This window comes from Streptomyces sp. NPDC012888 (assembly GCF_042900645.1).
Taxonomy (GTDB): Bacteria; Actinomycetota; Actinomycetes; order Streptomycetales; family Streptomycetaceae; genus Streptomyces.
This window is the reverse complement of the sequence record NZ_JBIBBM010000004.1, coordinates 422171-518844: the sequence shown is the minus strand read 5'-3', so window position 1 is coordinate 518844 and position 96674 is coordinate 422171. Positions and strand designations below refer to the sequence as shown.

Genomic DNA, 96674 nt, shown 5'->3' with positions numbered 1-96674 from the left:
ACGCGACGAAGGAGCGCCCTTGACAGGGCGGACGGCCCCGGAAGGACGATGGGACGGACGGGCAACCACCCCGACGCAACCAACGCCCCCGGTCCAGTGGGCCCAGCCGCCCCCACCCCCGCCCCGCGTTCACGCTCCGGTCCGGTGGGCCCGGCCACCCCACCTCCGCCCGTATGCGCGGTCCGGTCGCGTGGCCCCACCCGCCCTTGTCCCGCTCGCGGTCCGCGCCCCGCCCGGGTGGACCCCGCCGCCCCCGCCCCGCTTTACGCGCACCGGTCCAGGAAGACCAGGGGGATCTCGCGGGTGGTGGCCGACTGGTAGTCGTCGTACGCGGGCCAGAGGCCGGTCATCAGGCCCCAGAACGCTTCCCGCTCCTCCGGGAGCGCCGTGCGGGCCTTGGCATGGGAGACGGCCGGGCCCACCTGGACGCGGACCTCCGGGTCGGCGTCCAGGTTGCGGTACCAGGAGGGGTGCTCGGGCGCGCCGCCGGCGGAGGCGACGACCACGAGGCGGTCGGTGTCGGGGTCCACGCCGTAGATCAGCGGGGTGCGGTGGGTGCGGCCGGTGGTGCGGCCGATGGTGGTGAGGAGCAGGGTGGGTACGCCGCGCCAGATGTGGCCGCCCGCTCCGGCGGTGTCCACGTACTCGCGTACGTGGTCCAGCGTCCAGCCGGGTTTGGGGTCGGTCGGGTGGTCCCAGTCGACGTCGACCTCGGGCATGTGCGGCCTGCCTCTCCGTGCTTGAGCGGGTTGCGCGGTTAACGAGAGGGGTCGTCCGGAGTAACGCCAATGCTCCCCATATGCGGCGGTTATCGGTTTGTATGTCCGAACGGTCAGGCGTGGTGGAGCAGGACCGCCAGCAGTTCCTCGGGGGCGTCCCGCATCACGTTGTGGCCGGAGTCCACGGCGTGGGTGCGCCAGCCCGGGGTGCGGGCGAGCCGCTCGTACAGCTCCGTGAACGGTGACGGGGTCGGCCAGCCGGTGGCGTACACGTACGACTTGTGGGGGAAGCGGCTCAGGTCACCCTCCAGGCGCACCGCCTGGAGCAGCGTGGCCAGCGGGTGCGGTGTGGCGCGCGGGTCGAAGAAGGGCAGCGGGGCGCTGGTGAAACCCGTGTCCCCGGTGCCGTTCAGGTACCAGGCGCGTTCGTTGTCGGTGACCAGGGACCAGACGGAGTCGCCGTCGTCCGGGACCATCGCGTCGACGTACACCAGACCCCGGACGCGCTCGGGGAGGCGGTCTGCCACGGCGGTGACGACCATGCCGCCGTAGCTGTGGCCGACGAGTACCGCGTCGCCGATCTGCTCGTCGGTGATCAGGTTGACCACGTCGGCTATGTGGGTGTCGAGGTTGACGGAGGGGGTGAGCAGGTGGCGGCGGTCGCCCACGCCGGTGAGGGTGACCGCGTGGACCTCGTGGCCGGCGGTGCGCAGCTCGCGGGCGAGCCGCTGGTAGACCCAGGCGCCGTGCCAGGCGCCGGGGACGAGTACGTACGTGGTCATGCGCGCGGGCTCCTGTGGTCGGCGGCATCCGCGTCGGTGGTCAGGACGATCTTTCCGGAGGTCCGGCCGGACGCCGACAGCTCGTGGGCCTCGGCGACCCGGGACAGCGGCAGCACGGTCGCGACGTGCGGCCGCAGGGCGCCGGAGGCGGCGAGTTCCGCGACGGCCAGCATGCCGGCGCGGTCGGCCTCGACGGCCATGAACGCGGCACGGACGCCGAGCGCGCGTGCCTCCTCGGCGAGGGCCGCCTCGGCCGGGGAGGCGAGGGAGACCACGATGCCGCCGGGGCGCAGGGTGCGCAGGGAGCGCGGCCCGTACTCCCCGCCGATGGTGTCGAGGACGATGTCGATGCCGGTGGCGGCCGTCTCGAAGTCGGTCGTGCGGTAGTCGACGACCTCGTGGGCGCCGAGGTCGCGCAGGAAGCCGTGCTTGGCGGCGCTCGCCGTGCCGGTCACGTGCGCGCCCCGGGCCTTGGCGATCTGGACGGCCAGGTGTCCGACCCCGCCGGCCGCCGCGTGGACCAGCACCCGCATGCCGGGCCGGATCCCGGCGGTGTCCACGAGGGCCTGCCAGGCGGTCAGGGCCGCCAGCGGGAGCGCCGCGGCCTCGGTGTGCGTGAGGCCGGCCGGCTTGTGGACCAGGTGGCGGGCGGGGGAGGTGGCGTACTCGGCGTGGGTGCCGGCCGGGGCGGGGTGGCGGGGCATGCCGAACACCTCGTCGCCCGGCTCGAACAGCGTGACGCCGATCCCGACGGCCTCGACGGTGCCGGAGAGGTCCCAGCCGAGCGGTACGGGCGGGGCGTCGGCGCCGGCCAGGCCGCCGGTGGCGCGGTGCCAGACGTCGGTGGGGTTGACCGAGGCGGCGTGGATGCGTACCAGGACCTCGGCGGGGCCGGGCTCGGGTCGGGCGGTGGTGCTCAGCTCCAGCACGTCCGGGCCGCCGAGGGTCCGCTGGGTGACCGCGAGCATGGTCTGCGTCTGCGTCTGCGACTTCGTTGCCGTCTTCATGTGATCAAGGGTGCTGGCGGTGAACTCGCTTCACGAGTGGCCGGACTGACACGATGTGAAAAGATCTGGCCATGGGTGGGAGTGGAGCGCACCGGGTCGTGGTGCTCGCGCTGGAGGGCGTGTACCCGTTCGAGATGAGCATTCCGGTGCGGATCTTCGGCACGGCCGAGGGGGCGGGCGGCGAGCCCCTGTACGAGGTGGTCACGTGCAGTCTCGACGGGCGTCCGGTGCGTACCAGTGCCGACTTCGGCGTGAGCGTCGAGCACGGCGCGGAGGCCGTGGCCGGCGCCGACACGCTCGTCATCCCGCCGTTCACGTGCGGGCCGTCCGCCGACTCCGGGGAGCGGGACTGGCTGCCGGCCGACCTGGCGGCCGCGCTGCGCCGGCTGCCGGCCGGGGCGCGGATCGTGTCGATGTGCACGGCCTCGTACGTACTGGCCGCGGCCGGGCTCCTCGACGGCCGCCGGGCCACCACCCACTGGAACGAGGCCGAGCACTTCCAGCGCGCCTTCCCGCAGGTGCGGGTCGACGCGGACGTGCTGTTCACGGACGGCGGGCAGGTGCTGACGGCGGCCGGGGTGGCGGCGGGCGTCGACCTCTGCCTGCACCTGGTCCGGCGCGACCACGGCAGCGAGGTCGCCAACCGGGTGGCCCGGCTGTGCGTGGTGCCGCCGTGGCGGGAGGGCGGGCAGGCGCAGTTCGTCGAGCGGCCGGTGCCGGAAGCGTCGCGGGCCGGTACGGCGGCGACGCGCGAGTGGGCGCTGGGCCGGCTCGGCGGGCCCATCGCGCTGGCCGAGCTCGCGCGGCACGCGGGGATGAGCGTACGCACGTTCTCGCGGCGGTTCCGCGACGAGGTGGGGATGACCCCGGGGCAGTGGCTGACCCGGCAGCGGATCGAGCACGCGCGGCGGCTGCTGGAGGTAACCGACCTGCCCGTGGACCGCGTCGCGGCGGAGGCGGGGCTCGGGACGGGGGCGTCGCTGCGCAGGCACCTCGCGGCGGCGATCGGGGTGTCGCCCCTGGCCTACCGGCGGACGTTCCGCGCGAGGCCCGACTAGGCCGGTGATCCTCGGCCTTTGGTCTGGACCTATGTCTTGTCGTGGCGGCCGTCGCGTCCGAAGCTCGGCTCATGGACTTGGAGTTGAGGCACCTCAAGACGGTCAGGGCCATCGCCGAGGCCGGCAGCCTGACGCGCGCGGCCACCGCGCTCGGGCTCGCCCAGCCCGCGCTCAGCGCGCAGCTCAAGCGGATCGAACGGGCGCTGGGCGGCGAGCTGTTCCGGCGCGGCCGGGACGGGGTGCGGGCGACGGCGCTGGGGGAACTGGTCCTGGACCGGGCGCGGGTGGTGCTGCCCGCCCTCTGCGAACTGCAGGAGGAGGCGGTGCGGTTCGCCCGCGCGGGCGCCGGCGGCTACCGGCTCGGCGGGACCCACGGGCCGCTGCTCGGCGGGCTGGTCGACCGGATCGCCCGGGCCGAGCCGGGGGTGCCGGTCACGACGCACACGTCGTGGTCGGAGCGGGAGATCGCCGGCGGCGTGGCCGAGGGGCGGCTCGACTTCGCGCTGATCGGGGTGTGCGGCGAGAGCGCACCGCCGGAGCCGGGGCGGCTGGCCTGGCTGGAGGTGGCCCGGGACCCGGTGTACGTGATGCTCGCGGCGGACCACCCGCTCGCCGGGCGGCGGGAGGTCGGGCTCGCGGAGCTCGCGGCGGAGGCCTGGACGGACGTGCCGGGCGACGGCTGCTTCGGGGACTGCTTCGCGGCGGCGTGCGTGCGGGCCGGGTTCGCGCCGCTGTGCGTGTACGAGACGGACACCGCGTCCTGCGTGCACCTGGTGCAGGTGGGGCGGGCGGTGGGGCTGTGCCGGGCCACGTTCCCGGCCACCCCGGGGCTGGTCACCCGGCCGCTGGCCGGGACCCCGCTGGTGTGGCGGCACCTGCTGGGCTGGCACCCGGCCGCGGGGGCCGCGGGGCGGGCGGCGGCGGTCCTGGAACACGCGCGCGCGGCCCACACCGAAGCGCTGGCCCGCGCGGCGAGCCCGGCGACCTGACCGCCGCCGGGGCGGCGCCTCCGGCCCCCGCCAGGGCTTGGCGGCACCTCCAGCCGCGCCGGCGTCGAGCCGCGGGGGGGGGGGGTGGCGCTGGCTGCGCGGCCTCGGCTCCGCCGGTGCCCGCTCAATCGCCGCTCGGGCTTGGAATGCCGCTGCGCGGCGATTCCGCCGGGCGGGCGGTCCGGTCTGCGGCTCGGTGCGGGGGCGACATCTTCAGCCCCTCCGGCGTTTGAGGAGCGGGGTTCGGGGCGGAGCCCCCGTGTGGTGGGGCGGAGCGTTGGTTGTGGGGCTTGGCTCTGCCGGGGCCCGCTCAATCGCCGCTCGGGCTTGGAATACCGCTGCGCGGCGATTCCGCCGGGCGGGCGGGGCCCGGTGCCGGGGCGGCATTTTCAGCCTGCCGGCGTTTGGGGCGTGGGGCCCCGGACGGAGTCTGGGGGAGGGTGCGGGGCGGAGTCCCGCGTGCCTGGGCGCCGCTCAGCCGGGGTGGGGCCCGGATCCCGGGGCGACCGTCCCGTCCCGGGGTCCGGGGGACCAGTGGTGCCGGCCGTCAGGGAAGGAACCGCTCGATTACGTTCGGCCCCTCCTTCTCGATCAGCTTCCGGGCCTTCTCCACCCGCTCCGGAGTCGGGTCGGCGCCCGTCGCCATCACCAGGTCCTCGGGGTCGTACGGCCGCTCGCCGCCCGTGTACAGGCGCTGCGGGCGGCGGATCTCCTCGGGCTGCTGATCCGATTCACCGGTCATCTCGTACCTCCCTCGAATACCCCCCGGACCCCCATCCTCCGGCCCCGCGCGCATGAACGCACCTCGGCGCCGCCCCCGCGCCGTCCCCGCCCCGCCCATAACGCCGGGGGAGGGGCCAACTGGCAGCTCCCGCGCACCTCTTGGGCTCCCTACGGTTTCCGCAGACCCCCACCGCAGCCTCCTGGAACCGAGGAGATCCCCCATGCCCAAGCGACACGTCCGCGCGGCGTGTACCGCCCTGGCCGCCGCCGGCCTGCTGATCGCCGGCGCCCCGGCCACCTCCGCCACCTCCGCCGCCTCCGCCACCGCCGATTCCGCGGCCCCCGCCGCGCGGGCCCTCCGCACCGCCGAGGCGCAGCCCGAGCTGCTCGCCGCCCTCCAGCGCGACCTGGGCCTGACCGCCGCCCAGGCCCGGACCCGCCTCGCCAACGAGGCCGGGGCGGGGGCCACCGCCGGCCGGCTCCGCCTCGACCTCGGCGCCGGTTTCGCCGGGGCCTGGGTGGACGGGCCCGACTCCGCCACCCTGACCGTCGCCACCACCCGCCCCGCGGACACCGCCGCGATACGGGCCGCCGGGGCCCGGCCCCGGCTGGTCGCGCACTCCCTGGCCGGGCTGGACGCCGTACGGGCCGTACTCGACCGGGCCGCCACCGCCGCCACCCCGGTCCGCTACACGGATCCCCGCAGCAACGCGGTCGTCGTCGAGGAGACCGTCCCCGGCGCCGGGCGGGCCCTGGTCGAGGCCACCGGCACCGACCCGGCCCGGGTCCGCGTCGTCCCGGCCGCACAGGCCCCGCGCCCGCTCTACGACCTGCGCGGCGGCGACGCGTACTACATGAACGGCAGCGGCCGCTGCTCCGTCGGCTTCCCCGTGACCAAAGGCACCACCCACGGCTTCGCCACCGCCGGGCACTGCGGCCGCACCGGCACCACCACCAGCGGCTTCAACCGGGTGGCCCAGGGCACCTTCCAGGGGTCCGTCTTCCCGGGCAGCGACATGGCCTGGGTCGCGGCGAACGCCCAGTGGACGGCCACCCCCTACGTCAAGGGCGCCGGGGGTGCGAACGTCCAGGTCACCGGCTCCGTGCTGCAGCCCGTCGGGTCCTCGGTGTGCCGGTCCGGCTCCACCACCGGCTGGCACTGCGGGACCGTCCAGCAGCACAACACCAGCGTCACCTACCCCGAGGGCACCATCTCCGGCGTGACCCGTACGACGGTCTGCGCCGAGCCGGGGGACTCCGGCGGCTCCTACATCTCCGGCACCCAGGCCCAGGGAGTGACCTCCGGCGGCTCCGGCAACTGCTCCAGCGGCGGCACCACCTTCTTCCAGCCGCTCAACCCGATCCTCCAGACGTACGGGCTGACGCTGAAGACCACCGGCGGTGGGGGCGACCCCGACCCCGAGCCGGAGCCGGAGCCCGGTGGCACCTGGAAGGCCGGTGCCGTCTACCAGGCCGGTGACACCGTCACCCACGGCGGTGCGAGCTACCGCTGCATCCAGGGCCACCAGGCCCAGACCGGCTGGGAGCCGCCGAACGTCCCGGCCCTCTGGCAGCGCCTGTAGCGGAGGGAACGGACCGGGGCGGGCGCCGCGGAGGGGCGCCCGCCCCGGCGCACCGCGCAGCCCCACCCCCGGCGCGCGCCCCGCTCAGAGCCCCAGCCCCGCGGCCGCCCCCAGCGCGGCCAGCACCGCGCAGATCGTCAGGTTGGTCCCCCGGTACTCCCAGAACACCGCGACGAACTCGCGGATCAGCGCGCTCGGCAGGAAGTAGCGGGCCGTCGGCGAACCCAGCACCTGCCCGTTCACCCCGGCCCGCCGCGCGGTCATCGCCGCGCGGAACGCGTGGAAGTCGTTGGTGACCACCACGCACCGGTAGTCCGGCCGCTCCGCAGCCATCACCTCCCGGCTGAACTCCATGTTCTCCGTGGTCGTGCGCGAGCGGTCCTCCAGCCGGACCTGCCCCGCCGGCACCCCCCGCCCGATCAGCCAGTCCGCCATCGCCCGCGCCTCCGGGACCCGCTCGTCCGGCCCCTGCCCGCCGGACACCAGCAGCGCCGGCGCCGGACCGCCGCGCGCCAGCTGCGCCGCGTGGATCCGCCGCGCCTTCTCCAGCCGGGACGCCAGCAGCGGGGGCACCCGCTCCCCGCCGATCAGCCCCGAGCCGAGCACCACCACGAAGTCCACGTCCCCGCGGACCCGGCTCCGGCCGTACAGGAAGCCGTAGCCGAGGAAGCACAGGAACACGAAGGACACGTACAGCGAGAGCAGCAGCAGGGCCAGCACCCCCGCGTCGAACCACGGCGAGTTGCCCTCGTAGGGCACCATCAGCAGCAGCGCCACCATGACGTAGACGGCCAGGCCGGCCATCCCCGACAGCAGGTTCGCGGGCCGCCGGCCCTCCTTGCGCATCATCGTCACGCCGTTGGCCATCAGCAGCCCGCCCAGCACCAGCAGCCCCACCGCGGGCCCCACGAACAGCAGCACGGCCACCGTCAGCGCCAGCCAGTCCGGCGCGTGCCGCAGCTGCCCCAGCAGCGCCGGCACCACGCTGACGCAGGTCAGACCCAGCAGCACCGCGTTGCGGAACCGGCGCCGGTCCTCCCGCACGCTCACGCAGAAACACAGGAAGAACAGGGCAGCCGGGGCGAATGCGAGCATGCGGATCATCGTATGCGCGGCCGGATGATCACACGGGCGAACGGCGGACCGAGCACCCCGCCAGGACGTCGGTCCTGCGCCCGTCCCGCATGACGAAACGACCGTCCACCAGCACGTGCGGGATACCGGCCGGCGGCCGCCGCGGCTCCGCGTACGTCGCACCCGCCGCCACCGTCTCCGGGTCGAACAGCACCAGGTCCGCCCGGAAGCCCTCGCGGACCAGCCCCCGGTCCGGCAGCCGCAGCCGCTTCGCCGGCCGGCCCGCCAGGTGCGCCACGCACTCCTCCAGGCCCAGCACCCCCGCCTCCCGTACGTAGTGCCCCAGGTAGTGGGGGAACGTGCCGTACGCCCGCGGGTGCGGTTTGGCGCCCTGCAGGATGCCGTCCGAACCGCCGGTGTGCACCGGGTGCCGCATGATCGCGCGGACGTTCTCCTCGTGGCCGACGTGCTGGAGGACCGCCGTGCCCAGCCGGTCCGCCAGCAGCAGCCGCCGGGCCGAGTCCCAGCCGTCCAGCCGCCGCCCCACCCAGAGCCCGGCCAGCGAGGGGTCGCGCGTCCCGGACACCTCGACGGCCGACCAGTCCACGGGCACGCCGTGGCAGCCGTCCGACCCCGTCACCTCCATCGCGTGGCGGATCCGCTCCGCCGCGACGGGGTCGGCCAGCCGCTGCAGGACCGCCGCCGGGCCGCCCTCGTTGGCCCAACCCGGCAGCAGCGCCACCAGCGTGGTGCAGCCCGCCGTGTACGGGTACGTGTCGAGGCTGATGTCGGCGCCGGCGGCCAGGGCCGCGTCCAGCAGGTCCAGCAGCTCGCCGGCCCGTCCGCGGTTCTCGGGGAAGTTCATGGTGGCGTGCGCCAGGTGCAGCGCGCAGCCGGCCGTGCCCGCCAGCTCGACCATCTCGGCGTACGCCTCCAGCGCGGCTCGCCCGTACGAGCGGTGGTGCGGGCAGTAGTAGCCGCCGTACGAGGCCACCACGCGGCACAGCTCGGTCAGTTCGGTGCCGTCGGCGTACATGCCCGCGGTGTAGGTGAGCCCGGAGGACATCCCGACCGCCCCCTGCGCCAGGCCCTCCGCGACCTGGGCCCGCATCCGGTCCAGCTCGGCCGGGGTCGCCGGGCGGTCCGTCCAGCCGACGACGGCGGCGCGGACGGTGCCCTGGGGCACCAGGTAGGCGGCGTTGACGGCGATGCCGCGGTCGAGCCGGTCCAGGTACGCGCCGACGGTCCGCCAGCCCAGGTCCGGGACGTCGTCGCCGTCGCCGTTCCAGCCGGCGATGGCCGCCCGCACCTGGTCGAGGGTCCGTCCGCCGGCCGGCGCGTACGACAGCCCGTCCTGGCCGAGGACCTCCAGGGTGATCCCCTGCCCGGCCTTGGCGCTGTGGTCCGGATCGCGGAGCAGTGCGAGGTCGCTGTGCGCGTGCATGTCCACGAAGCCGGGGGCGAGGGCCAGGCCGTGGGCGTCGACGGTCTCGCGCCCGCCGGAGCGGAGGCGGCCGATCGCCACGATCCGGCCCTCGTGGACGCCGACGTCGGCGGTGTACGAGGGCCCGCCGCCGCCGTCGACGACCCGGGCCCCGCGGATGACCAGGTCCACGACCGGCCGCTAGAAGAAGGTGCGGACGAGCCCGCCGACGGTGCCGTCCGCCTCGACGAGCGGGATCATCGGCCACTTCTCGAAGATCGTGCAGGGGTGGGCCATGCCCAGGGCCACCCAGTCGCCGACCTCGACCCGGGCCTGCGGGGCCGTCTCCAGCCAGGCGTGCTGGTCGGACAGCTTGGTGACGCGGATCCCGTCGCCCGGCCGCTCGGTCCCGTCGGCGCCGCGCACCGCGAGCACCTCGGGCAGGCCCAGGTCGTACGCGATGTCCCGCTTGCCGGCGTTGACGAAGGCCTGGCCGGGGTGCGGGCGGGAGACCACCTGGGTCCACAGCCGGAAGGCGGGCCGCAGGCCGCCCTCCTCGGGGATGCGGTTGAACGGGGTCAGGCCGGAGTACCAGCCGTGGTCGTGGGACACGTACGCGCCGGAGCGCAGCAGCCGCAGCACCGGGCGGGAGAGCACGGGCACCTCGGCGAACACCTCGGCGACCGCGTCGAACCACTCGCTCCCGCCGGCGCTGACGACGATCTCCTCGTCCGGGCCCAGCCCGGCGAACAGGCCGTCCTTGTCGAGGTCGGCGGCGAGGGAGACGAGCCGGCGCAGCCAGGCGCGGACCGTGCCGGCGTCGGCTCCGGGCATGGTGGCCTCGTAACCGGCGACGCCGACCAGGCGCAGGTGGGCGGCGGCGGCCACGGCGCCGGCGAGGGTCCGGCACTCCTCCTCGGTCCGCACCCCCGTGCGGCCCTCGGCGCCGGCGCCGAGCTCGATCACCACGTCGACGCGCGAGCCGGGGCGTCCGGCGAGGGCGGCGTCCATCAGCTCCACGCCGCGCACGGAGTCCACGTAGCAGACGAACCGGAAGGCGGGGTCGGCGGCGAGCTGGTCGGCGACCCAGTGCAGCGCGGGGGCGTCGACCAGCTCGTTGGCCAGGAAGATCCGGTCCACGCCGAACGCGCGGCAGACGCGCGCCTGGTGGGGCATGGCCACGGTGATCCCCCAGGCACCCAGCTCCAGCTGACGCCGGAACAGCTGGGGGGCCATGCAGGTCTTGCCGTGCGGCGCGAAGGCCAGGTCGTGGCGCTCGCAGAACGCGGCGAGGGCGCGGAGGTTGTGGTCGAGGGCGTCGGCGTCCAGGGTCAGCACGGGGGTGGTGAAACCGCCGGTGTAGAGGTCGCGGCGCTGCGCGGCGAGTTGGCCGGCGGTGAGGCCGGCGGTCTCGGCGTCCGGGGGCAGGCCCTTGAAACGGTGGTCGAGGGGCTCGTCGGCGAGCCGCCGGATCGCTTCGCTGGCCATGTCCTGTACCTCCGTGTTGCATGATGTGCAACGGTCGTTGCGGATGCCGCCACGTGCTGTCTAACATCCGCCCGGACACCGGTCAACGCCCCGCCCCCCCGGGCCGGTTCCGCCGCTGACCCACCGGGGCCGGAGAGGAGCAGGTCGTGAGCCAGAGCGTGGAGCGGGCGCTGGCCGTGCTGCCGCTGCTCGCGGAGGGCGCCAAGGGCCTCGGCGACGTCGCGGAGGCGCTCGGCACCCACAAGAGCACCGCCCTCCGCCTCCTCCGCACGCTCCGTACCCACGGCTACGTCTACCGCCAGCAGGACGGCCGCTACCGCCTCGGAGCCCGCCTCTTCGCGCTCGCCGCGGAAGCCCTGGAGCACCTCGACATCCGCGGCGTCGCCCACCCCCACCTCGCCGCCCTGGGCGCCCTCACGGGCCACACCGTCCACCTGGCCCTGCACCAGGACGACGAGGTCGTCTACGTCGACAAGGTCGACAGCCGCTACCCCGTCCGCATGTACTCCCGCATCGGACGCCCCGTCCCCCTCACGGTCGCCGCCGTCGCCAAGGTGCTCCTCGCCGACCTCGACGAGAGCGAGCGCCGCGCGCTCGCCGGGCGGATCGAGTACCCCCGCTACACCGCCCGCTCCACCCCGGACGCCGCCGCGTTCCTCGCCGAGCTGGCCGCCGTGCGCGAGCAGGGCTGGGCCACGGACTTCGGCGGTCACGAGGAGTCCGTCAACTGCGTCGGCGCGCCGGTGCGCGGGCCCGGCGGCCGGGTGGTGGCGGCCCTGTCGGTGTCGGCGCCCACCGTGGTCGTCGGCGCGGACGGACTGCTCGCCCTGCTCCCGGAGGTCCTCCGTACCGCCGGGGCCATAAGCCAGGACTACTCAGGAGGGACCGTATGACCGCGACGCCGAAGCAGGCCGTCACCCCGGCCGGCCACACCAAAGCGCCGGCCCGTTTCTCGCACGGGGTCCGCAAGGGCAACCTGCTCCAGGTCGCCGGCCAGGTCGGCTTCCTGCCGCACGTCGAAGGGCGGCCGCCGACCCCGGCCGGCCCCACCCTGCGCGAGCAGACCCTCCAGACCCTGGAGAACGTCCGCGGCGTCCTGGAGGCGGGCGGCGCGGGCTGGGACGACGTGATCATGATCCGCGTCTACCTCACCGACACCGCCCACTTCGCCGAGATGAACGAGCTCTACGACGCCTACTTCGACGCCCAGGGCCTGAAGGAGGCGCCGGCCGCCCGCACGACCGTGTACGTCGGCCTCCCCGCCGGCCTCCTCGTCGAGATCGACGCCCTCGCCGTCCTGGACCACTGACGCGCCGAAGGGGGCGCCCCCTGGTGGAGGGGCGCCCCCTGGTGCCGGGCGTCGCCGTGACCGGGCGGGGCCGGGATCGGCCGCGCCCGGCCGGCACCTACGCGGCCGTCAGGCCCCGGTGCAGTACTGCGCCTCCTTGCCGATGGAGCGGTACATGCAGTCCGCGTTCTCCAGCAGCTGGAGCACCGCGTCCCGGTTGCGGCTGGTCTCCCGTTCGATGACCTCGTCGGGCGGGTAGAAGCCGCCGCCGCCCGAGCTCGCCGGGTACATCTCGAACGTGTAGCCGAAGATCTTCTGGCTGCCCCACAGCCAGTCGTCGATCGTCCCGTCCGTGATGTACAGGTCGCTCGACTGCTCGGCGGTGTAGCCGTTGCTGGCGGCCATCTTCTGGCCGACCGCCTTGAACGCGCCGAGGTCGTCGGCGGTCAGGCCGGGAGCGGTGTCGTTGTAGGTGTAGCCGTAGGGCCACAGCACGAGCTCGCTGTAGGTGTGGAAGTCGATCGCGGCCCTGATCTGCTGCTTGCCGCCGACCACCCGGCTGCGGACGAAGTCGGAGACCGCCTTCACCTCGGGCGTGGACTCGGCGGCCGGCCCGCGGTAGGTCTCGGAGCTCCTGCTGCTGCTGGAGCCGCCGCAGCAGCCCCACTTGTAGGCCCAGTTGCGGTTCTCGTCGGTGCCGACGTAGGAGGAGCCCGCGTTGGGCTGGCGGTTCTTGCGCCAGGAGCGGTAGGAGCCGGTGGCGATGTCGTACTCGCCGCCGTCCGGGTTGAGGTCCGGGATGATCCAGATCTCGCGGTTGTTGACCATGTTGGTGATGCGGGAGTCGGTCCCGTAGTCCTCGCCGAACTCGCGCAGGAGGTACAGCGCCATCTCGACGGTCAGGTGCTCGCGGGCGTGCTGGTGGTGGGTGAAGAGGACCTCGGGCTCGGCCTCGTCCGTCCCCACGTTGTCGCTGATCTTGATGGCGACCAGGTCGCGGCCCTGGTAGGACTTTCCGATCACCCGCTTGCTCATGATGTTCGGGTACTGGGCGATCCGCTGGTCGATCTCGGCGCTCATCTCGGCGTAGTTGTGGTACTTCGAGTCGGCCGAGGGGAAGTCCATCGGGGTCGCGGCGATGCCGGGGAGGGACCGGTCGGGCGGGCCGGCGAGCGCCTCCAGCTTGTAGCCGAGCGCCTTCAGCCGTTTGGCCTGCATGGTGTCGGCGCTGACCACCACGGTGTGGTCGTCGACCTCGTCGATCGAGACGCCGGTTCCCAGCAGGGCGGTGCGGTCGGCCGCGGTGGACGGCCCGTGGATCCGGTACTGGGCGACGGCCTCGTCCTGGGTGGCGGTGGACGGCGACGGCGGGGCCGAGGCGGTGGCGCTCATCCCGTAGGCCGGCGCGCCGAGGGCCAGGGCCAGCAGTGCCGCGGTGACGACGGACCGTCGGCGTTTGTGTAGCCGCATGCGATCTCCTGGGTGGGGAGTGTGGGGGTAGCCGTGCGGACGCGCACAGCGTGCGCTCTTGACATGAGCCGGTCAAGCAGGCGAAACCGGCCAACCCCACACATGCCCGATATCCGGCTACGGCAGACCGTGCACCTTCGGACCCACCGCATTGGACCAGGCGTTGCCCGCCTTCGCGTCCCAGTTCGTCGACCAGGTCATCGCCCCGCGGAGGGCCGGATAGGTCTTCGAGGGCTTGAAGGAACCGCAGTTCGTGCCGCGCGCCAGGCAGTCCAGGGCGTTGTTGACCACGGTGGGCGGGACGTACCCGCTGCCGGCGCCGCTGGGGGAGGCGGGCAGGCCCAGGCCCACCTGGGAGGCGTCCAGGCCGCCCTCCAGCTGGATGCAGGCCAGCGCGGTGAGGAAGTCCACCGAGCCCTGGGAGTAGACCTTGCCGTCGCAGCCGAGCATCGATCCGCTGTTGTAGTACTGCATGTTGACGACGGTGAGGATGTCCTTGATGTTCAGCGCCGTCCTGAAGTAGGCGTTCGACGGCGACTGCATGTCGATGGTCTGCGGGGCCATCGTGATGACGAGGGAGGGGCCCGCCTTGGCCGACAGCGATCGCAGCGCCTGGGTCATGTAGGTGGCGTTCAGCCCGTTCTCCAGGTCGATGTCGATCCCGTCGAACCCGTACTCCCGCATCAGCGCGTACGCCGAGGTCGCGAGGTTCTCCGCCGAGGCGGAGTCGTTGACCGTGATGGTCCCCTTCTCCCCGCCGACGGACAGGATGACCGACTTCCCGGCCGCCTTCTTCGCGGCGACGTCCGCCTTGAACTGGGCCACCGAGTAGCCGCCGAGACCGGCCGAGTCCAGGTTGAAGGTGATGGCCCCCGGCGTGGCGGTGGCGTCGGCGAAGGAGACCGCGATGATGTCGTACTGGTCCTGCACGTCCGCGAGCCGCTGGACGGTGGCGCCGTTGTCGAAGTTCTGCCAGTAGCCGGTGACCGCGTGCCGGGGGACGCCGGGGTTCGGGCCCGGGCCGCTGCCGGTGGTGGTGCCGGTGACGGGGGCCGAACGAGGACCCTCACCCGCCTGGTTGTACGCGCTCACCTGGAGGGAGTAGGAGGTGGCGGGGGTGAGCCCGGTGAGCCGGTGGCTGGTCCCGGTGACCGTGGCGACCCGTACGCCGTCCCGGTAGAGGTGGTATCCGGCCGCCGTGCCGGCCGCGTTCCACGAAAGGGTGAGCTCCGTCTGCGACTGGCCGGAAACCGCGAGTCCGGCGGGCGCGCCGGGGACGGACGGGCCGGGGCCGGTGCCGCCGCCGTCCGGGCCGAAGACGCTGAACTCGTCGACGTGGAAGGCGGGCTGGCCGTACCAGCCGTGGGTGTACACCGTGACCTCGGTGGTGTTCGCGCCGGTGCTGAAGGTGGTCGACAGCTTCTGCCAGCCGCCGCCCGAGCCGGGGGTCCAGGTGGACGCGTCCTGGGTGCCGGTGCCCGTCGCGCCCAGGTAGACGTAGCTGCCCTGGACCTGCGCGCTGAGCGTGTACGTGGAGTTCGGCCGGACCTTGACCGTCTGGCTGCAGCGGGCGTTGTCCTGGCCCGCCGGGGCGGCCCGGAGGGCTCCGGCGCCGGCGTACACCGGAGAGGCGACGGCGCTGCCGGTGCCGCCGGTGCAGCTCCAGTCGGCGAGGCCGGATTCGAAGCCGCCGTTGCGGGCGTTGTTCACGTCGGCGGCCTGGGCGGTGCCCGTGGCGAGGGCGGTGAGGCCGGTGGCGGTGAGGGTGGCGGCGCCCAGCAGGGCGAGCGTCCGTATGCGAGGGGTGCGGTTCACGAGGGCTCCGTGGGGGGAGGGGTGGAGGAGTCGCGCGGTGGGAATCGCAGGAGTGTTCAGGTGGTGGGCGGGCAAGTGGGGTCGCCCGCCGCTCGGTTGGTCACAAGCTGGTCCAGACCAATGCGTCTGTCAAGGGTCTTTGCAATCTGGCCGGAAACGATCGGCCCGCGCTTCCCGGTTGTCCGGGTTTCCCGCCACCTGCGACAAGTCCTGCTCGGGCGGGAATCGGCAAGGCCCTGCCCTGTCCGCGGGTACGCGGATAAGGTGCTGAGGCAGGAGGGAAGTGCGCCGATCGTTTGCGGTCGCGCAGCATGCGCGCGCGTGCGCGACGGTCCGGGGGCCGCCGGCGGAAGCCGGCGGAGGACCTCGTGGCGCGCAGGGGAACGGGGGGATTCGCGTGCCGACCGCCATCGCTGTCACCAGCGCCGACCTGGTGCTGCCCGCTCCCGACCGGCACACCCCGGCGGCCGCCGTGCTGCACCCGCCCGACCGGCAGGACCTCGAACAGGCGCTCGCCGAGACCACCGCACTGCTGGAGCGCCACGGCCACCTGCTGGTCCTCGTCCCCTCCTGGCTGCCCGCCCCCGCCGCCCGCCGGCTGCACACCGTGCGCGCCATCCTCGAATCCGACCGGATCGCGCTCCTCCGCACGGACCTGCCGCCGCTCGGCGCCGCCCTGCTGGCCCGTCAGCTCCGCCAGCTCACCGTCTGCGACTTCAGCCCCGGCGTCATCGCCTCGGCCGCCCGTCTGCTCACCCACTACATCTACGCCGGCGCGGTCCTCGGCACCGTCGCCAAGCTCGACCGGGTACCCGTGGACCTGAAGGCCCACGCCCGCTCCTGGGCGCCCAGCGCCCAGTTCGCCGTACTCGCCAACCCGACGCCGCACCTGGTGAAGCTCGGACCCGGAGCGGAACTCCCGCGCGGCCCCGAGTTCGCCACCCACCTCACCTTCGCCCGCGGCCAGCTCGCCGGCGACTGGCCGGCCGACGCGCTGGCGCCGGCCTGGCAGGTCCAGGGCGTGCTGGAGAACCCGCTGCCCGCGGCCTCGCCCGCCTGGTGGGCCACCCCCAAGCTGATCGAGTTCGCCGCCGCCATCCCCGACACCGGCGTCCTCTACCAGCTGGTCGCGTCCGTCCGCCGCGAGGAGTGCCGGTGGTGCGGCCTCGAACTCATCGGCGACCGCTGCGGCTTCTGCGCCACCCCGATCCCGGCTCTCTCCAGATCCTGACCCAGATCCTGACCCACGAACGACGAGGTCCCCGGCCCATGAACTCACGCCAGCGCCGCGGCGTCATCCTCCTGATCCTCTCGGTCCTGTGCGCACTCGGTGCCCTCGGCGGAGTCCTCGCCGTGATCGGCGACGTCAACTCCAAGGTCGGGCCCGAGGTCGTGGCCTACCGGGTCAAGAACGACATAAACCCCTACACGCCCCTCGACGCGGCGAAGTTCGAGGAGGTCAGGATCCCCGAGCGGTGGCGCCCCGCCACCGCCGTCACCGACCTCGGCACCGTCCAGGGCAAGATCGCCGTCACCGCCCTCAGGAAGGGCTCCCTCCTCCAGGCCGGCATGTACGCGGACCGGCCGAAGCTCCAGGCCGGCGAACAGGAGGTCGCCATCATGATCGACGCCTCCACCGGTGTCGCCGGGAAGATCCACTCCGGCGACAAGGTCAACATCATCGCCACCTACAAGGGCAAGCGGGACACCGACCCCGACACCGCCGTCACCCTCGTCTCCAACGCCCGGGTGATCGATGTGGGCCGGCTGACCCCCGTGGAGAAGTCCGGCGACCGCAAGACCACCGGCACCATCGAAGCCGTCCCCATCACCTTCGCCCTGGCCGGCAAGGACGTCCAGCGCGTCGCCCACGCCGAGTCCTTCGCCGAGCACGTCCGCCTCGCCCTCGTACCGCCCGGCACCGACGCGCCCGTGCCCGCCCCCAACGACCGCTGGTACACCCTCAACGGGGACAAGTGAGGCCGGCCATGACCACCCGCATCCTCCCCGCGTCCGGCGAGCCCGAGGCCGCCCGCGCCATCGTCACCCTCGTCGGCCAGCTCCCCGCCGTCGACCCGGCCGCACCCGCGCCCGACTCCACCACCCTCCTCGACACCCTCGCCCGGCACGCCGCCCAGTCGGTCGACGCCCTCCCCGAGGTCGTCCTCGTCCACGAGCGGATCGGCCCGCTGCCCGCCCTCGACCTGATCCGCGAGATCGCCCTCCGCTTCCCCGCGGTGGCCGTGGTCCTGGTCAGCTCCGACGCCGGACCCGCCCTGTTCTCCGCCGCCATGGACGCCGGCGCCCGCGGCCTGGTCGGCCTCCCCGTCTCGTACGAGGAACTCGCCGCCCGCGTCCAGGGCGCCGCCCAGTGGGCCACCGGCGTACGCCGCCACATGGGCGGCGGCGGGGGCGGCGGGGCCGGGTCCGGCACCCCGGACGGCCCGGGCAGCGGCCGCCTGGTCACCGTCACCGGAGCCAAGGGCGGCGTCGGCACCACCCTCTGCGCGGTCCAGTTCGCCCTCGCCGCGACCGCGGCCGGCCGCCGCGTCGCCCTGATCGACATGGACCTCCAGGCCGGCGACGTCGGCTCCTACCTCGACGTGCAGTTCCGCCGCTCCATCGCCGACCTCACCGGCATCCACGACGTCTCGCCCCGGGTCCTCGGCGACGCCATGTACGAACACCCCACCGGCCTCGCCCTGCTCCTCGCCCCCGCCGAGGGCGAACGCGGCGAGGAGGTCGACGAACGCACCGCCCGGCTGGTGATCGCCGCCCTCCGCCACCGGTACGAGCTGATCGTCGCCGACTGCGGCACCCAGCTCTCCGGCGCCGGTGCCGCCACCGTCGAACTCGCCGACACCGCGGTCCTCGTGACCACGCCCGACGTCATCGCCGTGCGGGCCGCCAAGCGCATGGTGGGGATGTGGGAACGCCTCCAGGTCCGCAAGCCCGAGGACACAGAGGTGGTGGTCAACCGCTGGACCAAGCACACCGAGATCCAGCCCTCCCTCATCGAGAAGATCACCAAGGCCCGCCCGACCCGCACCCCGGTCCCGGCGGCCTACAAGGAGCTCCAGCCGGTCGTGGACGCCGGCCGCCTCCAGGACCTCGACAACAAGTCCGCCGTCAAGCAGGCCCTGTGGACCCTCGCCGCCGAACTGGACCTCCTCCGCCCCGCGGCGGCGGACCCCGGCGCCACCACCCCGCCGGGCACCGGCCTGGCCGTCCGCGCCACCGGCCCGGTGGCGGCCTGGCGCCGCCGCGTGTCCCGGGAGGCCTGAACGATGGCCAGGGCGGAGCGCGACCGCGGCCAGGCGAGCTTCGAGTTCCTCGGCGTGCTGCCGTTCATCCTGCTGCTCGTCGCGGCGGTGTGGGAGTGCGCCCTGATCGGGTACGGCTTCGCCCTGGCCGGCAACGCGGCGGACGAGGCGGCCCGCGCGGGCGCCGTCACCCGCAGCGCCGGCGCCTGCGAGGCAGCCGCCCGGGAACACGTCACGGCGGCCTGGAAGCCCAGCCCCAGCTGCCCGGCCCCACCCGCCCGCGGCCTCTACCAGGTCTCGGTGTCCCTCGAGGTCCCCGCGTTCTTCCCCGGCTTCAACACCGCCCTGACCATCTCCGGCGAAGCCGCCGCCCCGATGGAAGAGGAACTCCCGTGACGCCCCCGACCCCACCGCGCCCCACGGCACCCCCTCCAGCCCCGCCGGCGTTCGAGGCGCGGGGTGCGGGGCGGAGCCCTGCGCGCCCGGGCGGAGCCTGCCCGTACGGCGGCGGCACCGCCGGGGCCGCGCGACCCCCCGCCGACCGGGGCCAAGCCGCGCTCGAATACCTCGGCTTCCTCCCCGTACTCCTCCTCATCGCCCTCGCCGGCATCCAACTCGGCTGGATCTCCTACGTGGAGCAGCAGGCCGAGACCGCCGCCCGCACCGCCGCCCGCACCGCCGCCCGCGCCCCCTCCGACCCCGCCGGCCACGGCGCCGAGGCCGGTCAGTCCGCGGTCAAGCCGAGCCTCCGCCCGGCCACCGACGTCCGCGTGAGCGTCGGCGCCGACGCCGTCACCGCCACCGTGACCATCCAGGTCGAGTCGGTCATCCCCGGCATGGCCTGGGACCAACGCGTCCGCACCGCCACCATGCCCCGCGACCCCAACCCCCCGAGGACCTAGGACCTAGACACATGAGCCTGCGCTCCCGGGTCGCCACCCCCGACGACCGCCACAACCCCCGCCCCGGCGAGGACGGCCGCGTCGTCTCCTCCTACCGCGCCAAACTCCTGGAGGAGATCGACCTCGCCGAGATGTCCTCCCTCGCGCCCGCCGAACGCCGCGCCCGCCTGGAGCGCGTACTCGGTCACATCATCAGCCGCGAGGGCCCCGTCCTCTCCACCGCCGAACGCGCCCAGCTGATCCGCCGGGTCGTCGACGAAGCCCTCGGCCTGGGCGTCCTCGAACCGCTCCTCGAAGACCCCTCCATCTCCGAGATCATGGTCAACGGCCCCGACCACATCTACGTCGAGCGCGCCGGCCGCGTCGAACAGCTCCCGCTCCGCTTCGCCAGCCACGAGCAGCTCATGCAGACCATCGAGCGCATCGTCTCCACCGTCAACCGCCGCGTGGACGAGGCCAACCCCATGGTCGACGCCCGCCTCCCCTCCGGGGAACGCGTCAACGTCATCATCCCGCCGCTCTCGCTCACCGGCGCCACCCTCACCATCCGCCGTTTCCCCCGCGCCTTCACCCTCCCCGAGCTGATCGCCCTCGGTTCCCTCGACGAGCAGATGCTCCTGCTGCTCTCGGGCCTCGTCCAGGCCAAGATGAACGTGATCGTCTCCGGCGCCACCGGCACCGGCAAGACGACCCTGCTCAACTCCCTCTCCGGCCTGATCCCGGAGGGCGAACGCATCATCACCATCGAGGACTCCGCCGAGCTCCAGCTCCAGCAGAGCCACGTCATCCGCCTCGAATCCCGCCCCGCCAACGTCGAGGGCAAGGGCCGCATCACCATCCGCGACCTCGTCCGCAACAGCCTCCGCATGCGCCCCGACCGGATCATCGTCGGCGAGGTCCGCGGCGGTGAGACCCTCGACATGCTCCAGGCCATGTCCACCGGCCACGACGGCTCCCTCGCCACCGTCCACGCCAACAGCGCCGAGGACGCCCTGATGCGCCTGCAGACCCTCGCCTCCATGTCGGAGGTCGAGGTCCCCTTCGAGGCCCTCCAGGACCAGATCAACTCCGCCGTCAACGTCGTCGTCCAGCTCACCCGCTTCGGCGACGGCTCCCGCCGCATCACCGAGATCGCCATCCTCGACTCGCACGGCCGCGAACCCTTCCGGATCACCACCGTCTGCCGGTTCGCCGCCCAGCCAATGAGCGGCGACGGCCGCGTCCACGGCCACTTCGAGCACTTCCCCCTGCCCCGCCGCGTCGCCGAACGCCTCTACATGCACAACCAGCCGATCCCACAGGCCTTCGGGGTCGCCGCCACCGAGGACCAACTCACCACCCGGATCGCCCTGTGACCACCCCCGTACTCCTCACCCTCGCCGCCACCCTGCTGGCCTGCGCGCTGCTCGTCCTCGGCCTGCACTCCTACGCCGGCGGCCGCTCCCAGCGCGCCGCGCTGCTGGAACGCCTCTCCGCCTCCGGCGAGCCCGAGCCGGCCGGCCGCCGGCGCCGCTTCCGCACCCTGGACCGCCGGCTGCGCCGTACGGCCCTGGGCCGCCGCATCGAACTCAAGCTGGCCACCACCGGGCTCGACCTCACCCCCGGCGAGTTCTTCGCGTACATGACGGCGGCCGTGGCCGCGCTCTGGCTGGTCGCCGCCGCGCTCCTCGCCCCGTTCTTCGGCCCGGTCGCCGGCCTGACCGGCCTCTGGTCGGCGAACGCCTTCCTCAACTGGCAGCGGGCCCGCCGTACGGAACGTTTCATCAACCAGCTGCCCGACCTCGCCCGCATCCTCGCCAACGCCACCCAGGCCGGACTGGCCCTGCGCACCGCCATCGGGATAGCGGCCGAGGAGCTCGACGCGCCGGCCGGCGAGGAACTCGGCCGGGTCACCCACCGCCTCGCCCTCGGCCACTCCATCGAGGAGTCCCTCGGCGAACTCGCCGACCGCCTGCCCTCCCGCGAGCTCTCCGTCCTCGTCTCCACCCTGGTCCTCTCGGCCCGCGCGGGCGGCGCCATCGTCGGCAGCCTGCGCAACCTGACCGTCACCCTGGAGCAGCGCAAGGAGACCCGGCGCGAGGTCCGCACCCAGCTGTCCCAGGTCACCGTCACCGCCTACCTGATGCCCTTCATAGGCCTCGGCTCGCTGCTCATGGTCGACGCGATGATGCCGGGCGCACTGGCCCGGATGACCGGCGGCTTCATCGGCCAGGTCGCCGTCCTGGTGGCCCTGGGCCTCTTCGCCCTCGGCTTCGTCGCCATCCGCCGCCTGTCGAAGATCGAGGTGTGAGCCGATGACCACTGCGACCGCCGGCCTGCTCCTCGCCCTCGCCCTGGCCCTGTCCGTACTGGGCGTCTTCCACGGCATCCGCCTCTACCGGGCCGACGCCAAGCTCCCGACCGACCTCGCCCTCGCCCTGGAGGTCGGCTCCACCCGTACCACCGCCGTCGGCTCGCTCGTCGACCGCATGGGCATCCGCTGGGCGCCGCTCGTGCTCCGGCTGATGGGCCCCAAGCGGGTCGCGGCCAAACGCCTCCAGATCGACCGGGCCGGCAACCCGGCGGGCCTGACCATCGACCGCTACGCGGCCCGCCGCGCGGTGTACGGCCTGCTCGGCGCGGCGGGCGCCTTCGCCACCCTCCTCAACGGCCAGCTGCTCCTCGCCCTGGTGATGGTCGCGTTCGGCCTGTTCTGGATCGAGGCGGGCCTCTGGTCGGCGGTCCGGATGCGCCGCGACCACATCGAGCGGACCCTGCCCGACTTCCTCGACGTCCTCGCGGTCGTGGTCAGCGCGGGCCTCGGCTTCCGGCAGGCCCTGGAACGGGTCGCCGGCCGCTACGACGGCCCCTGGTCCGACGAGATCCGGATCACCCTCCAGCAGATGGACATGGGCGTCAGCCGCCGCCAGGCCTTCGACGACCTGAGGCGGCGCAACGACAGCGAGCAGGTCGCCCAGTTCGTCACCGCCCTCCAGCAGGGCGAGGAACTCGGGTCGCCGATCGTGGACACCCTCGTCGCGATCGCGGAGGACATGCGCCGCACGGACGCGCAGAACGCGCGGCGGCGCGCCGCCCGCGCCGTCCCGAAGGCGACGTTCGTCGTCACCACCTTCATGCTCCCCGGCACGCTGATCCTCCTCCTCGGCGGATTCGTGTACGGGGCGGACATCGACTTCGGCGCGCTGATCGGAGGCCGCTGATGATCCGGGTGCTCATCGCCGACGACGACCCGGTGGTCCGGGCGGGCCTCACGGCGCTCCTGTCCGCCCACGACGACCTCCAGGTCGTCGGCCAGGCGGAGAACGGCGGCGACGCGCTCTCCCTGACCCGGCGCCACCGGCCGGACGTGGTCCTGCTGGACGCCCGCATGCCGGGGGTGGACGGCATCTCCGCGCTCCCGCACCTGGTGCAGCTGGCGGCGGTCCTGATGCTGACCTCGGACCGCGACCCGGACGTCGTCCGCGAATCGCTGCTCCTGGGCGCGAACGGCTACCTGGTCCACGGCGAGTTCACGCCGTCCGGCCTGGCCCGCGCGATCCGCGACGTCCGCGCCGGCCGCCCCCACTTCACGCCGACGGCGGCGGCGGCCCTGCTGGCGGAGCTGAGGACCTCTTCGCAAGCGCAACGGATTGTGGCACAGTCTACGGAGCGTACTACCAACCACGCGGTGTACGGCCTGAGTTCGCGGGAGGTGGAGGTAATGGATCTGATCGCGTCCGGGATGAGCAACCAGCAGATCGCGGCGACCTGCTTCATCAGCGAGAAGACGGTCAAGAACCACATCAACCGCATCTTCGCCAAGCTCCAGAGCGCGAGCCGCAGCGAGGCGATCGCGAGGTGGCTGGGAACGATCCGCCCGGGGGTACCAGGCCATGGCTGACCCCCACCGCGGCTGGGCCCGCAGTTGGGCCCCAGGACCCTTTGCAGGCGCGGGTGCGGTTACGTACCGTCCGCGAGTCGACACGGAGATCGGACCTGGAGGACACGTCCATGCGGAACCTCAAGTGGCGCCGTCTGAAGCGGGACGAAGGCCAGACGGCCTTCGAGTACCTCGGAATCATCGTCGTGGTGGTCCTGATCATCGCGGCGATCGTGGCGTCGAACGTGGACGATGCCATCGCCAATGCGATCAGTCAGGCGGTAACGGACATCACCTCCTGAGGTCGGCAGGGGCAGTCGGGCGGGATGAGGGCCAGACCTTTCCGCTGTACATCGGCCTGATCGGAATCCTGCTCTTTGCCGCCTTTGCCTTTTTCGTCGTCGGGTTCGCCGGAGCTGCACGCAGTGAAGGTCAAGGCGCCGCCGATTCCGCCGCGCTCGGCGCGGCGCGGGAGGTTCGGGACGAACTCTTCACCGGGCTCCTGCTGGCCAGCCTTAAGCCGGACGACTGGCGGGACATCATGGACGGTGACCGATTCGTCACGGGTGCGGCCTGTGGGAAGGCGAGCAGCTTCGCCGCGCACAACGAAGCCACCGTTACTGGGTGCGAGGTTGCCCTTCCACGATTCACGGTGTCCGTGCAGACGGACGACGCGGTGGGGGACTCGGTTGTCCAGGGCACCGAAACTCAGCGGGCCGTTGGCAGGGCCACGGCTGTGATCGAGCCCCGCTGCTCTTTGGTCAGCGTGCCCACCCCTACGCCCCCTCCGACCCCCACCCCTACACCGAACCCGACGACTCCTCCGGGTTCCAATTCGATCAACTTCCTGTGCGTGGGCGGTAAGGACTTCAAGCTGGACCCGTCGAACCCGGGGAACCTGGTCAACCTTGCCCGGGCCTTGTTCGAGGTTCGACTGGAAAGCTGATGGCTGAACTAGAGACAAGGAAGCGGCGTACATGAGCACTCGGCAGTCGGCAAAAATCCGTGGAGGTTCTGCCGCAGCAGTATCGGCCGTCATGGCCTTCGTGCTGGCTGGGTGCGGCCTCGGGGACGACGGGAAGCAGGACGAGTCCCAAGGCGCGTCATCGCCTCAAACCCAGCGCTCGGCGTCCCAGGTTCCTGGACCCGCCGGCACCCCAGGCGCTCCCGCTAAGGAAGTGCTCACCACCATGACCGGACCATCCGGCATCATGCTGGAGATCAACTCCGTGGAGCGGGACCAGGGTGGTTTCATCACGGTGTCCGGGCAGCTGAAGAACACCGGACCCAAGGGGTTCGCTCAGATGGCTGCGTGGCGGGGCGACGAGAAGAACGCGAGCGCGGGTTCGATCGCCGGCGCCACCATCGTGGACAAGGCGGGCAAGAAGCGTTACTACGTACTGCGCGACACCGAGGGCCGCTGCCTCTGCACGATGGGCCTGACTTCCATCCCTGCAGGGGGCACCGTACCGGTCTTCGCGCAGTTCCCTGCGACGCCTGCCACCACCAGCGAGGTCGAGTTCGCTATCCCCACTTTCGCTGCCGTCACAGTCAAGATCTCCGGGTGATCCCATGACTACAAGCCAACGCGCAACCGCCGCCATGGCCATAGCGGGACTGGTCATCGCGGGGCTACAGATCATCGGCGCGACCAGCGCCCTCGCCGACGACCCCGCACCCTCCGTGCCACCCGGCACAGAGGCGTCCAGCGCCGCGCCGGTACAGATCGACTCGAACTCCCCGGGCCTCAAGATGCCCCAGGGCGGCATCCTCGCCGCACCCAAGGTCCTCGACATCGCCGAAGTCGTCGAGGACCTCGGCGGCGAGGAGCGCCGCCAGGAGACCAACCAGAACGTGATGATGGCGCTGCAAGCCGAGGTGCTGTTCCCCGAGGACAGCGACGTCCTCAACGCCCAGGCCGCGGCCCGCATCCAGGCCATCGGCCAGGAGATCAACCAGTCCAAGGCCACCCAGGTCCGCGTGTTCGGTTTCACCGACGACCAGGGCAGCTACGAGCACGGCAAGGTGCTCTCCAAGAAGCGCGCCGACGCGGTCCAGCGTGAGCTCGCCAAGACCGTCACCAACCCCGCCGTCACCTTCGACATCCGCGGCTACAGCGAGGACTACCCCATCGCGGACAACAAGACGGAGGAGGGGCGCAAGAAGAACCGCCGGGTCGAGATCACCTTCCCGCGCGGCGCGACCGGCGGCGGCTAGAGCAGTCGGTCGGTCTTCCCGGCCTCGATGTCACGGGCCAGGGCCCGGAGGCCCCACGCCGTGACGGCGGTACTCGGCCTGGGGGGACGTTCAGCAGTCCGACCGGGACGCTCAGCCGAGACCGCGCGACTCCGCGCCAAGCCGGACCCGACGGTACGGCGGCAGCGCGCCCGGAAGCACAGGGGCAGCCTGCCCGCGGCCGGGCGTGCAGGGCGAGGTGTCGCCCGGCAGGCGCCGCGGGCCCGCCCCGCACGCGTTCGCGTGGCCGCCTAGCCGCGGCGCACGAGTTCGCAGTCGGCGGCCACGCCGTCCGCGACGTCCGCCGTCACGACGTCGAAGCCGCCGCCGCAGTTGATGTCGTCGACCGCCCCGTCCCGGGCGCTGATGGTGTCCCCGCGGGGCCCGGCGAACACCAGGTCGGCGCCCGGACCGGGGTCCACGGTGGCCGGGAACGTGACGGCGGTGTCCTGGAAGTACCTGTCGTCCCGGTCTCCCAGCCGGACCGTGACCCGGGAGATGGTGCTGATCGGCCCGCACAGCACGGCACCGTTGAACGGCGAGCAGCCGGGGCCGGGGATGACTGGGCCGGCGAAGTCGAACATCACCAGGTCGGTGCCGTGGCTGAACAGGTTGATTCTGTTGTTCTGGCCCGGGAGGGCGGTGACGAGCACCTGGCCGGCGATCCGCGTGGCGAACGCGGACTGGGCGGACGCGGGGGTCGCCAGGATCAGCGGCAGTGCGAGGGCCGCCACGAGGGCGGGTACCAGCAGGCGGGGGCGCGGGAAGAGCTTCATGCTCCCAGGGGAGCAATTCGGGCACTGGCCCCGCACGCCGCCATGCCGTTCCGATCAGGTGACAGCTCCCGGGGGCTCAGCTCCGGCGCACGAGTTCGCAGTCGGCGGCCACGACGTCCGCGACGTCCGCGGTGACCACGTCGAAGCCCGCGCCGCACCCGATCTGGTCGACGGCCCCGTCGCGGGCGGTGACCGTGTCGGCGCGGGGGCCGGTGAGGACCTCGTCATTGCCGGGCCCGGGGTCCACGGTGGCCGGGAACGTGGCGATGGGGTCGTGGAAGTACTCGTCGTTCTGGTCCCCCAGCCGGACGGTCAGCCGGGAGATGGAGGAGATGCGGCCGCAGCGTGCCGCGGTCAGGAACTGGGTGCAGCCGGGACCGGCGATGACGGCGTCGTTGAAGTCGGCGATCAGCAGGTCGATCGCGCCCGCCGGGCCGATGCCGAGCAGCCCGATGTCGTTCGCCTTGCCGGGGAGGGCGGTCAGCAGCACCTGGCCGCCGATCCGCGTCGCGAACGCGGACTGCGCGGAGGCGGGGGAGGCCACGGCCACCGGGAGGGCCAGCCCGGCGACGAGGGCCGGGATCAGGAGGCGGGGACGGAGGCGCAAGCAGGGGAGCGGCTTCATGACCCCCAGGGGACCAATACGGGCACTCCGCCCGCATGCCGCCATGCCGATCCGATCGGGTGAAAGCCGCGAATCCATTGACGTACGACCGTGCCGTTTCGGACCGTTACCGAATCCGAACACTAACAGCGTCTTTACGCACCTCCGTTGTCGGCGCCCTGTCATACGATCTTCCAGTCGCACACGCCGGGGGACCGCGCGGGCAACACCAGCCACGCGTGCTGCTGTGCAGCAACTGTTTCCGCGCAATTCCGCGTTCACACAGCTACCCCTGCGCCGGCGACTCGACTGTTCACGGGGAGAGTGAATGTTCCTTTCGAAGTCCTCGCGTCGTCGCTCCGGCCTTGCCGCCGCCGCGACCGCGATCGCCGCCGCGCTCATGGTGACCCTGGCCGGTCCGGCCAGCGCGTCGACGCCCGAGCCGAGCGTGCCCACCCAGGCCGAGATGCTGGACGTCATCAAGAAGTACTCCGACGCCCACCCGGTCGCGGACGAGGGTCCGCAGAAGGACACCCAGATCATCGGCGGCGGCTACGCCAGCGTCTCCAACTACCCGTACATGGCGCAGATCTTCGCCGAGGACTGGCAGGGTCGCGGCTCCTTCTGCAGCGGTGCCGTCGTCGGCCCGCGCAAGATCATGACGGCTGCCCACTGCGTCGTCGGCAAGAACTGGAAGCGCGGCGTCGTCGTCACCGGCGCGTCCCACATCGCCGACTCCAACAGCCTGTACGGCGGCAAGCTGTTCGCCGTCAGCAAGTCCTGGGCGCACCCGTACTACAACGCCTCCAAGATCGACAACGACGTGGCGGTGCTGACCCTCGCCACCTCCACCACCGCCAAGCCGCTGCCGGTGACCACCGCCAACGACTGGTGGTCGTACCGTGCCGGCACCTGGGGCACCGCGCTCGGCTGGGGCCGCACCAGCTCCACCAACCAGAACGTCTCGCCGTGGCTGAAGAAGGTGAACCTGCCCATCCAGTCCGACGCGACCTGCAGCTCGTACTGGGGCGGCTTCTACATCAAGGGCCACATGTTCTGCGCCGGCAAGCCGGCCTCCGGGTACGACTCCGGCACCAACAACATCTGCAACGGTGACTCCGGCGGTCCCGTCGTCGTCAACGGCCGCCTCGTGGGCATCAACTCCTGGGTCGCCAAGGACTGCGTCGCCAAGGGTTCCTACGCGGGCTTCGTGAAGTACTCCCGGTACGCGAACTGGGTCGCCCCGCAGCTGAAGAACTGAGCGGGCAACACGATCAGCGGGCCCTGCCCGCCCCGGCCTTCCGGCCAGGGCGGGCAGGGCCTTCGCGTTCCCTCAGCCGGTGATCGCACCCAGCGCGTCCCGCAACACCGCACCCCCGTCCGGGCAGTCGTCCCACCGCGCACCGATGTGACCGTCCGGCCGTACCAGCAGCGCCCCGCGCGTGCCGAGTCCGTACGGTCCCGCCTGCCCGGCGGGCAGTGGCCCGACGCGCACCGGCCAGGGCGAGGCGGCGGACGTCTGCCGCTCCCACGGCTCCGGATCCGGGGTGAGCACCGTGAACCATTCGCCGAGCGCGTCGAGGCTGGACCGGCCGTCCGCGAGCCGGAGGTGCGGCATCCGGTGCCCGGGCAGGGCGGTGGGCACGTACTCCGTACCCGGTTCGCCCGCACCGGCCGGGTCCGCCCCGGCGCCGTACCCGTCGAGGACGGCGGCGGAACGGTAGGCCACCCCGAGGACCAGGCCCAGCTGGGCGAAGTACGCCTCCGACCAGGGCGGCTCCGTACCCGCGGTCTCAGCCTCCCCGCTCCGCAGCCGCTCACGGCGCCGCGACTGCACCTCGATCGCCAACCGGCTGTTGGCCACCGCCTGCCGGAGGGTCCGGTGCGCCACGGGCAGACGCTCCGTCTCGTACGTGCCGGGCAGACCGGGACCGGCCCACCCCCGCAGGACGCCCGCCAGCTTCCAGCAGAGGTTGTGCACGTCGGCGACCCCGGCGTTCATGCCCAGGCCGCCCATGATGGGGACGGCGTGCGCCGCGTCCCCGGCGAGCAGGACCCGGCCGTGCCGGAACCGGTCGGCGACGAACGCGTTCATCACCCAGTGCTGCACCCGGCGCACCTCGGCCCGCACCCCGGCCTCCGGACCCAGGGCGCGCGCGACCAGCCCGGCCCAGTCGGCGCCCGCCACGTCCTCGGGCGTCGGCCCGAACCAGGCCCAGCCGCCCTCCGGATACAGCGGGGCGAACGACCCGTGCGCCGTGAAGTACACCCCGGCGGGCTGCCGCGCACACCAGCGGTCGAGGTCGGCGTCGAACACCACGGTGGTGAAGTCCGCCAGCGCCCCCGGCCCGCCGGTGCCGACGCCCAACAGCCGCCGGACGGTGGAGTTCGCCCCGTCGGCCCCCACCACGAACCGGGCCCGCACCCGGCTCTCCGCCCCCCGCTCGTCGACGACCGTGGCCACGACCCCGGCCCCGTCCCCCTCGGCCAGACCCGTCAGCTCCGCCCCGAACCGCACCTCCGAGTCGGCGGCGCCCAGCAACACCGGTTCCAGGCGGTCCTGCGAGGTGACCACCCCGACCTCCGGGCTCTCCGGCACGGGCTCGTGCACGCCGACCATCGCGGCCGAGGCGAAGTCCGGCCCGTGCAGGGTGTCCCGGAAACGGACCCGCCCGTACTCCGGCGCGAACGCCCGGGCCGCGATCCGGTCCGCCAGCCCCAGCTGCCGGTAGATCTCCATCGAGCGCACGTTCACCAGCCGGGACCGCGGGAACGGCGACAGCTCCCGATGCCTCTCCACCAGCAGACTGGGCACCCCCCACCGCTCCAGCAGCACCCGAGCGGTAAGCCCCACCGGCCCACCCCCGACCACCAGCACCGCCACTTCAGCGTCCACCGCGCCACCCATGCCCGCTCCTCCGCCCTTACGACAACCCCGGCCCCGAGACCCAACGGGGTTCGAACGCAGACGTCACGCCGCCCGACGGCAAAGGGGGTTGACCGTTGTGCGGCTCTAGTCCCGGGCGGTGAGGAGGAGGGCTGCTGCCTCGCGGGCTCGGTGGGCCGGTTCGGGGCCGGGGTCGAGGGCTGCCAGTACCGTCGCGCCCTCGACGAGCAGCAGCAGGTGGTCGGTCAGCGCCGGGTCGTCCTCGGTGAGTTCGGCCAGGAGGGCCCGGAGTCCGGCCTTGTGGGTGTGGACGACCTGCGGTGCGGCGGGGCCCAGCTCGCCGTACGCGTTGAGGAAGGCGCAGCCCCGGAAGTGCGGCTCGCTGAACCACCCGGCCAGCCAGTCGAAGACCGCCAGGATCCGCTCCCGTGGATCGGCCGGCCGGAACGCCGCCTCCTTGAGGGAGGCCAGCCAGCGTCGGTCGCGGCGCTCCAGGTAAGCCGTGACCAGGGACTCCTTCGCGGGGAAGAGCCGGTAGAGGCGTTTGAGGGGTACGCCCGAGCCGGTGCGGATGCGGTCCATGCCCACGGCCTGGATGCCGTGTGCGTAGAACAGCTCTTCCGCAGTGTCCAGCAGCCGGGTCCTGGCCTCTTCGTCGTCCATGTCCGCAGAGTAACCCGCTCCGGGTTGCTGGGAGAACGGGCGTTCTCGTAGGGTGAGAACGATCGTTCTCTCTGGAAGGACCGCCATGACCCGTCCGCCCCTGCCGCCCTTCACCGAGGAGACCGCCCGCGCCAAGGTGCAGGCCGCCGAGGACGCCTGGAACTCCCGCGACCCCGAACGCGTGGCGCTGGCGTACACCGCGGACTCCGAGTGGCGCAACCGCGACCGGTTCCTGCGGGGCCGGGACGAGATCCGCGCCTTCCTCGCGGACAAGTGGGAGCGAGAGCTGGAATACCGGCTCCGCAAGGAGCTGTGGGCCTACACCGGCAACCGGATCTCGGTGCGGTTCGAGTACGAGTGGCACGATGCCGGGGGCCAGTGGTGGCGCAGTCATGGCAACGAGCAGTGGGAGTTCGCCGACGACGGCCTGATGCGCCGCCGCGAGGCCAGCATCAACGACATCCCGATCACCGCTGCCGAACGTCGCCTGGCCGGCTGAGCCCGCCCGCCGCCAGGCCGGACAGCGCCCTGCTCACGGCCTCGGCCTGGCCGCGGGCGCCGTCGGCGTTCGGATGGACGAAGGTGCAGGCCTCGCCGTCGGCCGGGATGAGGCTGCACAGCGATGACGGCGTGTCCTTCTGTGAGCCCTCGCCGGTGAGGTCGTCCTTGATGCCGTACATCCATCTCTGCCCGGCCGGCGCACACACCCCTCGGCCGACGCTCGGGGTGTAGGTGTCGACGTAGGTGTCGCCGGCCCGGACGGCGTGGTCGCGGATCAGGTCGTTGAGCCGCCGCTCGACGGAGTCCAGCCACGGCATGTCGGCCCTGGCGACCGTGCCGAACTGCTTCCACCTGCCGAAGGAGCAGCCCGCGTTGGTGTCCACCACGGAGGGGTATCCGACGAGGGCCACCTTGGCCGCGGGCGCGCGCCGGTGGACCTCGCCCAGCATGGTCCGGTAGTCGGCGTCGAGGTCGGCGAACTTCTGGGAGAGCCAGGCCGCGCCGTCCCCGGACGTGTAGTAGGTCGTGCAGGGTGTGCCCAGGCCGAGCCGGGCCAGGCCGCGAGCCAGGCACTCCCGCAGGATGTCCTCGAAGCCGAGGGAGTTGCCGCCGACGCCGATCGTGACCAGGTCCGTGTCCGGGCGGAGCGCGTCGAGCTGGGCCGGGCGCGGGCCGTACCGCTCGCCGGCCGGCTGCGGTTCGAGGATGCCCGCTCTGACCTCGGCGTCGCCGCAGGTCACGTCCGTCAGTGCGAGGTCGAGGCGTTTCGCCGACAGGGAAGGGTAGTTGACCAGGGAGCGGCCGCACTTGTCGGTCGCCACCGGGGTCCACGGCTTCACGAGGACGTTGGCGCTGTACGAGTCGCCCAGCGCGACGTACCGCACGGGCTCGGGCACCGGCGCCGCGGCCGCCCACGCCGGAACGGCGGCGGTCGCGAGGGTGAGGGCCGCCGCGGTCAGGGAACTGCGGATCCTGCTGGGGGTTTTGGGGCGCATGGCGGGTTCCTGGGGTCGAAGTGCCGACCGCCTGTCCGGTCGGTGCACTTCACCTAAAGTAGCCAGCTCGATTACGCAGTGTAATCACCCGCAGGTGTGGTTTCCCGGGCGCCGGGCTGCCGCAGCCGGCTGCCGTGCCCCGGGTCAGGCCTGGTGGTGCGCCTGCGTGATGAGGTCCACGGCGACTTCCAGGGTCGCCCGCCGCTTCTCCTCCGGATCGCCCTCCACGTGCTGGAGGAACATCATCCCCGCGTGCATGGTGAACAGCGCGCTCACGCACCGGACCTGATCGGTCATCGGCGCGTCGGCGGCCCGGAGCAGGTCCACCATCGCGAACATCCGCTGCTTGAAGGTCTCGCCGATGCTCAGTTCGCGCATCGTCGCCTGGTTCTCCTGCATGAAGCGGTACAGCGGGGCGGCGAACGCCAGGGCCTCGCTGTAGCGGTGCAGGATCTCCTTCTTGGTCTCCAGGGTGCGCGGCTGCTCCTCCGCCCAGGCGATCAGCTCGTCGATCGGCCGCGTCAGGTCCTGGAAGAGGCTGATGATGATCTCTTCCTTGGTCTTGAAGTGGTAGTACAGCGCGGCCTTCGTGACCTCCAGTCGCTCCGCGATCTCGCGGAGCGAGGTCTTCTCGTACCCCTGCTCGGCGAAGAGCTCCAGTGCGACGTCCTGGATGCGCTGGCGCGTGTTCCCGCGACGCTGCTGCGGACTGCTGGACATGGCTCTCCCCAATGAACTTACTTGACGCCCGGCTAGTAGGGGTCTACCTTCCCAGTGTAGTGAACTAGCCGGGCGGCAAGTAAGCCCCCGGGACGTGGGGAGTGGGCTGATGGGCGTGAAGACCGAGAAGGCGGGCACGGCGGAGGGGGTGAAGCCGCGCAGCGTCAGGGTCGTCCTGATGGCGCTCATGATCGCGATGCTGCTGGCGATGCTCGACAACATGATCATCGGCACCGCGATGCCGACGATCGTCGGCGAGCTCGGCGGCCTGGAGCACCTCTCCTGGGTGGTGACGGCCTACACCCTGGCCACCGCCGCCTCCACGCCCATCTGGGGCAAGCTCGGCGACATGTACGGACGGAAGGGCTCCTTCCTCACGTCCATCGTCATCTTCCTGATCGGCTCCGCGCTCAGCGGCATGGCCCAGGACATGGGCCAGCTGATCGGCTTCCGCGCCGTCCAGGGCCTCGGCGCCGGCGGCCTGATGGTCGGCGTGATGGCGATCATCGGCGACCTCGTCCCGCCGCGCGAACGCGGCAAGTACCAGGGCATGATGGCCGGCGTGATGGCCCTGGCCATGATCGGCGGGCCGTTGGTCGGCGGCACCATCACCGACCACATGGGCTGGCGCTGGTCCTTCTACATCAACCTGCCGCTCGGCGCCGTCGCCCTGGCCATGGTCACCGCGGTCCTGCACCTCCCGCCGAAGGAGAAGGTCAGGGCCAGGATCGACTACCTCGGTGCGGCGCTGCTGACCGTCGCGATCACCTCCACCGTGCTCCTCACCACCTGGGGCGGAACGGAGTACGCCTGGGGCTCCGCGGAGATCCTCACCCTGACCGCGGTCGGCGTGCTCTCCACCGCCGCCTTCCTCTTCGCCGAGACCCGCGCGGCCGAGCCGATCATGCCGCTGCACATCTTCCGCAGCCGCAACTTCACCCTGATGTCCGTGATCGGGTTCCTCACCGGCTTCGCCATGTTCGGCGGCGTGCTCTACCTGCCGCTGTTCCAGCAGTCGGTGCAGGGCGCCTCGGCCACCAACTCCGGTCTGCTGCTCCTGCCGCTGCTGCTCTCCATGATGGCCGTCTCGCTGGTCGCGGGCCGGGTCACCACCAACAGCGGCAAGTACAAGGTCTTCCCGATCGCCGGCGGCGCGCTGATGGTCATCGGCCTCTACCTGCTCGCCACCATGGACACCGGTACCACCCGCCTGGTCTCCGGGCTCTACATGGCCGTGCTCGGCGCCGGACTCGGCTTCCTGATGCAGATCACCATGCTCGTCGCGCAGAACAGCGTCGAGATGAAGGACATGGGCGTCGCCTCGTCCTCCGCCACCCTGTTCCGCACCCTCGGCGGCTCCTTCGGCGTGGCCCTGATGGGCTCGCTGTTCACCACCCGGGTGCAGGACACCATGACCGACCGGCTCGGCGAGGCCGGCGCCCACGCCGCCGGCGGCTCGGCCCAGCTCGACGCGGCCAGCCTGGCGAAGCTGCCCGAGGCGGTCCGCGAGGCGTACCAGCACGCGGTGGCCGCCGGCACCCACTCGGCCTTCCTCCTCGGCGCGGCCGTGGCGGTGCTCGGCTTCGCAGCCGCCTGGTTCGTCAAGGAGGTGCCGCTGCGCGGCGCCGGACCGACCCCGGCCGAGGGCTCGGGCGACGACGCCCCGGCCGCCCCGGCACCCCGTCAGGAAGCCGTGGCGCACTGACCCCCGGCGCCCCGGTACGGGCGCGAACGGCCCCCGGTGGACGAGCGGACCCGCCGGGGGCCGACCCGTGTCCCCGCACCGTCCGGCCATGGCCCGGCCATTTCCCGGCCATGACCCGCTGTCACATTACGTGGAATTCATGACCTAATGGCTGGGAACTCCTGATCATCTCCGCACGTCCTGTCCCACGGAACGCCTTTCGAGGCCGACGCGGACGACGGAGGGGGAGTGGAGGGATCATGACGAGCGCGATCAGGCCGCCGGAGCGGAACACCCGGGCGCGAACGGCCCTCGTGGCATCGGTCGTGGCGGTGGCGGCGGCGGTGATCGCGGCGGTGTGGGGAGTGGCGGCGCTCGCCGCCGACCCGGCACCGGCGGACCACCGGCCGGACACCGCCGCCCGCGACGACCGGGACGCCGCGCCCGGGGCCCCGCCCGCCGTGCCGCCGCAGCGCGTGCCCGAGGACATAGCCCACGCCTCCGAGAGCGGGGGGAACGCCGTCAACATCACCATCGACGACGGCCCCGACCCCACCTGGACCCCCAAGGTCCTCGACGTACTGAGGCGGCACCGGGTCAAGGCGGTCTTCTGCATGATCGGGCCGCAGGCCAAGGCCCACCCCGACCTGGTCAGGAAGGTGGTCGCGGACGGCCACCGGCTGTGCGACCACACCATCGACCACGACACCACGATGGACCGCAAGCCCGTCGCCTACCAGGAGCAGCAGATCCTGGAGGCGAAGAAGATGATCGAGGAAGCGGCGGGCGGCGCGAAGGTCGAGTACTACCGGGCGCCCGGCGGCGCGTTCACCCCCGACAGCCGCCGAACAGCCGCCTCGCTGGGGATGCGGCCGCTCGGCTGGAACGTCGACTCCAAGGACTACACCACCCCGGGCACCGGCCGGATAGTGGACACCGTGGAACGCGAACTGCGCGGCGGCCCCACCGTCCTCTTCCACGACGGCGGCGGCGACCGGGCGCAGACCGTGGAGGCCCTCGACCGGGTCCTCACCCGGCTCGGTGAGCAGGGCCGCCCCACCGGCTTCCCGGTCCGCACGGCCCCTGACACGCCGTCGGGCGGGTGAGGATCACCGCTCCGGCCCGCCCCCGGGTGTTCCCTGGACGGGCCCGCGCCCGTACACCGGACGCCGGCCCCACGCCCCGACCCCGATCAGGAGCGCCCCGTGGCCATCGCCCCCGCCAAGCTGTCCGACCCGACCGTCTCCGCCTTCGTCAGCGCCGTCAACGCCCACGACAAGGAGGCCTTCCTCGCCCTCCTGACCGCCGACGCCACCATGTCCGACGACGGCTCCGACCGGGACCTCCAGGAGTGGATCGACAAGGAGATCTTCGACTCCTCCGGGCACATGGACGTCCAGACGGAATCCGACGGCGGGCGCGCCCTCGTCGTCAACTACCGCAACGACACCTGGGGCGAGATGCGCACCGCCTGGCGGTTCACCATCGCGCCCGGCGGGGGGAAGATCAGCCGATTCGAGACGGGCCAGGCCTGACTACCGACTGACCATTGACAGACTGACCGGCCGCCGGAAAGACCGGAATCCGGCCGGTCCGCTCATATGCCCGGCCGCGTTGCGTCCCGTCCCGGGTCGCTCCCGTACGGGTGAATGCGCGTCCGGCGTCGTTCCGGCCCGCCGGAGGGGCCCGTTGGTCCGGGCATGAAGCGCATCCGCCGCACCCGGACCACCGCCCTCGTCCTCGCATCGGCCGCCGCCGCCCTGGCCCCCGCGCTGGTGGGGCCGGCCTCCGCCGCCGAGGGGACCTCCTACCTCCAGGACCCGGCCGGCGGCGAGAAGGACATGAAGGCGTTCCGGACCGCGGACAAGCAGCACAAGGTCGAGGGGCAGCTCCGGTTCCACCCCGGGGTGGTGTACTCCATGGTGCCCAGGAACTCCGCCAAGGGGGACCCGGACTGGGGCGCCCAGGCCCCCGACCCCAAGACGCTGGCCTGGCAGCCGAAGTTCGAGTTCGCGTGGGCGGTCTCCGACCTTGACCCGGTCAAGAAGATCCTCACGCTCAAGAAGGGGAAGCACCCGGTCACCCTGCACGCCACCCTGTGGAAGGCGGACCGCACCAAGGCCGCCGAGGTGCACAGCACCGTCCAGGACCGGCCGGCCACCGGCAGTGTCGTCCTCCCCGGCAGCAAGCGGATCGCCTGCGACACCGGCGAGTACACGGTGGAGTGGCAGCTCACCCGCACGGGCTACGGCTCGGTCGGCGGCACCCTGAAGTGGGACGCGGACTGCGCCCAGTACCGCAGGGCCTTCGCCGAGGGCACCGGCGGCCGCTGATCCCGTGGGGCCCGCGCACCTTGTGGGTGGTCGGCGGGCGGTCGGGAGGCCGCGGGACTCCGGGTGGGGGCCGCGGCGGGAGGCAAGGGGAAGACGCGAAGGGCCGGTCAGCCGGCCGAGGCCTGCTGGCGGGACTTGTTCGCGATGTCCTCCAGGACGGCCTTCGGGTCGGACCCGGGTTCCACGGCGCGACCGATGTTGCGCTTGATGGTGTCGCTGACGGTGACCCAGTTCGGGTTGTTCACCGGGTAGAGCTGGGCCACGCGCAGCGCGTCCAGGAACTCCTGGTCGGTGTCGTCCAGGCCGCCTCCGGCCGGGCTGTTCGCCGCGGTGCCCGTGGACGGCAGCAGGTGGTAGCGGCCGGCGAAATCGGAGAGCACCCGGTCCTGGTACAGGAATTCCAGGAACTTGCCGATCGGCTTCCGGTTGCCGTTCTGGTTGAACGCGACCATCCAGTCGGCGACGCCGACCGCCGGCGGGGCCGCGGCCGCGCCGAGGTCCTCGTTGACCGGCATCGACAGGGTGCGCACCTTCATGCCCTTGGCCTGGGCCGCGTGGTGCAGCGAGGGGTAGCCGTTGAGCATGCCCACCTCGCCGCGCAGGAAGGCGTTGAAGGCGTCCTGGCGGTTGAGCTTGCCGGGGGCGACCGGGCCGGTCAGCCCTTGGGCGACCAGGTTCTCCTTCAGCCACTTGAACGTCTCGACGTTCTGCTCGGAGGCCAGGTTGTAGCTGCCGCTGCTGTCGACGTAACCGCCGCCGTTGCTCAGCTCCCAGATCATCGCCTCGGCGTGGGCCTCCTCGGGCCCGAGCGGCAGCGCGTACGGGATCTTCACGCCCTTGTCCTTGAGGGCCTGGGCGGCTACCCGCAGGTCCTTCCAGGTCTTCGGCGGCTCCACCTTGGCCTTGGTGAAGAGGTCCTCGTTGTAGAAGAAGAGCCGGCTGCTCGCGACCCAGGGCAGGCCGTAGAGCGTGTTGCCGATCGAGCCCGCCTCGGCCAGCGGCTGGAGGAAGTTCGCCTCCGCCTGGACCGACAGCAGGTCCTCCGCCGGGTAGAGCTTGCCCTGGGCCGCGAAGTCCGAGTACGAACCCATGAGGGCCATGTCGGGGGCGTTGCCGGCCTTGACCATCCTGCTGACCTCGCGGTCGATGTCCGCCCACGGCAGCAGTCTGACCTCGATCTCGATGCCGGGGTTGGCAGCGCCGAACTCGGCCGTGGCCTTGTCCCAGAAGGCCTTGGAACTCGTGGAGGTCCCGTCGCCGTACTCGGCGGCGATCAGCGTGAGGGTGGCTTCGTCGCCGTCTCCGGCGGCGGCGCCGCAGCCGGAGACCGTGATGAGGAGTCCGAACGCGGCCGCGCTCGCGGCCGCCCCGAAGAGTCTTCTTCGCACGGGTGAAATCCCCTGGTTTTCTTTTGGTTACTTATGGGTTGCTCCGGGTCGGGTGTCCCGTGGTGACCGAGGTGAACCGAGGTGACCGACGTGGCCCGATGGCCGGAATTCTCTCCTGCCAAAGGCCGGGTTGCTTCCCTCGGGGTGCCAGTTATGGGCAATGCTCCAACCGGATGATTTCCGTATGGTGCTTTCGGATATGCGAATTCAATTCGGACGCGCGTAGACATGCCGAATGCCCGGTTTCCGGCGTTGCCGGACCGGTCTCGGAATGCGAGAAGGAGCGTGCGGCGCTACGCCGGGAACTCGCCCGCGTACGGGTCCGGATCGCCCGTCTCCGGGTTCCGGCCCTCCTGCCAGCGCCGCTGGGCCTTGCGCCAGTGCACGAAGCCGAGCGGCCCGCCGTCCCAGAAGGTGATGCCCACCGGGCTCACGTCGAACTCGTCCGAGAACAACCGCAGCAGGAACTCGGCCATGCCGTACGGATACACCGCGAAGGTGTCCGCGGTGTGCCGGCCGCACACCAGGACCGGCCACCTGTCCGGGTCCTCGTCTCCGGTCAGCCAGCACAGGATGTCCGAGGCGCCGGTGACCCCCCACGCGAGGATCGTCTCCGGATCGGCGTCGAACGCCGCACGGCCGCCCTCCGCCTCCCACAGCCGGCGTGCGTTCGCGGTCTCCTCCGCCATCGCCGCCGGATCCCACTGGAGGCCCGGCTTCGGCAGCGGCAGCAGGACGGTGGCCTCGCCGTTGATGGTGCCCGCCCCGTACCGGCCCATGAAGGCCACGAAGTCGGAGGGGAACCGGGTGCCCCAGGCCGCCTCCACGGCGGGCCAGTCGATGTCCTCGTCAGCACCGTGGGTGGCGGGCATCAGCTGTTCCAGCGCCTTCAGCTGCGCGTTCTCCGTCATCCCCGCTCCCGACCCGCCCCGGACGCCAACCGTCCCAACTTACCGTGCCGGTGCCGGCGGCACCCCGGGGCCCCGCGGCGCGGCCCGCACCCCCGGTACGAGCCCCCAGGCGGCCATCGCACCCGCCTCCGCCTCCAGTACGTGGCGGGCCCGCGGCCGGGGCAGGCCCAGCCGGTTCGGGCGCATGGTCCGCACGGCCAGCACCCGGAAGTCCCGGTCCAGGTAGGCCACGTCGATGGCGAACCGCATCCGGAAGGTGTGCACGCTCGCGGCCGGGGTGAGCAGCATGGCCCCCTCGATCCCGTCCCGGCCGAGCAGCCCGCGGGTACGCGCCCGGTAGGAGGCCGCGACCTCCAGGGGAACCCCGCCGGCCGGTGCGGCCAGCACCGCCCGCCCGTCCCGCAGCCCGCTCCGCGCCATCACGTACCCCCCGTCAGGACCCCGCCCCCGGCGGCGCCCAGGGTAGACCGCACCGGCCCGCCACCCTAGGGTCGCGGCATGCGGGTGCTCGTGATCATCCTGGCCGGCGGGTACGGCGTGGCCGCCGGGCTGCTGCTGCCGCGCGTCGCCTACCGGCTCTCCGTGCCGCCGGACGAGGGCCGGCGCGACCGCTGCCCGGACGGCCACCCCCTGGCCGGATGGCTCGGCCGGGCGCGCTGCCGGGCCTGCGGTCCGCCGCCCCGGGCGTACGGGCCGCGCCCTGCGCCCGTCGTGGCGGTCACCGGCGCCGTCTGCGCCGGGCTCGCGGCCGCCGCCGGGCCGCGCCCCGAGGCGGTGGTGTTCGCCGGGCTGGCCCCCGTACTCGTCCTCCTCGCGCTCGTCGACCTCGCCGTGCACCGGCTGCCGGACGTGCTCACCCTGCCCCTGGCCGCCGCGACGGCCGCCGGGCTCGGCGCGGCCGCGACCCTGCCCGCGGCGGGCGGCACCTGGACCGGCGCCCTGCTCGGCGGCGCCGGCCTGGGGGCCGGGTACCTGCTGCTGCACCTGATCAACCCGGCCGGCCTCGGACTGGGGGACGTCAAGCTGGCGCTCGCGCTGGGCGTCGCTCTTGGGTGGTACGGGTGGGGGGTATGGGTCGCGGGCGCGTTCCTCGGGTTCCTCTACGGCGCCCTGTACGGCCTCGGACTGGTCCTCACCGGCCGCGCCGGGCGTCGCAGCGCCTTCCCCTTCGGCCCGTTCATGGCGGGCGGCGCACTCACCGGAGTGCTGCTGGCCGGATTCGGAGCGTAATCGTCGCGCGCCGATGCACGCAGCACGCTTTACGAAGGGTTATGGTGGAACCCCCCCCTCGGGCCGGTCCGTATCCCCCCCACGGACCGGCCCGTTTTCCTTTCCCGGACGCCCCGCGCAAAAGCGCAGGTCAGCCTCGCTGGGCCCAGATGTTGGTGCCGGGAGTGGAGACCGCGAAGGAGTCGATCTCCTTCAGCTCCTCCTCCGTCAGCGGCGCACCGGCCAGGGCGGCCACGTTCTCCTCCAGCTGCGCCACGCTCGACGCGCCGATCAGCGCGGAGGTCATCCGGTCGTCGCGCAGCACCCAGTTCAGGGCGAGCTGCGCCAGCGACTGCCCGCGCCGGGCGGCGATCCCGTTCAGCCCGTTCAGCCGGCCGAGCACCTCCTGGGACACCAGGCTCGGGTTCAGCGACTTGCCCTGGGTGGCCCGGGAGCCCGCCGGCAGCTCGCCCCCGAGGTACTTGCCGGTCAGCAGGCCCTGCGCGAGCGGCGCGAAGGAGATGCAGCCCATGCCGGCCTCCTCCAGGGTGTCCAGCAGGCCGTCCTCCTCCGTCCACCGGTTGATCATGGAGTAGGAGGGCTGGTGGATCAGCGGCCGGACGCCCATGTCCTTCAGGATCCGCACCGCCTCCGCCGTCTGCTCCGCGGTGTACGAGGAGACGCCGACGTACAGCGCCTTGCCCTGCTGGACCGCGGACGCCAGGGCGCCCATGGTCTCCTCCAGCGGGGTCTCCGGGTCGAACCGGTGGGAGTAGAAGATGTCGACGTAGTCCAGGCCCATCCGCTTCAGCGAGCTGTCCAGCGAGCCCAGCAGGTACTTGCGGCTGCCCCATTCGCCGTAGGGGCCGGGGTGCATCAGGTAGCCGGCCTTGGTGGAGACCACCAGCTCCTCGCGGTACGCGGCGAAGTCCTGCGCGAAGACCTTGCCGAAGTTGAGCTCGGCCGAGCCGGGCGGCGGCCCATAGTTGTTCGCCAGGTCGAAGTGGGTCACGCCGAGGTCGAAGGCGCGCCGAAGGATGGAGCGCTGGGACTCCAGGGACCTGTCGTCCCCGAAGTTGTGCCAGAGACCCAGGGAGATCGCGGGGAGCTTGAGGCCGCTGTGCCCCGTGCGCCGGTACTCCATGGAGCCGTAGCGGTCGGAGTCCGCCCGATAGAGATTGGTATCAGTCACGTTGTCCTCCCTATCACGGACCTGTGACAGACCGAGTTGGGTGACCCCTCCCCGTGCGCAGTAATGTGGCGCCCTCGGGGGCCGCAATTCGCACGGGGGCATGCACGGAGGGGCTGGAAGATCGTGAAGCTGCGCGACCTGGTGTACAGGCTGTACGCACGCCGGGTGGAAGGCCGCCTGGACCACGACGCGGTGCCCAAGCACATCGGCGTCATCCTGGACGGCAACCGGCGGTGGGCCAAGGCGTCCGGCGGGACCACCGAGCAGGGCCACCGGGCCGGCGCCGAGAAGATCTCCGAGCTGCTGGGCTGGTGCAACGAGACCGACGTCGAGGTCGTCACCCTGTGGATGCTCTCCACGGACAACCTGGACCGGCCGGAGAACGAGCTGCGCCCGCTGCTCAACATCATCGAGAACACCGTCCGGGGCCTGGCGGCGGACGGCCGCTGGCGCGTCCACCACGTGGGGAACCTGGACATCCTGCCCGCCCGGACCCAGACCGTGCTCAAGGAGGCCGAACAGGCCACCGACGGGGTCGAGGGAATACTCGTCAACGTCGCGGTCGGCTACGGCGGCCGCCAGGAGATCGCCGACGCGGTCCGCTCGCTGCTCCTGGAGCACGCCGAGAAGGGGACCTCGTTCGAGGAGCTCGCCGAGATCCTCGACATCGACCACATCGCCGAACACCTCTACACCCGGGGCCAGCCCGACCCGGACCTCGTGATCCGCACCAGCGGCGAACAGCGGCTGTCCGGATTCATGCTGTGGCAGAGCGCCCACTCCGAGTACTACTTCTGCGAGGTCTTCTGGCCGGCCTTCCGCAAGGTCGACTTCCTGCGGGCGCTGCGCGACTACGCCGCCCGTCACCGCCGCTACGGCACCTGAGCGGCATTCACCGAAGGTTCACCGAGCATCCGTCATATGCCATGGCATGGCGGCGCTTGTTGAAGGGAATACCCCCAGCAGGTCGATGCCCGATCCACGGGTGTCGAATCTCAGCGGACGGCACCGGGCCGTCCGCCCGGGAGGCCCTTTGCACCAGGACGCTCGTGCCGTCGCACGGACTTCAGGGGAGGGCCGGAATTCGGCCCTTGCATTGCGGCCGATGACCGGTCCGGTCTTCATGGCCCGACCTCTTCCGAGGGGGTACGTCCTTCCGTGGTGACCAGCACTAAGCGCCGCCTGCCCGACAGGCGGACCTACGTCCTCGACACCAGCGTCCTGCTGGCAGACCCCAACGCCGTACTCCGATTCGAGGAGCACGAGGTCGTGCTCCCGATCGTGGTGATCACCGAGCTGGAGGCCAAGCGCCAACATCCGGAACTCGGCTACTTCGCCCGTCAGGCCCTCCGCCTGCTGGACGACTTCCGGGTCCGGTACGGACGGCTCGACGCCCCCATCCCCCTGGGTGATCTCGGCGGCAGCCTGCGGGTCGAACTCAACCACGCGGATCCGGGGGTCCTCCCGGCCGGCTTCCGCCTGGGCGACAACGACTCCCGGATCCTCGCGGTCGCCCGCAACCTCCAGGCCGAGGGATACGACGTCACCGTCGTGTCGAAGGACCTCCCGCTGCGCATCAAGGCCTCCTCCGTGGGCCTGCTCGCCGAGGAGTACCGCGCCGAGCTCGCCATCACGGACGGCGGCTGGACCGGCATGAGCGAGCTCCCGCTCTCCGGCGAACAGGTCGACCTCCTCTACTCCGAGGAGCGGCTGTACGTGCCGGAGGCCGCCGAGCTCCCCGTCCACACGGGACTGGTGCTCCAGTCGGAGCGCGGCAAGGCCCTGGGCCGGGTCACGGGCGACGGCAACGTCAGGCTCGTCCGGGGCGACCGCGAGGCCTTCGGACTGCACGGCCGCAGCGCCGAACAGCGGATCGCCCTGGACCTGCTGCTCGACCCGGAGGTCGGCATCGTCTCCATGGGCGGCCGGGCCGGCACGGGCAAGTCGGCGTTGGCGCTGTGCGCGGGTCTGGAGGCGGTGTTGGAGCGCCGCCAGCACCAGAAGGTGATGGTCTTCCGTCCGCTGTACGCCGTCGGCGGCCAGGAGCTCGGCTACCTGCCGGGCGACCAGACGGAGAAGATGGGCCCGTGGGCGCAGGCGGTCTTCGACACCCTCTCCTCGGTGGCGGGACGCGAGGTCATCGAAGAGGTGCTGGCGCGGGACATGCTGGAAGTGCTGCCGCTGACCCACATCCGCGGGCGTTCGCTGCACGACGCCTTCGTCATCGTGGACGAGGCCCAGTCCCTGGAACGCAACGTCCTGTTGACCGTTCTGTCCAGGATCGGGGCCAATTCCCGGGTCGTCCTGACGCACGACGTCGCGCAGCGGGACAACCTGCGGGTCGGCCGGTACGACGGAGTGGTCGCCGTGGTCGAGAAGTTGAAGGGCCATCCGCTGTTCGCCCACGTCACGCTGACCCGGTCGGAGCGCTCGCCTATCGCCGCCCTGGTGACCGAGATGCTGGAAACCCTCTGACCGAATCCGCCCCAAACCGCCCATAGGTGGCGGACCAGTTGACGCCGTCCGGCGAAGGCGCAGGAGCCTAGCCGGGCGGCGTCTCCTTGCACAGCAGTTCGCCCGAACCACTCGGGTCGCCCCAGGTGTGACCTTTCCCACGCAACGGAGAATTGCCTTGCGGCATCCGGGTCCGGCAGAGTCTGTTCTCCGTCAGGCCCCGCATACGGCACAGCTGTACCCACAATTGAAGAACCGTCCGCCGTATGCCGCCCGTTCACCGGGCCCGCGCCTCCAGTGACCGCAGAACCGTGGAGGCCTGTGTCAGGGGCACTATCGCGGACGCTGCGGTCACAGCGCGGACGCTGCTGGAAGGACACCGTGTGAGCCGGATCTCGGTCCGGGGAATCGCCGTGGCATCGGCCACCGCGGTCACCACCGTCGGCGCAGTCGTGGGCGTTGCCACCGGCGACCCCTCGAACGATCTCGAGACCACCGCGTCGGGTGCGACGCTCCTCGCGGACATCCCGGTCGGAGAGCAGGCGCAGGTCCAGACCGCTTCCCTGACGCAGCAGGCCGATGCCCTCGCGACCTCCGCCGACGCCTCCGCGAAGAAGTCGACCGAGGAGGCCGCCCGCCTCCAGGCCGCGAAGGACGCCAAGGAGAAGAAGGCGGCCGCCGAAGCCCAGGCGAAGAAGGAGCGCGAGGAGAAGGAGCAGGCCGCCAGCCGCTCCGCCGCCGCCGTCCGCGACGGCTCCGCCTTCTCCCCGCAGACCTCCTACACGGTCGCCGAGGTCAAGGCCATAGCCCGGCAGATGGTCCCGGCCGGTCAGTTCCAGTGCTTCTCGAACATCGTGAACCACGAGTCGACCTGGAACTACAAGGCCACCAACCCGTCTTCGGGCGCCTACGGCCTGGTCCAGGCCTACCCGGGCTCGAAGATGGCCTCGGCCGGCGCCGACTGGCGCACCAACCCCGCCACCCAGATCGAGTGGGGACTCAACTACATGAACGACCGCTACGGCAGCCCTTGCGGCGCCTGGTCGTTCTGGCAGGCCAACAACTGGTACTAGCCGCCCGCGGCCGGTCCGCCCCCGCCTGCGCAGAGCCCCGCACCGTCCGACGGTGCGGGGCTCGCCGCGTGTACGGTCGACGCGTGCGGGGGGTCTCCCCGGGCGTCGGGGGGAGAAGGGAACGAGATGGCGAAGAGAGCGGGCTGGCTCGGCCGGCTCGGCAACAAGCTGAACCGGATGGAGGAACGCCTCAACGAGCGGCGCGCCGAGGTCGAGGCCGAGGCCAACGGGGTGTCCGAGCCCGGCGCACCCGGCGTCGCGCCCGTACCTCCCGGCCCGGCGCCGTCCGACGCGGCAGCGGGGCCCGTCGCCGCTCACCCCGTCCCGGCGCACCACCCCGCCGTGTTCCAGCCGCGCCCCGATCCGGCGAGCGTGGTCCCGTGGGGGGTGCGGGTGGCCGCCGAGGTCAGCTGGCGGCTGCTGCTGATGGCCGGGATGCTCTGGGTGCTGATGAAGGTGATCAGCGAAGTCCGCCTGGTCGTCCTCGCCTTCGCCGCCGCCCTGCTGGTCACCGCCCTGCTCCAGCCCTTCGTCGTACGGCTGCGCCGGGCCGGGCTGCCGCGCGGGCTGGCCACCGCCGTCACCGCCGTTCTCGGCTTCGTCGTCATCGGCCTGGTCGGCTGGTTCGTGGTCTGGCAGGTCATGGAGAACCTCGACGACCTCTCCGACCGGGTCCGGGACGGCATCAACGAGCTCAAGGCGTGGGCCCTGGACAGCCCCTTCCACGTCACCGAGAAGCAGATCAACGACATCGCCGACAACCTCACCGACACCATCGGCACCAACACCGAGGAGATCACCTCGGCGGGCCTCCAGGGCGTGACGGTCATGGTCGAGGTGCTGACGGGCATCCTCCTCGCCATGTTCTCCACCCTCTTCCTGCTCTACGACGGGAAGCGGATCTGGGGCTGGGTCCTCGGCCTGGTGCCCGCCGTCGCACGGCAGGGCGTCGCCGGCGCCGGCCCGCGAGCCTGGCGGACCCTGACCGCCTACGTGCGCGGCACGGTGATCGTGGCCCTGATCGACGCGGTCTTCATCGGCCTGGGCATCTGGATCCTGGACGTGCCGCTGGCGGTGCCGCTGGCCGTCTTCATCTTCCTGTTCGCGTTCATCCCGCTGGTCGGCGCCGTGGTCTCCGGCGCGCTGGCCGTCGTGGTCGCGCTGGTGACCGAGGGCGTGTTCGCCGCCCTGATGGTGCTGCTGGTCGTACTGGCCGTCCAGCAGATCGAGGGCCACGTGCTCCAGCCGTTCATCCTCGGCCGGGCGGTACGCGTCCACCCGCTCGCCGTGGTGCTGTCGGTGGCGGCCGGCGGCATGGTCGCCGGCATCGGGGGAGCCGTCGTCGCCGTTCCGCTGGTGGCCGTCACCAACACCGTCGTCGGCTACCTGCGGGTGTACTCGGGGGAGCGGGCGGCGCGCACGGGGCCGGGCCCGCACGGGGCCACGGCACTCATCTCCGCTCCGGCGGACCAGGGGGGAGGAACGGCCGGTGATCAGCGAACCTGAGCTCGAAGGCAGTTCGGAGCCGATGCGGGGCGCCGGCGGGACGGTGGAGCCGGCCGGCCCCCGTCCCGCCGTCCGGCGCCCGGCCTGGGCGTGGGCCCTGGCCGGGGCGGCGGTCGCGTCCGCGCTGTGGGCGGGCGGGCTGTACGTCGTCCACGCGCTGGGGGAGAAGGGGCCGCCCCTGCGGTACGCGCACACCGGCGCCCTCTGCGAGAAGTTCGACCCGGCCGCGCTCAGGGCCGTCGTCGGGAACGTCGGCGCCGAACGTGAGGACACCGAGCGGCGGCACGCGGCCCTGGACACGGCGTACTGCACCATGAGCACCGCGGCGACCCCGGAACAGCTGGGCTCCGGACAGCCCTACTACCAGTACCGGGTGGGCGTGCTGGTGGAACGGCACAAGAACACCGACCCGCGGACCGAGTTCGAGGTGGACCCCCGCCGGGACCTGTGGTCGGCCGCCACCCCCGACGAGGTCGAGGGCCTGGGGGAGCGCGCGCTGATGACGAACGACGTCAGGGACGGGCCGCGGCTGCGCGTGCTGGACGGCGGAGTGGTCCTCACCGTGGACGTGAGCTGGTACTGGGTCGCCCCCGACGAGAACACCGGGGAGGAGGGGCCGGAACGGCAGCCGGACTGGGAGGCCGTGAAGACGGCCATGGTGAAGGACACGGCCACACTGCTGGGCGCGCTGCGCACCCGGTGAACGCCCCCGGGTGAACGCGGACGGGCCCCGCGGAGCATGACGCTCCGCGGGGCCCGTGCCGTCCGTCCGCCCGGTCACTCGGCGGCGAGCGCCGCCTCCGCGTCCAGGGTGACGGCCACGGCCTGGATCACCGAGGCGATCTTGAAGGCCTCCTGGACCGTGTCCCGGTCCACGCCGGCCTTGCGCAGCACCTGCTCGTGGGAGTCCAGGCACTGCCCGCAGCCGTTGATCGCGGAGACCGCGAGGGACCACAGCTCGAAGTCGACCTTCTCCACGCCCGGGTTGCCGATGACGTTCATCCGCAGACCGGCCCGCAGGGTCCCGTACTCCGGGTCGGAGAGCAGGTGGCGGGTGCGGTAGAAGACGTTGTTCATCGCCATCACCGCGGCCGCGGACTTCGCCGCGGTGTACGCCTCCGGCGAGAGGGCGGCCTTCGCCTCGGGCTCCAGCTCACGCAGGACGCGCGGGGAGCGGGCGGCGATCGCGCAGGACAGGACCGTGCCCCACAGCTGCTGCTGCGTCAGGGTGTCCTGGTTGCCGATGACCGAACCCAGGTTGAGCTTCAGGTCCTTGGCGAAGTCCGGTATGGCCGACTTGAGGGAGTCGAGGGACACGGGTCACTCACCGGCCAGGAGCGCGCCGGCGTCGAGGGTGTCCTCGCCCTTGTTCCAGTTGCAGGGGCACAGCTCGTCGGTCTGCAGGGCGTCGAGGACCCGCAGGACCTCCTTGGGGTTACGGCCCACGGAACCGGCGGTCACCATCGAGAACTGGATCTCGTTGTTCTGGTCGACGATGAACACGGCGCGCTGCGCGAAGCCGTCCTCGCCCTGCACGCCACAGGCCTGCATCAGCTCGTGCTTGGAGTCGGCCAGCATCGGGAAGGGCAGGTCACGCAGGTCGGCGTGGTCCTTGCGCCAGGCGTGGTGGACGAACTCGGAGTCGCCGGAGACGCCCAGGACCTGCGCGTCGCGGTCGGCGAACTCCTCGTTCAGCTTGCCGAACGCGGCGATCTCGGTCGGGCAGACGAAGGTGAAGTCCTTCGGCCAGAAGAAGACCACGCGCCACTTGCCCTCGTAGGTCTTGTGGTCGATCTGCGCGAACTCCTTGCCGGCCTCCAGCGAGACGCAGGCGGTCAGATCGTAGCTCGGGAACTTGTCACCGACAGTGAGCACGTTCTCTCCTCGTGGACGTGGAAAGGAACCTTTTTGAGGGCTTTCCGAGGGGGTTGGACGGATCTCACATGCTGGCACAGCTGCATTGATTACAGAAATCGCTAGAGTGGAACGACGTGATCGGAGGTGCCTATCAGTGGCTGTCGGTAATAGGGGAGCGAAGCAACCCACGCTCGCACAGCTGCGTGCCTTCGCGGCCGTGGCGGAACACCTGCACTTCAGGGACGCGGCCGCGGCGATAGGAATGAGCCAGCCCGCCCTCTCCGGAGCGGTCTCCGCCCTGGAGGAGTCCCTCGGCGTGCAGCTGCTGGAGCGCACCACCCGCAAGGTGCTGCTCTCCCCGGCGGGCGAGCGGATCGCCGCCCGCGCCCGGGTGGTCCTCGACGCCACGGCCGGGCTGCTGGAGGAGGCCGAGGCGGTCCGCGCGCCCTTCACCGGGGTGCTGCGCCTCGGCGTGATCCCCACCGTGGCCCCGTACCTCCTGCCCACCGTCCTCGGGCTGTTCCGCCGCCGGTACCCGCTGATGGACCTCCAGGTGCACGAGGAGCAGACCGGCTCCCTGCTGGACGGGCTGTCCGGCGGACGGCTGGACCTGCTGCTGCTCGCGGTGCCGCTCGGCGCCCCCGGCATCACCGAACTTCCGCTGTTCGACGAGGACTTCGTCCTGCTCGCCCCCCGCGCGCACCCGCTGGCCGGCCGCCGGGACATCCCCCGGGAGGAACTGCGCGGACTGCCCCTGCTGCTGCTCGACGAGGGCCACTGCCTGCGCGACCAGGCCCTGGACATCTGCCGCGAGGCCGGCCGGACCGACGGCGCGGACGTCACCACCACGGCCGCCGGGCTGTCCACCCTGGTCCAGCTGGTCGCCGGCGGGCTGGGCGTGACCCTGCTGCCGCGGACCGCGCTGCGCCTGGAGACCACCCGCAACGAGCACCTGGCCACCGGCTACTTCGCCGAACCGGCCCCGTCCCGGCGGATCGGTCTGGCCATGCGTACGGGCACGGCCCGCGCGGCCGAGTTCCGGCAAGTGGCGGCCGCGTTGCGGGAAGCCGTCCGCCCGCTCCCCGTGTGGCCGACGGACTGAAGCCGGGGCGCGGGGCGCGGGGCGGGCGGGCGGACGGCGCGCCGGGCGGGCCCGGCGTACGGCGCTACTCGGTGCGCAGGCCGTCCGGGCGCATCATCCGGACCAGCGGCGGCAGGCTGAGCGCGGTCACCAGGAGGGCCACTCCGGCGCCGGTGCCGGCCATCGCGGAGACCGACAGCCAGTCGACGCGCACCGGTACGTCGGTCACCCGCATCAGGACCGCGCCCAGGGTGACGCCCACCGTGATGGCCAGGCCCACGCCCAGCGCGATCGGCAGGGCGGTCTGCCAGAGCACCGACAGGCTCAGCGTGGACCGCTTGGTGCCGAAGGCGACCAGCGCGGACAGCAGCTTCCTCCGTTCGCGCAGCTGTTCCAGCTGCAGTACCAGCAGGCTCGCCCCGATCAGCACCAGTACGGCGGTCGCGCCGATGTACAGCCCGGTCCGGATGGACGTGAACTGCGGTGTCGTCGCCCGCTGCTGGAGCGTCATGGCGACGGCCAGGGGGTCCGCCCGGAAGGCGGCGTTGCGGGCGCGGTCCAGCGAGTCCGGCACCCGCGGGTCCGTCTTCACGTAGACGACCCCGTACTCGAGGCTGCCGGGGCCCTGGGGTGCGGCGGAGGGGGTGACCAGCAGGCCCGAACTCGGGTTGCCGTTCGGGTCCGGACGGGCCGTCACGGACCGGGCGCCGGCCGGGACCGTCCAGGGGATCGGGGCGGGGCCGCCCTCGTGTCCGTAGACGTTCCCGGTGAACAGCCGGTCGCCGGCCTTCGCGGTCCCCTCGGAGGAGTCGGCGGGCAGGACGAACACGTCCCCGTCCCGGCAGGAGGGCAGGGTGGCGAGCTCGGCGAGGGCCGCGCAGCTGCCCACGGTCACGGGGATGGTGCCGCCCTCGGTCACCGGCCGGTGGGCCGCGGAGGTGCTGGCCAGCGGGACGGACCGGATGACGCCCTTCCCCTTCGCGACGGCGTCGCCGAGGGCCTGGACACCGTCGGCGGAACCGCGGCTCAGGACGGACAGCGAGGCCCGCGACGGGTCGTGTCCGGTCTCCTCGGAGTAGTCGTGCTCGACTCCCGCGAACAGCATGTGCAGGGCGATGGCACCGGCGACCGCCACCGCGATGCCGTTGACCAGACGCGCGGCGGTGCCGCTGGTCAGCTGGAGCCGGCGCACGGCGAGCTGCCAGGAGACTCCGCCCCCGCCGCCGAGCCGGCCGACGATCCGCTCCAGCAGCCAGGGCAGCAGGGCGGTGATACCGACGAGCAGCAGCACCACGCCGGCCGACACCTGCCACTCGTTGAAGTAGCCCGAGTCGTTCCCGCGTCCCATGAGCGGCAGCAGCAGCCCGAGTCCGGCCAGCGGCATCAGCAGCCGCCACCACATCCGGCGCCTGCGCGGCACGGCCGTACGGACGACGCCCAGCGGCTCGATGACGACGCGGCGCAGCGCGAACAGGGTCACCCCGACGGCCGCGGCGGGCACCACGGCCGCGACCAGGGCGGCCAGCCAGGGTGCGGGGTCCAGGTCGGAGGCGAACACCCCGCGCTGGGAGACGCCGATCCCCTCGGCGGACGCGCGGGCGAGGAGGAACAGGCCGGCGCCCAGGACCAGGCCCACCACCGACCCGGCCAGCGCCTCGCCGGCGGCGATCCGGCGGACCGTCCGGCCGTCGGCGCCGACCAGCCGGAGCGCGGCCAGCCTGCGGTCGCGCCGGTCGCCGCCGAACCGGACGGCGGTCGCGACGAACACGGCGACGGGCACCAGCAGTGCCACGAGCACCAGCAGCACCAGCAGTGTGAGGACCGGGTCCAGCGGCGCGGCCTCCTCGGTGGCCCCGAACGAGTCGACGCGCCGGACGGGCGACTGGTCGCCGGCCTCCAGCCGGTCCGAGCCGAGGTAGAAGTACAGGTCGCCGGGGCCCACGAGGCCCGCCTTGCCGATGGTCCCGACGATCGGCCCGTCGAGGCGTTCGCGCAGCAGCCTGCCCTCGTCGGTCTTCATCAGCCGGTCCAGGGCGGGGGAGACCACCAGCTCGCCGGGGCCGGGGAAGGCCGTGAGGCCCGGGGGCAGCGGCGCTTCGGGGCCTTCGGGCCGGACCAGCCGGCCGTCCACCCCGTAGGACCGGTAGGTCTGGTCGACCTGCGCGACGAGCAGGGTGCCGGGACCGCGCTCCGGCATGCCCTCGGCCTGCCCGGTGGCCGTGTCGCGGGCGTCGGCGCGGGCGTCGCGGTGCGCGAGGAGGCTGGGCAGCGCGGTGGTGAGCAGCAGCAGCGCCACGCCGAGGCCGACGCCGACACCGGTCAGGGCCGTGCGCATCCAGCCCTCCCGGCCGCCGCCGAAGGCGAACCGGACGCCCATGGCGAGATCGCGGCCCCAGGTGCCGAACGCGCTCATACGACGCGCTCCATGTCCCGGGAGCGGCCGTCCCGTACGACGATCTCCCGGTCGGAGTAGGCGGCGACCCGGGTCTCGTGGGTGACCAGGACGACGGCGGCGTTGGCGGACCGGGCCGCCTCGGTGAGCAGCTGCATCACCAGCTCGCCGTTGAGGGAGTCCAGGGCGCCGGTCGGCTCGTCCGCGAAGAGGACGCGGGGGCCGGTCACCAGGGCGCGGGCCACGGCCACCCGCTGGCCCTGCCCGCCGGACACCTCGCCGGGGCGCTTGCCGCCGAGTTCGGCGACCTGGAGCCGGTCCATCCACTCCCGTGCGGCCGCCTCGGCGGGCCTGCGCTTGACGCCGTTCAGGCGCAGCGGCAGCGCGACGTTCTCCACGCAGGTCAGCTCGGGGACGAGCTGGCCGAACTGGAAGACGAAGCCGAAGTCGGTACGGCGCAGGGCGCTGCGCTCGGCGTCGCTCATGGCGGTGAGCTCGCGCCCGGCGTAGCCGATGCTGCCGGAGTCGGGCGTGACGATGCCGGCCAGGCAGTGCAGCAGCGTGGACTTCCCGGAGCCGGAGGGTCCCATGACGGCGACGACCTCGCCGGGGTGGATGGAGAACTCGGCGCCGTCCAGGGCGCGGGTTGCCCCGTACGCCTTGTGCAGGCCGGTGGCGGTGAGCAGGGAACCGGCGGGGTTCATCCGCGGACCTCCTTCGCGAGCCGGTCGAGGCGGGCGGCGGCGAGCTCCAGCCAGCGCAGGTCGGCCTCCAGGTGGAACAGGGCGTGGTCGCAGACGAGCTGGTCGGCGAGGTCGCCCTTGCGCTTGCGGGTGGTCAGGATGCGCATCAGGCGCAGGTGTTCGGCCCGCTGGGTGTCGAGGAGGTCCTGGGCGCTGCGGCCGGTGAGCAGCGCGAGGACCACCTTGGTGTACAGGACGGACTGCAGGTACGGCTCGGGCTTCTCGGGCTGGGCGAGCCAGTCCGCGACGTCGGTGACGCCGGCGTCGGTGATGGCGTACCGCTTGCGGTCGGGGCCGTCGCCGGCCTCGATGCCGTCGACCTCCACGAGGCCGTTCTTCAGCAGCCGGGACATGGTCGCGTAGACCTGGCCGTAGGCGAGGGGTCTGTCGTGGCCGAACTTCTCGTCGAAGGCGCGCTTGAGGTCGTATCCGTGGCGGGGACCGGCCTCCAGGAGGCCGAGGAGCGTGTGACCGATGGACATGGCGGCGACTGTACACCCGGTGTATACCTCGTGTGTATACGCGCAGCGAATAGGCCTGCGGAACGCCGGAAACGGGAACGGCACGGGAATGGCACGGGAACGGCCCCGCCGGTGCACGGGGCGCGGGGCGCCCTGCACCGGCGGGGCCGGAAGGGGTCAGCCGTTCGGCTTGGGGGGCCGGCCGCGCCGGGGGATGGGGGCAGATTCCGAAGGGAGGCGGCCCGCCTCGGCGAGCGCCCGGCGCAGCAGGAACTCGATCTGGGCGTTGGCGCTGCGCAGTTCCTCGCCGGCCCAGCGGGCGAGCGCGTCGTGGACCTGCGGGTCCAGCCGCAGCAGTACCTGCTTGCGGGCCTGCCGGGCCGGCTTGGGCGGCGGCCCGGCGTCGTCCTGCTCCGGCGGGGTCACTGGTACAGCGTGCCCGTGTTCACGACCGGCTGGGCGGCGCGGTCACCGCAGAGGACCACCATCAGGTTCGAGACCATCGCGGCCTTCCGCTCCGGGTCCAGTTCCACGATGTCCTCCTCCGTCAGCCGGTGCAGGGCGAGCTCGACCATGCCCACCGCGCCCTCGACGATCTGCTTGCGGGCCGCCACCACGGCGCCGGCCTGCTGGCGCTGGAGCATCGCCGAGGCGATCTCCGGAGCGTACGCGAGGTGGGTGAAGCGGGACTCGATGATGCGGACACCGGCCGCGTCGACCCGGTCGTGGAGCTCCGCCGCGAGCTTCTCGGTGATCTCCTCGGCGTTCTCGCGCAGCGAGAGCCCGCCCTCGTCGTGGGAGTCGTAGGGGTACTCGATGGCGATGTGCCGGACCGCCGCCTCCGTCTGGGTCTCCACGAACTCGGTGAAGTCCTCCACCTCGAAGACCGCCCGCGCGGTGTCCTCGACCTTCCACACCACGACCGCCGCCAGCTCGATCGGGTTGCCGTAGGCGTCGTTGACCTTCAGCACCGCCGTCTCGTGGTTGCGGACCCGGGTGGAGATCGTCTCGCGGGAGGTCAGCGGGTTGACCCAGCGCAGCCCGTCGGTGCGGATCGTGCCCCGGTAGCGGCCGAACAGCTGGACCACGCGGGCCTGGCCGGGTTCCACCACGTTCAGCCCGCACATCGCGAACAGCGCGCCGAGGGCGAGCAGGACGCCGAGGACGATCAGCGACACCTTGGCGGCCGTCCCCGCCGCGACGGCTCCGGCGACGACCAGGCCCGCTCCGGCCAGCACGCCGGCCAGGCCGAGCAGCAGCGCGGGCCCGCCACCGATGCTGCGGGCCCTGTACTCGCGCACCCGCGGCTCCGCCGGCTCCCCCGGCCCCTGCGCGACCGTCACAACTTCCGTCATGGCTCTCCCCGTTCCGTGCCGAGCTTCTAGCAAAGTGATATCACTTTTTTGCTGCCGTGCAACCCCGTGCCCCGTCAAGACGTCGGTTCCATTGATGTGGGTGCTGATTCTCACGTCCGAATTAGGCGGTATTGGTCGACATTCGCCGACCTTTGTCCACACCTGCGGTGTTAGTTTTCGGAGCTGACGTCGGGGGGTAATCGAGCGGAGCGGGAGCGATGGGCCGAGCAGAATCGCGTAAGGCGCAGAAGCAGCGCGGAGCGCGGCGCGGGGCGAAGGGTGCCGGCGCGGGCCGGAAGAGCGTCATACGCCGCCTCTTCACCTGGAAGAAGATACTCGGCACGTTCCTCGGCCTCGTCCTGCTCGGCATGGCAGGCCTGGTGGTCCTCTACTTCTCGGTCCCGAAGCCCAACCCCAACGAGCAGGCGACGCTGCAGAGCAACGTCTACCGCTACGCCGACGGCACCGTGATGTCCCGCAAGGGCCAGCTCAACCGCGAGATCGTGCCGCTCGACAAGATCCGCCCGGAAATCCGCACCGCGTTCATCGCCATCGAGAACAAGTCCTTCTACAAGGACCGGGGCATCGACCTGATGGGCGTGGCCCGCGGCGCCTTCAACACCGTCACCGGCAAGGGCACCGCCGGCGGGTCCACCATCACCCAGCAGTACGTCAAGAACTACTACCTGAACCAGGAGCAGACGGCCACGCGCAAGCTCAAGGAGCTGGTCATCTCCCTCAAGGTCGACGAGGACATGGAGAAGGACGACATCCTCGCCGGCTACCTCAACACCAGCTACTTCGGCCGCGGCGCCTACGGCATCCAGGCCGCCTCCCAGGCCTACTACGGCGTCGACGTCGGCAAGCTGACCCTGGAACAGGGCGCCTACCTGGCCGCCGTCCTCCAGGCCCCCAGCCAGTACGACTGGGCCACCGCCGGCCCCAACGGCAAGCGGCTCGTCATGATCCGCTTCAACGGCGTGCTCGACAACATGGTCGAGATGGGCGAGCTCGACGCCGCCAAGCGGGCCGGCATGAAGTTCCAGGAGCCGATCAAGCCCAAGCCCACCCCGGGCACCGAGGGCCAGAAGGGCTACCTCATCCAGGCCGCCAACGCCGAGCTGATCCGCCAGGGCGTGACGGAGGACCAGATCAGCGCCGGCGGCTGGAACATCACCCTCAACATCGACCCGAAGAAGCAGAAGGCCCTGGAGAACGCCGTCCAGGAGGAGCTGGAGTCCAAGCTCGACCGCAAGGACAAGGAGAACCGCCCGGTCGACCAGTACGTCCAGGCCGGCGCCACCTCGGTGGACCCGAAGACCGGCGCCGTCGTCGCCATGTACGGCGGCACCGGCCAGCAGGACAAGTGGGACAGCAACGCCCTGCGCACCGACTTCCAGCCCGGCTCCACCTTCAAGCCGGTCATCCTGGCCGCCGCCCTGGAGAACGGCGCGGAGACCCAGGACGGCCAGAAGATCACCCCGAACACCATCTACGACGGCACCAGCCGCCGCCCCGTGGTCGGCGCCTCCACGCGGTTCGCCCCGCAGAACCAGGACGACCGCAGCCACGGCGACGTCACCGTCCAGACGGCCACCAACCGCTCGCTGAACTCCGTCTACGCGCAGATGTTCGTGGACGCCAAGCCCTCCAAGGTCAAGAAGACCGCCCTGGCCATGGGCATGCAGGACCGCCCGGGCTGGGACCCGGACGCCCCGGCCCTCTCGCTCGGCACCATGAGCGCCAACACCGTGGAGATGGCGGGCGTCTACGCCACCCTCGACCGGCACGGCAAGAAGGTCACCCCGACCATCGTGAAGTCCGCCACCCACGCCGAGCGCACCTACCGCCCGCAGCAGGCCATCGGCTCCCAGGTGATCAACAGCAGCACCGCCGACACCGTGACCAAGGTCCTCGTCGGCGTGGTCGAGGACGCCGACGGCTCCGGCAAGCCGGTCCGCAGCAGCGCCTACGAGGCCGCCGCCAAGACCGGTACCACCGAGAACAACCAGTCCGCCTGGTTCGCCGCGTACACCCCGGAGCTGGTCACCGTCGTCGCCATGTTCGGCGAGGACCTGGGCAACGGCGAGCACAAGACCCTGACCGGCACCGCCGGCGGCGGCCGGGCGGGCGGCTCCAGCTTCCCGGCGGACATCTGGCGGGCCTACACCCTGGCCGCCCTCAAGGGCGTGGACACCGACAAGTTCGAGCTGGACGACGCCGACATGGGTGCCCCGGCCGTCACGCCGTCCCGCAGCACCAGCGCCTCCGCCTCGCCCAGCCGGTCACCGGAGAACTCGCCCAGCGGCCGCTCCTCGCAGCCGGTCAGCCCGGGGACGCCGTCGAACCGGCCGGACCCGAGCCGCTCCAACTCCTCCAAGCCGGTCTCGCCCAGCACGTCCCGGTCCAAGCCGGTGAGCCCCTCGCCGGACGACCCGAGCAGCTCCGGCCGGCCCGTCAGGCCGTAGCCGCCCCGCCACCCGGACGAAGACCGCCCGGCAGCGCACGCGCGCTGCCGGGCGGTCGTCCGTCCAGGATCCGTTCAGGAGCGGCCGCCACCCGGCAGCTGCAGCTCGAACCAGACCACCTTCCCGCTGCTCAGCCGGGTCGCGCCCCACCGCCGGGCCATCCGGTTGACCAGGAACAGCCCGCGGCCGCCCTCGTCGGTCTCCCGGGCCCGCCGCTGCCTCGGCAGCTGCGGGGCGTCGTCGCCGACCTCGCAGCGCAACACGTCCGTACGCAGCAGACGCAGCGTCACCGGCCGCTCCGCGTACCGGACGGCGTTCGTCACCACCTCGCTGACCAGCAGCTCCAGCGAGTCGCTGAGCTCCTCCAGGCCCCACCGCTCCAACGCCCGGCGCGCGTAGCGGCGGGCCCGCCCCGGAGCCGTCTCCTCCGGGTCCAGGAACCAGTACGCCACGTCGCTGGGCGCGATCCCGTCGAACCGCGCCGCGAGCAGCGCGATGTCGTCGTCGCGGTCGCCCGGCCCCAGCATGTCCAGGACGTCGTCGCAGAGCGCCTCCAGCGGCGGCGGGTGGTCCAGCCCGGTCAGCTGCGCGGTGGCGGCCAGCCGCTCCCGCAGCTGGTCGATGCCCGTCCACACGTCCCGCAGCCGGCTCTCCACCAGGCCGTCGGTGTACAGCAGCAGGGTCGCTCCCGCAGGCGCGTCCAGCTCCACCGCCTCGAAGTCCACCCCGCCGACGCCGATGGGGGCGCCCGCGGGCACCCGCAGCACCTCGGCCCGGCCGCCCAGGTGGAGCAGCACCGGTGGCGGGTGCCCGGCGTTGGCGATGGTGATCCGGTGCGACACCGGGTCGTAGACGGCGTACAGGCAGGTGGCCATCCGGTCCGAACCGAGCCGCTGCGCCTGCTCGTCCAGGTGGTGCAGCACCTCCGCCGGCGGCAGGTCCAGCTGCGCCAGGGTCTGCGCGGTGGTCCGCAGCTGACCCATGATCGCCGCTGAGGTCATGGAGTGGCCCATGACGTCGCCCACGACCAGCGCCACCCGGCTGCCCGGCAGCGGTATGGCGTCGTACCAGTCACCGCCGACCCGGGCCGTCTCGGCCGCGGGGAGGTAGCGCGAGGCCAGCCGCACGCCGGTGGGCTGCGGCAGGCTGTCGGGCAGCATGGTGCGCTGCAGCTCGTCCGCGATGTACGCCTCGCGGCCGTACAGCACGGCCTTGTCGATGCCCAGCGCGGTGTGCGTGGCCAGCTGCGCGGCGACCAGCAGGTCGTTCGCCTCGAACGCGGGCCGCTCCGGGCTGCGCAGGAACACCGCGGCGCCGATCACCCGCCGGCGGCCGCGCAGCGGCGCCAGCACGGCCCGCTGACCGCGCGGTACCGGATGGCCCTCGCCCAGCAGCTCCGGCAGCGCGGCCCTGGCCGCCGCGGAGGACCCGAACACCGGCCGTACGCCGCGCAGCACCTCGGCGAGCGCTCCGCCGGGCCGGATCTCGCACAGCTCCGCGGCCGGCAGGTCGCCCTGCGGACCGACGAGCGGCAGCTGGCTCAGGTCGAGCTCGCCGGAGCCCCCCGCGGCCCCGGCGGGGTCGAGCCCCGAGCCCAGTTCCTCGATCGGCCGGAGCCGGTCGGTGCGGCGCAGCCTTAAGACGACCGGGCCGACGGGGCGTTCGTCGCCGACCGGCAGCGGGTCACGCAGGTAGACCAGGATGGCGTCGGAGAAGGTCGGCACGGTCGCCCGGCACAGGCCGAGCACGATCTCGTCGAGGTCGAGGCCCCGGGCGATGCGGCGGGTGGCCGCGCCGACGAACCGCAGCCGGTCGCCCTCGCGGCGGGCCGCGGTCGGTTCGGCGGCGAGCATCCCGGCGGCCGCGGCACCGGCGCGGGCGAGCGCCGCCTCCTGCCCGTGCGCGCCGTCCGGGCCCTGGGCCGGGCCGGCGGCACCGGCCGGGAGTCCGGGCGCGGCTGTCGCGCCGGGGGCCGCGTCACGGCCGAGCGGCCGCGGGGGTTCGGCCTCGCCGCGCGGGCCGGGAAGCCCCGGGGAGGTGCCGCCGCTGCCGGCGGTCCGCGCGGCCGAGGTGTCGCGGGCCAGCGCCGAGGCGTCGTGCCCCGTGCGCGCGCGGGCGCCCGCGGAGCCTTCCGCGACCGGCGCCGGGGCCTTCCCATGGCCGCGGTCCTCGGGGCCGGGCACGGGCGCGGCCCGGCCGGCCGCGGCGTGCCGGGACCCGCGCGGTCCGGGAACGTCGGAGCTGCCCGCCGCGGCAGGCTGCGGGCCCTCGTGCGAGGTGGGGTACTCCGTCACGCGTGGCATTCCGTCCGTTTGCGCTCGATGTGCGCTGCACTCAACTCGGTCAGTCGCGGTATACCCGCTCAGCGGCGGGGGCACCGTCACCCCCGGGTACCGCGTCCCGCTCGTTACCAAGTCCCGCGCGCAGCATGTCAATTACGCAGCCTTGCGGAGGACGATCCTACGTTTGAACCCCGGGGGCGCATCAAGGGTCTCATGAGGTCATGTGCGCCGGGGTGCGGTCCCAGTCCTCGGGCAGGACCGGAACGCCCCAGCTCGGATCGGGTCTGAAGTCCTGCCAGCCCGAGGAGAACGGCGCCTCCCAGGCCTTGATCGCCCCGACCGCCTCGCGGCCCGCCGCACGCACCCGTGCGGCGTCCTCCGGGCTGATCAGGCCGGCCCGCCGGGCCTGCGCGAACTCGTCCTCGTCCAGCCACTTCCAGGTCCGGTCGGGGTACACCGCGATGTCGAGGTAGTGGTCCTGGGAGTCCACGCCGCCGGACCACCGGACGCGCGGGGTCTCCAGGTTGACGTACCAGTTCCTGAACTGCCATCCGGGGCCCCAGAACAGCCACACCGACCACGGGTCGGCGGGGCGGGCCAGCTTCAGCACGCCGCCGCCGAACCAGCGGGACCGGACGGTGGTCCGCGGCGCCGTGTAGCGGGTGGCGAGCGGCTCCTCGTGGACCGGGGTCCCGTCGGCCATCACCGGTTTGACGCACTCGGTGCCCGGGGCCATCCACACGGCCAGCAGCTCGGGGGTGTCCTGGACCACCGTCACGGGCCGGCAGATGTGCACCCGGCCGCGCAGGCCGGGGGCGTGGTCGCGGTAGCGCCAGAGGATGTGGTCCCCGGGTGCCCAGTGCGTGCCCTGTGTGCCCGGCGCGTCGGTAGCTGTCATGCGCAGATCTTAGGGCTGGGCTCCGCGGCGCCGCTGCGGTGCAGGTCACGACGGTCAGGGCCGGGTCATGCGCAGCACGTCCAGGGCGGCGTCGAGTTCCTCCAGGGTGAGGTCGCCGCGGTCGACGTAGCCGGACTCCAGGACGACCTCCCGGATCGTCTTCCGCTCCGCGAGCGACTTCTTGGCGACCTTCGCGGCCTCCTCGTAGCCGATGTACCGGTTCAGCGGGGTCACCACGGAGGGGGAGGACTCGGCGTACTCCCTGGCCCGCTCGGTGTTGGCGGTGATGCCGGAGACGGTGCGGTCGGCGAGCAGCCGGCTCGCGGAGGAGAGCAGCCGGACCGATTCGAGCAGGTTGCGGGCCATCACGGGGAGCATCACGTTGAGTTCGAAGTTGCCGGCCGCGCCCGCCACCGCGACGGCGGTGTCGTTCCCGGTCACCTGGGCGGCGACCATCAGGACGGCCTCCGGGACCACCGGGTTGACCTTTCCCGGCATGATCGAGGAACCCGGCTGGAGGTCCGGCAGATTGATTTCGGCCAATCCCGTGCGCGGGCCGGAGGCCATCCACCGGAGGTCGTTCGAGATCTTGGTGAGCGAGACCGCGATGGTGCGGAGCATCCCGGAGGTCTCCACCAGCGCGTCCCGGGCGCCCTGCGCCTCGAAGTGGTCCCGCGCCTCGGTCAGCGGGAGCCCGGTGTCGGCGGCGACCTCGGCGATCACCTCCTCTGAGAAGCCGGCCGGGGTGTTGATGCCGGTGCCCACGGCGGTCCCGCCCAGGGGGAGTTCCGCGAGCCGGGGCAGCGCCGCCTGGAGCCGCTCGATGCCGTAGTGGACCTGGGCGGCGTACCCGCCGAACTCCTGGCCGAGGGTGACCGGGGTGGCGTCCATGAGGTGGGTGCGGCCGGCCTTGACCACCTCGGCGAACTCGGCCGACTTGTGGGTCAGGGCGGTGGCCAGGTGCCGCAGGGCCGGGATCAGCTCCTGCGTGACGGCGGCGGTGGCGGCGATGTGGATGGACGAGGGGAACACGTCGTTGGAGCTCTGCGAGGCGTTGACGTGGTCGTTGGGGTGGACGTCGCGGCCGAGCCGCTCGGAGGCGAGGGTGGCGAGGACCTCGTTCATGTTCATGTTGGACGAGGTGCCGGAGCCGGTCTGGAAGACGTCGACCGGGAAGTGCTCGTCCCAGCGCCCGTCGGCGACCTCGGCCGCCGCCGCCTCGATGGCCCCTCCGATCTCCGGCTCCAGGACCCCGAGCCGTACGTTGACCCGCGCGGCGGCGGCCTTGACGCGCGCCAGCGCGGCGATGTGGGCGCGTTCCAGGCGCTGCCCGGAGACGGGGAAGTTCTCCACCGCGCGCTGGGTCTGGGCACGCCACTTGGCGTGGGCGGGGACCCGCACCTCGCCCATCGAGTCGTGTTCGGTCCGGAACTGGCCTTCGGTCATGTCCACAGCCTCCTCTGAAACTTGAGCAATTGTCTTGTTAGAAGTGTTCCCAACTCCCCTACCCGCCAGTAAATACCGGGGGTAACACCGACACCGGGGAGACCAGGCATGGCCAGAATCCGACCAGGACTCAGATCTACCCTCGCGGCGCTCGCGGCGTTCGCGGCCGCCCTCGGCGGCGTCACCGCCATCACCCCCATGGCGCAGGCGGCCCAGACCTCCGCGCCCGCGGCCACCCCGCTCCCACCCGCCCTGGAGGCCGTCCGGGCCGCCGAAGCCGTCAGGATCTACGGGGACTCCGCGATCCGCCCGATGGCCGAGCGCAAGACCGGCCTCATCTCCCTCGGCGACAGCGAGATCTCCGGCGAGGGCGTGGGCAACTACGACCCCGCCACCAACACCCCCTCCAACCAGTGCCACCGCTCGCCCGACACCGCCATCCACCGCACCGGCATCCCCGCCGACCTCACCTTCAACGTGGCCTGCTCGGGCGCGTACACCGGCAACATCCGGATCGGCGGCGGCAAGCAGTACGCCGACGAGCTCGTGCAGAGCGACAGCCTCGCCATCAAGGCCCGCAACACCCGCATCAAGATGGTCCTGCTCGTCGCCGGAGCCAACGACGACCTGCAGTTCGGCCCCGTCATCACCGACTGCGTGACCCGCTGGGTGCTCAGCCAGGGCGCCTGCGAGCCGAAGTACGCCCCCGGCTGGCAGGCCCGCGTCGACGGACTGCGCCCCAAGGTCGAGGCCACCGTCGCCGACCTGAAGACCGTCATGCGCGACGCCGGCTACGCCGACTCCGACTACAAGCTCGTCGTCATGGGCTACCCCAGCCCCATCGGCCCCGACTTCCAGGACAACCCCGGCTTCCCCGGCAAGCTCCCCGGCGGCTGCGCCGGCTACGACTCGGACGCCACCTGGGGCCGCAACCACGCCGTTCCCGTCTTCGAGCGCGGCATGCGCGAGGCCGCCCGCAACTCCGGGGCGATCTACCTGGACAACTCCCGGCTCTTCCACGGCCACGAGGTGTGCATGGAGGACACCTGGGCCCGCGGCCTCTACCTGGACCTCGGCGACCACTTCCCGTGGGACGAGAACACCGCCCGCCAGTCCTTCCACCCCAACTACCGCGGCCACGGCGCCTTCGCGGCCTGCCTGACCCAGCTCTACTCCTCCGGCCTGCGCGAGGCCTCCTGCGCCGACCCGGCGTCGACCGGACGGCCGGTGCTCACGCCGGGCGCCTGGGACGACATGTACCGGCCGCTGCGCAACGCCGCCACCGGCGACTGCCTCGACGCCAGGGGCAGCGCCAGCGCCAACGGCACCCCGGTCACCGGCTGGGACTGCCACGGCGGCCGCAACCAGGGCTGGTGGTACGACCCGGCCAACCAGTCCGTGCACGTCGAGCTCACGCACGACCGCTGCCTGGACGTCCCCGGCGGCTACGCGGCCGGCACCGCCCTGATCCTCTGGAACTGCCACGGCGGCGCCAACCAGAACTTCGTCCGCGACGGCGCCACCATCCGCCCGGCCGCGGCGACCGGCATGTGCCTGACCACGGCCGCCGCACGCGAGGCCCTCCGCCTCCAGCCCTGTGACGGCTCCGCGAACCAGCGCTTCGCCTAGCCGGCAGCCGCCCCTCCGCATCCGGCCGGCGCACCCCGGCCGGATCAACACCCGCCGTCCCTGCGGCTCAGCGGGCGTCGAGGTACTCCCGCACCTCGCGCGGCCGGTTGGTGATGATCGTCTCCACCCCCAGGCGCAGGCACAGCTCCACGTCCTCGGGCTCGTCCACGGTCCACACCCGCACCCGCAGCCCCTTGGCCCGCAGCCGCCCCACGAGGCCCGGGTCACGGCGTACGAGCTCGATCCCGGGACCCGCGTGCCCGGCGAACGGCGGCCGCGGCGCCCGTACGGCCCGCTCGATCAGGTACACCGAGGGCAGGCCGGGCGCGAGCCGGTTGAGCCGCACCAGCGCGTTGCGCGAGAAGCTCATCACCTCGACCCGCCCCGAGGCCCCGTCGGCCAGACCGTACGCCCTGAGCACGCGCACCAGCTCGGCCTCCAGGCGGCCACCGGACCGGCTCGGGTGCTTGGTCTCCACGGCCAGCCCGACCGGGTACGGCGCCCCGAGCGCCAGCTCCAGCAGCTCCTCGAACCGCAGAACCCGGGCGCCGGTGTGGCCGGGGCCCTTCCAGCCGCCGAAGTCGAGCCCGGCCAGCTCCTCGTAGGTCATCGCGGACACCACCCCGCGCCCGTCGGAGGTCCGCCCGACGCTCCGGTCGTGCACGCACACCAACCGCCCGTCCCGGCTGAGCCGTACGTCGCACTCCAGGGCGTCGGCCCCGTCGGCGATGGCCTGGCGGTAGGCGGCGAGGGTGTGCTCGGGGTGCTCGTGCGAGGCGCCGCGGTGCGCGACGACGCGCACGCCGAGACCGGTGCGGAGGGACTGCTGCGTCATGGGTCAGACGTTATCCGCACCGGGCGGCGCGCCCGGTACCCGACGCCCACGGATGGCCGAACACCGGATGACGCGCCGCCGCGCCGGAGCCCCTCCCGCCCGGCTACGCCAGGCCCGGGCCGCGCACCGGGATGTGGGTGAAGGTGGGTTCCGGCGCCGGGTTCTGGAAGAAGTCGTTGCCCTTGTCGTCCACGACGATGAACGCCGGGAAGTCCTCCACCTCGATCTTCCAGACCGCCTCCATGCCGAGCTCCTCGTACTCGACGACCTCGACCTTCTTGATGCAGTCCTGGGCGAGGCGGGCGGCCGGGCCGCCGATGGAGCCGAGGTAGAAGCCGCCGTGGGTGCCGCAGGCGTCGGTGACCTGCTGCGAGCGGTTGCCCTTGGCCAGCATCACCTTGGAGCCGCCCGCCGCCTGGAACTGCTCGACGTAGCTGTCCATCCGGCCGGCCGTGGTCGGGCCGAAGGAGCCGGAGGCGTAGCCCTCGGGGGTCTTCGCCGGGCCGGCGTAGTACACCGGGTGGTCCTTGAGGTACTGCGGCATCTCCTCGCCCGCGTCCAGCCGCTCCTTGATCTTCGCGTGGGCGATGTCGCGCGCCACGACCAGCGGGCCGGTCAGGGACAGGCGGGTCTTCACCGGGTGCTTGGTGAGGGTGGCCAGGATGTCGTCCATCGGCTGGTTCAGGTCGATCCGGACCACGTCGCCCGAGTCGTCCAGGTGCTCGTCCGTGGTCTCGGGCAGGAACCGGGCCGGGTCCCGCTCCAGCTGCTCCAGGAACACGCCCTCGGCGGTGATCTTCGCGACCGCCTGGCGGTCGGCGGAGCACGACACCGCGATGGCGACCGGCAGGGACGCGCCGTGCCGGGGCAGGCGGACCACGCGGACGTCGTGGCAGAAGTACTTGCCGCCGAACTGCGCGCCGATGCCGATCTTCTGCGTGAGCTCGAAGACCTGTTGCTCCAGGTCGAGGTCGCGGAAGCCGTGGCCGAGCGGGGAGCCCTCGGTGGGGAGCTCGTCGAGGTAGTGCGCGGAGGCGTACTTCGCGGTCTTCAGGGCGTGCTCGGCCGAGGTGCCGCCGACGACGATCGCGAGGTGGTACGGCGGGCAGGCCGCCGTGCCCAGCGAGCGGATCTTCTCCTCCAGGAACTTCATCATGGAGGCCTCGTTGAGGACCGCCTTGGTCTCCTGGTAGAGGAACGACTTGTTGGCGCTGCCGCCGCCCTTGGCCATGAAGAGGAACTTGTACGCGCCGCCGTCGGTGGCGTACAGCTCGATCTGCGCGGGCAGGTTCGAGCCGGTGTTCTTCTCGTCCCACATGGTCAGCGGGGCCATCTGCGAGTAGCGCAGGTTGAGTCGGGTGTACGCGTCGTAGATGCCGCGGGAGAGGGCCTCCTCGTCGCCGCCCTCGGTGAGCACGTTCTGGCCGCGCTTGCCCATGACGATCGCCGTGCCGGTGTCCTGGCACATCGGCAGCACGCCGGCCGCCGCGATGTTGGCGTTCTTGAGCAGGTCCAGGGCGACGAACTTGTCGTTGGAGGAGGCCTCGGGGTCGTCGATGATGCGGCGCAGCTGCGCGAGGTGGGCCGGGCGCAGGAAGTGCTGGATGTCGTGGATGGCCTCCTCGGCCAGCTTGCGCAGCGCCTCCGGCTCCACCTTGAGGAACGTACGGCCGTCCGCCTCGAACGTGGACACGCCCTCGGACGTCACCAGTCGGTAGGGAGTCTTGTCCTCTCCCAGGGGGAGCAGGTCGGTGTACGCGAACTCCGGCATGTGGCCATTCCTCACTCGGCAGACAGCACTGACGACCTATTGGCAGCGCGGTCAACCAGGTTAGGTCCTCCGCCGGTGTCCGTGTTTGTGAGGTAAGGCTCACTGCCGGGCTGGAGGTGTACGGGACGGCCAAGGCGCGGCCGGGGCGATGCCGGGGCGCGGCCAGGACGAAGCAGTATCGCGATCTATCGTGTTTGGCTATGCTGGGTCGCGTGGACCTGGAAAAGCACACCGCTGCCCCTGTCGCCCCCGCCCCCGCCCCCGCATCCGGCCTGCGCGCCGGCGACGCCGACCGCGACCGCATCGCCCGGATCCTGGCCGACGCCCTGGCCGAGGGCCGGCTCACCGCCGAGGAGCACTCCGAGCGGCTGGACGCCCTGTACGCCGTGAAGACCGTCGGTGAGCTGGACGTCCTGGTACGGGACCTGCCCGCCGGCCCGCACCCCGGCCCGCACCCCGGCCCGTCTCCGGCAGCCGCGTCCGCCCCCGGTCCGGCGCTGCCGCCGGGCATCGGCTACACGGACGACGTGATCGCCGTGTGCAGCAGTTCGGCCCGCCGCGGCCGCTGGCGGCCCGGCCCCCGCACCCGTGCGGTGTCGGTCATGGGCGACGTCAACATCGACCTCACCGAGGCCGTGTTCGAGCAGCAGCTGACCGAGATCAACGTGACCGCGGTGCTGGGCAACGTGGAGATCGTGGTTCCGGAGAATGTCACCTTGCGCGGCTTCGGCAGCGGGGTGCTCGGCAACTTCGAGGTGCACGGCGAGAACCGGGGCGAGCCCGACCCCAGGGCGCCCGTCGTGGTGGTCCGCGGCTTCGCCCTGCTGGGCAACATCGAGGCCCGGCCCAAGCTGGGCGCCCGGCTCGTGGACCTCGCCGACCGGATCCGGAAGCGGTTCGACGGCTGAAACGGAGGGGGTGCGCGGGCGGAATCCGGTCGAATTCGCGCCGAGCGGCACGGGGCGCATATGGGCGCGCACAGCGGGTAGGGACAGCTGCATCGTCTCTCGCTCGCGAAGCCGTCGTCAGGAGTAGACCGTGCAGCATGCGCCGCATCAGCCCCTGCAGGTAGCCGCCGTGGCCGTGCCCAAGCCGCGGGTGCCGTCCAGGGAAGAGGACGGCCCATGGCACGCGGAGGCGGTGTGCCGCCGGGACGAGGCGGGGCTCTTCTTCGCCCCCTCCAAGGAACCGACCGCGGCGCGGCTGTCCCGTGAGGAGGCCGCCAAGCGGGTCTGCGCCCGCTGCCCCGTGATGGTCGCCTGCCGCGAGCACGCGCTGCTCCAGCCCGAGCCGTACGGCGTGTGGGGCGGGCTCACCGCCGCCGAACGCAGGGTGGTGCTGGCCCGGATGCGCCGCCGCGCCGCCGAGCTGCGCCAGAGCCCGGGCCCCGACCCGGTCGCGGCCGCCGCCGGCTAGCGGGCCGGACGTACGCGGGGCCGTACGCGGAACCCGTGCGCGGCCGCGTACGCGGAACCCCTGAGCGGAACCCGTACGCACGCCCGCGCGCCGGCCCCGGCCGGCCCCGTACGCCGGCCCCGTACGCGCACGCGGAAGGGCGGTCCCGCCGCACCGGGACCGCCCTTCGCGCGTACCTGCGGCCGGTCCCCTGCCGGACCGGCCGCACCCTGACTTCCGGGACCCGCTACTGCGCCCGGTCGAAGTCGATCGCGCTGTACGCGCGCAGCTTCGACAGGCGGTGGGTGGAGTCGATCTTGCGGATCGTGCCCGACTTGGAGCGCATGACCAGCGACGAGGTGGTCGCGGTCTCCGACCGGTAGTGGACGCCGCGCAGCAGCTCGCCGTCGGTGATGCCGGTGGCGACGAAGAAGACGTTGTCGCCGGAGACCAGGTCGTTGGTGAGCAGCACCCGGTCCAGGTCGTGGCCCGCGTCGACGGCCTTCTGGCGCTCGGCCTCGTCCTTGGGCCACAGCTTGCCCTGGATGACGCCGCCGAGGCACTTGATGGCGCAGGCCGAGATGATGCCCTCCGGGGTGCCGCCGATGCCCATCAGCAGGTCGACGCCGGTGCCCTCGCGGGCGGCCATGATGGAGCCGGCGACGTCGCCGTCGGAGATGAACTTGATGCGGGCGCCGGTCTCGCGGATCTCCCTGACGATGCCCTCGTGGCGGGGGCGGTCCAGGATGACCACGGTGACGTCCTCGGCCGCCATGCCCTTGGCCTTGGCGACGCGGCGGATGTTGACCGAGACGGGGGCGTTGATGTCGACGAAGTCGGCCGCCTCCGGGCCGGTGACCAGCTTGTCCATGTAGAAGACCGCGGACGGGTCGAACATGGTGCCGCGGTCGGCGGCGGCCAGCACGGCGATGGCGTTGGGCATGCCCTTGGCGTTGAGGGTGGTGCCGTCGATGGGGTCCACGGCGATGTCGACCTCGGCGCCGGTGCCGTCGCCGACCCGCTCGCCGTTGAAGAGCATCGGCGCTTCGTCCTTCTCGCCCTCGCCGATGACGACGACGCCGTTCATCGAGACGGTGGAGATCAGGGTCCGCATGGCGTTGACCGCGGCGCCGTCGGCGCCGATCTTGTCGCCGCGGCCGACCCAGCGGCCGGCGGCCATGGCGGCGGCCTCGGTGACGCGGACGAGTTCGAGGGCGAGGTTGCGGTCGGGAGCTTCGGGAGCGACTTCGAGCTGGGGCGGCAGGTTGTGCTCGGTCATCGGAGCGCACCTTTCTGTACGACGACGGCCGGGGTGAAGTGAGGGTGCTGGAACTCTATCGGTAGGTCGACAAATTGAGCAGAGGGGGTCACGTATGAGCGGCGTACCGGTCTTGCGGACGGCGCTCGGCCACCCCCTGGCGATGATCGGTACCGACCATGCGGGACGATGGGTGCGTGGCAGGTATGAAAGGCAAGCAGACGGTCTGGGACATGGTCCGGTCGCTGGCGCTGATCGGCATCGTGGTGGGAGGCATCTACCTCTTCATCCCCCATGACGAGAAGGCCGACCCCACCCGGGTCGTGGACTACCGGGTCGAGACCATCACGGCGCGGCGCGCGGCGCCGTACCCGCTGGCGGCACCGGCCGGGCTCCCGGCGGAGTGGCGGGCGACCTCGGTCTCGTACGAGAAGAAGAACGCCCACGCCTGGCACCTGGGCTTCCTCGACCCGGAGGACCAGTACGTGGCGGTGGAGCAGTCCAGCGACACCTCGGACAAGTACCTGGCGGGGGTCACCCGGTCGGCCGCGGCCACCGGGCAGACCCAGCAGGTGGGCGGCACGGCCTGGGAGCGCTGGGACGGCCCGAAGTACGACGCGCTGGTCCGGCGGGAGCAGGGCCACGTGACGGTGGTGACGGGCACCGCGCCGTACGACCAGCTGGCGAGGATGGCACAGGCGCTGGAGTTCAAGCAGGGATCGGCGCAGGGCGCGGCCCAGGGATCGGCGCAGGGATCGTCCCAGGGCTGAGCGGTCGGAGCCGCGAACGCGCGACGGGAACACGAAGAGGCCGCCCGCCCCCGGGGGAACCGGGGCGGGCGGCCTCTTCGCGTCGTGCGGGCGCGGCGGCTCAGACCGTGGTGACGACCTGGGCGAAGTCCAGGCGCGGCGAGCGGGGGAACGGGGAGGCGTCCTCGCCCGGCTTGCCGATGTTGACCACCATCAGCGGGGTGTGGTCGTCGTCGAGGAACTCCTTCTGCACACCGGCGAAGTCCAGGCCGGTCATCGGGCCGGCGGCCAGGCCGGCGGCACGCACGCCGACGATGAAGTAGGCGGCCTGCAGGGCGGCGTTCAGCAGCGCGGACTGCTCGCGGACCGGGCGCTCGGCGAAGAACATGTCCTTGGCCTGCGGGAAGTGCGGCAGCAGCTGCGGCAGCTCGTCGTGGAACTCGTTGTCCGCGGACAGGATCGCGACCAGCGGGGCGGCGGCGGTCTTGGCCTGGTTGCCCTCGGCCATGTGCTTCACCAGGCGCTCGCGGGCCTCGGCGGAGCGGACCAGCGTGATGCGCAGCGGGGTCTGGTTGAAGGCGGTCGGCCCGTACTTGACCAGGTCGTAGATCGCCTGCACCTGCTCCTCGGTGACCGGCTCGTCGGTGAACGAGTTGGCGGTGCGGGCCTCGCGGAACAGCAGGTCCTGAGCGGCGGCGTCGAGAACGAGGGACATCGGAATGCCTTCTTCCATCACGGAACGGGGTGGAGCTCGCGGAACGGGTCGAGCGACGTCCACGACACTACGGCGAGATAGATGAAATTTCAACTAAAGCTCGTGCCCCTGTGCCGTGCCTCACTCCGCCCCGGAGCCCTCCCCGCCGCCCTCGCGCGCCGCGAGCGCCGAGTCCAGCCGGGCCCGGGCCCCCTCCAGCCAGTGCCGGCAAGCCTTCGCCAGCTCCTCGCCGCGCTCCCACAGCGCCAGCGACTCCTCCAGCGAGGTCCCGCCCGCCTCCAGCCTGCGGACCACCTCGATCAGCTCGTCGCGGGCCTGCTCGTACCCCAGCGTCGTCTCCGCCTCGGCCATTCCCTGCCACCTCGTGTGTCGTAGTGCCACCAAAACCCCCGCGGGTCCCCGCGGGTCCGCGCGGGTCTACGTGCCGGAGACCCGGACGGTGAACTCGCCGCCCGCCACCCTGGCCCGCAGTGCCTCGCCCTCCGCGACCTCCTCCGGCGCCCGCACCACGTGCCCGTCCGCCCGCTGCAGCACCGCGTACCCGCGCTCCAGGGTCGCCGCCGGGGACAGCGCCAGCACCCGCGCCCGCGTGTGCGCGAGCTCCGACTCCGCCCGGTCCAGCAAGTGCCCCAGACAGCGGCGGCTGCGCCCCAGCAGGGACTCCAGCTCGTCCTCGCGGGTCTCCACCATCCGCTGCGGGTGAGTGAACACCGGCCGTGCCAGGGCGTGCGCCAGCCCCCGCTCCTCCCGGTCCAGCAGCCCCCGTACGGCCCGCAGCGCGCGGTCGCCCAGCTGCCGGACCCGCTCCAGCTCCTCGCCGACGTCCGGGACCACCTTCTTCGCCGCGTCGGTCGGCGTGGACGCCCGCAGGTCCGCCACCAGGTCCAGCAGCGGCGAGTCCGGCTCGTGCCCGATGGCCGACACCACCGGGGTCCGGGCCGCCGCGACCGCCCGTACGACCTGCTCGTCGGAGAACGGCAGCAGGTCCTCCACGCTGCCGCCGCCGCGCGCCACGATGATCACCTCGACCCCGTCGTGCGCGTCCAGCTCCTTGACGGCCTGGATCACCTGCGGGACAGCGTTCACCCCCTGCACGGCCACGTTGCGCACCTCGAAGCGGACCGCCGGCCACCGGCGCCTGGCGTTCTCCAGGACGTCCCGCTCGGCCGCCGAGGCCCGCCCCACCACCAGCCCGATCAGCTGGGGCAGGAACGGCAGCGGCTTCTTGCGCTCCGCCGCGAACAACCCCTCCGCCGCCAGCGAGCGCTTGAGCCGCTCCAGCCGCGCCAGCAGCTCGCCGATGCCGACCGGCCGTATCTCGGTGGCCCGCAGCGACAGCTGGCCGCGCGGCGCGTACCACTCCGGCTTGGCCAGCATCACCACCCGGGCGCCCTCCGCCACCGCGTCCGCCACCTCGTCGTACACCTGCCGGAAGCAGGTCACGCTGACCGAGATGTCGTGCGACGGGTCGCGCAGGGTCAGGAAGACCACCCCCGCCCCGGGACGCCGTGACAGCTGGGTGATCTGCCCCTCCACCCACACCTGGCCGAGCCGCTCGATCCAGCCCCCGATGAGCCGGGACACCTGGCCGACGGGCAGCGGCGCCTCCGCCGACGTATTCAGACCCATGACAGGCAGGCTAACCGGCGCCGCCGACACTGCCGCCGGGTTCGCCGGGGGAGGCCCCCGCGCGTCGCCCGCGCTGGGCCAGCAGCACGCCGAGCCCCACCGCCAGCCAGACCGCCCCCACCAGCCGGGCCGTCCAGGACGCCTCCACGATCACCGCCACCGTCACAGCCGCGCCCAGCACCGGCACCAGCAGGTGCTTCCACCAGCTCGGCGGCCCGTCGCCGCGCCGCACCCAGAACCACCCCACCACCGACGCGTGCAGCAGGGTGAACGCCACCAGCGCCCCCACGTCCACCACCGACACCAGGTGGTCCAGCCCGTCGTCCCGCCGGGCCGCCCACACCGCCGCCACCATCGTCACGCCCGCCGCCACCAGCAGCGCCGCCCGCGGTGTCCCGCCCGAGGTACGGGCCAGCACCGCGGGCAGCCGCCGCTCCCGGGCCATCGCGAACAGCAGCCGCCCGGCCGCCGCCTGCCCGGCCAGCGCCGCGAACGCCGCCCCGACCGCCTTGGAGGCCGCCACCAGGTCGTGCAGCCAGCCCCCGACCGAGGCCTCCACCGCGTCGTAGAACGCCGGCCCCTGCCGCGCCGGGTCCGCCGCCAGCTCCGCCGAGGAGACCGGCGTCAGCAGCGCCGCCAGGTACGTCTGCGCGACGAACAGCACCCCGGTCAGCCCCAGGCAGAACAGCAGCGCCCGGGCCACCCGCCGCGAACCCCCCGTCACCTCCTCCGCGAACGAGGCGATGGCGTCGAACCCCAGGTACGACAGCACCGCCACCGAGACTGCCCCCAGGACCGCCGCCGTACTGAAGCCCAGCGACCCGTCCCCGGTCAGCGGCGACAGCCAGCCGCGCCGCGCCCCGTCCCGGACCAGCACAGTCACCGCGGCCACCAGGAACACCAGCAGCACCGCGACCTCGGCCGCCAGCACCGCGAAGCCGACCCGCGCGGCGGCCCGTACGCCCCACAGGTTGAGCAGGGTGGTGACCACCACGGCCAGCGCCGTCCACACCCACCGCGACACCTCCGGCACCAGCGCGTTCATCGCGATCCCGGAGAACAGGTACGCCACGGCCGGGATCAGCAGGTAGTCCAGCATCGCCATCCACCCGGCGATCAGCCCGGCGCCCTCGCCCAGCCCCTTCCGGGCGTACGTGAAGACCGAGCCGGCCTGCGGAGCCACCCGCACCATCTGCGCGTAGCTGAAGGCGGTGAGCGCCATCGCCACGGTCGCGCACACGTAGACCAGGGCGACGGCGCCGTGCGAGCGCGCGTCCAGCGTGCCGAAGATCCCCACCGGGGCCATCGGTGCGATGAACAGCAGCCCGTACACGACCAGATCCCGGAACCCGAGGCTCCGCCGCAGGCCGCCGTCGTCCCGCGCCCGCTCACGGACCTCCGTCATCGCTCCCGCACTGCCTTCCTTGGGGTGACCGGCCGAACACGCTTGTGCCCCAGTCTCTGTCGGCGGACCGATCTTCGGCCCCAGCGACGCGGCCGTACGATGGTCGGTATGACTGCTCCCGCTTCCCGTCGCCGTGTCCTGCTCGCCGCGCCCCGTGGCTACTGCGCCGGCGTGGACCGAGCCGTGATCGCCGTCGAGAAGGCCCTAGAGCAGTACGGCGCCCCGGTCTACGTCCGGCACGAGATCGTCCACAACAAGTACGTCGTCCAGACCCTTCAGAAGAAGGGCGCGATCTTCGTCGAGCGGACCGAGGAGGTGCCGCCCGGCAACATCGTCATGTTCTCGGCGCACGGCGTCGCCCCGGTCGTCCACGAGGAGGCCGCCCGCGGCAGGCTCGCCACCATCGACGCGACCTGCCCCCTGGTCACCAAGGTGCACAAGGAAGCGATCCGGTACGCGAACGAGGACTTCGACATCCTCCTGATCGGCCACGAGGGCCACGAGGAGGTCATCGGCACCTCCGGCGAGGCCCCCGACCACATCACCATCGTCGACGGCCCGCACGACGTCGACAAGGTCACCGTCCGCGACGAGTCCAAGGTCGTCTGGCTCTCCCAGACCACCCTCTCGGTCGACGAGACGATGGAGACCGTCGACGCCCTCAAGACCAAGTTCCCGCTGCTCGTCTCGCCGCCCAGCGACGACATCTGCTACGCCACCTCCAACCGCCAGGCGGCCGTCAAGGCCATGGGCGCCGACTCCGACCTGGTCATCGTCGTCGGCTCGAAGAACTCCTCGAACTCCATCCGGCTGGTCGAGGTCGCCAAGGACGCCGGCGCCAGGGCCGCCCACCTGGTCGACTTCGCGAGCGAGATCGACGAGGCCTGGCTGGAGGGCGTCGAGACCGTCGGCCTGACCTCCGGCGCCTCCGTGCCCGAGGTCCTCGTCGAGGAGGTCCTGGCGTGGCTGGCCGATCGCGGCTACGGGGACGTCGAGATCGTCAAGACGGCGGAGGAGTCCATCACCTTCTCCCTCCCCAAGGAGCTCCGCCGCGACCTGCGCGCCGAAGCCGCCGGACTGGTCGCGGACGAGTAGACCGTTTCGTACGGTATGCCCATGACGGAGACGCAGACGCGGATCATGGGCGTGGACATCGGCGGATCGGGCATCAAGGGAGCCCCGGTCGACCTCGAACGCGGTGAGCTCGCCGCCGAACGCCACAAGGTACTGACCCCGCACCCGGCCACACCCGACGAAGTGGCCGGGTGCGTCGCGGAGGTCGTACGGCACTTCGACTGGACCGGGCCGGTGGGGATCACCTTCCCCGGGGTCGTGACGGACGGCGTCACGCGCTCGGCGGCCAACGTGGACAAGGCCTGGCTGGACCTGGACGCCCGCGGGCTGCTCTCCGCCCGCCTGGGCGGCATGCCGGTGACCCTGCTCAACGACGCGGACGCGGCGGGCATCGCGGAGATGACCCACGGGGCCGGACGCGGACGCTCCGGCACGGTCGTCATGCTCACCCTGGGCACGGGCATCGGCAGCGCCCTCTTCACCGACGGCCGGCTCGTCCCCAACAGCGAGCTGGGCCACCTGGAGCTGAACGGCCACGACGCGGAGACCCGCGCCTCGGTCAGGGCCAAGGAGGACCACGACCTCAGCTGGGAACGCTGGGCCCGCCGCCTCAACAAGTACCTGGCCCACGTGGAGATGCTGTTCTCCCCGGACTGCTTCCTCATCGGCGGCGGCGTCAGCCGCAAGGCCGACAAGTTCCTGCCCCTCATCGAGGGCATCCGGGCCGAGATCGTCCCGGCCGCCCTGCAGAACAACGCCGGGATCGTCGGCGCGGCGATGGCGGCGGCGGGCAAGAAGACGGCCTGACGGCCTGACGACCAGACGACACGACGGCCTGAGGACCTGACCGCCGGACCCCCTAGAGGTGGAGACGGCGGGCGGCCAGCCGCTTCCGGCTGCTGAGCACCGCCCGCCGTCCCAGAGCGATCAGCCCGGCGACCAGCGTCCCGGCGTACAGCCAGCCGGCGTGCAGCGACAGCGCGCTGACCAGGCCCATCAGCTGCCCGCCGAACCCGCCGGACCCGCCCGCGATGGGCCACACCCCCACGGCGAAGGCGATCGGCACCGAGATCGGGGCCGTGACCAGGTCGGCCGGCCGCACCCACAGCGCGGTCGCGGCGGCCACGGGCAGGAACAGCACCCCGTACCCGGTCAGCGAGGCGTCGAAGAGCAGCCACACGATGCCGCCGGCCAGCACCATCGCGGCGCAGGCGAAGAGCCCGCCGCCGAGGCCCGTCAGCCGCGGCCGCGGCATCCGGCGCACCGCACCCGGGCCCGCCCCGGCCCCGGCGCCGGACCGCGGCCGCGGCCGGGGGCGGGCCGACGGGCGCGACGAAGGCTGCGGCACGGCACCGGCCGCCGGCCGCCGGGGCGCCGGCGGACGCCGTACACCCGTCCGCTGCGCGGGGTGATGATCTGACCGCATCCTGTATTGCTCCACGGCACCACGCTAGGTGCCGCACCCCGGATCCGGGCCCCAGGACACGCGTAAACTGTCTGATGGCCCATGCCCGGGCCGTACCCTCCAGCAGCTACGGGAAGTCGCCAACGTGTCGCTCACGATCGGAATCGTCGGCCTGCCGAATGTCGGCAAGTCGACCCTGTTCAACGCCCTGACCAAGAACGACGTGCTGGCGGCCAACTACCCGTTCGCCACCATCGAGCCGAACGTCGGCGTCGTCGGCGTCCCCGACGACCGCCTGACCAAGCTCGCCGAGGTCTTCAACTCGCAGCGGGTCCTCCCGGCGACCGTCGACTTCGTCGACATCGCGGGCATCGTGCGCGGCGCGAGCGAGGGCGAGGGCCTGGGCAACAAGTTCCTCGCGAACATCCGCGAGTCCGACGCGATCTGCCAGGTCATCCGCGCCTTCAAGGACGAGAACGTCGTGCACGTCGACGGCAAGGTCTCGCCGAAGGACGACATCGAGACGATCAACACCGAGCTGATCCTCGCCGACCTCCAGACCATCGAGAAGGTCCTGCCGCGCCTGTCCAAGGAAGCGCGCATCAAGAAGGACGTGGCCCCGAAGGTCGCCGCGGTCGAGGCCGCGAAGGACATCCTGGAGAAGGGCGACACCCTGTTCTCCCAGGGCATCGTCCAGGGCTCCGAGAAGGCCGAGCTCCTCCACGACCTGCACCTCCTCACCACGAAGCCCTTCCTCTACGTCTTCAACGTCGACGAGGACGAGCTGACGGACGACGCCTTCAAGGCGGAGCAGCGCGCCCTGGTCGCCCCCGCCGAGGCGATCTTCCTGAACGCCAAGCTGGAGGCGGACCTCGCCGAGCTCGACGACGCGGACGCCATGGAGCTCCTCCAGTCGGTCGGCGCCGAGGAGCCGGGCCTGGCCACCCTGGCCCGCGTCGGCTTCGACACCCTGGGCCTCCAGACCTACCTGACGGCCGGCCCGAAGGAAGCCCGCGCCTGGACCATCAAGAAGGGCGCCACCGCCCCGGAGGCGGCCGGTGTGATCCACACCGACTTCCAGCGCGGCTTCATCAAGGCCGAGGTCATCTCCTTCGCCGACCTGATCGACTGCGGCTCGGTCACCGAAGCCCGCGCCAAGGGCAAGGCCCGCATGGAGGGCAAGGACTACGTCATGCAGGACGGCGACGTCGTCGAGTTCCGCTTCAACGTGTAGTCGTTAGTTGCCGTACGCGAGGTGATTCATCAAGCGTGCAGGCCAGAAGGGGTCGGCTCCTCCCGGGGTCGGCCCCTTCGTCGTCACCGTGCTGGACGGGTGCTGGATGTTCTGACGCCGGTTCAGCCGGCGTCAGGTGTCGTAAACGGTGGAGCGATGCCCGACGTGCACGACCCACACCACGAGCTCCCCGTTGTCGATCGTGTAGCCGGCGCGGTAGTCGCCGACTCGCAGCCGACGGCGTTCCGGATGCGACACGAGCGCGGTGGTGTTGAAGCCGAGGGGGTCGCTCTCCAGCTCGGTCAGCTTGGCCAGGATGCGCAGCGCCGTGTCGCGTGGGACCTTCCGAAGCTCGGCCTGCGCGTTTCCGGCCCGGTGTACGTGGTCGAGGATCTGTCCGACGGCCGTGCTCGCGGTGCATCACGGGCGGCAGCGCGGCCGCGGGACGACGCGCATTCATCGGCCCATGCAGCGGCTCGGTGGCGGCGGGGCCGATGCGGGTCGGCTCCGCCCGGGCACGGTAGGGCGCACCGGCCTCTCGTTCGGGACTGCCGGGCCGGGGTGGCGTACGAGGCGGACGGCTCGTCCGGACGAAGTGCCGCCGGCCGGTGGCGACCGCCGGGCCGCGCGCCAGGTGTTCCGCTCCTCCGGGATACGGGATGGCCGGTGGTCACGGGTGGGGGGGAGGTTTGCGTGAACCGCCTCGCGGGGCGGGGGTGGACGCATAGCATCCGGTTCGTCGGAGCGTGATCGCGCTGGGAGGGGCTGGTGTGCGCGTAGTTTCTGTCATCAATTACAAGGGCGGCGTGGGCAAGACGACCGTGACGGCCAACATCGGGGCCGAGCTCGCCCACCGGGGCAAGAAGGTGCTCCTGATCGACCTGGATCCGCAGGCGAGCCTCACGTTCTCGCTGATGAAGCCGGAGTACTGGCGCAAGGAGCTGGAGTCGAAGAGGACGATCAAGCGGTGGTACGACTCCCTGAGCGACGGTTCGCCCAAGAGCCTCTCGTCGCTCATCATCGACGCGCCCCGCGTCGGCCGGCTGGCCGGCGCCTTACGGCTCATCCCGTCGCACCTCGGGCTGATCAACGTCGACCTCGAACTGGCCACCGAGTTGGGTGGCGGCACGATGAAACAGGTCGGTAAGAAGTACCTGCAGATCCACCGGCGCCTCGCGGACGGCCTCGCCGAGCCCGAGTTCGCCGACTACGACTTCATCCTCATCGACTGCCCCCCGAACTTCAACATCGTCACCAAGACGGCCATCATCGCCAGTGACCACATCCTCATTCCGGCCCGGGCGGACTACCTCTCCACGCTGGGGATCGACTACCTCCAGCTGAGCCTGCGCGAGCTGGTCAACGACTACAACCGGTTCGCCAAGGAGTTCTCCGACGGCGACGCCGACGGGCAGGTCGACCCACAGGTCCTGGGGGTCGTGTTCACGATGATGCAGTTCTACGGCGGGCAGCCGATCTCCGCCCTGCGTCCCTACATCGCCCAGACCAGGTCTCTCGGCGTGCCGGTCTTCGAAAGCTACGTGCGGGACGGCAAGACGCTCTTCGCCGACGCGCCCGAGATCGGGAAACCCCTGGTACTGCAGGGGGGCGGGCCGGCCGGCCAGCGGCAGGTGGTGGAGGAGCTGGAACGGCTGGTCGACGAGTTCCTGCGGCGGATCGGAGCATGAACGGTATGGAGCCTTCGCTGGAGATCAGTCACGCCGTACTGCAGCAGGTCGCGAACTTCGTGAAGGGCCTCAGCGCCCAGGAGGCCGCCGACCTGGCGGCGGGCCGGGCGCGGATCACGCTCAGCACCCGGGGGCGCCCCGCCAAGAGCGACACCGGTACGGGAGAGATCCCCGATCCGGCCGAGGTGAGGGACGTGCTGGTCGGCAAGGCCTCGCGTGAGGACGGGTACGACTACCTGGAAGGGCTGCACCTCAACCGGGTCGCCTTCCAGCAGCTCGCCAGGGCCATGGACCTGCCCCTGCACCGGACCGACCGCATCGACCGGATCAAGGAACGCATCGTCGAGGCCACCATCGGGTACCGGCTGCGGTCCGACGCCATTCAGGGGGACACCACGGAAGGCGAGGTGCAGAAGTAGCGCACTGACACCGGAGTTGATCGCGGAGCGGGGGATATGATCATCGCGGACGGGGGGCGTCTGCGCTGTGGGGGGAACCCGTGGGTGTGTGCGTCATCGGTGCGGGGCTGTCGGGGCTGGCGGTCGCGCGGGCCCTGTCGGTCGCCGGGGTCGAGTTCGTGTGCCTGGAGAAGGCGGCGGACGTCGGCGGGATCTGGCGGCAGCCCGGGGCCGGGGAGAGCGGGCCGGGGTACCTGTCCCTGCACCTGAACACGGCCAGGCAGCTCACCGCGTACAGCGAGTTCCCGATGAGCGAGGAGCTGCCCCTCTACCCTCGGCACAGTGCGGTCGCCGCGTACCTGAGGGACTTCGCCGAGTGGGCCGGCGTGCGGGACCGGATCGAGTGCCGGACCGAGGTCCTCTCCGTCCGGCAGGGGGACGGCGGGACGTGGACGGTCGTCAGCCGGGGGGCGGACGGCGGGACCGTCGTGAGGTCCTTCGAGCACGTCGTCGTCGCGTCCGGGCACAACTCCGTGCCGGTGGTGCCGCGGGTGGACGGGGCGGAGGGGTTCGGCGGGGAGCTGCTGCACTCCTTCGACTACCGCGACGGCGCCGACTTCGCCGGGCGGCGCGTACTTGTCGTCGGGCTCGGCGCCTCGGCCGTGGACATCGCCGTCGACGTCTCCCGGTACGCCGCGCGGACCCTGCTCTCGGTGCGCCGCGGGGCGCACGTCGTGCCCAAGCAGCTGTACGGCGTGTCCGTCGACCGGCTCGCGGAGGAGGCCTGGTTCGTCGACATGTCGCCGGAAGAGCGGCGCGAGTTCGTCGAGCAGGCCCTGCACGTCGCGCGCGGGAAGCTGTCCGACTACGGCCTTCCCGAGCCCGAGCTGCCGTTCTTCTCCTCGCCGGTGACGATCTCGGACGAGATCCTGAGCCGGATCCGGCACGGGGCCGTCGTCCCACGGCCGGGGATCGGGCGGCTCGACGGCGGGCGGGCCGTGTTCACCGACGGCAGCGCCGAGGAGGTCGACGCGGTGGTGTTCTGCACCGGCTACCGGATGGACTTCCCCTTCCTGCCCGGCGGATGCCCCGTGGGGGAGCGGGGGGCGGTGGAGCTGTACCGGCGGGTCGTCGCACCCGGCCACCCCGGGCTGTACTTCGTCGGGCTGATCCGTCCCTTCGGTGCGGTGACGCGGCTGGTGGAGGCGCAGTCGCGCTGGGTCGCCCGGATCGTCGCGGGCGAGGTCACCCTGCCCGCCGCGGAGGGCATGAGGAAGGAGATCGAGGCGTACCTGGCCGGGGTCGGACAGCGGTACGGCGCGGAGGGGGACGGCCCCGGGCGTGGCCCCGGCGCCGCCCCCGGCCCGGGACCGGGGGCCTCCATACAGGTCGAGGTCGGGGCCTACCTGAGGGAGATGGACCGGGCGTAACGGCGTCAGTGGACCGCTTCCGGGTGGCGGGCCTCCGGGAGCGGGGCCGGGCGCCGAGGGGGCCTGACCGCGTAGGCCTCCGAGGAGACGTACGCGGTCACCCGGGGCGGGTGGCCGTGCTGGTGGACGAGGGCCAGGTACGCGATGAGGCCCACGCCGTCCTCCAGCCGCCGCGCGGTCACCGTGGACAGGGCCCGGGCCAGCGGCTCCGGGTCCATGCCGTAGCGGCGGAGCAGGACCGCCGCCCGGTCCAGGGCCTCACCGTCGTGGCCGGCGTAGTCGCGCACCGGGATGTGGAGGGTGAACCCGCTGGGCCGGCCCGTCGCCGTCTCGGTGAAGGCGTGGCAGGTCAGGGCCGGGCGCCGGTCGAGCGGGTCGTCGGGCCCGGTCCCGGCCGCGGTGTCGAAGAACCCGCGGATCTCGGCGCCGTCCGGTCCGGGGCTCATCCGGGACAGGGCGGCCGCCCCGCCGGCCGCCAGGCCGCGGTGCCGCAGGTAGACCTTCACCCGCGGCTCCTCCCAGTCGCCCAGGTCGAGGGCGAGGAACGGGTAGCCGTCGGCCTCCGGCAGGGAGGCGAGGGCCCGGCGGTGGCCCAGCCGGTGCAGTGCCTCGCGCAGCGTCTCGGCGGAACGTTTCTCCCCTGACGCGGCGGGGTTCAGGTACACCTTCACCCGGGGCACGCCCCCGGGCCGCAATTCCAGGGCCAGCCACAGCGCCAGCGGTCCCCGGGGGACGGGCGGCAGGAAGAGGCCGGCGATGTCGTCCAGCGGGTCCGTGCACAGGTCCCACCGGCGGGCCAGCCCGTGGACGAGGTCCAGGCCCACCCGCCCCTGCCGGGCGAGGCCGCCCGTCCCGCAGCCCGGCTCCAGCAGCACCCGCAGTGACACGGGGGCGCCCGCGGTGAAGGAGAGGGAGTACTCCACCGGCGTGTGGTCGTCGGAGAGGAAGGTCCGCACGGCGGGCGGCAGGTCCAGCGGCCGTCCGCCGGCGGGTCCCAGCAGCGCGGCGAGGGTGTCCGCGTACGTCCCCGCGTCGGCCGGGTCCAGCCCGGTGACCGCGCACAGCCGCAGCAGCTGCCTTGAGGTGAAGTCGCCCAGGGTCCCGGAGTCCGGGGCCCCGGGCAGGCATCTCGGCTCCCTCACTTCGTGAGCCAGTTCAGGAACTGGCTCCACCGGCCGCCCGCCCGTTCGGGCTTGCGCGCCGGCGAGGGGCCGGCCGGCCGCGCGGACGCCTCCGCGGAGTCCGGCCCGCCCGGCCGGCGCGGCACCGCCGGGACGGGGGTGAACCGGGTGGGGAGCGTGGCCAGGGCGCGGTTGAACGGGCCGGGCCGCCAGCTCAGGCTGTCCTCCGGCACGGCCAGCTCGACGTCCGGCAGCCGGTTGAGGAGGTTCTCGATGGCCGTGACGGTGATGTGCCGGGCCGGCTCCTTGGACGGGCAGCCGTGCGGGCCGGCGCTCCACGCCAGGTGGGAGCGGTTGCTGCCGGCCTGGCGCGAGGCGGACGGGCCGGGGCCGGAGTTGGCGGCGGCGAAGCTGACCAGCAGCAGGTCCCCGGCGCGCAGCCGGCGGCCGGCGAAGTCCATGTCGACGGCCGGGTAGTGCGGCGCGTAGTTCGACATGGGCGGGTTGTCCCAGAGGGTGTCCTCGACGGCCTCGTCGATCAGGCCGCCGCCGTCGGCGTACCGGTCGTCGGTGAGCAGCCGGTGCAGCGTGTTGCCGATGAGGTTCCGCAGCGGTTCGGCGCCCGCGCCCAGGAGCAGCGCGAGCTGGTGCACCATCTCCTCGTCGTCCAGCCGGGCCTGGTGCTGCATCAGCCAGGAGGTGACGTCCTCGCCGGGCCGGCTCCGCTTGAGCGCGACCAGCTCGCCCACGGCCCCGAACAGCACCTCGGTGGCCTTCTCGGCGTTGACGCCGTCGAACATGCCCGAGATGCCGAACAGGACCCGGTCGCCGATCTCCGCGGGGCAGCCGAAGAGCTCGTTGAACACGAACAGCGGCAGCTGCCGGGCGTAGTCGCCCAGCAGGTCTGCCGAACCGCGGGAGCCGAACTGGGAGATCAGGTAGTCCGAGATCTGCTCGGTGCTCCGGGTCAGCCGGCGGGAGTCCACCCGGGCCATGCTGTCGGTCACCGCCTGGCGCAGCCGCAGGTGGTCGGCGCCGTCGTTGAACATGCAGTTGGGGCGGTACGCGAGCAGCGGTACGACGGGGCTGTCCGGCGGGATCCGGCCCTCGCCCAAGTCGCGCCAGAGGCGGGAGTCCTTGCGGAACGAGCCCGAGTCGTGCAGCAGTTGCAGGGCCGTCGGGTAGTCGGTGACGAGCGTCGCCTCCACGCCCGGGGCGAGCTCCACGGGGGCGGTCGGCCCGAAGTGCCGCAGGTAGGCGTAGTACGCCTGGGGGTCCGCGGCGAACTCCGTCCCGTACAGGGGCACCCGGCCGCCCGGGGAGTGGGCCGGGCACCCGGGCGGCGGCACCGGCGCGTGGGTCTGGACTTCCATCTGTGCTTACTGCTCCTGTCTGGCGCGGTCCAGCAGATAGCGGACGAGGGTGGTGAGTGCTGCGGCGGACGAGCTCTGGTCGCGCGCGTCGCAGGTGACGACCGGGGTGTCGTCGAGCAGGTCCAGCGCCTCACGCAGAGCCGGTTCGTCCCGCAGGGGCGTGCCGTCGAAGTGGTTGACCGCGATGGCGTACTCGAGTCCGTACTGTTCCAGCAGGTCGATGACGGGGAAGGAGTCGGCGAGGCGTTCGGGGTCGACGAGCACCAGCGCGCCGAGGGCGCCGCGCGCCATGTCCTGCCACATCCGCACGAAGCGCTGCTGGCCGGGCGTCCCGAACAGGTAGAGCACGATGCGGTCGCTGATGGTCAGGCGCCCGAAGTCCATGGCCACCGTGGTGGTGGTCTTCCCGCGGACGCCGCCCAGGTCGTCGATCGCCTCCGCGGCCCGCGTCATCGTCTCCTCGGTCGACAGGGGCTCGATCTCGGAGATGGACCGGATGAAGGTGGTCTTGCCCACGGCGAAGTGCCCGACGACGAGGATCTTCACCGGGATCTGGGTGGCTCCGCTGCGGACGTACGCCCGCTCACCCAAACTTGGCGCGGAGACCATTGAGCACCTCCTCCAGGATCTCCCGCTCGGCGGGACGGGCACGGGCCACCGGCGGGCGGCTGATCAGGTAGCCGCCCTCGGTCAGCGCGGCGAGCAGGATCTTGACCACGCCCAGCGGCAGCCGGGTGTGCCCGGCGATCTCGGCGACGGACAGGTAGCCGGCGGAGCAGAGGTCCAGCAGGCGCTGCTCCTCGGGGGGAAGCCGGGTCGGCCGCTGGGACCGCCCGGGAGCCGCCGTGACCAGGGTGATCAGGGAGAACTGTCCCTCGTCGGGAAGTCCGCGGCCCTTGGTGATGACATACGGGCGGACTAAATCGGCGGCCTCGGGCTCCCACTCCTGCTCGCGGCCGGTCACGGGCGCACGCCGAGGTTCTCGCGCGGCGGGGCCGTCAGCGCCTTCCCCAGTCGGCCGACGAGCTGCTGCATCCGGAAGGTGATGTCGGCCATGTCCACGTCGGGGGAGGCGGAGACGCCGAGGTAGGCACCCTCACCGGCGGAGATCAGGAAGACCCAGCCGCCGTCGAACTCGACCAGGGTCTGGCGCCACTGCTCGCGCGGGTCCTCACAGAAGAAGGCGAGCGAGCGGCTGAGGGACTGGACCCCGCTCATCGCGGCGGCGACCCGGTCGGCGTCGTCCTTGTCGAAGTCCCTCGTCCGCGCCATCAGCAGACCGTCGGCGGATATCAGGACCGCGTGCAGTGCCCCGGGTATCTCCAGGGCGCTGTCGAGCATCCATGACAGATCGTCGTTCACAAGACCTCATGTCCTTCGCTGGTCGCACCGGGTGCGGTGCTCGTCGGGTCCGCGGTGTCCGGCCGCGCGGTCCGGCCCGACCGCGTGCCCCGCTGGAAGGCGCCCATGATCGCCGCCGTCTCCTCGCCGGAACGGCTGGGGACGCGCGGGTCGGGCGCGCTGCCCGGCACGATGGCCATCGGCCGCTTCCGGCGCCGCCGCGGCAGGCCGTCGGCGGTGGCGCTGACGGCCTCGGCGGCTTCGGGCCCGCCCGGCTGGGTCAGGGCGGCGGCCATGGGGGCGGCCACGGGCGCGGCCGGCGGGGCCTTCGGCTCCGGCATGGCGGTGAGCAGCTCGTGCGGGAGCAGGACGACCGTGCGGACGCCTCCGTAGGGGGAGGTGGAGTCCACGGACACCTCGAAGCCGAACCGCTCGCAGAGCACGCCGATCACGGCGAAGCCGAACTGGGGCGGGCTGCCTAGTCCCGAGACCCCCGAGACCCGGTTGCTGCTCAGGAGCCGTTCGGCGCGGGCGCGTTCCTCGTCGTTCATGCCGACGCCGGCGTCGTCGACGACGATGCAGACGCCCTTGGGGACGGTACGGATGTTGATCTCGACGGCGGTGTCCGGGCTCGAATAGCTGGTGGCGTTGTCGAGGAGCTCGGCCAGGGCCAGCGCCACCGGTTCGACGGCGCGGCTGGTGATGCCGAAGTCGACGCGGGAGAGGATCTCCACGCGCCGGAAGTGCCGGATCCTGCCCTGGGCGCTGCGCACCACGTCGTACACGGACGCGGGGTCGCGGTGCCGGCCCAGCCAGCCGTCGCACAGGACGGCGATGGACTGGGCGCGGCGGCCGAACTGGGCGTTGGTGTGGTCGATTTCGAGGAGGTCCTCGAGGACGACCGACTCGCCGTACTTGGTCTGCAGCCGGGAGACGACCAGCTGCTGTTCGGCGGCGAGGCCCTGGAGGGTCCGCATGGCGGACTTCAGGACGGTCTTCGTCGCCTCCTCGGCCTGGCCCTTGGCCGCCTCGACGGACTGCGCGTAGTGGTTCTCCAGGGCGGAGTAATGGGTCCTGAGGCCGTCGATCTCCTGGCGCAGGGCGTGGGCCGCCTTGCGCTGACGGATGATGACGGCGACGGCGGCGGCAACGACGACCAGCAGAGCCCAGAGCACAGGGTTCTGTATGTATTCCGGCATAAGACTCTCTTCAGGCGACCGACGGCCAGTTACTGAATTCCCGTCACGAGGGTGGACCGGCGGACCGCCCGCGTCGGGATTTCCGCCCGGACCGTCCCCGAAGTCGGAGAGGTCGTCCTATTCGTCCGCGCGCTCCGCTTGCGTCATGATCGTATCACCGTGCGAATTTGTGACTATCAGTCAATACCTGGCCAGTGACCGACATTTGGATCACCGGAACGCCGGTATCGCGCCGGACCGCAGGGCTCCTTTTGGCGCAAAGGAATCGCTCCCGCCGCTTCCGGTCCGGCGCGCGGCCCTCTAGAGGGCGTGGACCGCGGCGACCGTGAAGGTGGTCGGGGCTCCCGTGCCGGGGGTCATCGGGCCGCCCTTGTCGAACTGGGAGCGGACGACCAGGGTCCGGCCGTGGTGCCGGGTCAGCGTGGTGGGGATCTGGAGCGACGGGTCGGTCAGCCGGGTCTCCAGTCGGGCCCGGGTGCCGTCGGGTGAAAGCCGCCAGCGGGTCAGGGTGTTGGTGGTGTTGTGGGCCACCCGCAGGATCCCCCCGGTGCCGCCCGGGGAGAGGTGCAGGCCGTCGGCGGCCCTCAGGTCCGGGGCGCCCTCCAGGGCGACCTGCGTGACGGCGCCGGACCGCAGGTCGATCCGGTGGAGCACGCCACTGGTCATGTTCGCGGTGAGCAGGTAGCGGCCGGCCGGGTCGGAGACGATCCCGTTCAGGGTGATGGTCCCGCCCGGCAGGCCCAGGTCGTACGCCACCCGCAGCTCGCCGGCGCCGCGCGCCAGGTCGGCGGGGGTGACCCGGTAGACCACCGCCCGCAGGCTGTCGGTCAGCCAGGCCGTGCCGTCCGGGGTGATCGTCAGGTCGTTCACGAAGAACGGCGTGCTCCCGCCCACCTCGAAGTGCGCCAGGCGGGTGCGGGTGGCGGTGTCGTAGACCGAGACCCCGGTGGTGGAGTCGGTGACCCACAGGCGGCCCCGGGAGTCGACGCGCAGCCCGTTGGCGGTGTCACGGCCGTCCGCGCCGGCGGGGAGGAAGACCTCGGCGGTGCGCCGGCCGGGCCGGGCCCGGTAGACGGTGCCGTCCGCGTACGAGCCGACGTACACCTCGCCGGTGCGGTCGTCCGCGGCGATGCCCTCCGGGTAGACCTTCGCGCCGGGCAGGGCGAAGGCGGTCGAGACCCGGGGGCAGGGGGTGGCCGCCGCCGCGGGCGCGGCGGCGAGGCCGGTGGCGAGGGCGAGGGAGACCAGGATCGGGATGCGTATGGAGGTGCGCAGGCGCATGGTCATGTGAGCCTTTCTCTGAGTGTGAGCAGGAAGTTATGTTAGAGCTCTAATCATTGCAAGGGGTTTAGGATTCGGGGATGACCTCCATGCCCGCCGAGGAGCGCATCGGCTCCCACCTCAAGCGCGCCGAGCAGGCCCTGCTCGCGGCCAAGACCGCCGCGCTGAAGCCGGCCGGCGTAACGGTTCCGCAGTACGCCGCGCTGCTCTGGCTCGGCGAGAAGCCCGGGATCTCCGCCGCCGCCCTGGCCCGGCTGTGCGGGGTGACGCCGCCGACCATGAACACCGTGCTGAAGAACCTCCAGGAGCGCGGGCTGATCGAGCGCACCCCGCACGAGTGGCACCGCAACGTGCTGGAGACCCGCCTCACCGAGGAGGGCCGGGGCGTCCTCGCCGTCGCCGACGAGGCCGCCGTACGCGTCGAGCGGACCCTGGCGGCCGGCTTCTCCCCGGCCGAACGGGAGCGGCTGGTCGCGCTGCTGGGGCGGTGCGCCGAGCTGCTGGACGCGCAGCGCGGCGATGTCTGACCGGTCGGTCGCCGTTTCCTGGAGATTCAGGTCATGTTTTTGCCCGGTCGTGAAACCCCGCGGGGCGTAGGTGCATCAGGAATAGGGGATGACCAGCCGTTCTGTCCCGTGTGGGCAGTCATGACCGTTCGGAGCGAAGTCCGTGCACCAGTACCCGCAGCGCCCGCGGCCCGATGACCAGCCGTACGGGGAGTTCCCGCACGCCCAGGGCGCCCCGCCGTACGAGCCCGCGCAGCACGGGTCGCCGCGGTACGAGCCCCCGCGGTACCAGCCGCCGCAGTACCAGGTGCCCCAGTACCAGCCGCAGCAGCCCCACCAGCACCAGCAGCAACAGGAGCCGCCCGCCGACCCGCCCCGGCGCTCGCGCAGGAAGGTGTGGATCGCCTCGGCGGTGGTCCTCGTGCTGCTCGCGGGCGGCGGCGCCGGCTGGGCGTACTGGAAGACCGACTGGTTCGACGGCAACGGCGAGACCGTGAGCTACGGCACCCCGCCGGCGGCCGGCGGCGGGAGCGCCGGCGGCGCGGCCGCCGCCCCCACCCCCTCCGGCGACCCGGACGTCTCCCTGCCCACCGGGCCCGCCGCCCAGTTCAAGCAGACCGGCAAGCTCGACGACGGCACCCGGATATCCAAGACCCGCCTCAAGGGCGCCAAGTCCGGCTTCGAGGGCGACGTCTGGGTGTGGACCCCCAAGGAGTACGAGGACCCGAAGTACGCCGGGAGCGGCTTCCCGGTGCTCATCGCCCTCCCCGGCGGCAACGGCTTCCCCAACAACTACTGGGCGGACCGCAGCCTGGGCCTGCAGAAGGCCATCAGCGAAGGGGTCAAGAAGGGCACCAGCCTCCCCTTCGTCGTGGTCATGCCGGTGCTCAACCCGGACAACAAGTACTACTACGACGGCTCCGACATCCCCGGCCAGGCGAAGATGGGCACCTGGATGGCCGAGGACGTACCCGCCTTCGCCAAGGCCAACTTCCGCACCTACAAGTCCCGCGAGGGCTGGGCCTTCATGGGCAACTCCTCGGGCGCCTTCGTCGGCCTCAAGCAGGTCATGCAGCACCCGGACAGGTTCCGGGCCGTCATAGCCAACGGCGGCGAGGTGGTCCCCGACTCCCCGCTGTGGAAGGGCCACCAGAAGGAGATGGACGCCAACAACCCGGAGAAGCTCGCCCAGAAACTGATCGACTCCAAGGGTCCCGAGGTCTACGTCAACTTCCAGTACGGCACCAAGGAGGGCGGCCGCGCCCGCCTGGAACAGTTCCGCCAGAAGTACGGCAAGGGCCCGGTCAAGGTCACCATCCACGAGATCGTCGGCGGCGACCACAACGGCTGGGACTACGTCCGCGGCATGAAGGAGCAGGGCCTGGCGGAGATCAGCAAGCTGATGAAGGCCCCCAAGCCCGGGAACGGCTGACCTTCCCCTCCCCTCCAGGCAACCCGAGCGGGCGTTTTCGCCTCTCCAAAGGCGTGCAAGGGGGATCAATCGGTAAGGGTCGGAGACAATCCGTGCAGCAAGACCAGCCGGGCGGCGACGCCCACACCCCGCCCCGGGGAGCCCGCGGGCCCCGGCGCAGGCGGGTGCTCCTGATCAGCGGGGCGCTCGCGCTCGCCCTGGCCGCCGGGGGCGGCGCGGCGGCGTACCAGTTCGACCTCTTCAACGACCTCGGGGAGCCGATGACCTTCGGCAAGTCCGGGGACGTGGCGGCCGCTCCGGTCCAGGACGACTCCCGTCCCGGCACGCGGATGCCCACCGGCCCGCGAGCCGCGTTCATACGGCAGGCCCGGCTGCCCGACGGCACCGAGATCGGGAAGACCACGCTCAAGGGGGCGAAGTCGGGCTTCACCGGGGACGTCTGGGTGTGGGTGCCGAAGGAGTACCACGACCCCGCCTACGCCAGGAGCGCCTTCCCGGTGCTGATCTCGCTGCCCGGCGGCCGCGGTTACCCCAACAACTACTGGGGCACCGGGCCCGGGCTCGGCCTCCAGCAGGCCGTGACCGACGGCGTCGCGGCCGGCACCAGCCTGCCCTTCGTCCTCGTGATGCCGGTGATCAACGCCGACTCCAAGAACCACTTCGACGGCTCCGACATCCCCGGCCAGCCCCGGATGGGCACGTGGATGACCGACGACGTCCCGGACTTCGTCAGGGCAAACTTCCGCACCTTCACCTCCCGCGACGGCTGGGCCTTCATGGGCTCCTCCTCCGGCGGGTTCGGCGCCCTCAAGCACGTCCTGAAGCACCCCGACCGCTTCAAGGCCGTCATCGCCAGCGGCGTCGACACCGCGCCCGACTCCCCGCTGTGGAAGGGCGACCGGAGGGCCATGGACGCGAACAACCCGGAGAAGCTCGCCGCCAAGCTGATCAAGGAGGGCGGTCCGGACGTCTGGATCAACTTCCAGATCGGGACCAGGGAGAGCGGCCGGGACAAGGCCGAACGGTTCATGCGCGCCTACACCAAGGGCCCGGTGCACACCCGCCTCCAGGTGGTCCAGGACGGCGAGCACAACGGCAAGACGTACGTCCGGGGCATGCGGGAGGGCTCGCTGGCGTGGATCAGCAAGGTGCTGCTGGCGCCCACCCCCGACCCGGTACCGCAGGGCCCGCCGCCGTCCACCGCCCCGTGACCCCGGCGGCCAGGGGCGTCACCGCGGCCACGGCGGCGGTGACGGCCGCCGTCGCCGTCGCCGCCGTCACCGTGTACGGGGCGGCCCCCGACCGGCACGTCCCCTCCTTCCCGACGGTGGGCGTGCTCATGGCCGACGGCGAGCACTGGTGCACGGCGAGCGTGGTCGACAGCCCCCGCGGCAACGTCGTCGTCACCGCCGCGCACTGCGTGGCCCCCGAGGGCGAGGACGGCGAACCCGGCGAGGTCGCCCACGACGGCCTGGCCATCGGCGAGCTGTCCTTCGCCCCCGCGTTCTCCGGCGCCGGTCGGGGCCGGCAGCCGTTCGGCCTGTGGAAGGTGAGCTCCGTGCACGTCGACGACCGCTGGACGAAGTGGGGCGAGGACACCGCCGACTACGCCTTCCTCACCGTCGAACCCGACGCGCGGGGCCGCAGCGTCCAGGAGGTCACCGGCCGTGGCGAGGCGCCCGTGCCCGACTGGACCTCCGGACACGAGCGGGACGTCACCGTGGTCGGCTACCCGGAGGAGGACCACAACCCGGAGAACGAACCGGTGTCCTGCACCACCCGGACCGGCCGCGACCAGGACGACCCGGACATGCTCCACATCGGCTGCCCCGGGTTCTGGACCGGCACCAGCGGCAGCCCCTGGATCGCCGACCGGGGCGGTCCCGGCCGGCCCGGCCGCCTCATCGGGGTGCTCAGCGGCGGCGACACCGACGCGGACTCGACGGCCGCGCTCTTCGACGACCGGGCCAGGGCCCTGTACGAGCGCGCCGCCCGCGGCTGACCCCGCCGTCCCCGTCCCTCAGCCGCGGCGCTCCGTGCTGACGATCACCCCGACCGCCGCGACCACGACGGTTCCGCCCAGCAGGATCGGCCAGGTCAGCGCCTCGTCGAGGATCAGCCAGCCGAGGAACACGGCGACCACCGGGTTGACGTAGGCGTAGGTGGCCACCAGCGACAGCGGGGCGGCCTGCAGCAGCCACGCGTACGCCGTGAACGCCAGCAGCGAGCCGAACACCACGAGGTAACCCAGCGCCACCCAGGACCCCGCCGAGACGGCCCCCGGGTCGAACCCGCGCGGCTCTCCCCGGACGACCCCCACCAGCAGCGCGGCGATCCCGCCCGCCACCATCTCGTACGCGCTCGCCGCGAACGGGTTGGCGGGCATCGGCAGCCGGCCCGAGGAGAACGAGCCCAGCGACCACAGCAGGGTGGCCGCCAGCACCAGCAGCACGCCGGACAGCCGGACCGAGCCGGACAGCCCCGGACTGCACAGCACCGCCAGCCCGGCCATCCCGAGCAGGACGCCGCCGAGGGTCCGGGGCGCGGGCCGGTCGCCGGTACCGGCCCGCAGCAGCACCACCCACATGGGCACGGCCGCGATGAGCAGCGCGGCCAGCCCCGAGTCGATCGAGGTCTCGGCCAGCACGACCAGCCCGTTGCCGCCGAGGATCAGCAGCAGGCCGACCAGCACCACCGATCCCAGCTGCCGCCGGGTGACCCGGAGCGCCGCCGGACCCTGCCGCCAGGCCACCAGTGCGGCCAGCAGCAGACCGGCCGTGACGAAACGGGCGCCGGCGGAGAGGAACGGCGGAACGGTCTCCACGACCACCCGGATGCCGAGGTAGGTCGAGCCCCAGACCACGTAGACGATCGCCAGCGCGGCCCAGACCGCCCCGGTCACCTTCCTCGCGGGGGCCGGCGCGGGCGCCGCGGTGGCCGGCCCCTCCGCCGGACCCGCGGCGGGACCGGCGGGACCGGTGACACCCGACGCGCCGGTCAAACCGGACGGGCCGGTGAGACCGGACGGCTCGGAGGGGTCGTGCGGATGCGAGGAAGCGCGGGATATGGCCACGGCCGGAATCCTAGGGTCGCCGGTCACCGGTTCGGCAGAGCCGGGCCGCCGCTCCCGCCCGCGAGCAGCGCGTTGAGCTCCCCGTACGGCAGCGAGTCCGCGACCGCCCCGTACGTACCGCCCGCGAGCAGCTCCTCGGCGGCCCGCCGCACCACCGCGTACGCCGCCTCCGCCACCCAGGAACCCAGGCTGACCCGGGCCGCGCCCAGCTTCCCGAGTTCCGCGACCGCCGGGGCGCCCGGCCCCACCAGGACGTTCAGGGGGGCCGGGATGCCGCGGGCCAGCTCGGCCACGGTCGCCGGGTCGTGCACCCCGGGCACGAAGATCCCGCTGGCCCCGGCCTCCAGGTAGCGGGTGGCCCGGGCCAGGGTCTCCTCGAGCCGGGCGGCGCCGGGCTCGGCGTACCCGCGGAGGTAGGTGTCGACGCGGGCGTTGACGTAGAGGGGGACGCCGGCGGAGTCGGCGGCGGCCCGGGCGGCGGCCACCCGCTCGGCGTGCTCGGCGGGGGAGCGTGAGCCGTCCTCGATGTTGATCCCGGCCGCGCCGGCGGCGATCACCCCGGCCACGGTCTCCTCCACCTGCCCGGCGTCCGCGCCGAAACCGCCCTCGATGTCGGCGGTCACCGGCACGGTCACGGCCGCCACCACCCGGGCGACCAGGTCCAGCACCCGCTCCCGGGCCAGCGCGTCCCCGTCCGGGGCGCCGAGCGACCAGGCCACACCGGCGCTGGTGGTGGCGACGGCGGGGGCGCCGGCCGCCGCGACGAGCCGGGCGCTCGCCACGTCCCAGGCGTTGGCCAGCGCGAGCGGGGCGCCGGGGGTGTGCAGGGCGGTGAAGGCGCGGGCCCGGGCGGCCAGTGCGGCGGTGTGGGTTCCGGCGGTGCGGGTTCCGGCGGTGCCGGCTTCAGCGGTCTCGATCATGGGCTCATTCGACCAGAACGCGCGCGCGGGGGCTGGCGGGTTTCCGACGAAGGCCTTCGGGCCCGCACCACCCCCGTCCGCGGTCCCCGATTACCGGTGTGTCACGTCCGCACGAAACATGCACAACTCAACCGCCGCCCTCAGGCTTTGGCCTTTGCTGCGGCCCTCCGGTGGGGTGGTGGCGGGAAACCGACCCCGGCCCACCGGTACGGAGCCACCCGCTCCGGCCGCGCCACCCGCACATGTGTCCGCCGGGCCCGCCGTACGCCCCCCGGCGGACCTCCGGAGCGCTTGGCCGGAACGGGATCTGGGCAGCGGGGCCGCCCTCGTGCCGCAGGAGTTCTTGTGTTCGTGGCCGGAGTATGGCGCGGATGTTACGCATCCGTTGTCCTCTTGTCGGATGGCCTGAAGGTGCGTCAACCTTTGCGAGGCGACCGGCCCTCCGGCAGTACGGATTGTCATGGGCATGTCGCCACCACCCCCCGCAACGCACCACCTATGAGGAGGACCCCTCACATGTCCGTGATGCGTCAAACCCGCCGCAAGCTCGCCGGCATCAGCGCGACCGCCGTCGTCGCGCTCGCCATCGGAGCGGCCGCCGCGCTCCCGGCCTCGGCAGCCGGCGGCTCCGCAGCGGAAGGCGTGATCGAGAACGCCGGTGCCTCCGGCACGGTCGCCGACAGCTACATCGTGATCCTGAAGGACTCCGCCGCCCGCTCCACGCTGGCGAGCGGCAAGTCCGTGGCGGAGAAGCACGGCGCGAAGATCGAACGCGTCTACAGCGCGGCCCTCAACGGGTACGCGATCGCCGCCTCCGAGGCACAGGCCAAGAAGATCGCCGCGGACCCGGCGGTCAAGTCGGTGGTCCAGAACCGGACGTTCACCGTCAGCGCCACCCAGCCCAACCCGCCGTCCTGGGGCCTGGACCGCATCGACCAGGCCGCGCTGCCGCTCAACCAGAGCTACACCTACCCGGACAAGGCCGGCGAGGGCGTCACCGCGTACGTCATCGACACCGGTGTCCGCATCAGCCACGGCGACTTCGGCGGCCGCGCCTTCAACGGCTACGACGCCATCGACAACGACAACGTCGCCCAGGACGGCCACGGCCACGGCACCCACGTCGCCGGCACCGTCGGCGGCACCGCCTACGGCGTGGCCAAGAAGGCCAAGATCGTCGGCGTCCGCGTCCTCAACAACCAGGGCTCCGGCACCACCGCCCAGGTCGTCGCGGGCATCGACTGGGTCACCCAGAACGCGGTCAAGCCGGCCGTGGCGAACATGTCCCTCGGCGGCGGCGCGGACACCGCGCTGGACACCGCCGTGAAGAACTCCATAGCCGCCGGCATCACCTACGCGGTCGCGGCGGGCAACGAGAACACCAACGCGAACACCAAGTCCCCGGCCCGGGTCGCCGAGGCGATCACGGTCGGCGCCACCACCAACACGGACGCGCGCGCCAGCTACTCCAACTACGGTGCGATCCTCGACCTGTTCGCGCCGGGATCGAACATCACCTCGGCGTGGAACTCCGGCGACACCGCCACCAACACCATCTCCGGCACCTCGATGGCCTCGCCGCACGTGGCGGGCGCGGCCGCGGTCTACCTGTCGCAGAACCCGTCCAGCACCCCGGCCCAGGTCGGCAGCGCCCTGGTGAGCGCGGCCACGCCCAACGTGGTGACCAACCCCGGCACCGGCTCGCCGAACCGCCTGCTCCGCGTCGGCGGCGGCACCACCAACCCGCCCGGGCCGAAGTTCGAGAACACCGCCGACTACGCGATCAACGACAACTCCACCGTGGAGTCCCCGGTCTCCGTGAGCGGCGTCGCGGGCAACGCCCCGGCCACGCTCCAGGTGGCGGTGGACATCAAGCACACCTACATCGGTGACCTGAAGGTCGACCTGATCGCTCCCGACGGCACCGCCTACACCCTGCACAACCGCGGTGGCGGCAGCACGGACAACATCCTGCAGACCTACACGGTCAACGCCTCCAGCGAGGTCGCCAACGGCACCTGGAAGCTGCGGGTGAACGACAACGCGAACATCGACACCGGCAAGATCGACGCCTGGTCGCTCCAGTTCTGAGCGTCCGTGTGAACGGCGTCTGAGTTCCATCCGACGAACGGCGGGGGCGACCGGATCACCGGTCGCCCCCGCTGCGTACCATCCGCCCGTGAGCCACGACGCACCCGGCCCCTGGGCCCCGCCCCCGCCGCCCTCGCCGCCGCTGTCCCCCTGGGCCCCGCCCCCCGCCCCGCCGGCCCGGCGCCGCAAGGCGGCCCTGGTGATCGGGGCGTCTGCGCTGGCCCTGCTGACCGCCGTGGGCACGGTGCTGGCCGCGGGCCTGGAGATCGGCTCGCGCCTCGACGGCCTCGACCGCGGGGGCGCGGTCGGATCCCGTACCGCGATCGGGGACGTCGGCCCCGGCGACTGCTTCAACACGGCCGGCGGGACGCTGGCCCAGGAGACCGGCACCGTCTGGCGGGTGGCCTGCTCCGAGCCGCACGACGCGGAGGTCACCGCGGTCCTGGAGGAGCCGCGTTCGGCCTACCCCGGCGACGACCCGGTCCGGAAACGGGCCGAGGACGGCTGCTGGGAGGCGCAGGATCGTTACGCCATGGACACCTGGGCGCTCCCCTCGTACGCCGAGCTCCACTACTTCGCGCCGACCCGCCAGGGTTGGCGCGACGGCGACCGGCGCACCCTCTGCGTCATCGGCACCGTGGAGGAGGAGCACCGCGGGAGCCTGAAGCAGCCGGCGACCGGCTTCACCGCCCACCAGAAGGCCTTCCTCAACGCGGCCAACTACGTGGAGTTCCTGCTCGGCCGGCAACCCGGGGGCCGGGTGGCGGACGCGCACGCCGAATACCGCGTGTGGGCGCGCAGGGTGGAGGCCGCGCTGGCGAACGAGGCGAGGGCGCTGCGCGGCCTCAAGGGTCGGGCGGAGGTGGAACGCGCCGCCGCGGCCCAGCTGAAGAGCGTGGAGAGCGCCCGCCGGGCGTGGTTCAAGGCTTCGGTGGCGGGCACGCCCGCCGTGTTCGCGGAGCAGTGGGACAAGGGCATGGACGCGCTGTCCGTGGACACGGAGCGCAGGCTCCGGGGGGCGCTGGGGCTCTCGGACACGGTTCCGGAATGGCTACGGGAGTCCGAGGGCGGTGCCGGCGGCCCGGGCGGGGGTCCGGTGACCGAGTCGGCGTGACCCTGGGTAACCAGTTTGAAGACCTCGCTTCATCACATCGAGTGAAACTCTGGCCCTTGCTTGCGGCGCACAACCGTCGGTTGCCAGGCTGTAGCTGTCTGTCAAGCTGATGGGAGTGGCCAGTGACTTTCGGTGAGCAGCCGGCCTATCTGCGCGTCGCCGGGGATCTGCGGCGGAAGATCGTCGATGGGTCCCTGCCCCCGCATACCAGGCTCCCCTCGCAGGCCCGGATCCGGGAGGAGTACGGGGTCTCCGACACCGTCGCCCTGGAGGCGCGCAAGGTCCTGATGGCCGAGGGTCTGGTCGAGGGCCGCTCGGGCTCCGGCACGTACGTGCGCGAGCAGCCGGTCCCGCGCCGGGTCGCCCGTTCCGGCTACCGCAGCGGCGCCGGCTCCAGTCCCTTCCGCCAGGAGCAGGCGGAGGCCGGCGCCCGCGGCACCTGGGAGTCCCGCAGCGAGCAGACCGAGGCCCCCGCCGAGATCGCGCGGCGGCTCGGCATCGCCCCCGGGGACCGAGTGATGCGCACCCGCTACGTCTTCCGTGACGCCGGCGAGGCGATGATGCTCTCCACCTCCTGGGAGCCCCTCGCCGTCACCGGCCGCACGCCGGTGATGCTGCCGGAGGAGGGGCCGCTGGGCGGCTGCGGGGTGGTCGACCGGATGGCGGCGATCGACGTGGTGGTGGACAACGTCGTGGAGGAGGTCGGCGCGCGTCCCGGCCTGGCGGACGAGCTCATGACGCTCGGCGGCGTCCCCGGGCACGTGGTCCTGGTGATCGGGCGGACGTACTACGCCTCCGGCCGCGCGGTGGAGACCGCCGACGTGGTGATCCCGGCGGACCGCTACCGCCTCGCCTACCACCTGCCCGTCCGGTAGCCCCGCGGACCTGCCGTGATCGCGCGGGGGGAGCCCCGCGAGCGGGGCGGGGGGGGGGCCCGGGGGCCGCCCCCCCCCCCCCCGCCGCCCCCGCGGCCCGGTGGGGCCCCCGGGGTGGGGCCCCTGGGGGTAAACCCCATACCCCGCGGGGAGGGGGGGGGGGACCTCCCGGCCGT

The 96674-nt window shown here is 72.5% G+C and carries 96 protein-coding genes; 49 read left to right on the top strand and 47 right to left on the bottom strand.

Translation table 11 applies throughout. The features are described from left to right. Positions 1-263: 263 nt before the first annotated feature. The 3 genes from ACFY61_RS09785 to ACFY61_RS09775 form a co-directional block, all read right to left on the bottom strand. Positions 264-719, bottom strand: a complete 456-nt coding sequence (locus ACFY61_RS09785; protein WP_389469265.1) for a nitroreductase/quinone reductase family protein — start codon at positions 717-719, stop codon at positions 264-266. A 113-nt stretch (positions 720-832) separates the two neighbouring features. Continuing rightward, complete coding sequence (locus tag ACFY61_RS09780) at positions 833-1501, bottom strand: alpha/beta fold hydrolase (RefSeq protein ID WP_389469262.1); 669 nt, start codon at positions 1499-1501, stop codon at positions 833-835. Next, positions 1498-2508 (bottom strand): NADP-dependent oxidoreductase, encoded by a 1011-nt coding sequence (locus ACFY61_RS09775; RefSeq protein ID WP_389469260.1) that lies wholly within the window; start codon positions 2506-2508, stop codon positions 1498-1500. The genes ACFY61_RS09780 and ACFY61_RS09775 overlap by 4 nt, the downstream gene beginning before the upstream one ends. 71 nt (positions 2509-2579) lie before the next feature. Here ACFY61_RS09775 and ACFY61_RS09770 point away from each other — a divergent pair, with 71 nt between their 5' ends. Then, complete coding sequence (locus ACFY61_RS09770; RefSeq protein ID WP_389469258.1) at positions 2580-3566, top strand: GlxA family transcriptional regulator; 987 nt, start codon at positions 2580-2582, stop codon at positions 3564-3566. 71 nt (positions 3567-3637) lie between these two features. Further along, a complete protein-coding gene (locus ACFY61_RS09765; RefSeq protein WP_389469255.1) occupies positions 3638-4555 on the top strand; it encodes a LysR family transcriptional regulator in 918 nt (305 codons plus the stop codon). Between the two features lie 547 nt (positions 4556-5102). Here the strand turns inward: ACFY61_RS09765 and ACFY61_RS09760 are convergent. Then, on the bottom strand, positions 5103-5297 hold the full coding sequence (locus ACFY61_RS09760) for a hypothetical protein (protein WP_389469252.1): 195 nt from the start codon (positions 5295-5297) through the stop codon (positions 5103-5105). A 202-nt stretch (positions 5298-5499) separates the two neighbouring features. On the opposite strand from ACFY61_RS09760, the gene ACFY61_RS09755 reads away from it, so the two are divergent. Then, positions 5500-6861: a carbohydrate-binding protein gene (locus ACFY61_RS09755; RefSeq protein WP_389469249.1), complete on the top strand. Its 1362-nt coding sequence runs from the start codon at positions 5500-5502 to the stop codon at positions 6859-6861. An 84-nt stretch (positions 6862-6945) separates the two neighbouring features. Here the strand turns inward: ACFY61_RS09755 and ACFY61_RS09750 are convergent, their stop codons facing one another. The 3 genes from ACFY61_RS09750 to ACFY61_RS09740 are packed head-to-tail and all read right to left on the bottom strand — an operon-like array spanning position 6946 to position 10846. Beyond that, positions 6946-7956 (bottom strand): YdcF family protein, encoded by a 1011-nt coding sequence (locus ACFY61_RS09750; RefSeq protein ID WP_389469246.1) that lies wholly within the window; start codon positions 7954-7956, stop codon positions 6946-6948. 28 nt (positions 7957-7984) lie between these two features. Next, positions 7985-9550 (bottom strand): amidohydrolase family protein, encoded by a 1566-nt coding sequence (locus ACFY61_RS09745; protein WP_389469244.1) that lies wholly within the window; start codon positions 9548-9550, stop codon positions 7985-7987. 9 nt (positions 9551-9559) lie between these two features. After that, positions 9560-10846 carry an alanine racemase gene (locus ACFY61_RS09740; protein WP_389469241.1) on the bottom strand — a complete coding sequence of 429 codons (1287 nt, stop codon included), beginning with the start codon at positions 10844-10846 and terminating at the stop codon, positions 9560-9562. Positions 10847-10992: 146 nt separating this feature from the next. Here ACFY61_RS09740 and ACFY61_RS09735 point away from each other — a divergent pair, with 146 nt between their 5' ends. Together ACFY61_RS09735 and ACFY61_RS09730 are read left to right on the top strand one after the other, a co-directional pair. Then, the gene (locus ACFY61_RS09735; protein WP_389469239.1) at positions 10993-11739 is read left to right on the top strand and encodes an IclR family transcriptional regulator; all 747 of its coding nucleotides are present in this window, start codon (positions 10993-10995) and stop codon (positions 11737-11739) included. Then, positions 11736-12155 (top strand): RidA family protein, encoded by a 420-nt coding sequence (locus ACFY61_RS09730; RefSeq protein WP_389469236.1) that lies wholly within the window; start codon positions 11736-11738, stop codon positions 12153-12155. The genes ACFY61_RS09735 and ACFY61_RS09730 overlap by 4 nt, the downstream gene beginning before the upstream one ends. Positions 12156-12263: 108 nt before the next feature. Here ACFY61_RS09730 and ACFY61_RS09725 read toward each other — a convergent pair whose 3' ends face one another. Both ACFY61_RS09725 and ACFY61_RS09720 read right to left on the bottom strand, forming a co-directional pair. Continuing rightward, on the bottom strand, positions 12264-13604 hold the full coding sequence (locus ACFY61_RS09725; RefSeq protein WP_389469233.1) for a M14 family metallopeptidase: 1341 nt from the start codon (positions 13602-13604) through the stop codon (positions 12264-12266). Positions 13605-13721: 117 nt separating this feature from the next. Further along, a complete protein-coding gene (locus tag ACFY61_RS09720; protein WP_389469230.1) occupies positions 13722-15419 on the bottom strand; it encodes a chitinase in 1698 nt (565 codons plus the stop codon). A 397-nt stretch (positions 15420-15816) separates the two neighbouring features. Here ACFY61_RS09720 and ACFY61_RS09715 point away from each other — a divergent pair, with 397 nt between their 5' ends. The 13 genes from ACFY61_RS09715 (at position 15817) to ACFY61_RS09655 (ending at position 25660) form a co-directional block, all read left to right on the top strand. Next, positions 15817-16650 (top strand): hypothetical protein, encoded by an 834-nt coding sequence (locus ACFY61_RS09715; protein WP_389469228.1) that lies wholly within the window; start codon positions 15817-15819, stop codon positions 16648-16650. Between the two features lie 38 nt (positions 16651-16688). Next, the gene (locus ACFY61_RS09710; RefSeq protein WP_389469226.1) at positions 16689-17399 is read left to right on the top strand and encodes a Flp pilus assembly protein CpaB; all 711 of its coding nucleotides are present in this window, start codon (positions 16689-16691) and stop codon (positions 17397-17399) included. 8 nt (positions 17400-17407) lie between these two features. Then, positions 17408-18703: a CpaE family protein gene (locus tag ACFY61_RS09705; protein ID WP_389469224.1), complete on the top strand. Its 1296-nt coding sequence runs from the start codon at positions 17408-17410 to the stop codon at positions 18701-18703. A gap of 3 nt (positions 18704-18706) precedes the next feature. Then, on the top strand, positions 18707-19078 hold the full coding sequence (locus tag ACFY61_RS09700; protein WP_389469221.1) for a TadE/TadG family type IV pilus assembly protein: 372 nt from the start codon (positions 18707-18709) through the stop codon (positions 19076-19078). After that, entirely contained in the window at positions 19075-19584 is a 510-nt protein-coding gene (locus tag ACFY61_RS09695) for a TadE/TadG family type IV pilus assembly protein (protein ID WP_389469219.1), read from the top strand. The genes ACFY61_RS09700 and ACFY61_RS09695 overlap by 4 nt, the downstream gene beginning before the upstream one ends. 11 nt (positions 19585-19595) lie before the next feature. Beyond that, entirely contained in the window at positions 19596-20939 is a 1344-nt protein-coding gene (locus ACFY61_RS09690) for a CpaF family protein (RefSeq protein WP_389469217.1), read from the top strand. Beyond that, on the top strand, positions 20936-21874 hold the full coding sequence (locus tag ACFY61_RS09685) for a type II secretion system F family protein (RefSeq protein ID WP_389469215.1): 939 nt from the start codon (positions 20936-20938) through the stop codon (positions 21872-21874). The genes ACFY61_RS09690 and ACFY61_RS09685 overlap by 4 nt, the downstream gene beginning before the upstream one ends. Positions 21875-21878: 4 nt before the next feature. Continuing rightward, positions 21879-22784, top strand: coding sequence for a DUF5936 domain-containing protein (locus ACFY61_RS09680; protein ID WP_389469212.1), 906 nt, complete (start codon positions 21879-21881; stop codon positions 22782-22784). Then, positions 22784-23464, top strand: coding sequence for a response regulator (locus ACFY61_RS09675; RefSeq protein WP_389469209.1), 681 nt, complete (start codon positions 22784-22786; stop codon positions 23462-23464). Before ACFY61_RS09680 ends, ACFY61_RS09675 begins: the two co-directional genes overlap by 1 nt. 110 nt (positions 23465-23574) lie before the next feature. After that, positions 23575-23745, top strand: coding sequence for a hypothetical protein (locus ACFY61_RS09670; RefSeq protein ID WP_389469330.1), 171 nt, complete (start codon positions 23575-23577; stop codon positions 23743-23745). Next, entirely contained in the window at positions 23742-24389 is a 648-nt protein-coding gene (locus ACFY61_RS09665; protein WP_389469327.1) for a pilus assembly protein TadG-related protein, read from the top strand. The genes ACFY61_RS09670 and ACFY61_RS09665 overlap by 4 nt, the downstream gene beginning before the upstream one ends. A 232-nt stretch (positions 24390-24621) precedes the next feature. Beyond that, positions 24622-25011, top strand: coding sequence for a hypothetical protein (locus ACFY61_RS09660; protein ID WP_389469207.1), 390 nt, complete (start codon positions 24622-24624; stop codon positions 25009-25011). Between the two features lie 4 nt (positions 25012-25015). Further along, on the top strand, positions 25016-25660 hold the full coding sequence (locus ACFY61_RS09655) for an OmpA family protein (RefSeq protein ID WP_389469204.1): 645 nt from the start codon (positions 25016-25018) through the stop codon (positions 25658-25660). A 269-nt stretch (positions 25661-25929) separates the two neighbouring features. Here the strand turns inward: ACFY61_RS09655 and ACFY61_RS09650 are convergent, their stop codons facing one another. Both ACFY61_RS09650 and ACFY61_RS09645 read right to left on the bottom strand, forming a co-directional pair. Beyond that, a complete protein-coding gene (locus ACFY61_RS09650; protein ID WP_389469201.1) occupies positions 25930-26454 on the bottom strand; it encodes a hypothetical protein in 525 nt (174 codons plus the stop codon). A gap of 76 nt (positions 26455-26530) precedes the next feature. Further along, the gene (locus tag ACFY61_RS09645; protein WP_389469199.1) at positions 26531-27061 is read right to left on the bottom strand and encodes a hypothetical protein; all 531 of its coding nucleotides are present in this window, start codon (positions 27059-27061) and stop codon (positions 26531-26533) included. Between the two features lie 325 nt (positions 27062-27386). On the opposite strand from ACFY61_RS09645, the gene ACFY61_RS09640 reads away from it, so the two are divergent. Next, on the top strand, positions 27387-28319 hold the full coding sequence (locus tag ACFY61_RS09640) for a S1 family peptidase (protein ID WP_389469196.1): 933 nt from the start codon (positions 27387-27389) through the stop codon (positions 28317-28319). Between the two features lie 72 nt (positions 28320-28391). Here the strand turns inward: ACFY61_RS09640 and ACFY61_RS09635 are convergent, their stop codons facing one another. Then, the gene (locus ACFY61_RS09635) at positions 28392-29966 is read right to left on the bottom strand and encodes an FAD-dependent monooxygenase (RefSeq protein ID WP_389469194.1); all 1575 of its coding nucleotides are present in this window, start codon (positions 29964-29966) and stop codon (positions 28392-28394) included. A gap of 105 nt (positions 29967-30071) precedes the next feature. Beyond that, positions 30072-30608: a TetR/AcrR family transcriptional regulator gene (locus tag ACFY61_RS09630; RefSeq protein ID WP_389469192.1), complete on the bottom strand. Its 537-nt coding sequence runs from the start codon at positions 30606-30608 to the stop codon at positions 30072-30074. An 85-nt stretch (positions 30609-30693) separates the two neighbouring features. On the opposite strand from ACFY61_RS09630, the gene ACFY61_RS09625 reads away from it, so the two are divergent. Then, a complete protein-coding gene (locus tag ACFY61_RS09625; RefSeq protein WP_389469189.1) occupies positions 30694-31107 on the top strand; it encodes a DUF1348 family protein in 414 nt (137 codons plus the stop codon). Here ACFY61_RS09625 and ACFY61_RS09620 read toward each other — a convergent pair. Both ACFY61_RS09620 and ACFY61_RS09615 read right to left on the bottom strand, forming a co-directional pair. Further along, positions 31076-32104, bottom strand: coding sequence for an SGNH/GDSL hydrolase family protein (locus ACFY61_RS09620; RefSeq protein ID WP_389469187.1), 1029 nt, complete (start codon positions 32102-32104; stop codon positions 31076-31078). The two genes, ACFY61_RS09625 and ACFY61_RS09620, sit on opposite strands and share 32 nt — an antisense overlap. 144 nt (positions 32105-32248) lie before the next feature. Then, entirely contained in the window at positions 32249-32824 is a 576-nt protein-coding gene (locus ACFY61_RS09615) for a TetR/AcrR family transcriptional regulator (RefSeq protein WP_389469184.1), read from the bottom strand. A 109-nt stretch (positions 32825-32933) separates the two neighbouring features. Between ACFY61_RS09615 and ACFY61_RS09610 the strand changes: the two genes are divergently transcribed. From ACFY61_RS09610 to ACFY61_RS09595, 4 genes are all read left to right on the top strand, one after another. Further along, positions 32934-34529, top strand: coding sequence for an MDR family MFS transporter (locus tag ACFY61_RS09610; RefSeq protein WP_389469181.1), 1596 nt, complete (start codon positions 32934-32936; stop codon positions 34527-34529). Positions 34530-34768: 239 nt separating this feature from the next. Beyond that, entirely contained in the window at positions 34769-35614 is an 846-nt protein-coding gene (locus ACFY61_RS09605) for a polysaccharide deacetylase family protein (RefSeq protein ID WP_389469179.1), read from the top strand. 99 nt (positions 35615-35713) lie between these two features. Then, positions 35714-36043 (top strand): nuclear transport factor 2 family protein, encoded by a 330-nt coding sequence (locus ACFY61_RS09600; RefSeq protein WP_389469176.1) that lies wholly within the window; start codon positions 35714-35716, stop codon positions 36041-36043. 165 nt (positions 36044-36208) lie between these two features. Then, the gene (locus tag ACFY61_RS09595; RefSeq protein WP_389469174.1) at positions 36209-36841 is read left to right on the top strand and encodes a hypothetical protein; all 633 of its coding nucleotides are present in this window, start codon (positions 36209-36211) and stop codon (positions 36839-36841) included. A gap of 107 nt (positions 36842-36948) precedes the next feature. Here ACFY61_RS09595 and ACFY61_RS09590 read toward each other — a convergent pair whose 3' ends face one another. The 3 genes from ACFY61_RS09590 to ACFY61_RS09580 all read right to left on the bottom strand — a co-directional run bounded on the left by ACFY61_RS09590 (position 36949) and on the right by ACFY61_RS09580 (position 39560). Then, a complete protein-coding gene (locus tag ACFY61_RS09590) occupies positions 36949-38229 on the bottom strand; it encodes an extracellular solute-binding protein (protein ID WP_389469171.1) in 1281 nt (426 codons plus the stop codon). Positions 38230-38522: 293 nt separating this feature from the next. After that, positions 38523-39140 (bottom strand): SMI1/KNR4 family protein, encoded by a 618-nt coding sequence (locus ACFY61_RS09585; RefSeq protein WP_389469170.1) that lies wholly within the window; start codon positions 39138-39140, stop codon positions 38523-38525. A 39-nt stretch (positions 39141-39179) separates the two neighbouring features. Continuing rightward, a complete protein-coding gene (locus ACFY61_RS09580) occupies positions 39180-39560 on the bottom strand; it encodes a DUF192 domain-containing protein (protein ID WP_389469168.1) in 381 nt (126 codons plus the stop codon). A gap of 78 nt (positions 39561-39638) precedes the next feature. Between ACFY61_RS09580 and ACFY61_RS09575 the strand changes: the two genes are divergently transcribed. Then, positions 39639-40370 carry a prepilin peptidase gene (locus ACFY61_RS09575; protein ID WP_389469167.1) on the top strand — a complete coding sequence of 244 codons (732 nt, stop codon included), beginning with the start codon at positions 39639-39641 and terminating at the stop codon, positions 40368-40370. A 130-nt stretch (positions 40371-40500) separates the two neighbouring features. Here the strand turns inward: ACFY61_RS09575 and mgrA are convergent, their stop codons facing one another. Beyond that, complete coding sequence (mgrA, locus tag ACFY61_RS09570; RefSeq protein WP_389469164.1) at positions 40501-41541, bottom strand: L-glyceraldehyde 3-phosphate reductase; 1041 nt, start codon at positions 41539-41541, stop codon at positions 40501-40503. Between the two features lie 123 nt (positions 41542-41664). On the opposite strand from mgrA, the gene ACFY61_RS09565 reads away from it, so the two are divergent. The 5 genes from ACFY61_RS09565 to ACFY61_RS09545 all read left to right on the top strand — a co-directional run bounded on the left by ACFY61_RS09565 (position 41665) and on the right by ACFY61_RS09545 (position 47277). Next, positions 41665-42426, top strand: coding sequence for an isoprenyl transferase (locus ACFY61_RS09565; RefSeq protein WP_389469162.1), 762 nt, complete (start codon positions 41665-41667; stop codon positions 42424-42426). Positions 42427-42699: 273 nt separating this feature from the next. Next, positions 42700-44016 carry a PhoH family protein gene (locus ACFY61_RS09560; protein ID WP_389469160.1) on the top strand — a complete coding sequence of 439 codons (1317 nt, stop codon included), beginning with the start codon at positions 42700-42702 and terminating at the stop codon, positions 44014-44016. 362 nt (positions 44017-44378) lie between these two features. Next, positions 44379-45068, top strand: a complete 690-nt coding sequence (locus tag ACFY61_RS09555) for a transglycosylase SLT domain-containing protein (protein WP_389469158.1) — start codon at positions 44379-44381, stop codon at positions 45066-45068. A gap of 126 nt (positions 45069-45194) precedes the next feature. Beyond that, complete coding sequence (locus tag ACFY61_RS09550; protein WP_389469156.1) at positions 45195-46574, top strand: AI-2E family transporter; 1380 nt, start codon at positions 45195-45197, stop codon at positions 46572-46574. Continuing rightward, on the top strand, positions 46558-47277 hold the full coding sequence (locus ACFY61_RS09545) for a hypothetical protein (RefSeq protein ID WP_389469155.1): 720 nt from the start codon (positions 46558-46560) through the stop codon (positions 47275-47277). Before ACFY61_RS09550 ends, ACFY61_RS09545 begins: the two co-directional genes overlap by 17 nt. 74 nt (positions 47278-47351) lie before the next feature. Here the strand turns inward: ACFY61_RS09545 and ACFY61_RS09540 are convergent, their stop codons facing one another. Together ACFY61_RS09540 and ACFY61_RS09535 are read right to left on the bottom strand one after the other, a co-directional pair. Continuing rightward, on the bottom strand, positions 47352-47891 hold the full coding sequence (locus ACFY61_RS09540) for an alkyl hydroperoxide reductase (protein ID WP_389469153.1): 540 nt from the start codon (positions 47889-47891) through the stop codon (positions 47352-47354). Between the two features lie 3 nt (positions 47892-47894). Beyond that, entirely contained in the window at positions 47895-48449 is a 555-nt protein-coding gene (locus ACFY61_RS09535; RefSeq protein WP_389469151.1) for a peroxiredoxin, read from the bottom strand. A gap of 136 nt (positions 48450-48585) precedes the next feature. Between ACFY61_RS09535 and ACFY61_RS09530 the strand changes: the two genes are divergently transcribed. Beyond that, complete coding sequence (locus ACFY61_RS09530) at positions 48586-49533, top strand: hydrogen peroxide-inducible genes activator (RefSeq protein ID WP_389469149.1); 948 nt, start codon at positions 48586-48588, stop codon at positions 49531-49533. A gap of 64 nt (positions 49534-49597) precedes the next feature. Here ACFY61_RS09530 and ACFY61_RS09525 read toward each other — a convergent pair whose 3' ends face one another. From ACFY61_RS09525 to ACFY61_RS09505, 5 genes are all read right to left on the bottom strand, one after another. After that, a complete protein-coding gene (locus ACFY61_RS09525; protein ID WP_389469146.1) occupies positions 49598-51925 on the bottom strand; it encodes an ABC transporter permease in 2328 nt (775 codons plus the stop codon). After that, positions 51922-52608, bottom strand: a complete 687-nt coding sequence (locus ACFY61_RS09520; protein ID WP_389469144.1) for an ABC transporter ATP-binding protein — start codon at positions 52606-52608, stop codon at positions 51922-51924. Before ACFY61_RS09520 ends, ACFY61_RS09525 begins: the two co-directional genes overlap by 4 nt. Beyond that, positions 52605-53129, bottom strand: coding sequence for a PadR family transcriptional regulator (locus tag ACFY61_RS09515; protein WP_389469141.1), 525 nt, complete (start codon positions 53127-53129; stop codon positions 52605-52607). The genes ACFY61_RS09520 and ACFY61_RS09515 overlap by 4 nt, the downstream gene beginning before the upstream one ends. A 156-nt stretch (positions 53130-53285) precedes the next feature. Next, positions 53286-53534, bottom strand: a complete 249-nt coding sequence (locus ACFY61_RS09510) for a hypothetical protein (protein WP_389469138.1) — start codon at positions 53532-53534, stop codon at positions 53286-53288. Then, a complete protein-coding gene (locus tag ACFY61_RS09505) occupies positions 53531-54463 on the bottom strand; it encodes an SPFH domain-containing protein (RefSeq protein WP_389469135.1) in 933 nt (310 codons plus the stop codon). The genes ACFY61_RS09510 and ACFY61_RS09505 overlap by 4 nt, the downstream gene beginning before the upstream one ends. Before the next feature lie 218 nt (positions 54464-54681). Here ACFY61_RS09505 and ACFY61_RS09500 point away from each other — a divergent pair, with 218 nt between their 5' ends. Further along, the gene (locus tag ACFY61_RS09500) at positions 54682-56931 is read left to right on the top strand and encodes a transglycosylase domain-containing protein (protein WP_389469132.1); all 2250 of its coding nucleotides are present in this window, start codon (positions 54682-54684) and stop codon (positions 56929-56931) included. Positions 56932-57005: 74 nt separating this feature from the next. Here ACFY61_RS09500 and ACFY61_RS09495 read toward each other — a convergent pair whose 3' ends face one another. From ACFY61_RS09495 to ACFY61_RS09485, 3 genes are all read right to left on the bottom strand, one after another. Then, on the bottom strand, positions 57006-59225 hold the full coding sequence (locus ACFY61_RS09495; protein WP_389469130.1) for a SpoIIE family protein phosphatase: 2220 nt from the start codon (positions 59223-59225) through the stop codon (positions 57006-57008). 199 nt (positions 59226-59424) lie between these two features. Beyond that, positions 59425-60111: a DUF402 domain-containing protein gene (locus tag ACFY61_RS09490; protein WP_389469127.1), complete on the bottom strand. Its 687-nt coding sequence runs from the start codon at positions 60109-60111 to the stop codon at positions 59425-59427. Between the two features lie 54 nt (positions 60112-60165). Next, positions 60166-61557 carry a class II fumarate hydratase gene (locus ACFY61_RS09485; RefSeq protein ID WP_389469124.1) on the bottom strand — a complete coding sequence of 464 codons (1392 nt, stop codon included), beginning with the start codon at positions 61555-61557 and terminating at the stop codon, positions 60166-60168. Between the two features lie 108 nt (positions 61558-61665). Here ACFY61_RS09485 and ACFY61_RS09480 point away from each other — a divergent pair, with 108 nt between their 5' ends. After that, positions 61666-63186 carry a ricin-type beta-trefoil lectin domain protein gene (locus ACFY61_RS09480; protein ID WP_389469121.1) on the top strand — a complete coding sequence of 507 codons (1521 nt, stop codon included), beginning with the start codon at positions 61666-61668 and terminating at the stop codon, positions 63184-63186. A gap of 67 nt (positions 63187-63253) precedes the next feature. On the opposite strand, the gene ACFY61_RS09475 is transcribed toward ACFY61_RS09480, so the two are convergent. Beyond that, the gene (locus tag ACFY61_RS09475; RefSeq protein ID WP_389469120.1) at positions 63254-64021 is read right to left on the bottom strand and encodes a glycerophosphodiester phosphodiesterase; all 768 of its coding nucleotides are present in this window, start codon (positions 64019-64021) and stop codon (positions 63254-63256) included. A gap of 103 nt (positions 64022-64124) precedes the next feature. After that, entirely contained in the window at positions 64125-65792 is a 1668-nt protein-coding gene (locus ACFY61_RS09470) for a fumarate hydratase (protein ID WP_389469117.1), read from the bottom strand. Between the two features lie 212 nt (positions 65793-66004). Between ACFY61_RS09470 and ACFY61_RS09465 the strand changes: the two genes are divergently transcribed. Further along, positions 66005-66700 (top strand): DUF1707 domain-containing protein, encoded by a 696-nt coding sequence (locus ACFY61_RS09465; protein ID WP_389469115.1) that lies wholly within the window; start codon positions 66005-66007, stop codon positions 66698-66700. 130 nt (positions 66701-66830) lie between these two features. Further along, a complete protein-coding gene (locus tag ACFY61_RS09460) occupies positions 66831-67208 on the top strand; it encodes a WhiB family transcriptional regulator (RefSeq protein ID WP_389469112.1) in 378 nt (125 codons plus the stop codon). Positions 67209-67434: 226 nt separating this feature from the next. Here the strand turns inward: ACFY61_RS09460 and glpX are convergent, their stop codons facing one another. Next, positions 67435-68466, bottom strand: a complete 1032-nt coding sequence (glpX, locus tag ACFY61_RS09455) for a class II fructose-bisphosphatase (protein ID WP_389469109.1) — start codon at positions 68464-68466, stop codon at positions 67435-67437. 185 nt (positions 68467-68651) lie between these two features. On the opposite strand from glpX, the gene ACFY61_RS09450 reads away from it, so the two are divergent. Beyond that, the gene (locus ACFY61_RS09450) at positions 68652-69215 is read left to right on the top strand and encodes a DUF4245 domain-containing protein (protein ID WP_389469326.1); all 564 of its coding nucleotides are present in this window, start codon (positions 68652-68654) and stop codon (positions 69213-69215) included. 100 nt (positions 69216-69315) lie between these two features. Here the strand turns inward: ACFY61_RS09450 and ACFY61_RS09445 are convergent, their stop codons facing one another. The 4 genes from ACFY61_RS09445 to ACFY61_RS09430 form a co-directional block, all read right to left on the bottom strand. Continuing rightward, positions 69316-69909 carry a malonic semialdehyde reductase gene (locus ACFY61_RS09445; RefSeq protein WP_389469106.1) on the bottom strand — a complete coding sequence of 198 codons (594 nt, stop codon included), beginning with the start codon at positions 69907-69909 and terminating at the stop codon, positions 69316-69318. 120 nt (positions 69910-70029) lie between these two features. Next, positions 70030-70260, bottom strand: a complete 231-nt coding sequence (locus ACFY61_RS09440) for an exodeoxyribonuclease VII small subunit (protein WP_389469103.1) — start codon at positions 70258-70260, stop codon at positions 70030-70032. Between the two features lie 66 nt (positions 70261-70326). After that, positions 70327-71538, bottom strand: a complete 1212-nt coding sequence (gene xseA / locus ACFY61_RS09435) for an exodeoxyribonuclease VII large subunit (RefSeq protein ID WP_389469102.1) — start codon at positions 71536-71538, stop codon at positions 70327-70329. Positions 71539-71548: 10 nt separating this feature from the next. Continuing rightward, positions 71549-72943 carry an APC family permease gene (locus ACFY61_RS09430; RefSeq protein WP_389469099.1) on the bottom strand — a complete coding sequence of 465 codons (1395 nt, stop codon included), beginning with the start codon at positions 72941-72943 and terminating at the stop codon, positions 71549-71551. A 108-nt stretch (positions 72944-73051) separates the two neighbouring features. On the opposite strand from ACFY61_RS09430, the gene ACFY61_RS09425 reads away from it, so the two are divergent. Both ACFY61_RS09425 and ppgK read left to right on the top strand, forming a co-directional pair. Then, on the top strand, positions 73052-74038 hold the full coding sequence (locus ACFY61_RS09425) for a 4-hydroxy-3-methylbut-2-enyl diphosphate reductase (RefSeq protein ID WP_389469097.1): 987 nt from the start codon (positions 73052-73054) through the stop codon (positions 74036-74038). Between the two features lie 21 nt (positions 74039-74059). Next, positions 74060-74824 carry a polyphosphate--glucose phosphotransferase gene (ppgK, locus tag ACFY61_RS09420; RefSeq protein ID WP_389469094.1) on the top strand — a complete coding sequence of 255 codons (765 nt, stop codon included), beginning with the start codon at positions 74060-74062 and terminating at the stop codon, positions 74822-74824. A 52-nt stretch (positions 74825-74876) separates the two neighbouring features. Here ppgK and ACFY61_RS09415 read toward each other — a convergent pair whose 3' ends face one another. Further along, positions 74877-75272, bottom strand: coding sequence for a DUF6542 domain-containing protein (locus ACFY61_RS09415; RefSeq protein WP_389469091.1), 396 nt, complete (start codon positions 75270-75272; stop codon positions 74877-74879). A 295-nt stretch (positions 75273-75567) separates the two neighbouring features. Between ACFY61_RS09415 and ychF the strand changes: the two genes are divergently transcribed. Next, positions 75568-76656, top strand: coding sequence for a redox-regulated ATPase YchF (gene ychF / locus ACFY61_RS09410; RefSeq protein WP_389469089.1), 1089 nt, complete (start codon positions 75568-75570; stop codon positions 76654-76656). A 132-nt stretch (positions 76657-76788) separates the two neighbouring features. On the opposite strand, the gene ACFY61_RS09405 is transcribed toward ychF, so the two are convergent. Then, positions 76789-77049 (bottom strand): type II toxin-antitoxin system RelE/ParE family toxin, encoded by a 261-nt coding sequence (locus ACFY61_RS09405; RefSeq protein ID WP_389469323.1) that lies wholly within the window; start codon positions 77047-77049, stop codon positions 76789-76791. Between the two features lie 353 nt (positions 77050-77402). Between ACFY61_RS09405 and ACFY61_RS09400 the strand changes: the two genes are divergently transcribed. The 3 genes from ACFY61_RS09400 to ACFY61_RS09390 all read left to right on the top strand — a co-directional run bounded on the left by ACFY61_RS09400 (position 77403) and on the right by ACFY61_RS09390 (position 80172). Further along, complete coding sequence (locus ACFY61_RS09400) at positions 77403-78344, top strand: ParA family protein (RefSeq protein WP_389469086.1); 942 nt, start codon at positions 77403-77405, stop codon at positions 78342-78344. Next, entirely contained in the window at positions 78341-78763 is a 423-nt protein-coding gene (locus tag ACFY61_RS09395; protein ID WP_389469083.1) for a hypothetical protein, read from the top strand. Before ACFY61_RS09400 ends, ACFY61_RS09395 begins: the two co-directional genes overlap by 4 nt. 80 nt (positions 78764-78843) lie before the next feature. Beyond that, complete coding sequence (locus tag ACFY61_RS09390; protein ID WP_389469080.1) at positions 78844-80172, top strand: flavin-containing monooxygenase; 1329 nt, start codon at positions 78844-78846, stop codon at positions 80170-80172. Positions 80173-80177: 5 nt separating this feature from the next. Here the strand turns inward: ACFY61_RS09390 and ACFY61_RS09385 are convergent, their stop codons facing one another. From ACFY61_RS09385 to ACFY61_RS09355, 7 genes are all read right to left on the bottom strand, one after another. Continuing rightward, positions 80178-81314 carry a prenyltransferase gene (locus ACFY61_RS09385; protein WP_389469078.1) on the bottom strand — a complete coding sequence of 379 codons (1137 nt, stop codon included), beginning with the start codon at positions 81312-81314 and terminating at the stop codon, positions 80178-80180. Beyond that, on the bottom strand, positions 81311-82666 hold the full coding sequence (locus ACFY61_RS09380) for a cytochrome P450 (RefSeq protein WP_389469076.1): 1356 nt from the start codon (positions 82664-82666) through the stop codon (positions 81311-81313). The genes ACFY61_RS09385 and ACFY61_RS09380 overlap by 4 nt, the downstream gene beginning before the upstream one ends. Positions 82667-82672: 6 nt before the next feature. Further along, positions 82673-83275 carry an ATP/GTP-binding protein gene (locus tag ACFY61_RS09375; RefSeq protein ID WP_389469074.1) on the bottom strand — a complete coding sequence of 201 codons (603 nt, stop codon included), beginning with the start codon at positions 83273-83275 and terminating at the stop codon, positions 82673-82675. Beyond that, a complete protein-coding gene (locus ACFY61_RS09370; protein WP_389469071.1) occupies positions 83250-83630 on the bottom strand; it encodes a DUF742 domain-containing protein in 381 nt (126 codons plus the stop codon). The genes ACFY61_RS09375 and ACFY61_RS09370 overlap by 26 nt, the downstream gene beginning before the upstream one ends. Then, positions 83627-84028, bottom strand: coding sequence for a roadblock/LC7 domain-containing protein (locus ACFY61_RS09365; RefSeq protein ID WP_389469069.1), 402 nt, complete (start codon positions 84026-84028; stop codon positions 83627-83629). Before ACFY61_RS09365 ends, ACFY61_RS09370 begins: the two co-directional genes overlap by 4 nt. Next, positions 84025-85206, bottom strand: a complete 1182-nt coding sequence (locus ACFY61_RS09360) for an ATP-binding protein (protein ID WP_389469068.1) — start codon at positions 85204-85206, stop codon at positions 84025-84027. Before ACFY61_RS09360 ends, ACFY61_RS09365 begins: the two co-directional genes overlap by 4 nt. Positions 85207-85506: 300 nt before the next feature. Beyond that, entirely contained in the window at positions 85507-86493 is a 987-nt protein-coding gene (locus tag ACFY61_RS09355) for an SMP-30/gluconolactonase/LRE family protein (protein ID WP_389469065.1), read from the bottom strand. A gap of 74 nt (positions 86494-86567) precedes the next feature. Here ACFY61_RS09355 and ACFY61_RS09350 point away from each other — a divergent pair, with 74 nt between their 5' ends. From ACFY61_RS09350 to ACFY61_RS09335, 4 genes are all read left to right on the top strand, one after another. Then, on the top strand, positions 86568-87014 hold the full coding sequence (locus ACFY61_RS09350; protein ID WP_389469062.1) for a MarR family winged helix-turn-helix transcriptional regulator: 447 nt from the start codon (positions 86568-86570) through the stop codon (positions 87012-87014). 142 nt (positions 87015-87156) lie between these two features. Next, a complete protein-coding gene (locus tag ACFY61_RS09345) occupies positions 87157-88425 on the top strand; it encodes an alpha/beta hydrolase (RefSeq protein ID WP_389469060.1) in 1269 nt (422 codons plus the stop codon). A 92-nt stretch (positions 88426-88517) separates the two neighbouring features. After that, positions 88518-89636 carry an alpha/beta hydrolase gene (locus ACFY61_RS09340; RefSeq protein ID WP_389469058.1) on the top strand — a complete coding sequence of 373 codons (1119 nt, stop codon included), beginning with the start codon at positions 88518-88520 and terminating at the stop codon, positions 89634-89636. Further along, a complete protein-coding gene (locus tag ACFY61_RS09335; RefSeq protein ID WP_389469056.1) occupies positions 89633-90427 on the top strand; it encodes a trypsin-like serine peptidase in 795 nt (264 codons plus the stop codon). Before ACFY61_RS09340 ends, ACFY61_RS09335 begins: the two co-directional genes overlap by 4 nt. Before the next feature lie 18 nt (positions 90428-90445). Here ACFY61_RS09335 and ACFY61_RS09330 read toward each other — a convergent pair whose 3' ends face one another. Both ACFY61_RS09330 and ACFY61_RS09325 read right to left on the bottom strand, forming a co-directional pair. After that, complete coding sequence (locus ACFY61_RS09330) at positions 90446-91327, bottom strand: EamA family transporter (protein ID WP_389469321.1); 882 nt, start codon at positions 91325-91327, stop codon at positions 90446-90448. A 194-nt stretch (positions 91328-91521) separates the two neighbouring features. After that, a complete protein-coding gene (locus tag ACFY61_RS09325; protein ID WP_389469053.1) occupies positions 91522-92418 on the bottom strand; it encodes an isocitrate lyase/phosphoenolpyruvate mutase family protein in 897 nt (298 codons plus the stop codon). A gap of 516 nt (positions 92419-92934) precedes the next feature. On the opposite strand from ACFY61_RS09325, the gene ACFY61_RS09320 reads away from it, so the two are divergent. The 3 genes from ACFY61_RS09320 to ACFY61_RS09310 all read left to right on the top strand — a co-directional run bounded on the left by ACFY61_RS09320 (position 92935) and on the right by ACFY61_RS09310 (position 96498). Further along, positions 92935-94509, top strand: coding sequence for a S8 family serine peptidase (locus ACFY61_RS09320; protein ID WP_389469051.1), 1575 nt, complete (start codon positions 92935-92937; stop codon positions 94507-94509). A gap of 88 nt (positions 94510-94597) precedes the next feature. Further along, the gene (locus ACFY61_RS09315; protein WP_389469049.1) at positions 94598-95623 is read left to right on the top strand and encodes a septum formation family protein; all 1026 of its coding nucleotides are present in this window, start codon (positions 94598-94600) and stop codon (positions 95621-95623) included. 122 nt (positions 95624-95745) lie between these two features. Next, positions 95746-96498, top strand: a complete 753-nt coding sequence (locus ACFY61_RS09310) for a GntR family transcriptional regulator (protein WP_389469046.1) — start codon at positions 95746-95748, stop codon at positions 96496-96498. Positions 96499-96674: the final 176 nt, after the last annotated feature.

Coding starts and splice junctions, on each gene's coding strand:
- ACFY61_RS09785 (WP_389469265.1), bottom strand. CDS start 719: ATGCCCGAGGTCGACGTCGACTGGGACCACCCGACCGACCCCAAACCC.
- ACFY61_RS09780 (WP_389469262.1), bottom strand. CDS start 1,501: ATGACCACGTACGTACTCGTCCCCGGCGCCTGGCACGGCGCCTGGGTC.
- ACFY61_RS09775 (WP_389469260.1), bottom strand. CDS start 2,508: ATGAAGACGGCAACGAAGTCGCAGACGCAGACGCAGACCATGCTCGCG.
- ACFY61_RS09770 (WP_389469258.1), top strand. CDS start 2,580: ATGGGTGGGAGTGGAGCGCACCGGGTCGTGGTGCTCGCGCTGGAGGGC.
- ACFY61_RS09765 (WP_389469255.1), top strand. CDS start 3,638: ATGGACTTGGAGTTGAGGCACCTCAAGACGGTCAGGGCCATCGCCGAG.
- ACFY61_RS09760 (WP_389469252.1), bottom strand. CDS start 5,297: ATGACCGGTGAATCGGATCAGCAGCCCGAGGAGATCCGCCGCCCGCAG.
- ACFY61_RS09755 (WP_389469249.1), top strand. CDS start 5,500: ATGCCCAAGCGACACGTCCGCGCGGCGTGTACCGCCCTGGCCGCCGCC.
- ACFY61_RS09750 (WP_389469246.1), bottom strand. CDS start 7,956: ATGCTCGCATTCGCCCCGGCTGCCCTGTTCTTCCTGTGTTTCTGCGTG.
- ACFY61_RS09740 (WP_389469241.1), bottom strand. CDS start 10,846: ATGGCCAGCGAAGCGATCCGGCGGCTCGCCGACGAGCCCCTCGACCAC.
- ACFY61_RS09730 (WP_389469236.1), top strand. CDS start 11,736: ATGACCGCGACGCCGAAGCAGGCCGTCACCCCGGCCGGCCACACCAAA.
- ACFY61_RS09725 (WP_389469233.1), bottom strand. CDS start 13,604: ATGCGGCTACACAAACGCCGACGGTCCGTCGTCACCGCGGCACTGCTG.
- ACFY61_RS09710 (WP_389469226.1), top strand. CDS start 16,689: ATGAACTCACGCCAGCGCCGCGGCGTCATCCTCCTGATCCTCTCGGTC.
- ACFY61_RS09705 (WP_389469224.1), top strand. CDS start 17,408: ATGACCACCCGCATCCTCCCCGCGTCCGGCGAGCCCGAGGCCGCCCGC.
- ACFY61_RS09700 (WP_389469221.1), top strand. CDS start 18,707: ATGGCCAGGGCGGAGCGCGACCGCGGCCAGGCGAGCTTCGAGTTCCTC.
- ACFY61_RS09690 (WP_389469217.1), top strand. CDS start 19,596: ATGAGCCTGCGCTCCCGGGTCGCCACCCCCGACGACCGCCACAACCCC.
- ACFY61_RS09680 (WP_389469212.1), top strand. CDS start 21,879: ATGACCACTGCGACCGCCGGCCTGCTCCTCGCCCTCGCCCTGGCCCTG.
- ACFY61_RS09675 (WP_389469209.1), top strand. CDS start 22,784: ATGATCCGGGTGCTCATCGCCGACGACGACCCGGTGGTCCGGGCGGGC.
- ACFY61_RS09670 (WP_389469330.1), top strand. CDS start 23,575: ATGCGGAACCTCAAGTGGCGCCGTCTGAAGCGGGACGAAGGCCAGACG.
- ACFY61_RS09655 (WP_389469204.1), top strand. CDS start 25,016: ATGACTACAAGCCAACGCGCAACCGCCGCCATGGCCATAGCGGGACTG.
- ACFY61_RS09650 (WP_389469201.1), bottom strand. CDS start 26,454: ATGAAGCTCTTCCCGCGCCCCCGCCTGCTGGTACCCGCCCTCGTGGCG.
- ACFY61_RS09640 (WP_389469196.1), top strand. CDS start 27,387: ATGTTCCTTTCGAAGTCCTCGCGTCGTCGCTCCGGCCTTGCCGCCGCC.
- ACFY61_RS09635 (WP_389469194.1), bottom strand. CDS start 29,966: ATGGGTGGCGCGGTGGACGCTGAAGTGGCGGTGCTGGTGGTCGGGGGT.
- ACFY61_RS09630 (WP_389469192.1), bottom strand. CDS start 30,608: ATGGACGACGAAGAGGCCAGGACCCGGCTGCTGGACACTGCGGAAGAG.
- ACFY61_RS09625 (WP_389469189.1), top strand. CDS start 30,694: ATGACCCGTCCGCCCCTGCCGCCCTTCACCGAGGAGACCGCCCGCGCC.
- ACFY61_RS09620 (WP_389469187.1), bottom strand. CDS start 32,104: ATGCGCCCCAAAACCCCCAGCAGGATCCGCAGTTCCCTGACCGCGGCG.
- ACFY61_RS09615 (WP_389469184.1), bottom strand. CDS start 32,824: ATGTCCAGCAGTCCGCAGCAGCGTCGCGGGAACACGCGCCAGCGCATC.
- ACFY61_RS09610 (WP_389469181.1), top strand. CDS start 32,934: ATGGGCGTGAAGACCGAGAAGGCGGGCACGGCGGAGGGGGTGAAGCCG.
- ACFY61_RS09605 (WP_389469179.1), top strand. CDS start 34,769: ATGACGAGCGCGATCAGGCCGCCGGAGCGGAACACCCGGGCGCGAACG.
- ACFY61_RS09595 (WP_389469174.1), top strand. CDS start 36,209: ATGAAGCGCATCCGCCGCACCCGGACCACCGCCCTCGTCCTCGCATCG.
- ACFY61_RS09585 (WP_389469170.1), bottom strand. CDS start 39,140: ATGACGGAGAACGCGCAGCTGAAGGCGCTGGAACAGCTGATGCCCGCC.
- ACFY61_RS09580 (WP_389469168.1), bottom strand. CDS start 39,560: ATGGCGCGGAGCGGGCTGCGGGACGGGCGGGCGGTGCTGGCCGCACCG.
- ACFY61_RS09575 (WP_389469167.1), top strand. CDS start 39,639: ATGCGGGTGCTCGTGATCATCCTGGCCGGCGGGTACGGCGTGGCCGCC.
- ACFY61_RS09550 (WP_389469156.1), top strand. CDS start 45,195: ATGGCGAAGAGAGCGGGCTGGCTCGGCCGGCTCGGCAACAAGCTGAAC.
- ACFY61_RS09525 (WP_389469146.1), bottom strand. CDS start 51,925: ATGAGCGCGTTCGGCACCTGGGGCCGCGATCTCGCCATGGGCGTCCGG.
- ACFY61_RS09520 (WP_389469144.1), bottom strand. CDS start 52,608: ATGAACCCCGCCGGTTCCCTGCTCACCGCCACCGGCCTGCACAAGGCG.
- ACFY61_RS09515 (WP_389469141.1), bottom strand. CDS start 53,129: ATGTCCATCGGTCACACGCTCCTCGGCCTCCTGGAGGCCGGTCCCCGC.
- ACFY61_RS09505 (WP_389469135.1), bottom strand. CDS start 54,463: ATGACGGAAGTTGTGACGGTCGCGCAGGGGCCGGGGGAGCCGGCGGAG.
- ACFY61_RS09500 (WP_389469132.1), top strand. CDS start 54,682: ATGGGCCGAGCAGAATCGCGTAAGGCGCAGAAGCAGCGCGGAGCGCGG.
- ACFY61_RS09490 (WP_389469127.1), bottom strand. CDS start 60,111: ATGACAGCTACCGACGCGCCGGGCACACAGGGCACGCACTGGGCACCC.
- ACFY61_RS09485 (WP_389469124.1), bottom strand. CDS start 61,557: ATGACCGAAGGCCAGTTCCGGACCGAACACGACTCGATGGGCGAGGTG.
- ACFY61_RS09480 (WP_389469121.1), top strand. CDS start 61,666: ATGGCCAGAATCCGACCAGGACTCAGATCTACCCTCGCGGCGCTCGCG.
- ACFY61_RS09475 (WP_389469120.1), bottom strand. CDS start 64,021: ATGACGCAGCAGTCCCTCCGCACCGGTCTCGGCGTGCGCGTCGTCGCG.
- ACFY61_RS09470 (WP_389469117.1), bottom strand. CDS start 65,792: ATGCCGGAGTTCGCGTACACCGACCTGCTCCCCCTGGGAGAGGACAAG.
- glpX (WP_389469109.1), bottom strand. CDS start 68,466: ATGACCGAGCACAACCTGCCGCCCCAGCTCGAAGTCGCTCCCGAAGCT.
- ACFY61_RS09450 (WP_389469326.1), top strand. CDS start 68,652: ATGAAAGGCAAGCAGACGGTCTGGGACATGGTCCGGTCGCTGGCGCTG.
- ACFY61_RS09445 (WP_389469106.1), bottom strand. CDS start 69,909: ATGTCCCTCGTTCTCGACGCCGCCGCTCAGGACCTGCTGTTCCGCGAG.
- ACFY61_RS09440 (WP_389469103.1), bottom strand. CDS start 70,260: ATGGCCGAGGCGGAGACGACGCTGGGGTACGAGCAGGCCCGCGACGAG.
- xseA (WP_389469102.1), bottom strand. CDS start 71,538: ATGGGTCTGAATACGTCGGCGGAGGCGCCGCTGCCCGTCGGCCAGGTG.
- ACFY61_RS09430 (WP_389469099.1), bottom strand. CDS start 72,943: ATGACGGAGGTCCGTGAGCGGGCGCGGGACGACGGCGGCCTGCGGCGG.
- ACFY61_RS09425 (WP_389469097.1), top strand. CDS start 73,052: ATGACTGCTCCCGCTTCCCGTCGCCGTGTCCTGCTCGCCGCGCCCCGT.
- ppgK (WP_389469094.1), top strand. CDS start 74,060: ATGACGGAGACGCAGACGCGGATCATGGGCGTGGACATCGGCGGATCG.
- ACFY61_RS09415 (WP_389469091.1), bottom strand. CDS start 75,272: ATGCCGCGGCCGCGGCTGACGGGCCTCGGCGGCGGGCTCTTCGCCTGC.
- ACFY61_RS09395 (WP_389469083.1), top strand. CDS start 78,341: ATGAACGGTATGGAGCCTTCGCTGGAGATCAGTCACGCCGTACTGCAG.
- ACFY61_RS09380 (WP_389469076.1), bottom strand. CDS start 82,666: ATGGAAGTCCAGACCCACGCGCCGGTGCCGCCGCCCGGGTGCCCGGCC.
- ACFY61_RS09375 (WP_389469074.1), bottom strand. CDS start 83,275: ATGGTCTCCGCGCCAAGTTTGGGTGAGCGGGCGTACGTCCGCAGCGGA.
- ACFY61_RS09360 (WP_389469068.1), bottom strand. CDS start 85,206: ATGCCGGAATACATACAGAACCCTGTGCTCTGGGCTCTGCTGGTCGTC.
- ACFY61_RS09355 (WP_389469065.1), bottom strand. CDS start 86,493: ATGACCATGCGCCTGCGCACCTCCATACGCATCCCGATCCTGGTCTCC.
- ACFY61_RS09350 (WP_389469062.1), top strand. CDS start 86,568: ATGACCTCCATGCCCGCCGAGGAGCGCATCGGCTCCCACCTCAAGCGC.
- ACFY61_RS09325 (WP_389469053.1), bottom strand. CDS start 92,418: ATGATCGAGACCGCTGAAGCCGGCACCGCCGGAACCCGCACCGCCGGA.
- ACFY61_RS09320 (WP_389469051.1), top strand. CDS start 92,935: ATGTCCGTGATGCGTCAAACCCGCCGCAAGCTCGCCGGCATCAGCGCG.